The sequence below is a fragment of the Roseateles koreensis genome, from assembly GCF_028595305.1.
GTDB classification, from domain to species: Bacteria; Pseudomonadota; Gammaproteobacteria; order Burkholderiales; family Burkholderiaceae_C; genus Paucibacter_A; species Paucibacter_A koreensis.
In genome coordinates this window covers 112840-228182 of record NZ_JAQQXS010000004.1, presented here as the reverse complement: position 1 = coordinate 228182, position 115343 = coordinate 112840, and the positions used below count along the sequence as shown (strand labels likewise).

The following is a 115343-nucleotide window of genomic DNA, read 5'->3' as shown; positions in this document are numbered from 1 at the left end:
GCACCTTGTAGCCGTCCAGCAAATTGCGCTGCAGCGACAGGCTGGTGCCGCCGCCCACATCGCTCGCCACGCTGACCTTAACCCCGGCTTCGGCGGTGGCCGGCCAGTCCAGCAAGCCGCTGCCCAAAAAGAGATTGGATGACGGGCAAAACGCCAAATGCGCGCCGCTGTCGGCCAGCACCCGGCGGTCTGCCGCGTCCAGCCAGATGCCATGCGCCAGAACCGCCTTGGGGTGCAGCAGGCCGACGGCAGCGTAAACGTCAAGGTAACTGCGCGCAGATGGAAATAACTGTGCCACCCAGCGCATTTCATCACGGCTCTCTGCCACATGGGTCTGCATATACAGCGAAGCATCAGCGCGGCACAGCGCCCCGGCCATGGCCAGCTGCTCAGGGCTGGAGGTGGGCGCAAAGCGCGGGGTCACGGCATAAGCCAGGCGCGCCCGGCCATGCCAGTGCTGGATCAGATCGATGCAGTCACGCTCGGCGCCGGCCACGTCGTCCAGCAAGGCAGGTGGCGCATGCCGGTCCATCAGCACCTTGCCGGTGATGAGGCGCATGCCGCGCTCTTCGGCGGCCGCGAACAAAGCCTCCGTCGACACCTTATGAACGGTGGGGAACACCACCGCAGCAGTCGTGCCATGCGCCAGCAAGGCGTCCAGGAAACGCGCCGCCCCCTGCTGCGCAACAGCCGGGTCGGCATAGCGGCATTCGGCCGGAAAAGTGTAGCGATGCAACCAATCCAATAACTCGGCGCCATAGGACGCGATCACGTCCAGCTGCGGGCAATGTACATGTGTGTCGATGAAGCCGGGCAGGATCAAGCGCCCGCTGTGATCGGCCTTGCGCCAGCTGTCATCAGGCTCTTGCGCCTGGCTGCCGGCAAGGCGCCCATCCTCGATCAGCAACCAGCTGTCGGGCTGAAAACGTACCGTCGGGCTGTCGAGTTCGCCCCAACCGGGCGCACCGACAAAGTCGAGCAGATCACCGCGCAGCGCTAGTCGCGAGGAGGGTGAATTTTCTTTTGTTTCGCGTGGCATACGCCTCCATCGTATATCTTCGTATCTGTCCCGCAGCGTTCACCGCATCATGAACAACAACTATCGCAGCATCCGCTTTTTCCACCATGGGGCCATCACCTCGGTCAACGGTCTGGCGCCCACCACCACGGTTCTGCAATGGCTGCGCGAACACGCCCACTGCACAGGCACCAAAGAGGGTTGTGCGGAGGGCGATTGCGGTGCCTGCACCGTCCTGGTGGGTGAATTGCGCGACGATGACATTGACCAACTCCAACTGCGCGCGGTCAACGCCTGCACTCAATTCCTCCCCACCCTGGATGGCCTGGCGCTGCTCAGCGTTGAAGACCTCAGCACCAATTTGCAAGATCTGGGCCCGGTACAACAGGCCATGGTGGACTGCCACGCCAGCCAGTGCGGTTTCTGCACCCCGGGCTTTGTGTGCACGCTGCAAGCCTGTTATGAGCGCCACTGCGAGGCCGGCAGCACGCCCACGCGCCAGCAACTGGCCGACGAGTTGGCCGGCAATTTGTGCCGCTGCACCGGCTACCGGCCCATTCTGGATGCCGGCCAAAACATGTTCGAACAGCCCCGACTGCGCATCGACAAAGCGCCCATCGTCGCGGCATTGCGCACGCTTCGTAGCGAGCCCCCGCTGCACTACAAAGGTGCTAACCCGGCATTCGAACAGACTCCGGCCCGGCCCGACGACACACCAGCGGCGGCGCGAACCGACCACTTTCACGCCCCCAAAACCTTGGCAGCCCTGGCCGATTTGCGGCTGAACCACCCGCAGGCGCGGCTGCTCGCCGGCAGCACGGACATCGGCCTGTGGCACAACAAACAGTTTCGCGATCTGGGCGAACTGATTTACCTGGGCGCGGTGTCTGAGTTGCGCAACATTCGCGCACAAAATTTCAAGGCCCGGCCCGGCTTGTGGATCGGTGCCGGCGCCCGCCTCGAAGAGGCCTGGCAAGCCTTGGTGGCGATTGCCCCGAACCTGCGCGAGTTGTGGTTGCGATTCGCCTCACCGCCGGTACGCCAAGCCGGCACCCTGGGCGGCAATATCGCGAACGGCTCACCCATCGGCGACAGTGCCCCCGCCTTGATCGCCCTGGGCGCCGACATCGTGCTGCGACGAGGCGAGCAACAACGCCGCATGCCACTGCAGGACTTTTACCTGGACTACATGAAGACCGCTTTGCAGCCCGGCGAATTTGTGGAGGCCCTGCACTTGCCATTGCCCGAACCAGCGCTGCGGCTGCGCGCCTACAAAATCAGCAAGCGGCATGACAGCGACATCTCGGCGGTCTGCACCGTCATGGCCCTGTGCCTGGATGCCGAAGGCACCGTACAAGAAGCGCGTTTGGTCTTCGGCGGCATGGCCGCCATCGTCAAGCGGGCCCACGCGGCAGAAGCCAGTTTGCTCGGCCAGCCCTGGGACGAAGCCCAGTTGAACCGGGCCACCCTGGCGCTGGCCCAAGACTTTCAACCGCTCACCGACATGCGCGCCAGCAGCGACTACCGCATGCGGGTGGCACAAAACCTCTTGCGAAAGCTGTGGCTTGAAACGCGCCTTGACCAGCCTTTGTGCCCGTCTGAACTCAGCATTTGGCCTTCGGCTCGGGGCGACTCGGTGACAGGGAGCGCAGCATGAGCACCAGCACCAGCACCAGCACCGTCATCGGCGCGAGCTGTCCGCATGAATCCGCAACCTTACATGTGCGGGGCGAAGCCACCTACGTCGACGATATCGCCGAGGCCCAGGGCACGCTGCACGCTGCACTCGGACTCTCACCCCTCGCGCACGGCACGCTCTCAGGCATCGACACCGCCTTGCTGCTGCGCCAGCCCGGCGTGGTGGCCGTCTTCACCGCAGCCGATATTCCGGGTGAAAACAACTGCGGCCCGCTGCTGCACGACGACCCCATTCTTGCCGCTGAAGATTTGCGTTATCTCGGGCAGCCGGTATTCGCGGTGATCGCCACCTCGCGCGAGTTGGCCCGCCGTGCGGCGGCGATGGCGAAGACCGTCATCCGCTGCGCACCGCTGCCCGCCCTGCTGACCGCAAGCCAGGCCCACGCGGCGGGCGCTTACGTGGTGCCACCGATGCACCTGAGCCGTGGTGATGCTGCTACTGCGCTGCAAAACGCCCCGTTGCGGCTGGAGGGCGAATGGTCGCTGGGTGGCCAGGAGCAGTTCTACCTCGAAGGCCAGATCAGCTACGCCTTGCCGCAAGAGCAGCAAGGCATGCTGCTGCACTGCTCCACCCAGCACCCCAGCGAGATGCAACAACTGGTTGCCCATGCGTTGGGTTGGCAAGCCCACCAGGTGCAGGTTCAGTGCCGTCGCATGGGGGGTGGTTTTGGCGGCAAAGAGTCTCAGTCCGCCTTGTTTGCCTGTGTCGCCGCCATCGCCGCACAGCGCTTGCGGCGCCCGATCAAACTGCGTCTGGACCGCGACGACGACTTCATGATTACCGGCCGCCGCCACGGTTTCGAGTACCGCTGGCAGGTGGGGTTTGACCCACACGGCCATATCCTCGCGGCGGAGGTTGACCTGATTGCCAACTGCGGCCACTCGGCCGATTTGTCAGCGCCGGTGATGACGCGTGCGCTGTGTCATTTCGACAACGCCTACTGGCTGCCGCATCTGGCCCTGCACGGCTATTGCGCACGCACCCACACGCAAAGCAACACTGCGTTTCGTGGCTTTGGCGGGCCACAGGGTGCACTGGCGATTGAGATGATTCTGGATTCAGTGGCTCGCCGCCTGGGCCTGGACCCGGTGCTGGTGCGCCAGCGCAATTTCTACGGTGAACAAGAGCGCTGCACCACACCCTACGGGCAAACGGTGGACGACAACATCCTGCGCCCGCTCACCGACCAACTGCTGCGCAGCAGCGACTATGGGGCCCGGCGCCTGGAGATCGACCAGTTCAACGCCCGCAGCCCCGTGCTGAAGCGCGGGCTGGCGATGACGCCGGTGAAATTTGGCATCTCGTTCAACGTCGTGCATTTGAACCAAGCCGGCGCCCTGGTCCATGTGTACGCCGACGGCTCGGTGCTGGTGAACCACGGCGGCACCGAAATGGGCCAGGGCCTGAACACCAAGATCGCGCAGGTGGTTGCACACGAATTGGGTGTGCCGCTGGCGCAGGTGCGCTGTAGCGCCACCGACACCCAGAAGATCGCCAACACCTCCGCCACAGCGGCCTCGACAGGCAGCGACCTGAACGGCAAGGCCGCCCAAAACGCAGCCAGCCAGATCCGGCAACGGCTGGCGACGCTGGCAGCCGAGCTGCTGAACGGCGAGGCTGCGGCCGTTCAATTTCATGACGGCCAGGTGGGGTGCGGAGAACTTGGCGGCGGCCAGAGCCTCAGCTTCAAATCACTGGTGGCGCAAGCCTATCTGCAGCGCATTCAACTCTGGAGCGATGGCTTCTACACCACGCCTGGCCTGCATTGGGACCGCAACACCTTGCAAGGGCACCCCTTCTACTACTTTGCCTATGGCGCCGCCGTGGTGGAGGTGATGGTGGACAGCCTGACGGGTGAAAACCGCCTGCTCCGTGCCGACCTGCTGCATGACGCCGGGCGCTCGCTCAACCCGGCACTGGACATCGGCCAGGTGGAGGGCGGCTTTGTTCAAGGCGTCGGCTGGCTGACCACTGAAGAGCTGGTGTGGCACCCCGCCACAGGCGCCTTGAGCACACATGCGCCCAGCACCTACAAGATTCCCACGGCCAATGACAGCCCGGCTGATTTTCGCGTAGCGCTGTTTGACCACCCCAATCCGGTGGACAGCATCCACCGCAGCAAAGCCGTGGGCGAACCCCCACTGCTGCTGGGCTTTGCCGCGCTGCTGGCGCTCAAAGACGCGGTGGCCGCCTGCGGGCCTGCGGCTTGCGATCCCCACTTACTGGCCCCGGCCACTGCGGAGCGCGTGTTGATGGCGATCGATCAACTTGGCGCTTGATACAGCGGCGGCCCCGGGGCCGCGCCGCCGCTCAATGCAGCATCTGCTCAATGTCGCTCGCAACATCGCCTGCGGCCAGAATCTTGGCTTCCAAAAACGCCAGATCCAGGTGCAAATGCTCCACCAACTCGGGCACGGCCGCTTGCAGTGCTTGGCCGGGCGGGACCTTGTGTTCCGCCGCGTCGGCCAGCACTTCGGCCATGTGCAAGACCGCAGCCATCAAGGAGAACGGCCTAATTTCCATCGGCGTATTGGCATCCGCGAAGGCCTCAACCAGGGTTTGCGGGAAATGCCAATGACGCGCCAAGGAGGCCGTGACGTCCGCGTGCGTACAGTCAAAGCGATGCATTTCCAGCGAAAAGCGGCTGCCTGGCTCCAACGCCAAGATCTCGACTTCCGCCACCTTGTCGGGCTCGGTCAGCGCCATCAGGATTTGCCCGGTGCGCAGCATCAATCCGGCGAGATAGCTGGTATCCGCGTCCAGCTTGACCAGCTTGGCCAGAATGCCGGCGTAAGCCGCCGTGGCCACGCCGTGGCGCCAGAACCGACCACGGTCCAGGCCCTTGACGTTCGGGAATGCACCAGACATGCAGGCGGCCAGCGACAGATTGCGCAAGGTGTCCATCCCCAAGGCGGCTGCGGCGTCTTTCAATGAGGCGATCTGGTGCGAGGGGCTGTAACGCGCCGAGTTGGCCAAACGCAGGACCTTGGCTGACAAGCCGGCATCTTTGCCGATCAGATCGGCCAATGCAGCCAAGCTGGTGTTCTCGTCATCAAAGCTACGGATCAAGCGACTGGCCACCTCCGGCATAGTGGGCAAAGCACTGTGGTTCAAAAAAAACTTCTCGGCGGCTTGGTTCACGTTGAATCTCCTCTCGCGCTGACGAATTGGACATGCGGCGGGCCACATACGTGGGCCCGTAATGCCCAGTCTAAGCGGGCCGCAGTAGCCTGCACGACAAGAAATGGTAGGGATTTCCGGCGTAAGCCGTGGATTCAAGCCACGGGGTACGGGGTCAAGCCAGCGCGCGCAAAGCGTTCAGGTTGAGCAGCTTGATCGAATACCCTTGAACCTCGATCAGGCCGGACGCCATCAACTGGCGCAACAGGCGCGACAGTGTTTCGGGCGTGATCGCCAGCTGCGCCGCCAGCTCCCGCTTGCGCTCCCGCAGGGCCACATCACCGGCGGGCGCCGACATGCGCTGCAACAGCCAGCCCACCAGCCGCTTTTGTGCGTCTTTGGCCATCAAGTCGTGGGTTGCGCCGGTGAGTTTTTGCACCGTTTGCGCCAAGGCCAGCAGCAAGCGCTCCTGCAATTCAGGATATCGGAGGAACAAGGGCCTCAGCGCCGCCAGCGGCAACTCCAGCACCAGGGCCGAACCCATGGCTTGCGCGTCCTGCACATGCCCCTGCCCCACCCAGGCGCTGCTGAGGTCGAGCCAACCCGGCCCGTGAACGCTGCGCTCCAGATGAAAGGCTTGCCCCTCCCGCAACGTACCCAAGCCGACGCACCCCTCCAGCACGGCAAAGAGTTGCTCCGCCGGCTGTTGGCAGGCAAACACCACGTCGCCCGAGGCCAAATGCCGCCAGCGCGCCCACGCCAGCACGGCGGACAGCGCGGCATCACTCAAATCAGGCTGGCCCAACACTGCCCCCCACAAGGTGGCGCACATCGCCCGCCCTCCCTGAGGCACCAGGACTGGCTCGATGGATGAGGAGGGGGAGCGTGACATGGCAGCGACTTTCCAACAAAGGCAGCCCCTTGTCTTTGAGCGATGTCAAACGGCGCAGCCGCGCATTTCAGGTCGCAGGGGTGACTATCGGGCTTGCCGTGGCGCTCTAACTCACTCCCGTAGCGAATCAAATGGCTTTGCCGTGCACACCGGTGGCATAGGCCGCCAGCAGCTGGAGGGCCTGCGCAAAGTCAAAGCTCGCCAGGGCCTGCCAGAGCGGGTTGAAGGTGTCCCCCATCGCTTGGCGAAAAGCGCCCTCATGCAACTGGAAGTAGTCCAAGGCCTCGGGATCATCGGCGGCCAGTAGCGCGTGCAAGTGCTGCAGCACAGGCAATGAAAGTGTCGAGGCCGCTCGCATGTCCGCCAATTCATGCGCAGGCGCTGCGTCAGGCGGAAGGGCAGCCTGCAAATCACGAATCAAGGCCCGCAGTTGAGTGCTGAGCGCCAGCAGACAGGTCGGGCACGCAGCGGTTGGGCCGTCGTCGTGAAGCGCGGCTTCAAGATCGGCCGCAGCCAACTGCAAGGCCGTCGCCCCCAGATTGCCGGCCAAACCGACCAAGGTGTGGGCGGCGCGCCGCGCTGCCACCGGATCGATGCGCAAGGCCGCTTCGATTTCAGCGTCTGCCTGGCTGCGATGGGCAGCAAACTCACGCAACAAGCGCAGATACAGCGCGGCATTGCCCGCCACACGGCGCAGGCCCAAGGCGAGATCGAGTGAGGGCACCACTTGACGCAATTTCAAGCGCTGCGCCCATTGCGCTGGCGTTGGCGGGGATGCCGGCGGTGTCGACGCCGCCGCAGTTACGGGCACCGCCACCGGCGCAGGCGCGAAGTTGGGCAATACCGACGGGTCCACACCGTCCCGCACCTCGGCAGGCGCAGCGCGTCGCCACCGCACAAGCGTCTGCCAAAGTTCCTGGGGCTCAAAGGGCTTGCTGACAAAGTCATTCATGCCTGCCGCGAGGCAGCGCTCCCGGTCCATCTGCAAGGCGTTAGCCGTCATGGCGATGATGGGCAACTGCGCAAAGCGATCATCACCCCGGATCACGCCGCTGGCGGTCACGCCGTCCATGACCGGCATTTGCATGTCCATCAAGACCAAATCAAAGGCCTCAAGCGGGCCGCCAGCGGGCGCAGTGCCCAGCAAACGTTGCACGGCCAACACGCCGTTCTCTGCCATCTCGACACTCACGCCCGCCATGCGCAAAATCTCTTCAGCAACCTGCTGATTGATGGGGTTATCTTCCACCAGCAGAACGCGGGTGCCCTGGAGTGCCTGCCGAATGCCCTCAGCCACGGTACAAGCCAAAACGTCAACCGGAGCTGGCTGCGGGGGCGGGAGCGCACGTACGAATCGGGCGGTGAACCAGAACACCGAGCCACGTCCCGCTTCACTGTGCACCCCCATATCGCCCCCCATCAGCAACGCCAGCCGGCGCGCGATCGCCAAGCCCAGGCCCGTGCCGCCGTATTGGCGCGTGATGGAGTCGTCCGCCTGGCTGAAGCTCTGGAACAGCCCTGCCATTTGCGCGGGCGTGAGCCCAATGCCTGTATCTCGCAACTCAAAGCGCAACAGCCAGTCGGGTCCGTCCGTCGTCATCACCTGCAAGGCCAGAACAATGCGGCCCACCTCGGTGAACTTGACGGCGTTGTCCACGAGATTGATCAGGATTTGCCGCAAGCGCAAGGCATCGCCACAGAGCCATTGCGGTAGATCTGGCGGCAACTCGCATACCAGGCTCAATCGCTTGGCGCGCGCCTTGTCACCCACCACATCAAGCACATGAGTCAACACCGCCTGGAGATCAAACGTGGCCGACTCCAGCGTCAATTTGCCCGCCTCGACCTTCGAGAAATCAAGAATGTCGTTGAGGATGGCCAACAGATGCTGCCCGGACTGCCGAATCTTGCTCACATAGTCGAATTGGCGAGGCGTCAACGCCGTCGAAAGCGCCAGGAACGACAAACCGATGATGGCGTTCATCGGGGTGCGGATTTCATGGCTCATATTGGCCAGAAACACGCTTTTGGCGTGGTTGGCGGCGTCCGCATTTTCTTTGGCGGTGCGAAGCTCTTGCGCAATGCGCCGCTCTTCGGTGACGTCTTCATACACCCAGACGCTGCCCTTGCTGAGGTTTTGAGCATCAATGGCCCGGCCGTACACGCGCGCCCAGAACAAGCTGCCGTCCTTGCGGCAGAACTGCCACTCGCCCTGGTAGTCGCCCCCCTGCAGAATGGGTCGGTATATTTCCTCCCCGCCCCTTTCGTAAGCCGCCTGAGACGGATAAATGATGCGTGTGGATTGGCCTAGCACCTCGCTCGGTTCATAACCAAAAATGGTTTCGAACATGGGGTTGCAGCGCACGATGTGGCGGTCGACAACCAGCATCAGTCCGAGGCTGACGGCCTGAAAGATCAGTTGTTGATCGAGCAGGGCTTCTTGCACTCGCTGTTCGGCGGCAAGGTTCTCGGACATATCCTCCAGCACCCAGACCGCCCCCTGGTCGGGATCATGGCAATCCACCGCCTGGCCCAGCGCCTGCACCCAAAGGCGGCTACCGTCTTTGCGCCGCTGTTGCAGCCGCAGTTGGTAAACGCCGCCCGCAGTCAGCAGGGGCAGCGCGCGGGCGCCCGCTTCGTCAAAAATGTCTTCGTGGTTGTAGAGCACCTGGGTACGCTGCCCCAGCAACTCACCGGGACCGTAACCAAACATGCGCTCGGCCGCGCTGTTACAGCGGCGAATCTTGTGATCCACCACAAAAAGAATACCCATGCGGATGGATTCGAGGATCAACTCCTGCTCTTTCGAAGCGCTCATGCCCACAGCGCCGAGCGGGGCACTGGCCGGGGTGTTGCCCGCAAGCAAGTCACGCAAGGCGCTCAATTCCAAGGTTTGGCCCGCATGCCGCTGAATCTGGCGCCAGCACGGACCCAGCGCTTCTGGCGCCGCCGCGGCCAAGGCGTGCAAGCCAGCGAGGGTCACCCCGTCGCCCGGCGCACACTGCCACTCCAACAAGGCCATCGACGGGGCACTCCCTCGCGCCTGTCCTTGCCACTCCATGCGGATGCACCGCCTGGTCTCTCCCTCCTCGGCAACACCGGCCTCGACTTGCCTCTCTGCGGGATGATCAGCCGTCGGGGCGTCGGTGACGGGCAGCTCCACCCAGGGTTCACGCGGGGCGCCCCGCATGAAGAACAACGAAGACTGCACGCCCTTCAAGGACTGGCTCTGCCGCAACAGCAAGCGCGCAAAGGAAGACTCATCGCGAGACTCCAGCAAGGCGGAGGTCCAGGCCGCCAGCGTCTGCGCCACCCAGAGCTGTTGCTCCAAGGCTTGCACGCGCCTGACGCTTTCGCTCACGATGGCTGGCCCATGATCGTGTCCATCATGCAGCCCCCAACACGCCGGCTAACCCCACCCTGCCAAACCTGCAGCAGTTGGGCAACCACCGCAACGGCAATCACCTCGGGCTGCTTGCCTGGAATGCCCGGCGCGCCAATGGGACAGGTAACTTGGCTCAGTTCAGCCTCGCTGAAGCCGCGTGCCAGCAGGCGTTGCCTGAACACCGCCCATTTGCTGCGGCTGCCGATCAAGCCAATGAAGTGCAGGTCTGCCTTGGCACGCTGCCGGCGCAAACACTCGGCCACGATGTCCAGATCTTCTGCGTGGCTGAAGCTCATGATCAACACCAACGATCCCGGTGCCAGCGTTGCCACAGCCCGGTGAACGGGCTCGGATTGCTCGGCACGCACCGACGCAGGCAGGCTCTCAGGAAAAACCTCGTCTCGGCTGTCCACCCACAGCACTTGGCTGGGCAAGCCTGCCAACAGCGCCACCAATGCCCGCCCAACATGCCCGCCGCCAAACAAGGCCACTGGCATGCATTGCGCCGGCGCGGGGCTTAGCCGCTCGCGCAGAGCCTGCTGCTGCGCGGCATCCGGCTGCAGTGGCAGAGACTCAAACTGAAGCGTCACCACCCCGCCACAACACTGACCCAGCCGAGGGCCCAACGGGATGCGTTGTGTAAAGGGAATCGCGGGAGAGGGCGTGGCGGGCGCGGGCGTCGACACCGGCAGGGCCGACAAATGCGCCCGCGCCGTCTCAATAGCTTCATACTCAAGCTGACCGCCACCGACTGAACCCAGCAGCGCATCGGCAGCCACGGCCATCCAGGCCCCCACCTCCCGCGGCGCACTACCTGCCACGTGCTGCACGCACACGAGCATCCAGCGCGCCGAAGCTACGGCAGGAGTCGCGAGCGCAGCCAAAAGCGTATCGACTGGGTTCAGGCTCAACTCCCTCGGTAGGTGGAATAGGTCCAGGGCGTGGCCAGCAAAGGTACGTGGTAGTGGCCCGCCGCATCGGCCACGCCAAAGTCCAGCGGCACCTCGTCGAGAAATGGCGGATCCGGCAAGTCCACACCGCAGGCCTTGAAATACGCAGCCACAGCGAACACCAAGCGATAACGACCGGCGCGAAATTCCTCCTGCGCCAACAAGGGCGCATCCGCTCGCCCATCTGCATTCAAGCGCAGGGTTTTGAGAAAGGTGGTGTGCCCTTCATCCAGGCGATACAGCCGTACCTGCATGCCCGCGGCGGGCTGGCCCCGCAGGGTATCCAAAACATGGGTGGTCAGTTGCCCCATCACGTTGACCTCCTTGAAACGCAATTCGAAAGGCACTATGCAGTGCCTAGCTCCTCTAGTGTAGGCACTGGGTGGCAACGTCTCCCATACCGAGCACATGCGGCGATTTGCAATGTGTCAATTTCGACAATAAAAAACAAAACTCCAGAGACCTTGGCACGCTCCAATCAGCCCACTTCACCTGCTTCCAGGACCATGCGGATGTCAACACAGCACAACAGCGGCCCCGATCAACACCCGGGCCTGCCTCAGGACCTCCAGAACATCCAGCTTCAATCCCAACGGCGGCGCATGACGCTGGCCTGGCTGGCTGGCGCGGGCGTGGGCGGGGGGGCCATGACCCTGCTGGGTTGCGGGGGCGGCGGCTCCAGCGCGAGCAGCGCGGCCGGCACCGGTACAAGTACGGGCACGGGTACAGGAACGAGCACTGGCAGCGGTTCGTCCAGCTGTACGGTGATTGCGCAAGAAACCTCCGGGCCCTACCCAGGGGACGGATCCAATTCAGTCAACGGTAGCGTCGTCAACGCCTTGGCGCTGAGCGGCATCGTGCGCTCGGACATTCGCAGCAGCATTGCGGGCGTCACCGGCACCGCCAGCGGCGTGCCGATGACGGTGACGATCCAACTGGTTAATACCCAAAACAGTTGCGCCGATCTGGCGGGTTATGCCATCTACCTGTGGCATTGCGATGCCGGCGGCAACTACTCGCTGTACTCCAGCGGCGCAATTCTTCAGAACTATCTGCGCGGCGTACAAATCTCGGGCAGTGACGGCAAGGTGACATTCACCACCATCGTGCCGGGCTGCTACTCGGGCCGCATGCCGCACATGCACTTCGAGGTCTACCCGAGCGCCGCAGCGGCGACCCGTGCCGGCAACGCAATCGCGACCTCGCAGATAGCCTTCCCGACCGACATCTGCACCACCGTATACAGCTCGGCCACCGGCTACAGCGGCAGCTCGCAAAATCTGGCGTCAATGAGCTTCGCCACCGATGGGGTGTTCAGCGACGGCACAAGCACGGAGATGGCGACGGTGACAGGCTCTGTCGCTGCAGGCTATGCCGCCAGCTTGACAGTGGGGATAGCCGCGTGACGCGACCCACGAACTTGCACACAGAATCGTCCGCGGTGCCCTCTGGCACGGGCCAGGCCACGCGGCCTGGTGTATCGTCACGGTCCGCACAAACGTTCAGCCCGCCCGGTGGGCTGGGCGCCCGCAGCACTGCGTTGGAGACCCGCATGACCCGTTGCCTAGTGGTGGATGATGACCACGAAATTCGCGAGGGAGTGCAGCTCTATCTGCAGCGCTTTGGCATCGAAGCCCATACTGCCGCCAATGGCGCCGAGATGCGGCGCCTGCTGACCAACCAGCGCTTTGATGTGGTGGTGCTGGACCTGATGCTGCCCGATGCCAACGGCCTGGACCTGTGTCAATCGATTCAGGCTGAATACAAGATGCCGGTGATCATGTTGACGGCCCACGGCGACCCGATCAGCCGCGTGCTGGGCCTGGAGATGGGCGCGGACGACTATCTGGGCAAGCCTTTCGAGCCGCGTGAATTGGTGGCCCGCATCCATGCGGTGCTGCGCCGCGCGAGAAAATCGCCGCAGGATGCGCGCCAGGACGAACGCCGTACGCTCGAATTCGAAGGCTGGCATTTCGATCGCATGCTGCGTCAGCTGCACTCGCCGCAAGGCGTGCTGGTGGTGCTGTCTAACGCTGAGTTCAGGCTGCTCTCGGCCTTTCTCGACCAACCCGGCCGCGTGCTCTCGCGCGAGCAGCTCATCGAGCTGACCCGGGCCGCAGGCGTTGAGGTCAACGACCGCAGCATTGACCTGAGCGTGTCGCGCTTGCGCCAAAAGCTGGGGGACAGCAACCGCGAGGCGCAAATGATTCGCACCCTGCGCGGCGCGGGCTACCTCTTCGACGCCAAGGTGCATTGATGCGGTTGCGCCGGCTGGTCCCTGAAAAACTGGCCCATTTTCTTCTGGCAGACACGCTGTCAAAGCGGTTGTTTCTGCTGATGTGGGGCGCGCTGGTCTTGAGCCATATGCTGGCATTCATCGTAGTCACCCTGTTGCTCAGCTCCTCGTTGGACGAAGCCTGGCGCCATCGTGGCGGTTTGCAGGCCATCCCCTTGCTGCCGCCAACACCCGGGCTGTCAGACCCCATGGGGGATTGGGGCCCGGCTGGCGGCCCCGCCCACGGACAGGAAGACTTGCAAGGTCTGCCGCCGATGGACTTCGACCCCTTTTTCATGGCAGAACCGGGTGGCATGCACGCACCGCACGGCATACCCGCCCATATCCTGGCGGTTGATTATGGCGTGCGCTTCATCGTGATTGCCCTGGCGGCATGGTGGGGCTCACGCTGGCTCTCGCGCCCCATGGACCAGCTGACCCAGGCCGCGCACAGCCTGGGGCGTAATGTGTCTCACCAGCTGCCGCCGCCCCCCCTGGATGAACACAGCGGCACCGTGGAAGTGCGCGAAGCCGCGCACGTCTTCAACAGCATGAGCCAGCAGTTGCGCGAACAATTTCTGGCGCGCAGCTTGATGGTGGCGGCCATTTCTCACGACCTGCGAACCCCGCTGACGCGCTTGCGCATGCGCCTTGAAACCATGCAGGGCGACCCGTTGCTGACCGCCCGTTCGGTGGCCGACATCACCGAAATGAATGCGCTGCTGGACAGCACGCTGAACCTGTTTCGTGACGAGGGCATGGCCGCGCTGGACGGCGCTGAAGCGACCGACATAGGCACCCTGGTTCAAGCCGTGGTGGACGATCTCGCCGAACAAGGCCAGCCCGTCACGCTCAGCGTGGAAACCGACCACGCCATCGCCCGGGTGCAGGCACAAGCCCTGCGCCGCGTGCTGGACAACCTGATCAGCAACGCCCTGCGCTACGGTGAACTCGCCCATCTTCACATCAGCCAGGATGCAACGGCCATCCACATCTGCGTGGACGATGACGGCCCCGGCATCGCCGCCGCCGACCTGGGCCGCGTGTTCCAGCCCTTCTACCGCGTGGAGGCCTCTCGCAACCGCAACACCGGCGGTGTGGGCCTGGGGCTCTACATCGCCCGCGACCTCACGCTGCGGCAAGGCGGTGAGCTGACGCTCAGCAACCGCTCACCGCGCGGCCTGCGCGCGCATCTCAAACTCCCCAAGCCCTGAGCGCCGGCGGGGCAAGCTCAAGCGGCGCAATCTGCGTCACAATTTGCCCCACACAAACCCGGAGGTCTTGATGTCCATCCCTGCTGTTCTCACCCGCTTCAGTACCCCATTGATTGCGCAAATCAGCGCCGGCCTGGGCGCCCTGCTGATCGCCGCCAGCGCACAAGCGCAAGTTGAAGTCAGCCAACCCTGGGTGCGCGCCACCGTAGCCCAGCAAAAGGCCACCGGCGCCTTCTTCAAGCTGACCGCCAAAATGGACAGCCGCCTGGTCGAGGTGCGCTCCCCGGTGGCCAGCGAAGTCGAAGTCCATGAAATGGCCATGGAGGGCAACACCATGAAGATGCGTGCAGTGCCGGCCCTTGACCTCCCGGCGGGCAAAACCATCGAACTCAAACCGGGCAGCTATCACGTCATGCTGATGGGCCTGAAGGCACCCGTGAATGTGGGCGACAGCGTACCCCTGACCCTGGTGTTTGAGGGCAAAGACAAAATCCGCGAAACGGTGGACATCAAGGCCGAAGCTCGCCAGATGGGCACGCACGGCGCGATGAAGCCCGAGCCCAACGAAGAGCACAAGCACCACTGAGCATTTGTGCTTCGTCGAGAGAACGGCAATGCACATCAAGGAAATGACGACGTTCCGCGCCTAAAATTCCGCCTGTGCAACCCCTTCACTTTCGCCGTTCCCCTAGCCATTTGAGCCGATGGTGGGTCCTTGTGACCCTGACCTTGAGCTTGCTTGCGCCCACGCTGGCGCAAGCCTTGGCCTTGGCCCGGGGCGAGGTGATGGTGTGGAGCCAGCTGTGCCGCAGCAATCTGGTATCGCCCCGCGCGAGTGACATCAGCCTGAGCGAACGCAGCCAACCCGAGCCGCGCGACATGGCCGAGCACGGGCTGTTGAAGCACTGCCCTTACTGCGCCACCCACACACCTGATCTGGCGCCGCCCCCCGTCCCCAGCGCCAGCCCGGTTTTGCCGGGCGCCCTTCGTTTCGAGCGGCCAGCCCGCTTCTTCAGCGCCCCGCAGGGCAGCCATGCCTGGGCGCCTGCGCAGTCCCGCGCCCCACCTCTGACGGCTTGACCCCCGTCGCCCGCACGCCCGCTGCCGCCTGACCCCTGGGCAGCGCCTGTGTGCGCCTTCGCTTCGCCACCAACGCATCGCCCTCGACCGTAGGTACCTTTGCGCTGCTGGCTTCCGTCAGAGATATTCATGAAAACCTTCCCCTCCCGCTGGGCCCCACGCCACGCGGCGCTGGCCTGTGCCCAGCTGTGCATCACGCTGTCTTTGCTGCCCTTGACCGCGCAAGCCTGTACCGATTGCGACTGCGACGACGAGTCGCCCGACGCGGCAACAAGCGCAGCAGCGTCCATTGCCCACGCAGTCCAGGCCGCCGCCTCGACAACGTCCGCAGCACTCGCCGCACCCACCATGCCGGTGCATGCGCTAGGGCTTGTGCTGGTCACTGGCAGCGCCAGCACCTCCTTCCCCAGCGCCCTGCCCACCACCATCGAGAGCATGACGGGCGCCGAGATCAGCCGCAGCATCAACGCCACTGACGCCGAAGACGCCTTGAAGTTCTTGCCCAGCCTGCTGGTGCGCAAACGCTATATCGGCGACTACAACCACGCGGTGCTGTCCACACGCGCCTCCGGCACGGGCAATAGCGCACGTTCGCTGGTGTTCGCCGACGGCATACCGCTGTCCAACCTGCTGGGCAATGGCGCCACCTTCGCGCCCCGCTGGGGGATGGTGACGCCGGAGGAAATCGAACGTGTCGACGTGCTGTACGGCCCCTTCTCCGCGGCCTATTCCGGCAACGCCGCCGGTGCCGTGGTGGACTATCAAACGCACATGCCCAAGTCCTTCGAGGCGCATTTGGGCCTGGGCGTATTCGTCCAGCCCTTCAAGCTTTACGGTAGCCAGGCCGACTACGGCGGGCACCAGGCCAGCGCATCGGTCGGCGACAAGGCGGGGGCGCTCAGTTGGTGGGTCGACGTGAACCGGCTCGACAGCAAGGGCCAGCCCTTGACCTTCGTGACCAAGCCTCTCTCGACGACCGCCGCCAGCAACACGGCCACGGGGGTCTCCGGCGCCATACCGGGGTTGGACAAATCCAATACGCCCTGGCTGATCGTCGGCGCAGGCACGCAGTACGACACCCACCAAGATCACGCAAAGCTCAAGCTCCGCTACGACATCACGCCCGAGTTGGCCGCCAGCTACACCCTGGGGGGGTGGAACAACAACACCGTGGGCCAAAGCGAAAGCTATCTGCGCGACGCGGCGGACCAACCCTTCTACGCCGCAGCCGCCAACAGCGGCACGCTCAAGGCGAGCCCGATCAATATCGGCGGCAAAGCCTACAGCCTGGGCGCGAACGACTTCGGCCAAAACCGCGACAGCTTGCGCCACCAACTGCAGGGCGCCTCGCTCAAGAGCAACGCCCGGGGCGTGTTTGACTTCGAACTAACGGCAAGCCGCTACGACTACGCGCGGGACGAATCACGTGCACCGCTGGTCGCGCGGCCGGGCGCGAATGCGGGTGGCGCCGGCCGCATCACCGACCTGTCCGGCACGGGCTGGCGCACCTGGGCAGCCAAGGGCGTGCTGCGCCCCACGGGTACCGGCCATGTGATTGACCTGGGCGTACAGCAAGAGCACTACACCTGGCGCCAACGCACATCTGACACGCCGGACTGGCGAAACGGCGCGCCCACTGCCCTGTTCACTGCCTTCAGCGGCGAGACGCGGCTGAGCAGCGTCTACGCGCAAGACGCCTGGAACATCAGCCCGCAGCTCAAGACCGTGCTGGGCCTGCGGCTGGAAGAATGGACCGCCTCGAACGGCAGCAAAACCGCCGCCAGCGGCACCACCGTCACCTACGCTCACCGGGAAGCGCAGCACGCCTCGCCCAAAGCCGCCATCGGCTACGCCGTGAACGATGCGTGGAACTTGCGCCTGTCCACAGGTCGCGCGGTGCGCATGCCCACCGTCAACGAGCTCTACCAAGGCGGCGTCAACAGCGCCGGAGCCTATGTGCCGAGTGACCCCAGCACCAACCCCGACCTCAAGCCCGAGCAGGGCTGGACCACCGAGCTGAGTGCCACCTGGGCAGCGGGCTCGCAGCAATTGCGCAGCACCCTCTTCCACGAAGACACCCGCGACGCGCTGTATTCCCAAACGGCCATCTTCGACGGCAAGACCGTGTCCAGCATTCAGAACATCGACCGCATCCGCACCGTGGGTGTGGAGTGGGCCTACCAAGGCTTCGATCTCGGCGTGCAGGGCCTGGACTTGACGGGCAGCTTGACCTACGCCGATTCAAAAATCCTGGCCAACAGCGGCTATGTGTCGGTGCCCGGCGACACGGTGGGCAAGCAGCAGCCCCGCGTGCCCCGCTGGCGCGCCACGGCGCTGATCAGCTACCAAGTCAACCCGGCGCTTTCGGTGAGCTACGGCTTGCGGTATTCAGGCACCCAGTACGGCACGCTGAACAACAGCGACCCCAACGGTTATGCCTACCAAGGCTTTTCGCCCGTCTTCACCACCGACTTGCGGGCGCAGTGGAAGTGGGCCAAACAGTGGACGCTGGCCGCGGGCATCGACAACCTGAACAACAGCACGTATTGGAACTTTCACCCCTATCCGCAGCGAACTATGCATGCCGAACTGAAGTTCGACCTGTAAACCTGACCGCAATTTCGACTGACAACTCCGAGAAATCTCCATGCCTATTTTGAAAACCCTCCTCCGCGCCGCCCTGCTCTCGATGGCTGCGGCGGGCGCTCACGCCCACATCACGCTGGAACAAGGCGAGGCTGCGGCCGGCAGCAATTACAAGGCGGTGCTGCGCGTCGGGCACGGCTGCGACGGTTCGGCCACCACACGCATCAGCGTGAAATTGCCGGCAGGCTTCCGCGGCGCCAAGCCGGTCCCCAAGGCGGGCTAGACGCTGACCCTCCAGCGCGACAAGCTGGCCACGCCCTATGACAGCCATGGCCGCACCGTCACCGAAGACGTCACCGAGATCAGCTGGACAGCCCGCAGCGAGGCCGATTTTCTTCAAGACGCCTGGTATGACGAATTCACCGTGCGCGGCACCTTACCGAGTCAGCCGGGGCCCCTGTGGTTCAAGGTCATCCAGCAATGCGTGAAAGGCGACTGGCAGTGGGCGGACGTGCCGGAGAGCGGCGACAGCACGCGCGGGCTCAAAGCCCCCGCCGTGCGCTTGATGTTGACGCGGCCCGTGGCAACGCCCTGATCGCACTGTTGCGAGGCGAAGTGACGTAAGGTCAGCCCAACAAGGCCAGGCCACACAAGGCCAGAAATTAGGGGCAGTTCCCGGCCCTGCAAATTGCTTTGTTTCGCCCCGCTTCTTCGCGCCTTTATGACAGCCTGATGGCGGCGATGATGCAGTCATGCCATGCGCAAACCGTGCGTGGCGACGACTTGAAAGACGATCACCATGCCCGCCTTGCCGCTGCACCGACACGCCGCTCCCCGAGCCTGCAAGGCGCCAGCCCATCGGTCCTCAAGTCCGCAGCGCTTGATGCCCTGAACGTTTTGCAAAAAAGTCGGGCCTGACCGCCCGGCCGATCTCAACAACGCCCAGGCTCTGTGAGCTGACACCTTGCGTGCCAACTCACGCGCGGCCCGCGTTGCCCGCGCTACCCCACATTTTCATGTTCCACACCGCGGCCCCACGCCTTCGCTTGCCCTGCAGGTAAAAGGCGTCTTCGGGCGGTGTCCAGCGCTGTTCACAGGCCCCGTGCACTCCCGTGTCGGGGCCTTTTCTTCAAGCGGCGAGCAATTGCTCCAGGCAATGCTCACGCAAGCCGTAGAAACGCTTGATCTCGGCGATCTGGGCCAATAACTCAGGCCGGCGCGCGGCGTGTGCGGCTGCCGCGGCGCCGGTTTTCTTGACGGCCAAAATCATCTTGTTCTTGCTCGTGTGCTCCAGCGCGACGAACTCAAAGACCTGCGTCTCATAACCCTCGGCCTCCAGCAACAAGGCGCGCAGGGAATCGGTCACCATCTCGGCTTCTTGCCCCAGGTGAATGCCGTGCTGCAGCATGGGCCGCAACAGGGCCGGCATCTGCATCTGCGGTCGAATCTGCTTGTGGCAGCACGGCGAGCACATGATGATCTGCGCACCGGCGCGCAGCCCCAGATGGATCGCAAAGTCGGTGGCAATGTCGCAGGCGTGCAAGGCGATCATCACATCCAGACGGGCGGGCGTGTAGCTGCGCACATCGCCCTGGTCAAAGCGTAAGCCCGTCAAACCATGGCGTTCGGCCGCGGTGCTGCACAGCCGAACCATGTCATCCCGCAACTCCACGCCGGTCACATGCGCGTCCTTGCCTTGCGCGCTGAGCCAGTCGTACATGGCGAAGGTGAGGTAGCCCTTGCCGGAGCCAAAATCAGCCACATGAACATCCGGGCTGGCCGCAAGCGTCGAGGACTTCATCGCGGCCGCGAAAATCTCGATGAACTTGTTGATCTGCTTCCATTTGCGCGACATGGCGGGCACCAAAACGGATTCGCCACGCACCTCGTGCGTCAAGCCCAAGTCAGCCCAGAAGGGCTGCGCCAAAGACAAATGCCTGACCTTTTCCTTGTCATGGCTGGCTCCGCCCGCGACACCCGACGCACCCAGCGCACCGTCAGGTGCCGCCGCAATGTCCTCCCCGGCACCAGCTTCAGCAAGCCGCGACACCCGCAAGCTCGGCTTGCCCTTGCGGGAGAAGGCCAGTTGCACCTCTTCTGTGGGGGTGTGCAGATGCGCGTTCTGGAACTGCGTGCCCAGCAATTGCTTGATGAGGGTAAGGCCTTCGGCCAAGGGGTGATTTTTGGTCACGTCCTTGGTCTGATGCCGCCACAGGAACGACAACTGCCGCTCTCCCCGCAACTGCACGGCCCGCACCGTCAGGCGCTGCAGGCTCGGGTCTTCGCCGCAGTACTTGGAGAGCAGCAGTTTGACAAACCGATCACCCACCAGGGCAGTTTCAAGCAGGCGCACAAAGCGTTGCCGCGCGTCGCTGTGTTGGGCGGGGGCTTGGGCTTCTTCAATCAAATGGGTGAACATGGTGCGGCCGAATCAAAACCCGATTTTCCGTCATTCGCACGCCGCACGCTGAAGTGGCGGGCTCCACCACTCAATTGCGCACCAGATACAGCCCCACGCACAGCGCTGCGCCAATGGCGTAAAGCAGCGCGGTCCCTGACACCGCATAGGGATAGACCATCAACGCCACACCCAACCACAAGGTGCGCGGCTGCTCAGTCCGCCGCCCATGGCGAAAGGCCCACAGGCCAATCAAGCCAAACACGAGCGCACCGAACAAATACGCGGGGCTGGGCAAAGCCAATCCCATGGCTTTCATCTGGGCCAGTTCATTCATGACGCTGGAGCTTTCTGCGGGCAAAAGAAAAGCGCTCCGAGGAGCGCCTTGGGCTGGTTTGAAGGCCCGACCGGGCCCTCCCAAAAGCCGTTGGATATTACTTCTTGCCGGCGCTGGCAGCTGCGGCTGCGGCAGCGGCTTTCTTTTCAGCCTTGGCCTTCTTGGCGTCTTCAGCAGCGGCGGCCTTGGCGGCCTTTTTGTCTTCCTTGGCTTGTTTGGCGGCGGCTTTCTTTTCTGCTGCCGTCATCGGGGCCGATGCAGCCGGGGCGGCAGCCTTGGGTGCGGTCGCCATGGGAGCAGGCACGGCGGCGGGGACAGGCTTGGCCTGTGCCTTGGCGCTGGCTTTCGAGCCAGCTTTGGCCGATTCAGCCGCAGGTTTGGCGGGTGCGCCGGCATAGCTGACGCCGTTAACCGTCATGCCTTCGGTTGAGAATTTGGCCGCGTTGTGCTCACCCACGCCTTTGACACGCTCCACCATATCGGGCCAATCCTTGAAGGCGCCTTTGTTACGTTCTTCAAGAATTTTGGCGGAGATGCCGGGGCCGATGCCTTTGATCGTCTCCAACTCGGCCTGCGAGGCCTTGTTCACATCAACAGCTGCAAAAGCGCTGGCCGCGAAAAGGGTCAGCATCAGCATGAGAATTTTCTTGAACATTTGCGGTCCTTGGTTGGATGGAAAGAAGCGAAAAAACACAAAGAAGGCGGTGCGAAAACCGTTGAAAAAAGTCAGACGAAACGATTGTTACGCCAAGTTTCACCGCCACAATCGCGCCCCAGTATGCACAAAGGTTTGCTGAAAATGCACATGTCCACCGCAGAAATTTTTCTGCTCGCAATGCTGATCATTCTGACCGTGCCTTACCTGGCCTGGCGGCTGGGTCGAACCGAGTATTTCGCCCCCCTGGTGGTGATACAGATCATCACGGGCATCTTGCTGGGCCCGGGCGTGCTGGGCGCGGCATTTCCGAGCTATTACAGCTTCGTCTTCAACCCTGCGGTGGTGCAGTCGCTCACGGGCATTGCCTGGTGGGCCGTGATGCTGTTTGTCTGGATTGCGGGGATTGAACTGGACCTCAAAGCGGCGTGGCTGCACCGACGCGAGAGCGGCATCACCGCCGGCCTGGCTTTGGGTGTGCCTTTGCTGCTGGGCAGCGCCGCCGCGCTGCTCTTGCTGGGGTTGCCCGGCTGGATGGGCCCGAAGGCGTTGGACTGGCAATTTGTGGCCGGCGTGGGCATGTCGTGCGCGGTGACTGCGCTGCCCATCCTGATCTTGCTGATGGAGAAACTCGAAGTCCTTCGCCAGCCGATCGGGCAGCGCATCTTGCGCTATGCCAGCGTGGACGACATCGCCATCTGGGGCGTGTTGGCCCTGATTCTCATGGACTGGCACCGTGTGGGCCGCCAAGCCTTTTTCATTGGCACCTTTGCGCTGGCCGCATGGGCCGTACGGAAATTAATGGTGCGACTACCCACTCAAGATCGCTGGTACGTGGGCCTGATCTGGCTGGCGGCCTGCGCCTTTGGCGCCGATTGGTCGGGGCTGCACTTCATGGTGGGCGCCTTTCTGGCGGGCGCCGTCATTGACGCGCATTGGTTCGATCAACAGCAGATGGACAGCCTGCGCCATAACGTCTTGCTGGTGGTGATGCCGGTCTTCTTCCTGAGCACCGGGCTGCGCACCAGTTGGGAGGTGGGCGGCGCGAGTGTGTTCATCGTGGCCGCGCTGCTGCTGCTGGCCTCGGTGGCCGGCAAGCTGCTGGGGGTGCGCATGGCGGGCGCTATTTTGGGATGGCAACGCGGCGAGGCCTCGTTGATCGGCTGGCTCTTGCAAACCAAGGCGCTGATCATGATCATCTTCGTCAACATTCTGCTGGACAAGCAAATCGTCACCAGCGCCACCTTCACAGCATTGCTGCTGATGGCACTGGCCAGCACCATGCTGACCATTCCGGTCGTAACGCCCAAGCTGCAGAGGCTGCGTGGTCTGCTCAGCCGCAGCGCCTGATCAGAACAAGCCGGCCCCAATATTGATCAACAAGGCCAGCACCGTGGTGTTGAACAAATAGGCCAGGATGCAGTGCAAGGTGCCGATGCGGCGCAGGTGCTTGGCCGTGAAGGATACATCTGCCGTCTGGCCTGAAGTGCCGATGACGGCGGCGAAGTAGAAGAAATCACCATAGTCGGGCAACTCATCCGCCCCGCCGCTGGCGGTCGGAAAAAGCAAGCCGCCCGGCTGCCCACATTGCACGGCTGCGTAGTACTCGTGCGCATAGTGCAAGGCAAACATAACCTGGATGAAGGCCCATGAGGCCAGCACCGTGTAACCCGCCAGGGCGATGTGTACCGTCTTCAACACGCCATGCATGTCCTTGACCACCGCCAACTCAAAGGCAATGGCGCCCAGGCTGGCAAGGGCAGAGACAAACACCATCACCATGATGAAGAGTTGCCCGTCGTCTTGATGCTGGGCCCGGCCATGCATATGCGCCTGATCCGAGCGCATCATCATCACGCCGGCCAGCAGCACGTAGAGAGTGGACCCGGTGTTCCAGACGATCAAACCACGGGTAACGACGTGGGTAGCTACCTCGGCCGGCATGAACAAGCCCACCAAGACGGCAACGAGCCCGGCCAAAAACAAGCGGGGCCGCGCCCGCATCAAGCGCTGCAGGCTCAGGCCACGCCGGCGCCCGTGCAAGCGCACCGAGGGCTCCAGGTGCGCCGACTCAGTGCCCATGACCGTGATCGCACGCGGGACCGTGCTTGTGCCCATGGTCGTGGTCGTGGTCGTGGTCGTGGTCCGAATCCTGCCGCGCCACCTTGCCCGGCACGGCCCCGGGGTGGAGGGCGCAGGTCGGGTGGGCAATCTCACCCAGTTCCACCTGCAAGGTGCTGTGCAGGATGCTGAAGCGTTGCCGCAGCCCTTGGGCAATGGCGTCAATCGGCCCATCGCCCGGGTAACCCGCAGGCATGACGAGGTGCGCGGTCAAGGCCGTCTCGGTCGTGCTCATACCCCAGATGTGCAGGTCATGCACATCACGAACGCCCGGTTGCTCCGCCAGATAGGCCAGCACTGCAGCCGCATCGATATGGGCGGGCACAGCATCCAGGGCCAGGTGCACGGCTTCTCTCAACAGGCCCCAGGTTCCCCACAAAATAACGGCCACAATCACCAGACTGAGCGCGGCATCCAGCCAGTTCCAACCGGTATACAAAATGGCGGCACCCGCCAGCACTACGCCCAAAGACACCGCGGCATCCGCCGCCATGTGCAGATAAGCGCCGCGAATATTCAGATCATCCTTGCTGCCACGCATGAAGAGCCATGCGGAAAAGCCGTTCACCACAATGCCCGCTGCGGCCACCAGAATCACCGTCATGCCGGCTACCGGAGGGGGCGATGAAAACCGCTGCACCGCCTCCAGGGCAATCGCACCGCAGGCCACGAACAACAACACCGCATTGCCCAGCGCAGCCAGAATGGACGTGCTGCGCAAGCCGTAGGTGTAGCGCTCGCTGGGCGTCTTGCGCGCCAGCAGCGTGGCCATCCAGGCCATCAACAAGCCCAGAACATCAGACAGGTTGTGCCCGGCATCCGCCATCAAGGCGGTGGAATTAGCGACAAAGCCATAGCCGAACTCCAGCACCACAAACAGGCTATTGAGCACAATGGCCACCAAAAAGGCGCGGCCATGGTTGGCAGGGTCGCCGTGGTGGTGGTGGCCGTGGCCATGCCCATGACCGTGGGAATGACCCGCATTTGCGTGGTCATTTGCGTGTAAGGAATGGCTGGCCGTCATCTTGTTGTCAATCGTGTCGGAGTGCTGCAAGGTGCTGCAACAAGGTTCAGCGGTAGAACGCTTCGACCTTGCCCTTGATCTTCATCATGAGAGGCCGGCCTTTGCGGTCGCGGGTCTTGGCTGCGGCCACCATCACCCAGCCTTCGCTGACACAGTATTCTTCAACGTCGAAACGCTCTTTGTCGTTCAGGCGAATGCCAATCTCGTGCTCAAAGACAGCCGCGTTGTGATGCGGGCTGCGGGGGTCAATGGCCAGGCGGTCGGGGATAGGCGGCTTGGTAGTGGCGGGGCTTGCTTCGGTCATGATCATCCTGATGTCGTTGGCGAGGGTGGGTCGGGGCCTGCGCGACGGGGGCTCCGGTTAACCATCTCGTGGTCATTTGCTTGCGCAGAATCGGTGATTTTCGCGCAAATGCGGGTGGCCTCGATGGCAAGACGACAAAGCAACAAAACCACACAGGGCAGCCCAAGGAAACCGAGGGGTCAAAGAAGCTCGTCCTGAACACAATCGCGCAGTACCGAAGGAACTTGAGCCTCTTGTAACTCGATGCTCACAGCCCGCGCTGGCTCACCGTGACGCGTCAGACGGTAACGAAAGGCATCGGGCGGGATAGCGCAGGCGACTGAAGTCTGCTGATGCGCAGCAAAAAGCGCCGCAACCTGCAGCTTGTCAGCGGCCGACAGTTCGGCCACCACCAACTCGCCCCGGCTGCGCAAACGCGAGCCAGGCAGGCCAAAACCGGCAAGACCACCCAGGCGCTCAAGCGTCAGCCGTTCACTGTCAAGCAAGGCTGCATCCGCAGAAAAATTTTTCTTGATCAAGCGGCAAGTCCCACAGATTGCTGGATCGTTCGCCAGTTCAACTGAAAATTTCGCCTACAAACCCACTAGCTTCCAACCCTTGTCGACAGCAGCCAGGACCACCGCCTGCCCGGAAAACAGCTGACTGGCCACCTGCCGGGTGCGAGCGGCAAACTGCGGCATGCTCATGGTGGGGTTTGCGCCGGAGGTGGTCAGGGCGGCGTACCAGACTTGGCCGATTTTCTCCCAACTCTTGCCGCCCAGGGTCACACAGGCAGTGCAAAAGGCCAGATTGGGCGGGCCACTGCTGTAGTGCGGGTCCATGCCCGGGGTCAATTGCCCGTATTGCGTGGGCTGAGCCGCCAGCGCCGACTTGTCGGCCGGATTGGCCATATTGCGCAGGCAGCTATAGCCCTTGCTCTTGGCCACAGGGCCCATGATGTCGGCACCAATCAACCAGTCGGCGGTATGCGCGTCCTGCCCCGCCTCCCACTGCTTGAACATGCTGCCAAAACAATCAGACAAGCTCTCGTTGAGCCCCCCAGCGTCGCCGCTATAGCCCAGTTGCAGGCTGTGTTGTGTCACGCCATGGGTCAATTCATGCCCGATGACATCATGGCCCTTGGTGAAGTCGAGAAACAGCTTGCCATCGCCGTCGCCGTACACCATCTGCAGGCCATTCCACATGGCGTTGTTGTAGTGCTTGCCGTAGTGGACGGACGACATCATCGTCATGCCCGCGTTGTCGATAGAGTTCCGGGCAAAGACCTTTTTGTAAAACGCGGCGACCCCGGTGGTTTCGGCAAAACTGGTTTGGGCGGTGCTGTCTTTGGAGGTCTTGGGGCTGGGCACTGGCGTGCCGGGCAAGGTCTGGGTGCCTTTGCAGTCGTACACCGTCACCTTCGGCGATGCGGCCAGTTCGGCGATGTGGGCCCCCATGCCCTGACTCACAGCGGTCAAGGCGCCGGCCTGCACACGCAGGCTGCGCAAAGCGGCCGATAGGCGGGCCGACTCTGCAGCGGCCTTGCGCAACTCAGGCGCCAATTTCTTGTCGTTTGCAAAACGATTAAGCACATCCTGGGGAACGATGCAGCAGGTACAGGAAAGCATGTCAACCTCCTTGGTGCTGGGAACTGGCGGTGACTCAGTCTAGGCGGACAGCCTCAACCGCTCCGTCCCCAAAACCTATGACGTGCCCGCCCTTATTGAGCGCACCGTCGGCGCGGGCGGCTACAACGCCAGCCGGTGCGACTGCAGCGCCAACATACCTTCGAAGATCAATGAGTCCACCAACTCATGCGGAATCTCCAGGGTGGGCGACACCTTCCAGCCCGCGCCCCCGGTCATCAAGGTCAGCGGCGTGTGACCCACCCGCTTATGCAAATGCCGATGCATGCGCTCAATGGCACCGGTGATTGCGTATGTACCGCCGCTGGTCAATGCGTCGGACGTGTTGGTGGGGAACTCACTCACTTCACCCGTGGGCACGCGCAAGCCAGCCGTGCCACCCTCCAGGGCGCGCAGCATGATGCCGTGGCCGGGCAAGATCAAACCACCCAAAAATCGGCCATGCTCGTCCAGTGCATCGACGGTGACTGCGGTGCCAACCATCACCACCAGCGCGGCTCGCCCGGGTTGCTCAGCCTTGCACCGCTGCATCACATGCCAGCGGGCGCCGATCAAGGCCACAAATCGGTCCACGCCCAAGCGGCCGGGATGGTCATAGCCGTTGATCACGCCACCAGCATGGGCGCTGGAAACCACCCAGCGCGGCTCAACGTCCCACAGTTCCAACTGCTCTTCAACGCGGCGACGCATTGCGTCCCCGGCCACATTGCAGCCCAGCACACTGTGCGGCACCGGAAGCTTGCGCCAATCGCTTTCAGCCAACTGCTCAATGTTTTCAAGAAAAACTGCGCCATGCGCCAACAACGCAGCCCCGGGTTGGGGGGCGGCATAGAGCGCCCATTTCAAGCGCGTGTTCCCGATGTCAATGGCCAAGAAGCTCATGGTGGCAGGCGAAAAGCTGACAAATGAGCGCAGCCTAACAGCTTGAACCCAAGCATCTGCGCCCAGGGCAAAAAATCTGAAGACTGCATTGAAAACGCAAAAGTAGCGGGCAGGAGCGGCGCTTCATTGCCATATGGTGTGCAGTTTGAACGTTATCCTCAAAACGGCCGGTGTCTTTGCGTTGTATCGCACATGACATGACACCGAAAATCTGCTGAAGAGACAAGCGCGGCGACCCGCCATTCCAATCTCCATAAATGAAACGATAAAAGTTGGAAAGTGCCATGAAATCCCTCACCATTTCCACCAAGCTCTGGTTGCCCGTCGCCGCACTGGCCATCTTTGTGACCTTGATGACCACGGTCACCTACACGCGCACGCAGTCGCTGATTTCCACGTCCCTGGTCTCGCAGGCGCAGCAACAATCCATTTTCGAGTTGGCCCTGCGCTGGCGCGGCATGACGGAGCTGAATGCCGCCCGCACCTACGCCGGCGTGCTCAGCGGCGACCCAGTGGTGGTCCAACACTTCAAGCCAGAAATTGCGGCGACGGCCATCGCCGTCAACGATATCCAGAAAACACTCGAAAGCCTGGTCACCGACGACGCAGAGAAGAGCGCCATGGCCAAAATTGCGCAAGCGCGCAGTGCCTACATTGGCATCCGCGGCGAAGTCAATAAGCTGAAGGCTGATGGCGATATGGCAGGTGCCATGACCGCCCTGACCTCGCGCATGCAACCGGCCATCGATGTGTACCTGGACGCACAGCAACACTTCGTCAAACTCGAAGAAGAACGCTCGCTGGCGGCCCGCGAGAGCGCCGCCGCGCAACGCATGCGCACCGTCTGGTCGGTGTCAGCAGTGATGGTTGCCATCGTCATCGGTCTGGCCATTTCCACCTACTTCCTCAGCCGCTCCATCACCAGCCCCTTGAACCGTCTCGCACGGCAGGCAGAGCGCATTGGCGGCGGCGACCTGAGTGTGCCCATCGAGGTCAACCGCAATGATGAAATCGGTGATGTGCAACGCTCCCTGAGTGGCATGCAAGACGGCTTGAACCGCGTCGTCAGCGAAGTGCGGCACAGCACGGACAGCATACAAACCGCCAGCAGCGAAATCGCCAGCGGCAACCTGGACTTGAGCCAGCGCACCGAGCAGACCGCCTCCAACTTGCAGCAGGCCGCAACGGCCATGAGCCAGTTGACAGGCACGGTACGCCAAAGCGCCGACAACGCCGCCACCGCCAACAGCCTGGCCAATAGCGCCGCACAAGTGGCCCAGCGCGGCGGTGAGGTGGTGGGCGAAGTGGTAGCGACCATGGACGAAATCAACACCAGCTCGCGCAAGATCAGCGAAATCATCGGCGTGATCGATGGCATCGCCTTCCAGACCAATATCCTGGCCTTGAATGCCGCAGTGGAAGCGGCCCGAGCCGGCGAGCAGGGCCGCGGCTTTGCGGTGGTGGCGGGTGAAGTGCGATCCCTGGCCCAACGTTCAGCGGAAGCCGCCCGCGAAATCAAGACCTTGATCGGCGCCAGCGTGGAGCGCGTCGAGGCCGGTGCCCGGCTGGTCCAGAACGCCGGCAGCACGATGGAGGAAATTGTTTCCAGCGTCGGCAAGGTGGGCGACATCATCGGAGAAATTCGCGCCAGTACGGTGGAGCAAAGCGACGGCATCGGATCGGTGAACGGCTCTGTCAGCCAGCTTGATCAAATGACCCAGCAAAACGCCGCCCTGGTCGAGCAAAGCGCCGCCGCCGCTGAGTCACTGCGGGAGCAAGCCGGCAAACTGGCCACCTTGATGAGCGGCTTCAAGCTGCAGAGCAGTGCCGGCACAGCGGGACGATCAGCTGCGGTGATAACGCCCACAGCAAGCGCCATGGCGCCACGGCAAGCCCCAGCGCCGACAGCGCGTGCCATCACGCCAAGGGCACCCGCCAATGTGCCTGCGCGCCCGACAGCGACGGCCACCGCCAATACATCCAGCGACACCCGGACTAAACCCACACCTGCGCCGACCCGCGTGGCCGCGGCACCGCGCGCTGCGCCGGCCCCGGCATCTCAGCAGGCTGACGGTGATTGGGAAACTTTCTGAAACCCTGAAGGTCCTACGCGCGGTTTGCCGGCTTGAGGCTGCCGGCCACCGCGTCGGCCACGCTCCAGAACATTCGCTCCGGCGCGCCAAGACCTTGCGGGTCCCAGCGGGTCAATAACTCGCGCACCGCCTCCTTCACCCGTGACAGCACCAGGGTGACGCCACGGCTGCGCAAGCGCTGGTCCAGTTCCAGCAAACACTCGACGGCGGTGCTGTCCAGGTCTGAGCTTTCCTCCAGGCTCAGAATCACGCAGAGCAGCCCGTCGCGCCCGCGCACCCGACCCATGACATCAGCAACCACTCGTTCTGCACTCGCGAAAAAGAGCGGCTCTTCCGGGCGCAGCACCAGCAAACTGGGCACCACTGCGGCCGCATTGCTGGGGGTGAGCACCACAAAGTTGCGGGTCTGCCCCATTTCAACCAATTCATGAACCACCGGCTGGCTGAAGCGGCGCAGCGCCACAACCAGGGACAAGGCAATCGCGGCCAACATGCCGTGCAACACGCCGAAAACCAAGACCGCCAAACCGGCGGCCAGCAACAGCACGCGGTCTCGGTTCATGCGCCAGAGTTGCAACAGCGGCCGGGGATTGAGCGCATGGACCAAGGCTGTGATGACAGCCACCGCCAACACCGGGCGGGGCAGCGCATGCAGGCTGGGCAGCGCCAACCACAGCGCCAGTGCGCTGGCGAGCAGCGCGACAAAGCCGGCCCAGCGGCTCACCGCCCCCGCAGATGCATTGGCGGCACTGGCCGAGAAGCCCGCGCCAACGGGCATGCCTTGCAGCAGTGCGGAGGCCATATTGCAGGCCCCCAGCACCAGCAATTCGCGGTCCGGATTGAGGGTATCGCCGTGGGCCAGGGCCAGCGAGCGCATGCTGCCCCAGGACTCGGCAAAGATCAGCACCACCAAACCGAAGGCCAGTTCAGCGAGTTGTAACCACACGGACATCGTCAACGTCGGCCAGGCCGGTTTGAACTGCGGCGCCTCCACCGCCCCCACCTCCGCCACGCCCAGGGATTGAAGATCAAACCCATGGGCCGCCCAAATGGCCACAACAATCACCAACAACGTGGCCGGTAGGCGCGGCCAACGCCGCAAGACAAAAACGGCCAATCCGGCAGCACCCGCCACCGCGACGCTGGGCCCATGCCAAGCCTGCGGATGGGTCAAGGCATAGGCCAAGATCTGCAAGGGGTCGTGGCTCACACCCGCCGGGAGTTGCAAACCCAGAGCGTCCGGCAATTGCTTGATGACGATGGAAATCGCCAGCGCAAACGCAAAACCGCGCAACACCGGGCGTGAGACAAACGCCGACAACTGCCCTTGGCGCGCCCAAGCCAGCAGACACAGTAAGCCCCCCGCCAGCAGCGCCAAGCCCATGCTTGCCTGCACAAACTGCGCGGCACCGCCTAAGCCCACCAACTGAGGCGCAGACAACACGGCCGCAGCAGACAAAGTGGCGGTGGACGAAGTGGGCGCAACAATCGCAAAGCGACTGCCGCCGAGCAAGGCATACAAGGCCAAACCCACCAACATGGCCGTCAAGCCGTGGGACACCGGCAAATGCGCCAGGCCCGCATAGGCCACCGCCTCCGGCAACAACAGGCCGGCCACGCAAAGGCCGGCCACCCCGTCATTCCAGCGGGTGGTGGCCCGGCTGGCAGGCGCAGCGGCAACTTCAGACGACGCAGGAACCGAGCGCCCTGAAGGAGCCGAAGAAACAGAGTCAGGAGAGTCAGGCCGCATTGAAAAAACCTTGGTCATAGGCCATGTTGAAAGCCACTGAGTCTTGAACCGCCCGCGCTGCACAGGCCTGCGCCGCGGCCAACCAGTCGTCCCGCCATGTGGGTGCGGCTCGGCCAAAAACCATCAATTCATCCGAGGCTGCAGCGCCTTGAGACGCCGCACCGCGCAGTTGCATCCAGGCCAGGAGCTTGCCCATCATCGCCAGCACGGTCTCCAGGTCGTCGGATTTGAGTTTTGCGCTGCGCAGGTCGAGCCGATCTTCCGTGGGCTGCAGGGCACGCAAGACAAAGGCTTGCCCGTCCAGTTCGACCGCGCGCAAAAACGCCATGGGCTTTGCCTGCAAACGGTTCTGCAAGGTGACGACACGCTCGGCTTCGTCGATCCACGCGGGCTGACCGTTAGGGGCTCGCGGGCTGACCGACGACGGCAAGGCCTGCTTCAGGTCCAGCAGATAGTTGCCATCGGGCGAGCCCTTACCCGCGACAAGTAACACATAACGCTGAATCCCCAGGCTGCCCGTGCCCGCAACCCGCCGCCCCACATCCAACAATTTGTAGAAGTGAGGGTCGGGCTGGGTGGTGGCAAAACCTTGCATGAAAGCCCGCACCGCCTCGGTCTGCTGGGCACTGGCCGGCAACACCTTGTCGGGCTGGAGCCGCAACCGGCGCTGTCCTAGGTCCAGCGAGGTTCGTTTGTCCAGAAAGTCCTGGCGTTTGCGCGCCGCCAAAGTCTTCAGCAATTTGCGCACCGGGTCGCACTGCGCAGCCTCATCGGCCCCCACGCCTTCGTTGGAAATCTGAAAAATACGCCCGTCGGCCAGTGCGCTGGCATAGTGGATCAGGAATTGCTGACACAGCGTTTGTATGCCGCGCTCGTCCAAACCCAAACCCGGCGCCGCCAAGAACACGCTGCTGAGCAGGCGCACCGCATCCCAACTTGCGGGGAGCAGCGCCGCCTCGTCAAAGTCGTTGATGTCGAAGGTAATCTTGCGATCATCGCCTTTGTAGCTACCAAAGTTCTCCAAGTGCAAATCGCCACAGGCCCAAACCGCTGGCGCGGGCTTGGCGGCAAGGATGGCCGGCAGTTCGGCATAAAAAAGATGGCAGCTGCCGCGAAAGAAAGAAAAGCTGTCCGCGCGCATGCGGCGGTATTTCAAGCGCAGCCGCTCCGGCTCACGCCCCTGATTGAACTGACGTATGGCGTGAACAGGATCCATGGCGGGAAAAGGTCATCAATGACAAGGTCGGCGAATTCAACCACAGAACACCCACGCCGCACGCAAGCCCAAGATTACGGCCCGCCAAGCCCGATGCCCAGGCTGCGTGCGACCACCAGCAGTTCATGCCCCAGAGGCACCGGGCGGCTGCACCCCGCCACGGCGCTCAGCGGCACGCGGATGATGTCCCCCTTGTCGAGCGCCACCATGCCGCCCCACTCACCCCGCTGAACGCACTGCGCGGCGGCATGCCCAAAGCGGGTGGCCAAAACACGGTCAAAGGGCGTGGGGGAGCCACCGCGCTGCACATGGCCCAGCAAGGTGGCACGCACCTCGCTTTGCAACAAAGGTGCCAGTTGCCGCGCCAACAAGTGCCCGACCCCACCCAGGCGCACCGGGTCGGGGCTGTCCACCAGCGTTTGCGCCACACTCAAATCACCATCTTGCGCACGCGCCCCTTCGGCGATGCAGATCAACGTATGGCCGGGCCCGTCCGCCTGCTCGCGCTGTCGGCAAAGCGCTGCCACAGCGTCCAACTGGTAAGGCAACTCGGGCAGGAGAATTTGATGCGCGCCGCCGGCCAAGCCGCCTTCCAGGGCAATCCAGCCCGCATAGCGCCCCATGGTCTCGACAATCATCACGCGGCCATGGCTGCGTGCCGTGGTGTCAAGCCGGTCCAAGGCTTCGGCCACCACCGCCACGGCGCTGTCGAAACCGAAACTGCGCTCGTTGTGGCAGATATCGTTGTCGATGGTCTTGGGCACGCCAACAATCGGCACGCCCAGTTGGGCGAAGCCTTGGGCAATATTCATCGTGCCATCGCCGCCGATGATCACCAGGCCGTCTAGCCCGAGTTGGCGCACCGTGGCCAGCGCACGCTCAGAGCAGTCCGCCCCGCCCGCGCCGAAATAGTGAAACGGGTCGCAACGATTGTGGGTGCCCAACATAGTGCCGCCCTGAGCAAGGATGCCAGCGACCGCGGCCGCGTCCAAGGCCGTTGTATCGCGGTTCAAGAGGCCCAGAAAGCCACGCCGTATGCCGGTCACCCGAGACGCGCCGTTTTGCAGCAAGGCCAGGGTCACGGCCCGAATCACCGCATTGAGCCCAGGGCAATCGCCCCCGCCGGTCAGGATGCCGATATGCATGGAGATATTCCGTTAGCAGGTGTTGACAATCTCAGGGTCCGGGCGCCAGCCGAGACAGCACCAGTCGAAACACCGTGCCCTCATCGGAGGAGGCTTCAAGCTCGATGGTGCCGCCCAGCACATTGTTGACCAAGCTGTACACAAGATGCAGCCCCAAGCCGCTGCCCCCAGCCCCCAGCTTGGTGGTGAAGAAGGGGTTGAATATCTGTGACTGGTGCTCTGCTGAAATGCCGCCGCCGTTGTCCGCAACACTCAGATGCACGCTGCGTTCATCAGCCGATTCAAGGGTGATGGTCACCTGACCCACCGACGTACCGTCGAAGCCATGCACAAAGGCGTTCTCTACCAAATTACTCAGGACTTGGCCAAATGCGCCAGGATAACTATCCATTTGAACGTCATCGGGTATCCGCAACTGCACCTCAATGCCGGCACGCGCCAAGCGGCCCTGCGGCGCCACGCCCAAGGTATAGGGCAGCAGCTTGACCACCTCTTCACAAACCGACTTCAAATTGAACAAGCGGCGCTGCAAACTGGCTCTGTCCACGGACACTTGCTTGAAATCCCGCACCAAGCCGGCTGAACGATGCAAATTGCCAAGCGCCAGGGTCAAGCCCTCATCGGCCCGCCTCAGATTGACCAGCAATTCGCTGCGCCGCACTGGCGTGGTCTGAATCTGGTCAAGCGCCGCCAACACGGCCATGTGCGCCGTATCCACGGCAATCAAGCCGTTGCCAATGGGGGTGTTGAGCTCATGGGCCACGCCGGCCACCAGGGCACCCAGGCCGGCCAGCGTTTCCTTGCGCACGAGTTCGTCCTGCGCCTGCGCCAAGGCCTGGGTGCGCCGATGCACGCGGTCCTCCAGCGTGGCGTTCAACTCCCGCACGGCGTTCTCGGCCTGGCGCCGCTCCGCTACTTCATGCTGCAGCGCGGCAGCCTGGGCTTGCGCCTCACGCTGACGCGCGAGCAATTGCGCCCCCAAAGCATCGAACGCCGAAGTGAGTCGGCGCAAATCACTGGAGGAGCCGGGCTTGATGGGTACGAGGTCGGTGTTCTGGGCCAACTGATCCGCCAGTTGATCAACCGCTTGCGTCACCTGGCCCAGCGGCACCCGCACCAGTCGGCGGATCACACGCCGTAGCACCAGCAGAGTCGCCGTCAGCGCCAGCAAGCCCCCGAGCACGATCCAATACACCCCCGTGCGGATGCGGGCATCGATCACCGCTTGCGGCAGCACGGTGACCGACCACCAATCGGGCCCCGGGATACGCGCCCAAGCCACCCAATACTTGCCGTCGGCCGTCAACTCGGCGTGACCTTGATTGCCCTGCGCCATAACCCGCTGGTAGGCCTGCGTCAGGACAGGGTCGTTCAACTGCGTTAACGCGAGCTGGCCCTGGGCCCGGCTGATGCGGTCGCGCAAATCAGGGTGAGCGATCAGATGACCATCCCCGCTGATGATCATGGGCACGCTGCCTCCGTCGACATCGGCCTCAATTTTCAACAACGCGTCCACACTGATGTCGTGACCGACCGTGCCCACCCAGCGCCCCTGCCAATCCAGCGGCTGGATGACCGACACCATCCAGACTTTGGCTTCCCCGTCGAAATAAACGGGGGTCCAGAATCTCTTGCGGTCCGGGTTGCGGCGCGGGTCGGAGCCCTGCATGGTGGGGTAGTCGAAATTGTCAGTCGCTGGCGTCGCGCTCCGGCCCCAATCGATGCCGTTCGAAAAGACCATCAACCCCTTTTCAACGAAGTCAACATAGGCCGAGAAAAAGGGGGGCACAAGCGCAGGCCCCTGGTCCGCCAACAACTCGTAGCTGACCACCGCGCGCAACCGGGCGTCATCGCTCAGCCCTTGTCCATGCTGCAAGTAAAACGTGGGCTTGCGCTTGGCATCGACGGCTGCGGGTTTGACACGCCAGACGCCGTCCGCAGAACGCTCAAACAAGGCATCAAAACGCGGCCGAACCGCAGTCGCGGGGATTGCCCGCGCGCGCTCCAGCCAAGCCGACTGTAGGCGGGTCACACTGTCTTGTGCCTGGGCAAAGAGCTGCCCTTGCTGGGCCGCGCGCAGGGCAACGTTTCGCTCCAGCAAAGGCGGCAGCTGAGTGGCGGTCAGGTGGCCGATGGAAACCTGTGCAATCACAGCCATGCCGAGCAGGAGCAGCACGAACACGCCCCCGATTTGGAGCCCCAATTGCTGCGCCAACGACAGCTGTCGAAAAATCTCACGTCGCCAGAAACGCATAGAGCGCATCTTCCTCTGCTGCCGTGAAGGGGTCGACCGAAAAAGACCTCACCTGACGAACCGGGACCGGCAACAAGATGCCCCGACTCAGTTGTTTCTCGGAATTATGTCTTCACTCGCAGAAATGAAATTCGGCGTTGCCCTGGCCTCCTGATCGAGACCCCGGGCAACGCCGAACGGTGGCGTGAGTGCCATGATGCCATCACGGCATCAAGATGTCACAACATCACTTCATCAGCAGGTGCGGCAGCCACAGCGCCAGGCCGGGCCAGAAGGTCACGACCAGCAAGAAGGCCACCATCGTCAACAGCCACGGCGCCACCGCCACGGTCAGCTCGGTGATGCCCATCTTGGTGATGCCCGAAGCCACATACAAGTTCAAGCCCACGGGCGGATGGCACAGGCCAACCTCCATGTTCACCGCCATCAAGATGCCGAAGTGCACCGGGTCCACGCCCAGCTTGACAGCCACCGGGAACAAAATGGGCGCCATGATCAGCACGATGGCGGCGGGGTCCATGAAATTGCCCGCAGCCAGCAAGATCACGTTGACCAGCAGCAAGAACGCCACCAGGCCGAAACCCTGGCTGGTCATCCATGCGGCCATGGCCTGCGGGATTTGCTCGCTGGTCATCAAGAAGGAGAACAGCACTGCGTTGGTGATGATGTACAGCAGCATCGAGCTCATGGCCGCTGCGCTCAGCAAGGACTTGGGCACCTCGGACAGCTTCAGGTCCTTGTAGACAAACACCGAGATGAAGAAGGCGTAGACCGCCGCCATGGCCGCCGCTTCGGTGGGCGTGAACATACCGCTGTAGATGCCGCCGATCACGACGACGATCAGCAGCAGGCCCCACATGCTTTCACGGAACGCGTGCCAACGCTCGCCCCACGTGGCCTTGGGCATGCGCGGGTAATCAAACTTTCTGGCGCGCCACCAAGTGGTCAAGCCCAGCAGGAAGGACAGGCACAGGCCCGGCACGATGCCGGCCAGAAACAACTGCCCGACCGAAGCCGAACCCACTGGCTCGCCATTCGGGCCGGTGGCGTTCATGCCTGCCGTCGCAATGGCGTAGATCACCAGATTGATCGACGGCGGAAACAAGATGCCCAGTGCGCCAGAGGTGGTGATCACCCCCGCGCCGAATTGCTTGGGATAGCCCTGCTTGACCATGGCCGGCAGCATGATGGAGCCCACCGCCACCACCGTTGCCACCGACGAGCCCGAGATGGCAGCGAACAGCGCGCAGGCCATCACACCCGCCAGGCCCATGCCGCCATACCAATGGCCAATCATGGAGGTGCAGAAGTTGATCATCCGCCGCGCCACCCCACCGTGGGTGAGGAAGTTGCCCGCCAGGATGAAGAAGGGGATCGCCATGATCTCGAACTTCTCAATCCCTGTGAACAGCTTCAAGGCGACCGATTCAATCGGCACCTGCGTCAGGGTGAACAAGAAGGTCAGGACCGTCAGGCCCAGCGAAATGCTGATCGGCATGCCGGTGAGCATGAGCACCAGCAGCAGCATGAAAATGATGAGGGTGTTCATGCGCGGGCTCCCGGCTGCTTGTCGGTCAATGCGGCGGCCGAATCGATCTCGCTCAGGAGGTCGTCTTCCACGCCCTTCACGCCGTGGTCGGCATGCGGTACTTCACCCGTGGTCCAGAAGCCGTAGGCCACTTGCAAAAAGCGGAAGCACATCAGGTAAGAGCCCAGCGGCACGCAGGAGTAGGCAATCCAGGTGGGCAATTCAAGGTCGGGCGAGGTCGGGCCTTCAGGCACGTCGCCCACGTCGCGGCCCAGCAGGTCATGCATGAAGGCGTAATGGAAGCCGTTTTCCCACACAAAAGTGGCGCCCAGCGTGCCCACCACGGCGGTGAACAGCGCACCGGCCAGCAGGCCGAACATGATCAGGTATTTAGCCTTGCTCTTGGGCAAGGCACGCACCAGCACGTCCACGCCCACGTGGGTGCCATTGCGCACACCGTAAGCCGCGCCGAACTTGGCCATCCACACGAACATATAGATGCATAACTCCTGCGCCCAGCTGACATTGAGCCGGATGGTCCAGTCTTGCAGATACGGCACGCCGGAGGCGAAGCGGTGCACCACCGCCATGAAAATCACCAACGTAGCAGCGCCCATCAAAAAAGTGATGAGCCACTCCTCGAGGTGATTGAGGATTCGATTGAACATGAAGATCTCCTGTCGGTGCGCCCGCCACCCCAACATGGCAATGCCGGGCCGGTGAATGCACCAGGGGCGGCCACTTGGGCCACCCCGTTTTGCGCGAGCTGTCTGACTTACTTGCTAGGCACGAAGCCGGCTGCCTTGTAAACAGCCTCAACCGTGGCCTTGCCCACGCGTGATTCCATCTCCTTGTGCACCGGCATCAAGGCCTTCTTCCACTCGGCCGACTCGGCTGGCGTGAGTGTGTAGATGGTGGTCTTGCCGCTGGCGCGCATCTTGTCGAGGGCCACCTGGTTTTCAGTGGCGGCAATCGCGTTGGCGTAGGTGGTGGCGTCTTTGACCGCGCCCTCCAGCGTGGTGCGGATGTCGGCGGGCAGGCCGTCCCAGAACTTCTTGTTGACAATCACCGCATAGGCCAGATGGCCGTGGTTGGAGATCGTCGTGTGCTTTTGCACCTCGTAGGTTTTCTGGGTATAGAAGTTGGACGGCACACCCTCGCACCCATCCACCACGCCGGACTGCAGCGCCTGATACAGCTCGCTGAAGGCCATCACCTGAGGGATCGCACCCAGGGCACGCATCTGGGCATCCAGCACCTTGCTGGACTGGATGCGCATCTTCAAGCCCTTGAAGTCCGCCACGTTGTGCAGCGGCTTGTTCGCGCTCATGATGTGGAAACCGTTGTCCCAGTAAGCCAGGCCCTTGATGCCCTTGGGCTCAAGCTTCTTGAACAGATCGGCGCCCACGGGGCCCTCGGTGACGGCGCGGAAGGCCGCTTGGTCCTTGAAGATGAAGGGCAGATCGAAGACCTCAAAGTCCTTCACGCCCAGGGGGCCGAACTTGGCCAGCGAAGGCGCCAACATCTGCACAGAGCCCAGTTGCAGGGCCTCCATCTCTTCTTTGTCTTTGTAGAGCTGGCTGTTGGGGTAGAGCTCGATCTTGACCTTGCCGCCCGTGCGCTGTTCCGCCAGTTCCTTGAAGCGCTGCGCGCCCTTGCCCTTGGGCGTGTCAGGCGCCACCACATGGCTGAACTTGATGATGATGGGGGCCTGCGCCTGCGCCGCCATGGGCAGCGCGAACGCCACTGCGCCAGCCGCAGCCAGCAGGGTACTGAGGGTGAGGCGGCGAGCAGTCAGCTTGGAATTGCGCATGAAGGGTCTCCAGTTTTAGGTATGTAGCCATCGAACTCGGGGGCAAGCGGCGCATCAGTTGCCACAACAAACGAGGCACACAAAGCACGCAAGCCGCCCAAGCCTGAATGGCCGCGATTGTGAAAGCCCGTGACGCGGCTGGGTAGTTGTGGACTTCCACATGCGCCCACCCCAGGCAAATCGGTGCGCGGCAGGGCCCCGGATCGATAATCGGCGCCCACCACCGCTTTCGGAGCCTCTTCGAGCGCCATGTCCGCCCCCATGCTTCACGGCCGCCCCACCCAGGTTGCGCCGCCCCATCCGACCTCCTGGCGCCGCGCCTTGTGGAGCCTGCCCCTGGTGCTGTCGCTGGTTTTTGTGGCCGGGGTCTTGATCTGGGTGCGGAACAACGAGATCGATGAGCGCGAGACCCAACGCCTGACGCTGATCTCCGACGCGCTCAGCACCGAAGCCCAATTGCGCGCCAAGCTGCGCGAAGAACGCACCCATCTGCGCGAATTGGCCGACGCCATGCAGGGCCAACCGCCCACCGCTGAATCGCTGGCCCGCCATCCGGAGATGAACGCCGGCCTGCGGCGGCTATGGCTGTCGGTGATCTGGCTCGACCGACACAACCGTGTCCTCACCCAACTGCCCGCGCCCACGGAGGGCCCGCGCCCCCGCCAGCGCGACATTGCCGATCAAGGGCTGTCACTGCACCTGAGCGAACCGGTCGGCCCGGGCGGGAGGGACGGCACACTGGTACTGCGTTACTCACCCGCACTGCTGTTGCAACGCGGCGTCCCTTGGTGGCTCGCCCGCAAATACGATGTGCAAATGGTGGACAGCGCCGATGAAGTGATCGCCTCCATCACCGAAGGGCCCATGCGCGCCGCTCAGGGCGAACGCCCCAGTTACCGCGTTGGCTTTGTCGGCCCCTTCCGCACCAGCCCGCTCAATAGCGGCCCTGAAGCGCCTGCCGCAGAGGAAGCGCCGCTCAGTGACGCCGCACTTGAGCTGACTTTGCGCGAGCCCCAGATCACCGGCTTGCGCCCCCTGGCCTTGATTTTGATTGCCGGCTTTTTGCCGCTGGTGGCCTGCGCCAGTTGGCTGTTGCGGCGGCAGGTGCGGCAGGTGTCCCGGGCTGAAACGGCCTGGCGCGCCGAGGCCGCCTGGCGGCGCGCCATGGAAGACTCCGCACTCGTCGGCCTGCGCGCACGCGATGCCAATGGCGCGCTGCTGTACGTCAATCGCACCTTTTGCGACATGGTGGGCCTGCCCGCCGAACGGCTGGTGGGGCTCAGCCCGCCGATGCCGTATTGGCCACCCGACGCCATCGAAGAGGTGATGCAACGCAACCGCCGCAACCTTGCGGGCCACGCGCCGCGCGAAGGCTATGAAGCGCGCTGGCGCCATCAAGACGGGCACATTCTGGACGTGATGGTGTTTGAGTCGCCGCTGGTCGACGCCGCCGGTCAGCAAATCGGCTGGATGGGGTCCATCATCGACGTCACTGCCCGCAAACGCCTGGAGGAGCGGGAGCGCCGCCAGATCGACACACTGGCTCACCACGCCCGCTTGACCATGTTGGGCGAAGTGGCGTCCACGCTGGCGCACGAGCTGAATCAGCCGCTCACCGCCATTGCCAGCTACAACGCAGGCGTTATCAACTCACTGGCGCGACTGGGGGTACAAGACCCCGTTGTGATGGGGGCGCTGCAACGCCTGGGTGCCCAGGCCGCGCAAGCCGGACGCGTGGTGCAGCGCATCCGCCATTTCTTGACACGCCGGGAGCCCCAGCATGAAGCCTGTGAACTGAACCGGGTGATCCGCGATGCCGTGGAGCTGCTTCAGCGTGAACTGCAGCGTGGTGGCGTGGCACTCACGCTCGAGTTAGGGCAAGACCTGCCGCCGCTGTTGGCCGATGCCGTCCTGGTGGAACAAGTGGTGATCAACCTGCTGCGCAATGCTTGCGACGCCTTGCAGGCCCGTAGCGCCGACCGCCACATCGTGCTGCGCAGCCGCCACATCCAAACCACAGCGCTGGCGCCTTCGGTGTCATCAGCGGAGGCAGCCATAGGGAAACCCGAGCTTGAATTCCTGCGTGTCGACGTGAGCGACAACGGCCCCGGTCTCGACGGCCGAACCGCCGAGGCCCTGTGCGCGCCCTTCTTCTCGACCAAGGCTGAGGGCATGGGCATGGGGTTGGCCATCTGCCGCTCCATCATCGAGGCGCACCACGGCGTGTTGGACGCCTGCGAGGCCGTAGATGGTGGCGCGGCCTTCTCGTTCAGCCTGCCCTTGCGCCCGCTGGACAGCTTGAATGCCGAGGCGGGCGAGGCGCTCGATTTCGGCGATCCGCCCCCCCTCGACACCCATCACCGTACCCCCTCATGACAAGCAGCACCGACACTCCCGCCCCGGTCCATATGGGTCAAATTTTTCTGGTGGACGATGACCCCGATGTGCGCGATGCCCTGAGCTTTCTGCTTGGCTCCCGGGGTTTGCGGGTGCAGTCGTTCGCCAGCGGCCCAGCCCTGCTGGCCCACCTCGACGCGCGGGCCGCTCCGCCGCAAGGCGTGTTTTTGCTGGACGTGCGCATGGAGCCCATGACAGGTACGCGCCTGCACGATGAATTGCTGGCCCGGCGCCTGCGCAACCCGGTGTTGTTTCTCACCGGGCATGGCGACATTCCAATGGTGGTGGATGCGCTGAAGAAAGGAGCGTTCGACTTTCTCGAAAAGCCATACAGCGACAACGCACTCGCCGACCGGCTCCTGCACGCACTGAGTGTGGATGCGGCCATGCACGCGGGTGACGCGCAAGCGGCCGAGCGCCAAGCCCGGCTCGCCAGCCTGACCGAGCGTGAACGTGAGGTGATGCTGCTGGTCGCGGCGGGCAAACTCAACAAAGTGGTTGCCGACGAATTGCACATCTCCATGCGCACGGTGGAAGTGCACCGGGCCCGGGTGTTTTCAAAGTTAGGCATCCGCTCGGCGGCCGAGCTGGCCACCTTGCTCGCCCAAGACTAAACGCCCATCGCCAGAGCGCGCCAGTGCCATTTCAGGAGTGGACTCAAAGCGCTGCGGTGGCGGCTGAAGCAGCCGAAGCAGCATCCGCCGAACAGGCTGCATGCTATTCTTTTCCGATGACACATGCCGCCGCTCTCATCGACAAGACGTCCGCCTGCAAGCCCAACACCGGCACAGGCCCGGCACCTCGAAGGTCGCGGCGGCTCGGGCACAGCCATCGCCCACTTTGGGCCGCAAGACTGCTGGACTTGGTGGGCGTGATCGGCTTGATCGGCCTGCAAGGCATGACGCCCGCCAGCGCCGAAGACCTGCAAGGCGTGCAAGCCATCTTGAGCAATAGCGAAACCTCCCCCATTCCGGCAGGCTGGTGGGTGGGCGCTGCGGGCTACACCGGCAGTTCTCCCTACCGCGACGGCAATAACACCAGCACGCCGATTCCGGGCGCCCTCTACATCGGTAGCGACTTCATGTACCTGGGGGATCGCGCCTTCTACACCTTTGCCCATGCCGGGCCGGTGTCATTTTTTGGCCGCGCACGCGTGCGACTCGGCAATCTGGACCCCAAAGACCAGTCGCAGTGGACCCTGCTCAAACCCCGCCGCTGGCAAGGTGAGGCCGGTCTGGGCGCCACCTGGCTCAGCGGCGTGGGTCTGTGGACCGCACGCGTTAGCACTGACGTCACACAGCGCACCGGTGGCAGCGAAGTCTTGTTCAGTTGGTCGGCACCCGTCGTTCAGCAAGGCTGGATGGTGATGCCCGGCCTGGCCGCCATCTGGCGCCAGGACAAGCTGGCGAACTACTACTTCGGCGGCGTCTCGGCAGCCGAGGCCAGCACTGCCTTGCCCGCCTACAACGTCGGCCACGCCTGGTCGATCTCCCCAAGCGTGCTGAGCACCTATCGCATCAACCCCCAATGGATGGTTGGTGGCCTGTTCAGCATGGACATCTTCAGCAACGCCATCAAAGACAGTCCCCTGGTGCAACAACGCAGCCGCTACGACCTGCTGCTCGGCCTGGCCTACATCTGGCGCTAAAAAACTGGGGTCAGTAAAAAACTGGGGCAGTGTGGAATTAATTCGCCCTACTCAATCACCTTGCCCTCCGGCCTTGCGACGCGCCGCAGCCAACTCCGGTGGCAGCCAGGCGAGGTAGTACTCCTCGATCTCCCGACGCTGTGACTTGATCAGTTCGTTAACGCGCCGGATCACACGCTCGCCCGTTTCTGATTTGGAACAGCCTACGCGCAGCGGCGTCGCGTCATCGCCACCCGCCACGGCGGTCAGGCTCAGTTGGTCTATGGTCACCCCCATTTCGCCCGCAGCGTAATTGAGCTCGGTGGGAAAGCCGATGATCAGATCGACCTTGCGGTCCAGCAACATGCGCAGCAAGCCGGCAACGCCGGGGTTGCCATGCCGAACCACCAGGCTGCCGTTCGCCGGGGCCGCTTTGAGCATCTTGTCGTAGTTGGACCCCAAGGAGCGGCCACCCGGCACGCCTACACGGAAACGGCCATCCGCCAAAAGATCGGGCAATCGGAGTTGGCCCGAAGCGGTCTTGAATGCACCCAACTCATCGCGCCCCCGCAAGGAAATGGCCAGGTAAGGCATCGCCGATAGGTAGGGGTCGCTGAACAGCATGAAGGCTTCACGCTCGGGCAAACGCAGGATGGCTGGGCTGCAAACATTGGGCCGGCTGCGCAACTCCATTTGCAAACGTGCGTAATTGGCCTCAATCACCACATGGTGGTATTGAGGCAGGGACTTCATGAACAACTTGCGTGCTTTGTCAGTAAACCCTTGCCCCTCTTGCGTACCGCTCAAGATGGCCGTTGGGGGGTAATGGATCACGGACCAGATCAAATCGTCACCGGTCGCGCCAGACGCCTGCACGGGTGCGGGCACAGGCGTCAGTGTCCGTGTCTGCGCCCAGGCACCCAGCGCCGCAAAGCCCATGGTCAGGCCAACAATGCAGTGCCGAGCAAGTCCCCAATATATTTTTTGCTGCATGGTGTCGTACCGCGATTTTCAGGGGCATTTTTTTCAGTGTACGCCGGCCTAACTTGATTTATCGCTGGAATGGCGGCGAGTTCCGGGTGCAATCAGCACTCGCCATGCGGGCGGAACTGCAGTACAAAAGACGGTCTGCGCATCGCACCACTATTTGGTGCGTTAGGAGGTCACCATGAACTGGAACATGAGCCTGCTCCCAATGGAGTCCTATCCCACGGCCTACGACAGCCCCCCAGAGCCGGAACACCCTGAGCACGAAACGGCACAGCAAAGCCGCAAGGCGCAGGTGCTTCCCGAGAATGCTCTGTACATTGATGTTCGAAGTTATGGTGAATTCATGGCGGGTCATTTGAGCGGTGCGCACTGCCTGCCCCTGGTTCGCCTGGAAGAACAGATTCATCTGCTCTCACCCGACCATGAGGTCCCGTTGGTAATTTATTGCGCCACGGGGGCCCGGGCCGAATTGGCGCTGGGCCTGGTGCAACGCCTGGGCTACAAGCATGCGGTCAATGGCGGCAGTGCACTGAGCTTGGCCGAACGCCTGCACACGCGCTTGCACGCCGGAATGTAGACCGTAGCACCCGAAAGCAACACGGGTCAAATCCCGGGGGGCCTGCATCGCGTAAAGTGCCGGCCAGACAGACTACCTGCAGCAGGCCCCCGATATGACAGCGGCAACCATGGGAAAAGGACGGCTGGAAGCCTTCAGCGATGGTGTGATCGCGATCATCATCACCATCATGGTTCTGGAGATCAAAGTCCCGCAGGGTGACAACGTCGCGGCCCTGTCCCCTTTGCTGCCGGTGTTCCTGAGCTATGTGCTGAGTTTTGTGCATGTGGGCATCTACTGGAACAACCATCACCACCTGTTGCATGCAGCCAAGCAGATTTCGGGTGCGGCGCTGTGGGCCAATCTGCATTTGTTGTTCTGGCTGTCGCTGGTGCCTTTTGTCACCGGATGGATGGGCGAAAACCACTGGCACCCTTTGCCTGTTGCACTGTACGGTCTGGTCTTGTTGATGGCGGGCGTGGCCTACTACATCCTCGTGCGCACGCTCTTGCATGCGCAGGGCCCCAACTCCACCTTGGCCAAGGCCATTGGGCGGGATTTCAAAGGCCGCATCTCGGTGGTGATCTATGCGCTGGCCATCGGCCTGAGTACCTTGAACGTCGCACTTGCCATCGGGCTGTATGCCGGCGTGGCTGCCCTGTGGCTGATCCCGGATCGCCGCATAGAACAGCATCTGCCCGCCGAGTGACGCTCATGCCACGCCTTCACACCACCCCGGCCAAGTCCTTGGGACCACCGTCGACTGAAACCCTGTATCAGTTTCGCGCGGGGCATTACGACTGGGAGTTGCAGCCGTTTGAGCCCCTGCGGCGCCTGGCCGTTGAGCACCTGAATCTGCGTGCCGGCCTGACGGTGCTCGACCTCGGCTGCGGCACCGGCTTGTCGCTGCCTCTGCTGCGCGAAGCCGTGGGGCCGACAGGCCGCATCATTGGCATTGAGCAATGCCCCGCCATGCTGGCACATGCCCGGCAACGGGTGGCCGACCAGGGTTGGCGCAATATCGACCTGATGAGCACGCCGGTGGCGCAGGCCGACCTGGCGCCGGATTTGCGGGCTGATGCCGCGCTCTTCCACTTCACCCACGACATCTTGCAAGACCCTGAGGCCCTGCGCCATCTCAGCCATCATCTGCGGCCGGGCGCCACGCTCGTAGCCACCGGCCTGCGTTGGGCGCCGCCCTGGGCCTGGGCCACCAATATGTGGGTGATGGCTGCGGCCTTTTACTCGGTCGCGTCGTTGCAAGGCCTGGATTGCCCCTGGCAGTTGCTGCAAGCGCAGGTTGATGATTTGCAGATTGAGCACCACCTGTCGGATGCGGTCTATCTGGCCTGGGGTACGCTGAACATTCACCCGCAACCGGCGCCCCGACAAATCGGTCGAACCGGTCGAACCGAGAACCCCGCCGCATGAGCTTCACCCCACCGTTTTTCGCACCCCAGCATTTCAACGACCCGGCGGCGGCGCTGGCTCATGCCCAACAGATCTATGCGACCAGCGTGACACATCTGCGCAAGGCCTTGCAACGCTTTGTGGCTGGAGAAGCCTTGAGCGGGCCGGTGCGAGCCTGCTACCCCTTCGTCCGGCTTCGCTGCGGCACGGTTGACCGTGCGGATTCTCGTTTGGCCTTTGGCTTTGTGGCCGGCCCCGGCACCTATGAAACCACCTTGACCCGCCCCGATCTGTTTGCAGATTACTTCAAGGCCCAGTTTGATTTGCTGATCCGCAACCACGGCGTGACACTGGAGGTGGGGTCCAGCAACCAACCCATTCCCCTGCACTTTGCCCTGGGCGAGCATGAACACTTCGAAGGCTCCTTGCCGCCGGAGCGGCGGCGGTGCCTGCGTGATCTGTTTGATTTGCCCGACCTCGCCGCCATGGACGACGGCATTGCCAACGGCACCCAAGACCTGCCCCCCGGCGCGGCGCAGCCGCTGTCCCTCTTCACGGCGCCGCGGGTGGACTACTCACTGCACCGCTTGCGCCACTACACCGGCACCCAGGCCGAGTACTTTCAGAATTTCGTGCTTTTCACCAACTACCAGTTCTACATCGATGAGTTCGTGCGGATGGCACGTGAGTTGATGGCCAGCGCCCCCGACCCCGCGCAGGCCAGTGAGTTCGACGACTGCATTGCCTTTGTCGAACCCGGTAACGTCGTCACCCGACGGACAGGCTGCGCCCCCGAACCCGCTGATGCCCTGGGCGCCCTGCCCCCGCGTCTGCCGCAGATGCCAGCCTATCACCTGGTCAGAAAAGACGGCAGTGGCATCACCCTGATCAATATCGGTGTCGGCCCCGCCAACGCCAAGACCATGAGCGATCACGTCGCTGTACTGCGCCCCCATGCCTGGCTGATGCTGGGGCATTGCGCGGGCCTGCGCAATAGCCAGCAGTTGGGCGACTATGTGCTCGCACATGCCTATGTGCGAGAGGACCATGTGCTGGACGAAGAACTGCCGCTTTGGGTCCCCATTCCGCCCCTGGCGGAAGTACAAGTCGCGCTCGAACAAGCCGTGGCCGATGTCACCCAACTCAGCGGTTTCGAGTTGAAACGCATTTTGCGCACCGGCACCGTGGCCTCGACGGACAACCGCAACTGGGAGCTATTGCCCAACGACCGCCATGGCGGCCCCGAGCGACGCTTCAGCCAAAGTCGCGCCATCGCGCTGGACATGGAGAGCGCCACCATTGCTGCCAACGGCTTCCGCTTCCGCGTGCCTTATGGCACCTTGCTCTGTGTCAGCGACAAGCCCCTGCACGGCGAGATCAAATTGCCGGGCATGGCCGATCAGTTCTATCGGGCGCGTGTCGACCAGCATCTGCGCATCGGCCTGCGCGCGCTTGAACTGCTGCGCGCCAACCCCTTGGGTCAGTTGCACAGCCGAAAGCTGCGCAGCTTTGCCGAAGTGGCCTTCCAGTAGAGAATCCACAAAGCCGGCCACTGCAAGACAACACCGCCAGAGCACCGCCGAACACGTCCAAACCCCTGGCCAAACATCCAGCCACCACGCTCCAAACAGCCTTCGCAATGTCCTTTGACAACCCCACCCTCTTCAAACTGCTGCTGCTTCAAGCACTGACAGCGGCTGTACTGATGCTGGTTTTGACAGGCCGCCATGCCAGTGCCGCGACACGGCGAGCGGTGGGTTTTTTGGGTCTGCAGGCCATGGGGTGGCTGATGCTGGCCAATGCCGAAGGGGGCGCTGGGCGCCTGCTGATGAGCCTGTCCATGCTGGCTTTCAGCGCCAGCCTGAGTCTGCTGTGGTGGGCCTTGCGCCTGTGGCTGGGGCCGCAACCGGGTCGCGTGTTGTTGATCCTCGCGCCGCTCTTGATGCCCTTGGTCTACGCCCTGCAATTCGAGGACAGCACCTTCCGCGTGGCGTGGGCGCACGGGTGGCTGAGCCTGCAGTTGGCGCTGATCATCTTGAATTTGGTCGCGCCCGCCCGACAAAGCCTCACCCTTGACCGCCCAGCCAAATCCGGCCCCAATGCACCACACGCCCTGGACAATCGCCGCTGGCGCGCACTGCTGCTCTGCGCCGTCGTTCCGGTTGGTCTGCTGAGCCTGCTGCGTGGTGGCATGGGCTTGCTAGATCCCCAATTGCGCAGCCTCTTGATGCCCGCGACCATCAACAGCGTGTTGGCACTCAGCCTGCAATGGGCGCTCACGACCACCCTGCTCGGTTTGATCCTGGCATGGCGTGGCGAGACGGAACAAGAGCTCGCGCACCTGGCGCAGACCGATGGCCTCACCGGCCTGGTTGACGCCCGCGCCTTTGCGGCCCGCACCGTAGACATGATCTCGATGGCGCGCCGTCACCGGGAGCCTTTGGCCCTGATGATTCTCGACATCGACCACCTCGCTGCCATCAACGCCACGCACGGCATGGAAGCCGGCAACAAGGCTCTGGCCTTGTTCGGCAGTTGCCTGCAAACGCAAATGCGCCTGGGCGACTTGGCCGGACGCATCGGCGGCGAGGAGTTTGGCGTGCTGATGGCGCGCTGCGAGTCGCAAGGCCCGCAAGCCCTGGACAAGCGCATGCGTGAGACGCTGGCACGCCGGGCGGTTTCCGAGCTCGGGTTCGAGCTGAATTTCAGCGCAGGATGGGCCAAACTACGCCACGGCGACCGCCACATCCAGGATCTGATGCGCCGAGCCGAGACCGCCGTCTACGAAGCCAAACATGCCGGCCGCGGTCAACTGTACGCAGAACCTGGTCTGGAGATTTGACGCCGCGGCAGCTGGCACAAGCCTTGCGTACCATCCACGCATTGTCCCCACAAGGGGCGCTTTCCCTGCCTGCCGCCATGCTCCGATTCACGCGCACTGCCGCCGCCACCTACGCCCCAGGTTTCCTGCCGGCTGCACCGTCTTCATCCACCGTCAGCCTGACCGTCGCCGAGCGCGCCAGCCGGGCCACCCCGGCACGCATCCCTGCGTTGGCTCTGCGACTGATCAAACTCGGGGCGAACGACAGCCACTGGCTGGGTCCTTTGTGCGATGTGCTGATCGACAGCGTGCATCGGGGTGCCAGCTTGGGATTTTTGGCCCCCTTGTCACGCGGTGCAGCCGAAGATTACTGGCGGGGCGTGTTGGCACAACTGGGCCCCTATTTGTCGCTGTGGATTGCGGTCGACGACGAAGGGCATGTCGGACCGGAGACCGGCCAAACGCCACGCCTGCACGGTACCGTGCAACTGGCCATGTGCCCACTGCTCAATGCGCACCATCGTGGCGAGGTACGCGGGCTGATGGTGCACAGCCAGTCTCGGGGGCGCGGCGTGGCCAGCCGGTTGATGACACGGCTTGAATGCACAGCCCAGACCTCAGGGCGCCAATTGCTGGTCTTGGAAACACCGGCTGGCTCACAAGCCGAAGCGGTATACACCCACCTCGACTGGCAACGGGCGGGTGAAATTCCGGCTCATTCAACCTGCGCCGAAGGCCGCCTGCACAACACCGCCTTGCTGTTCAAACGCCTGAATTGCTGAGGTGAATCTGCTTGCCATGCAGGCATCACCCCTGCAGCCGTGGCAATTTTTCTCAAAAAAAAAGCGGCCCGAGAGCCGCTTTTTTTGATCCGCAACAGCCCCGAAGGACTGGGAGTTGCGTCGATCTCAGAAGTTGTGGCGAATGCCCACAGCCAGGGAGTCGAAGTCACCAACGTGGTGATCAGCCGTGCTGTCCACAGCCGTGTAGAAAGCGTAGACCTTGGTACGCTTGCTCAGGTTGTAGTTGTAGGCCAGGGTGTACTGCTTGGCGCCATTGGTCATGAAGCTGCCATTGCCGCCAGAGGTGGTGCCACCGACGTTGATGTGGAACTCGGAAGCGCCCAGGGTGTACATGGCGGACACGCGGCCAATGTCACGTGCCTTGTAGCCGTTGCCGGTTTCTTCACGCTGGTAGTAGCCACCGAAAGTGAAGGCGCCCAGCTCATACAGGCCGCGCACGGCGTACTGGCTGCCATCGCCTTGGCTGCTGTAGCCAGCGCCCAGGTGCAGAGGGCCCATGTCGTAGTTCAGGGCTGCGTCATAGGCGTGCTTTTCAACACTGGTGCCGACCTTGGCGCCTTCGCCGGCGTGCACGGAGAACTCACCGGTCAGGCCGCCGATGTTGGGCAGGAAGTAGCCCACCTTGTTGCCAGTCGTCCAGCCGATGCCAGAGTACAAGGCGTCAGACGAGGTGCCGGTGTCATGGTTGTGCATGGACACATAGTCAGCCGTGGCGAAGTACGAACCGTTGAACCACAGACCGGCCTTGATGGCACCGAAAGCGCCGCTCAACTGCACAGCAGCTTCACGATTCCAGAAAGCGGTGCTGGTTTGCTTGCCGTCGTCGGAGTTCAGGCCATGCTCCAGCATGAAGCTGGCTTTCAAGCCGCCGCCCAGGTCTTCATTGCCCTTGAAACCCAGACGCGAAGAGTTGTTTTGCACGGCCACAACGCGGTCGGCGTCGCCGGTCTTCTGGCTTTCAACCGAAGTGTTGATACGGCCCCACAGGGTCACCGAGCTTTGTGCAAATGCGGGAGCTGCAACGGCTGCCAGAGCTGCCACGAGAGCGATCTTTTTCATCGTTTACCTTTGTGAGTTGAGTTGGAGACCAGACACAGTCCAGTCCTGCTACGCAATGTGGAGCGAGTATAGAAGTGCAAAGTCGGCGAGGAAATTGTTCGACGCGAAATTGCAACACTTATCAGCTATACACGCGCTGGTGAATTTCAGCACTTGCATTCCGGTGGCCCTTCGCCACGCGGCAAAACGGGCGCGAAAAAATCAAGCCGACCGCTCCTTGATCTCGTCCAGCGGGCGATCAAACCCGGCCAGATGTTCAAGATGCGACTCGTCGTTCCAGCCCACGACACTGAATCCTTCGGGCGAGTACAGCAGCCGGTTGATGGCCGCGTTGCCCAGCTTCCAACTGCGGGAGGCGGTCAACGACAGGCGCATGCCGGCGCGGTGCAGGCAGTCCATCACGCCGCCATGGCTCACCACCACGATGGTCTGGCCCGGATGCGCACGCGCCAGTTCGGTCACGGCTTTCACGCTACGGGCATAAAAGTCCTGCAGCACTTCTCCGCCCTCGGCACCGAAAGTGGGGTCCCGGCGGCGCCAAGCCTCGCTTTGCGCGGGCCAGCGCTCAGCGATTTCCTGCCAAGTCAGGCCTTCAAAGCAACCAAAAGCCCGCTCCCGCAAGCGCGGCTCCAGTTGCAGCGGCAGGCCTTTTTCGTCGGCTATGGCTTCAGCCGTCTGGCGGGCACGCTGCAAATCGCTGGCGTACACGGCGGCCACCGACTCGTCTTTCAAGGCGAGCGCCAACTGCCGCGCCTGGGCCACGCCCTGCGTATTGAGCGGAATGTCCAAATGGCCCTGGAGCCGGGTTTCGCGATTCCAGGCCGTTTCTCCGTGGCGGATGGCCAGGATGCGCGTTGTGTGGTCCAGCGGCATGGGCTCAGACTCCCCAGACCACATCGTTGTCGGCCTTCAGTGAGTAGCGCAGCAACTCCAGAAACGGCCAGGCACGCTGCTTCAGGCTGACCTCGGCCCGCCTGGGCGGTGGCTCGCCCGCTGCAACGGCCTCGGCCACGGCCGCCGCAAACTGAGCTTCGTCCGCGTCAACCGCCTGCGCCAATGCCGCAATGGCTGCGGCCTGCTCGGCCACGGCCACAATGCCTTGAGGCGCAGGCGTTTTGCCGATCAGGCGAAGCACTTGATCGCCCTGGGGACCGAGCATGATCACATCGGCGCCAGCCTTGGATTTGAATTTGTACAGCACGCGAGTCTCCTTGAAACCGGGGGTTCAGAACTGTCAGCACTCGCATTGTGCTTGCTTGGTGCCGGCCACTGATATTCGCCCGTCACGCAGACCGCAGGTGCCGAAAAGGCGAACCCGGCGGGAGAATCAGCGGTGAATCCCACCAACAAAGGGGAGCGTCACACGGCCCGGCGAAACCCAGCGCGAGGCGGGCCATACGCGCTCTTCAAAGACCTGGGGCTCCAGGGAGGGCGCGAAGAGAAAGCCCTGAAACTCGTCGCATCCGGCGCGCGCCAGAAACTCCCGCTGCGCCTCGGTTTCCACGCCTTCAGCAATCACGTGCAGGCGCAGCGCCTGGCCCATCTGCACGATGGCATGGACGATGCCCGCGTCACTGGCGTCACCCGGCAGGCCCTTGATGAAGCTGCGGTCGATCTTCAGGCGTTGGATCGGAAAGCGCTTCAGATACGCCAAGCTGGAATAGCCGGTGCCAAAGTCATCAATCGACATGCACACCCCCAGCGCCGCCAGGGCTTGCATGCGGTGTAACGCCTCTTCGGCATCGCCGAGCAACACGCCTTCGGTGAGCTCAAGCTCCAGCAAGTCAGGCGGCAAGCCCGACGCGCGCAGGGCGCTGGCCACCGTGCTAGCGAAGCTGTCTTGTTGAAACTGCAAGGCCGAAACATTCACGGCAACCGGCATGCGCCGGCCCTTGCGCAACCAGATCGCTGCTTGCTCAACCGCTTGCTGCAGCACCCAGTCGCCAATGGCAACAACGAAGCCGCTTTCTTCGGCCACCGGAATGAATTCAGCCGGCGAAATATCGCCTCGCAAGGGATCACGCCAGCGAATCAAGGCCTCGGCGCCAATCACCTGCCCCGTACGCAAGTCGATTTGCGGCTGATATTGCAGGCGAAACTGCCGCTCCTGCAGAGCTTGGCGCATGGCGTGATCCAACCGCATGCGCGACAGCAGATCCACGTCTTTGCGCGGGCGGTGGAAGTGGAAAGTGCCGCGGCCGCTCTCCTTCACCCAATGCATGGCCCGCTCGGCACTGGCCATCAGTTCATCGGCACTGCTGCCGTCCCCCGGAAACAGCGCAATGCCGGTGCTGCACGTAACGGTAAAACTCAGCGTGTCGAAGTTGAAGGGCCGGGACATGGTTTCCTGGATCCGACGCGCTGCGTTTTCTGCGCCGCGCGCATCGGCCTGATGAATCAGCAACGAGAACTGGTCGCCGCCAATCCTGGCGACCGAGTCCACCTCGCGCAGGCTGTCTTTGAGCCGCTCCCCCACCTCTTTGAGCACGCGGTCGCCATAGGTGTGACCCAGGGTTTCATTGATCTGCTGAAAGCGGTCGAGGTCCACGACCAACAGTGCAAAAACATTGTTCTCGCGCCGGGCCACGGCCTTCATGTATTCAATGCGCTCGGCCAGGGCGCGGCGATTCGGCAGGCCGGTGAGCAGGTCAGAATGGGCCAACTCTTCAATCCGCTGGCTGGCGGCGAGCTTTTCGCTCAGATCGCGGAAAGAATACACCCGCCCGATGGGCCGCCCTTTGGTGAGCTGCGGCAAGGACACCCGTTCCAGCACCCGGCCATCGGCCAACTTGATGATGTCGCTGCTCTGCATCAGCGGCGCATCTTGTATGGCGCTCAAGCGCTGCGCATAGCTGCCGTTGTCCATGACGCTGCGCCGCATCCAAAGCTGCACGGCCTCGTCATCACGTTCACGCAGCAGATCAGCGGGAATGCCCCACAAGGTCGCAAAGCGTCGATTGAAGGCGCGCATGCGGCCTGCCAAGTCCATCACCAATATGCCGTCGGCGGTGGACTCAAGCGTGGCTTGCAATTCAGCCACCAGGGATTCACGTTCGTCCTCGCTTTGACGCTGGCGCGTTTGGTCGCGCATGACCACCATCCAAAATCCGTCTTGCTTGCCACGCGGGCCCGACAGCGCCACAAAACTCACCCGCCGGGTCACCCACAGCATGCGCCCGTCGGCATGGCGCATGAGGGTGTCGGAGTTGAGGGTGGACTCGGTGTCCGCAGCGGCCTCCATCCAGAACATGGCGTCTTCAGGCGTCTGCGCCAGGCTGTCGACGATTTGCCCCACCAAAGCCTCAGCCGCATAACCCAGCAGCTGAACGGCTGCGGCATTGACCGCAAGAATATTGCGGCTGCGCCCGTCGACCAGCCAAGCAGCTTCCAACATGCCTTCAAGCAAGGCCGTATAAGCCTGGAGGTGCGCATGGCACTCCGGGCTCGACGTCGGTACCTGAAGGCTGAACACGTTCACGCAGCAAGATCCTTCTGGCCGCTGCCCTCACCCAAGGCCTCGAAGAAATAGGCAACACGCGTTCGGGGGCTGAGATAGTCCAGTGACGCCCGCGGCAACTGCTGTGCCTTCAGACTGCGTCGGATGCCCAAATCAGGTTGGTCTTCCAGATTCAAAATCAAGGCCTCTTCGCGGGGTACCTTGACATCGTGAACCATCACCCGCGGCTTCAGGGGCCGGGACGAATTGACAGCCACCACCAGCGCATACCGATCGTCGGTCAGTTGTACTGCAGAACCAGGCGGGTAGACACCCATCATGCGGATAAAGGCATTCAACATGGTGGCGTCAAAGCGATTGCGCCCCTGGGCGAACATGAGCGACAAAGCCTCATGCGGCGTCATGGCCTTGGAGGCCAACAAGGGGTTGCACAGCCCGTCAAACCGATTCACCAGGGCCACGATGCGCGCAGCCGCGCTCATCTTGTCCATATTGATGCGCTGCGGAAAGCCGCTGCCATCAGCATTTTCATGGTGCTGGGCAATCACGAGCAAAGGCCCCGGCGGCAAGCCCATGCTTTGCGCGATGGCGACCCCCTTGGCCACGTGGCCTTGGTAGGCCTGCATCTCAACGGCGGAAAAGCTTTCGTCGCGGTTGCGCAGGCGGGGCAGCAGGTCGATCTTGCCCACATCGTGCAAGATCGCACCCACGCCCAGATCCAGCAATTCAGCGCGCCCCAGGCCAAAAGCCCGACCCAGCAGCAGCGAGATGATGGAGACGTTCAAGGCGTGCGCGGTGCCACGGTCGCCTGCCCCTTCATTCAAGAGCCGGATATTGAGATCGCCCTCCACCAGCATCTTGTCCAGCAAGGCATTGGTCAAGGCCAAGGACTGGTCTTTGGCGCAGGTGGGGTCTCGCGGAACCAGATCCATCATGTCGCGAAAACTTTGCGCCGCCTCGCCGTACTGACGCTCGCAGAGGTTCAAGGCAGCGTTTTGCGCTTCCAGGGCCTTGCGGTGCGCCTCCAGCGCCAACGCCTCAGCAGACGGCGCCTCGGGCACAGCCACTTCGACGGGCGTAGGCGGCAAAGGCGTGGCATCGGCCAGCAAATCGCTGCGGCCGGGACTCCAACGCACCTGCGTCAAACCGAGGCGACGAAGTATCTGCAGCTGATCCTCAGAGCCCAACTTGAAGCTGCTGAGTGGAAAGGGATGGGCCATCCACCCGAGATCCAGGTGAATGAACATGCCCACTTTCAACTGACTCACATCGATCAAGGGATCGGTCGTTCTGTCCTTCATATTCTCTCTACGCCGGTTCATTGAGGCGCCCTCAGGTCCAGCATCGGCAAGCGCTTGCCAAAACTTAAGCCGCCAAGCGCCTTTCCACGCAAAGCGCGCTTTTTATCCACAAGGATGTGGAAATTCTCACGCCACGCGGCCGCTCAAGCCATCCCCAATGCACGCCACTTACCTGCAAAATGTTCGCAACTAGAACAAAAGTTCATTAAATGAACATTTTTTGTCCCACATACTGATCCTGCCGCCATTGACGCTGAAGGGGAAGCTGGCAAGCTCTGCATTCTTCCCCAACAAAGCTCGGGCCGGGTGTTTCACCCCGCCCCAAAAAATCAGCCATGTCCGACGCTTTCATCTGCGATGCCATTCGCACGCCTTTTGGCCGTTACGGCGGTGCCTTGTCTTCCATCCGTGCGGATGATTTGGGCGCAATTCCCCTGCGGGCCCTCATGCATCGCCATCCCGGTGTCGACTGGGCGGCGGTAGATGACGTGCTGTACGGCTGCGCCAACCAAGCCGGCGAAGACAACCGAAATGTGGCGCGAATGTCAGCCTTGCTGGCGGGTTTGCCGCTCACGGTGCCCGGTGTGACGCTGAATCGCTTGTGCGGATCGGGGCTGGACGCCGTGGGCTCGGCGGCCCGGGCGATTCGGGCCGGTGAAGCTGAATTGATGCTCGCCGGTGGCGTGGAAAGCATGAGCCGGGCGCCCTTCGTCATGCCCAAGGCAGACAGCGCCTTCTCCCGCAGCAACGCCATCTACGACACCACCATCGGCTGGCGCTTCGTCAACCCGCTGATGCGTGACCAGTACGGCGTGGACTCCATGCCCGAAACCGCCGAAAACGTCGCCGCCGAATTCGGCATCGAACGCGAGGCCCAGGACCGCATGGCGCTGGCCAGCCAGCAGCGTGCCGTGGCGGCCCAGGCCAGCGGTTTTTTCGCGCGTGAAATCGTGCCGGTCAGCGTGCCCCAGAAAAAGGGCGATCCCCTGATCGTCGATCGCGACGAACATCCGCGCGCCACCAGCCTGGAGGCCCTGGCCAAGCTCAAAAGCATCGTCAAACCGGGCGGCAGCGTGACGGCAGGCAATGCCTCGGGTGTCAACGACGGCGCCTGCGCGCTGCTTCTGGCGAGTGAGGCGGCGGCCTTGCGGCACGGCCTCACGCCACGCGCCCGTGTTGTGGGCATGAGCACCGCCGGCGTCGCACCGCGGCTCATGGGCATCGGCCCGGCGCCCGCCAGCCAACGCGTGCTGGCACTGACGGGGTTGACACTGGCGCAGATGGATGTGATCGAACTCAATGAAGCCTTTGCCGCCCAAGGCCTGGCCGTACTCCGGCAATTGGGCCTGGCGGACGATGACCCCCGCGTCAACCCCAACGGCGGCGCCATTGCGCTGGGGCACCCCCTTGGCGCCAGCGGCGCCCGCCTGGTCACCACGGCGCTGAATCAGTTGGAGCAGAGCGGGGGGCGCTACGCCCTGTGCACCATGTGCATCGGGGTGGGGCAAGGCATTGCCTTGATCATTGAGCGGGTTCGGTAACGGCTCGTTGCAAGGCGGCAGCCACGGCCCTCAGCGCGCCGGGTCTTGCCGCGCAGCACCAAACAGGGGCGGTCGCGTGCGATAGCCGCCCTTGATTACGGAATCTATACAGACGGGCACCAACCTGACTTTTATAGTCAGGTTCTTTGACTCGCGTGCCGCCGTTTGTCGGTGCGCCGCTCTCGGCCCCGCCATGTCTGCTGCCCACGTTATTGAAGACCCCACCCTTGCCGCCGCGCCAAACGCCGGTGCCCATCCTGTGGCCGAAATGCCAGCACCCGGGCCACTCAAGCGAGACTTGGTGGCCGGCCTGGAAAAAGGTCTGGCGGTGATTGAAGCCTTCGACCAGGAACGCCCCCGCCTGACCATCAGCGAAGTGGCGGTACGCACCGGCCTCACCCGCGCTGCGGCGCGGCGCTACCTGCTGACCCTGACGCATCTGGGCTTTGTGTCGCAAGACCGCAAAATGTTTGCCCTGACCCCGCGCGTGCTGCGCCTGGGCCAGAGCTATATGCACTCGGCAAGGCTGCCGCGCATCGTCGAGCCCGAATTGCACAAACTGGCTTTTGCCTTGAAAGAAGCCAGTGCCGCTGGCGTGCTGGACGGCGGCGACGTCATCTGTATTGCCGCCACCAGTGCCGGCCGCACGGTCTCCCCGAGCCTGCAACCCGGCGCCCGTGTGGCCGCCCACTGCTCAGGCAACGGGCGGGTTTTGCTGGCCGCATTGCCACCGGAACAAGCCGATGCATGGATTCAAAGCCAAGCCTTGCAAGCCTGTACGCCCCACACCATCACCGACCCCCAGCGCCTGCGGCAAGAAGTCGCACGGGCCCGCTCACTCGGCTACGCCTGCATCGATCAGGAGCTTGAGCTGGGCCTGCGCACGCTGGCCGTCCCCCTGCACAATTACAAGGGTGAGGTGGTGGCCGCGATGAACATCAGCACCCACGCCTCGCGCCTGAGCATGGAGCAGCTGGTGGCGCAGTGCCTGCCACCGCTGCTGCAGGCGCAGGCGCATTTGCGAATGCTGCTCTGAGCGCGTCCTTACGCCCATCAAACGCCCATCAGTACGCCCTCAACAAGCCCTCCAACCCTCAGGCCTTGATCAGGCAGCGCCCCAACGCCGCATCTGGATCAGGGGGCTGATGCGGTAACGCTCGCTGCGATAGGTCTCAAACAAGCGCTCCAGCAATTCAACAATCGGCACGGCGCCCAGTTGGGCCAGCCATTCAAAGGGGCCTGACGGGTAGTTCACCCCGAGCTTCATAGCCAGATCAGCGCCCGCCGCGTCACACACCCCTTGCCAGACCGCGTCTGCGCCCTCGTTGACCAGCATGGCCACCGTGCGCGCCACCACCAAGCCCGGCACATCGCGCAAGGTCAGTGGAACCCAGCCCAAGGCTTGCCAAAGCGCGGCCATCTGCGCACGGCCTAACGCACTCAGCTGCGGCGCGCAAGCTACGGCGAGGGCCTCCACCCGATCAGGCGCCACGGGCCAATCCATCACCACCCAGTCCGCGTGCCCGGACTCATGCGCCCACTGCGCCGCCGTGCGCCCGCAAGTCAGCGGAACCCGCACGTCGCCCACCAGCAAACCGGTCCAGTGAGCCCCCCCGACCGCGGCGACTGCCTCATGCCGCGTGAAATCAACCCCCTTGTGCGTCAGCCAACGACCCAAGCCGTCCAGCAGCGGCCCCTGGCCGACCAGGCTTACGGGCGGCAGGCTCTCAAGACCGGGGGCGATGGGCTCCGCCGCGCCAGCCTCGGCAAGGTCTGCGCCATAAAACCCCTTGCCGACCTTGCGCCCCAGCCGTCCACCGTCCACCAGGGCCTGCTGCACCAGCGAGGGCACAAAACGCCGGTCGCCATAGTTGGCGTTGAACACCGATTGCGTCACGAGAAAGTTGGTGTCATGCCCAATCAAGTCCATCAACTCGCATGGGCCCATGCGAAATCCCGCGCCACGCAAAGCGCGATCCAATTGCGCCGGGGTGCCTGCCTGCTCTTGCAGCAGACTCAAGGATTCAGCGTAGTAAGGGCGAGCAATCCGGTTGACGATGAAACCAGGCGTTGAGCGCGCGTGCACCGGCGTCTTGCCCCAAAGGCGCGCCAGGGCCTCGATGGCGTGCGCCACGTCGGGTCGGGTTTCAGCCCCCGACACCACCTCCACCAGCTTCATCTGCGGCACCGGATTGAAAAAATGCATGCCCACCAAACGGCCGGGTGTCGCCATGCCGTTGGCCAGCGCCGTGATGCTGATCGACGAGGTGTTGCTGGCAATCAGCGCATCCGGCGGCAACAAGGCGTCCAGGGCTTGCAGCAGTTCACGCTTAGGTTCCAGCCGTTCAACGATCACCTCGATCACCAGGGCGGCGTCCGCCAACTCGCTCATTTGAGAGGCCGGGCTGATGCGCTCAAGTAACGCGTCACGCTGCTGGGCGGTCATGCGACCCTTGTCCACCAGGCCAGCGAGCCCCTTGGCGATCTGCGCCACGGCGGCCTGCGCGGCCCCGTCCCGCACATCCATCAGCGCCACCGGGTGGCCGGCCTGCGCCGCCACTTGCGCAATGCCTGCCCCCATCACCCCCGCGCCAATCACGGCCACTTTCGTCCGCTCAGCCGGCTGTTGGGCAATGCGCCACGAACTTGTTTGAGTCTCTGTCACGGTTGCGCTCACTTTGTCGATATCGATGTGGATATTGAAGGCGCCCAGGCGGGCGCACGTTTGTCCAGAAAGGCGGCGAACCCTTCCCGTGCTTCACCCCCCACGCGCACCCGCGCGATGGTTTGTGCGGTCAACTCACGCACCTCGGCAGTCAAGGGGCCTGGCGCCAACTGCCCGAACAGGCGCTTGATTTCAGCCTGCGCCTGCGGGCCGCTGAGCAGCAGTTCATCCACCCACCGTTGCACCGCAGTGTCCAGGGCGTCAATCGCAACCACCTCGTGCAGCAGCCCCATGGCCAAGGCGTCGGCAGCGGTGATGCGGCTGGCCGTCAAGGCCAATCGCCGAGCCTGGCGCAAACCCACCGCGTTGATCAAATGCGGGCCAATGACCGCGGGCAGAATGCCCAGCCGCGCCTCACTCACCGCCAGCCGGGTCTCCGTGCTGGCCACAGCCACATCACAGGCCGCCACCAAGCCCACGCCGCCGCCCAAGGCCAGGCCGTGTACCCGCGCAATCGTGGGCTTTGAACACGCGGCCAGTTGCGACAAGGTTTCGGCAAAACTGCGGGCGTCCTGCTCATTCCAGGCCTGTGTGGCCTGGGCCGCGCGCTTCATCCACTGCACATCGGCCCCGGCGCTGAACACCTTGCCCGCACCGGCCAGCACCACCACACGCACCTGCGGGTTCGCGCTGCATTGCGCAATGGCTTGGCCCAACTCAGCAATCATGGTTTCATCGAAAGCGTTGAACACCTCCGGTCGATTCATGGTCAAGTGCGCCACACCGTGCGCACTGACCGACAGTTGCAACGTTTCCACCGCAGTCTCCTTGTGAAGCGTTGCAGTATCTCAGTTTCGACCGATCGGTCGAATTAGTGTTTATCGGCATGGTTGTTGTCCCGTTTGTTTGCAACTGCGAACGGATTTACATCGCACAATCAAACCAGCAGCAACAGATTTGCTTCAACCCGCACACTCACACCGACACGTTCAAGACATGGAAATGCAGCCGACATTGCGTCAGGGCAAAGCGCCCCACGGGCCGCATCTTGTCATGCGCTTCGCCTTGGGACACGGCATGCACCTGACCCTTTCCTGCTGGCTGGCCTTGCAGTTCTGCCTGCCCCTCACCGCGGCCCAGGCGGAAGCGGCCACCGAGCCGTTGTTGGTGAAGCACTCGTTCTCGCAGCAGCAAAACGCCACCGTCATCAGCTACGAGTTGGCCGTGCTGACCCTGCTGCTGGACAAGACCGTTGCCACCCACGGACCCTACCGCCTGCAGGCCAGCCCGGTGGTGACGCAAAAACGCGCGTTTCTGGAGTTGGCAAGTGGCTCGGTGAGCATTCTCAGCTCCATGACCTCGCGCGAGCGCGAGGCGCAATCCATTCCGGTTCGAGCCTGTCTGTATCGCGGCCTGTTGGGCGTTCGCCTGCCGGTGGTGCTGAAGTCGCGCCACGCAGAATTAGACGAACTCAGCCACCTTGACGATGAGGCGGAGCTTCGCAAACGGCTGAGCGTCGGCCAGGTCAGCGATTGGCCGGATGCCCATATCTTGAGCAGCAACGGCTGGCACGTGGAGCGCCTACCGCGCCTGAGCACCTTCCCTGAAATGCTCAAGCGCCAACGTATCGACGTTTTTCCACTGGGTGCCGTCGAGGTCTATCCCATTGTGGATGCGCTGCCCGATTTGACCGTGCTGGACACCTGGCTGATTGCCTACCCGTCTGCCTACTACTTCTTCGTCAGCCCGCAGCAACCGGCCCTCGCGCAACGGCTGCGGGCGGCGTGGGACATGGTGCTGGCCGACGGCAGCTTTGACGCCATGTTCGAGCAATGGGTGGGCCCGCAATTGCGGCACTCGCAACTGAGCCAGCGCCGCTGGCTCATACTGAAAAACCCTGACCTGCCTGAGGCCACGCCCCTGCGCGATGGCCGCTTGTGGCACCCCCTGGTGCGGCAGCGGCTCTTGAGTCATACACCCTGATCCAATCCACAACCCCTGAACCCTGAAAGCCCCCATGATTCTTGAAATCGCCGATATCCGCATTCACCCCGGCCAGCAAGAGGCCTTTGAAGCAGCCATTCAAAAGGGCCTGACCACCGTGATCGCCCAAGCGCAGGGTTACCTCGCATCCCGCGTGGAGCACTGCGTTGAATCGCCCGAGCGCTATGTGCTGCAGATCGAATGGGCCACGCTGGAGGACCATACAGTGCACTTCCGTGGCGGGCCGCTGTTCACGGCATGGCGCGCCATCGTCGGCCCCTTCTTTGCAGCGCCGCCCCTGGTGGAGCATTTCAACCGCGTGGTCTGAGCGCGGGGCGGGCGATCAACCTGGCTGGTGCGGCTGGTGCGCCTTGATCAAGCCGCGATACCAATGGGCGCTGTCTTTGGCGAGCCGCTGCTGCGTGCCGTAATCGACGTGGAACAAGCCAAAGCGCTTCGTGTAGCCTGAATTCCATTCGAAATTATCGAGCAGGCTCCAGTAGAAATAACCCCGCACATCAGCGCCCAGGTCCACAGCCGTAGCCAGTGCCTCCAGGTGGCTGCGCAGGTAGGCGATTCGTGCCACGTCGGGCACACGGCCATCAATCACTTCATCGGCATTGGCCATGCCGTTCTCGGTGATGTAGATCGGCGGGGGCGCGTAGTCGCGGGTCAAGCGCAGCAGGTGTTGCGTCAAGGCCTGGGGATAAACCTCCCAGCCCATATCGGTAAAGCCCATTTTTCCGGGTGCCGGCATGCCGGGCTGGCGCGTGCTGATGAAGCTGCGGGTGTAGAAGTTCACGCCCAGAAAATCCAAAGGCTGCTGGATCAGGGCCAGGTCTTGCGCCTCGATCTTTGGTGCGTCGTCACCCAAATAGGCGATGACATCGGCCGGGTAGCTGCCGCGAAAGATCGGGTCCATATACCAGCGCAGTGTCAGCCCGTCGTCGATGCGCGCGGCAATGCGGTCGGCCTCGATGGGCTCAGCGGCGAAGGACGGCGTGTGATTCAACACCACGCCCAACGGCGTACGCGTGAGCGGGCGCATCGCCACGATGGCCGCGCCGTGCGCCATCATCAAATGGTGCGAAACCTGCATGGAGACGCCCCGATCGGTGATGCCGGGGGCGAACTGCGCCGTCTCATAGCCCAAGGTCGCCACGCACCAGGGTTCATTCAAGGTGGCGATGCTGGCCACGCGGTCGCCAAAGCGCCGCGCCACTTCCGCCGCGTAGGCGGCGAACAGCGGCACGACCTCGCGCGAGGTCCAGCCGCCGAATTCATCGTGCAGCGCTTGCGGTAAATCCCAGTGATACAGCGTCAAATGCGCCTGGATGCCGGCGGCCTGTAATTCATCGAGCACATGCGCATAAAACGCAAAACCCGCTTCATTCCAGGCGCCCTTGCCGGTGGGCTGCACGCGTGGCCACGCCATCGAGAATCGATAAGCTTTAAGACCCAACCACTTCATGCGGGCCACGTCTTCCTTGACCCGGTGATAGTGGTCGCAGGCCACGTCGATATTGGAGCCGTCCTTGATGCGGCCGGGCTCGCGGCAGTAGCGGTCCCAGATCGACTCGCCCTTGCCGTCCTCAAAAGCGGCGCCTTCGATCTGAGCCGCACTGGTGGCGGAGCCCCACACAAAATTCGGGGTAAATCGGCCGGCCAGCGCCGCCCAATCTGGCGATGCGTCTGAAGTGGGTGCGGTCGTCATGTTCATGGTGGCCCAAAACCGGGCTCAAGATAGATTCAAAAATTGGCAGAACGGCTTGCGCCAGGCCTTGCCCCGCCGAGTGGGCGGAGCAAGGCCCTTGCTTGCATGCTTGCTTGCGCTTAGAAGCTGTAGCCGGCGTTGACCTGCACCGTGCGCGGTGCCTGGTACTGCGCTGTCCAGATCGCGGTGTCGACCGTGCGGTTCTGGCCACCGCTACCTGCGCTGGTCTTGATCAGCTGATCCGTCACGTTACGCACGAAGCCGTCCACATACCAGTTCTTCTTGGCTGCATAACGCAGGCCCAGGTCCAGCGTGGCGTAGGCCTTTTGCTTGTCGCCATCACCCAGGTTGAACACCGACAACCAGGTGTCCGTCTGGTAGTGCGCGCTGGCACGCGGGGTCAGGGTGGCGCCGCTCTCCAGGTCAAAGTTGTGCTCGTACTGCAGCTGCAAGGCGAACTTCGGGGCGTGCGGCAGCTCGTGGCCGGTCACGTCCATGCAGTTGGTGGTCTTGTCAGAGAAGCAAACCGGCAAGATGTAGTCGTTGGTCTTGCCCACCAGATGACCCAGCTTGGTCTTGGTGAACGACGCGGCCAATTGCAGACGACCGTTGTTACCCACCAGCGTGGCCACCTCGACTTCAGCGCCCGACACCTTGGCGCCCTCCGCGTTGTCGTAGGCAAAGCCGCGCGTACCGTCCGGATTGGTGATGGCCGACGAGAACTGGAAGTCCTTGAAGTCCATGTAGTACACGCTGGTGTTGAAGGTCATGCGGCCGCCCATCAGCTTGGTCTTCAGGCCGGCCTCATAGTTGGTCAGCGTTTCAGGGCCGTAAGGATGGCCGCCGTCGCCGGTGCCGCCCGACTTGTAGCCGGTGGACACGCTGCCGTAGACCATGGCGTCTTTGCTCAAGTCGTAACCCACGCGGGCCAGATAGGTGGTCTTGTCGTTGGTGTAGACCGCGCTGTTGTGGTCACCCTGCGCGTAGCCCGGCTGGGTCTTGGGGTCGAAGTTCGCGTTCAAGGGGGTTTGCGGCACCGTGGCGTCGTACTGCCAAGTCCAGCTGCCACCGCCCACGTTTTCGCGGCGATCGGTGGTGAAGCGTACACCGCCCGTCAGGTGCAGTGCATCGCTCACGTTGAAGGTCGCCTGGCCAAAGACGGCCTTGGTTTCCACCGTTTCCTTGGGCTGGATGAATGAGCCCTGCCACGCCACGGAACCCTCTTGCGTGCCGTTCATGATGGGGATATCGAAGCGGATGCCGTTGTCCTCCGCCGCGTAGTAAGCGCCCAAGATCCAGTCGAGGGTCTTGCGACCGCTTGAAGCCAGCGTGACTTCATGGCTTTGGCTGTTGTACTTGGACCAGACAGTGTTGTTGTTCTGGTAGCGAGCGTTCGGGTCGTCAAAGTAGGTCGGCACCACCATGCCGCCCTGCGCGTCAAACGTGCTGGAGCCCTTGAAGCGGCCCATGCCGGCGGTGTAGGCCAGGATCATGTCGCCCAGGTCGTACTCCATGTGGCTGCGCACATTGGTGGAGTCGCGCACCAGGGTGGGTGCCACTTCGATCAGGGCCGACCATTGCGACTCACCCGCACGCGGGGTTTGCATCAGGTTCATTGACGGTGTGCCACGGTCGCGGAACTGCTCCACCGAGAGGTCCCAACTGAACGCCGCCGTCGGCTTCCACAGCATGCTCACGCGCACGGCGCTTTGATCTTGCGCGTTGTACTTGGGGCCGTCCTGCACGAACAAGTTCGTGTTCATCGGCTTGAAAGTCGCCAGGGTGCCGCCATTGGCAATGTATGCAGCCTGCTGGCTGGCCACGCTCAGGTTGGGACCCTTTTGAAAGTCGACATACCCGTCATGCTGCTCGTGCACAAAAGCCACGCGGAAAGCCAGCGTATCGCTGACAGGCATGTTCAAGGCGCCACGCATGCCCATGCGCGAATAAGTACCGATGCCCGCTTCCACATAGCCCGACTGGTCATTCAGCTTGGGCTTGGCGGTCTTCAAATTGATGGTGCCCACCGTGGAGTTGCGGCCCCACAGCGTGCCTTGCGGGCCCCGCATCACCTCCACACCGTCCAGGTCGAACATCAGAGTCGACGCGCCTTCAGGGCGGGGCGAGAACACACCGTCCACGAACAGCGAAACTTCCGGGTCCGCGTACTCGGTCTTGGCACTGTCATTGCCGATACCGCGCAGCGTGACGCTGACGATGCCGTGATCGCCCTGGCCCGTTCCCTGCAGGCTGGGGACCAGATTGAACACGTCCAGCAAGGAGTTGACGCGGTTGTCTTCCAGCGAAGTGGCATTGATGGCGGTCACCGCCACAGGCGTGCGCTGCAAAGACGTGGCGCTCTTGGTGGCCGTCACGATGACGGTGGGCAACTCCTTCGAGTCCGCAGCCTTGGCAGCGGCTTCAGGAGCTTGCGACTGGGCGTAGACCGACGAAGCGCCGGCCAACAACGTAACCACCGCCAGTTGGACGGGGCTGCCTAGGAACTTACGGAATCCGGATGCATGGCTGCTCATAGTGTCTCCTGTTGTGTTTGGAACTTCAGCGTTCCGAGTCAGGTCGAATCATGACCTGCTAACGCCATCGATTGACGGCGCCCTTTTGATGAGGCGAGCGGATATTAATGAACAAATGACAACGCTGTCAATACAAAATGACAACGCTGTCGTTTACCCTGATGACGCGGTTTTTGAGCCCTTATTGGCACTACATTCTTGCGATCAAAAGGCCGGCCGCAGTGCGGATCGAGCGGAGACAAAGTCAATGAATGCAATCAAAAACGTCCTCATCGTGGGCGGCGGCACGGCCGGCTGGCTGACGGCGGGCTTCCTGGCCAAACAGCTGGGCGGCCCCCAGCAACAAGCGGTGCACATCACGGTGGTGGAGTCCAGCGACATCCCCACCATCGGCGTCGGTGAAGGCACCTTCCCGTCCATTCGCGGCACGCTGTCGCTGCTGGGCATTGACGAGGCCCGCTTTCTGCGCGAGTGCAGCGCCACCTTCAAGCAAGGCATCAAGTTCGTCGATTGGGTGCGGCCGGCGGGGTCAGTGGGAACAGACCATTATTTCCACCCCTTCAGCCTGCCCAGCCAACGCAGCCAGGGCTTGGAGTTGCTGCCCTACTGGCTGCTCGGCGCGGCGGGGGGTGATGTGGCCTTTGCCGAAGCGGCCACCATGCAAAAGAAAATTGCCGATGCCCACCGTGGCCCCAAACGCTTGAGCGACGGGGACTACCTCGGGCCGATGAATTACGCCTACCACTTTGACGCGGGGCGTTTTGCCACCCTGCTCTGCAAGCATGCCCAAAGCCTCGGGGTACAGCGCCAAATTGCCACCGTCCAGCGCGTTGAGCTGGCCCCCGATGGCAGCATTGCGGCGCTCCACACCGCGGAGGCGGGCCGCCTGGAGGCTGACCTGTATATCGACTGCAGCGGTTTTCGCGCCACGCTCATCGGCGACGCGTTGGGTGCGCCCTTCCGGGACGTGAACGACGTGCTCTTCGTCGATCGCGCGCTCGCCATGCAAGTGCCCTATGAGCGCCCGGATGCCCCCATCCCCTCCTACACCATCTCCACCGCGCATGAAAGCGGCTGGACCTGGGACATCGGCCTGCAAGAGCGGCGCGGCATCGGCTACGTCTACTCCAGCCGCTACACCGACGACGCCCGCGCTGAAGCCGTGCTGCGCCAATACGTCGGCCCGCAAGGCGAGGGCGTCAGCGCCCGGCCGCTCCAGCTGCGCGTGGGCTACCGGGAAACGCAGTGGATCAAGAACTGCGTGGCCGTTGGCCTGTCGGGCGGCTTTGTCGAACCCCTCGAAGCCTCGGGCATCGGCGTGATCGAGACCGCCGCCTTCTTGATCAGCTTCTTGTTTCCGCGCGACGGCAATCTGGCCCCGGTGGCCAAACAGTTCAACACGCTGATGGTGGCGCGCTACGAGCGCATCGTCAATTTCGTCAAACTCCATTACTGCTTGTCTCAGCGGCGTGACAACGCCTTCTGGACCGACAACTGCAACCCCGCCTCCATTCCTGAGGCCCTGCAAGAGCAATTGGCCATGTGGCGCCACCGCCCGCCGCACCGGCTTGATTTCATCAGCGACCTGGAGATGTACCCACCCACCAGTTGGCAATACGTGTTGCACGGCATGGAGTACGGCTGCGACATTAGCGCCAGCCGGGCGGCCTACCCTCGCATGGAAGAAGCCATGCGTGAATTTCAGACCATCCGCCAGGTGTCACAACAAGCCCTGGCCGATTTACCGCCGCACCGGGCCTTGATTGAACAGATGTGTGCCCGTCCCTCCCAAAAACCAGCGCAACAGGCGCCCAGCCGTTCGTTCGCTCACCCGTCGTTGCTCACGACCAAATTGCTATGACCACCTCCATCGCACCGCCGGTGCCCACCGCGCTCGAACACGAGGCCCCGCGCCCAGCAAACTCTCCCGCCACCATGACCTCTTCCAACCGGCCCATGTTCTGGGTGCCCTCGGGCTATTTCACGATGGCCTTGACCTACAACATGCTGACCGCCGCCGCCGTCATCATGTTCAGCAACCTGGGCATGGACAACGCCCGGGCGGCTGAATATGCCAGCGCCCTGGGCCTGGCGTACACAATCAAGCCGCTCTTCGCCGCCTTTGTGGAGATGTACCGGACCAAGAAGTTCTTCGTCCTCGTGACCCAGGTTCTGTTGGGCCTGGGCATGATGGGCGTGGCCTTATGCCTGGAACTGCCTGATTACGTCCCCGTCATGATGGGCTTATTCTGGGTCTTGTCCTTCATCGGATCCACGCAAGACATCGCCACCGATGGCGTGTACGTCACCGCACTGGACAGCAAGAGCCAGGCCCGCTTTTGCGGCATCCAGGGTTTGAGTTGGAACGTGGGCAAGCTCGCCGTCATGAGCGTGCTGCTGGCCTTGACGGGCGTGCTGCATCAATACGTCTTCAAGCAAGACCCCGCCGTCAGCGGCCCAACTTGGGCTCGTTCCTGGCAGGTCATCTTCGTGATTCTGGGCGTGGTGATGCTGGCCATGGCGGCCTGGCATGCGCGCGTGATGCCCGACGGTGCCCGCGCAGAACATACGCCCAGCACGCCCGGCCAGGCGCTGGCCACCCTGGCGGATGCTTTCGTCAGTTTCTTCCAGAAGCAGGGCATCTGGCTGATGATCGGCTTCGCCTTGCTGTTTCGCATCAGCTTCGGCTTTCTCAACGTTCCCAGCCTGCTGTTCATGAAAGACACCCTGCCCAACGGCGGGCTGGCCTTGAGCAACCAAGCTTTTGGCCTGATCTACGGCACCTTTGGCATTGTTGCGCTGCTGGTGGGCTCGCTGGTGGGCGCAGCCATCGTGGCACGGCGCGGGCTGCAAAAATCTTTGTTCATCTTGTGCTGCTGCGTCAATATTCCAAACATCACGTTTTTACTGATGGCAATCTACCAGCCGCAAAACATCTTGTTGATCAGCGCGGGCGTGGTACTTGAGCAATTCTTTTTCGGCACCGGGTCGGTCGGCTTCATGATCTACCTGATGCAGCAACTGGCGCCTGGAAAATATTCCACCTCGCACTACGCCTTTGCAACCGGTTTGATGGGCCTGTGCATGATGCTAACGGGTATGGTCAGCGGGCACCTGCAGCAGCAGATGGGCTATACCGGCTACTTCATCTTCGTGATGCTGGCTACCATTCCGTCCTTCCTGATCTGCTGGTTTGCCCCCTTCCCGCACCCAGAGCCAGACGCCGCCTAGTTGGGTCGAGGTCTAATGCGGGCTAGCAATTCCGCTGTGCCCGACTCGCAAGCGCCATGGACTGGGATGTCCCTTCGCCGTTTCTTCTGTCGGTCTGCCCGCAAGCCGCGGATATCGATGGGTTGAACCACACCAACAATGCCGTCTACGTGCAGTGGTGCGAACGCATTGCCTGGGCGCACTCCGAAGCGCTGGGCTTGAGCCTGGCGGACTACCGTTCGCTGGACCGGGCCATGGCCATCCAACGCGCCACCTACGACTACCTGCTGCCGACTCTTCTGGGCGAACCCTTGCGCCTGGCCACCTGGCTGGGCGCCGCCGATGGGCGCCTGAGTATGCAGCGTCACTTTCAGCTGCGCCGCGAGCGAGACGGTGTTTGCGTGATGCGCGGCCAGTGGAATTTGGTGTGCATTGAGCTGAGCAGTGGCCGCGCGCGCCGCATGCCGGCAGAATTCATGGTGCGCTACCTACCGGCCATTCAGCAACGAACCGCGTGAATGCATGGCCGGTCCACTTTCACCCACCCAGGAATTTGCCATGCTGAAACCCATCAAATTCACGCGCCCCGACGGGCGAACCGCCAACGGCGTCATCGCCGAGGCCCAGCAGGCTTTGGGCGCCGTTGTGGTGCTACAAGAATGGTGGGGCGTCAACGCGCAGATCTGCGGGGTGGCTGAACGGCTGGCCGCAGCAGGCTTTACGGCGCTGGTGCCCGACTTGTACCGGGGCAAAAGCACGGTCGAACAAGAAGAGGCCCACCACCTCATGGAGGCGCTGAACTTCGGCGATGCAGCCGCCAACGACGTGCGGGGCGCGGTCCAGTACCTGAAATCACTGAACCTGGGCAGCGGCAAGGTCGGCATCACCGGCTACTGCATGGGCGGGGCCTTGACCTGGCTGGCGCTCATGAACACCCCCGAGGCCGATGCCGGAGTGGTCTGGTACGGCCTCCCGCCGCTGGAGTACCTGGACGCCAGCAAACTCACACAGCCGGTCATGGCGCACTGGGCCACACAGGACGCGGCATTCTCCATCGACAACGTCGATCGCCTGGAGCCGCTGCTGCGTGAGGCGCAGGTGCGCTACGAAGGCCACCGCTATCACGCTCACCATGCCTTTGCCAATGAAGACGCACAAGGGCCCAAGCGCATTGCCATCACGCAATACGACGCGGTATGGGCCCGCATGGCTTGGGACCGAACTTTGCGCTTCTTCGGGCAACACCTGACAGCCTGATTGCCGAAGTTTTTCAACTTTCACCAGGACCTTTGGCACGGGTGGCTTGCGACGGATAACGGCACAATCCAACGCACCGCAAGCGGCTGGGTCGACCCGTGCCGGGCCGCAGGCGGACAACACAATCTTCAAAACCGAGGGTGCGCCACAAGCCTGCCCCCAAAAGAGTCCACGCATGAAACCCACCGTGATTGCTTTGGCGGCCGCCCTGATGCTGCTGTCCACCGCCGCCCTCCCCAGCCTGGCCCAAGCGACAACCGCACCGGCAACTGCTGGCGCCCCCGCCGAAGCGGCCACCGTGCCCGTCGGCCAGGTGGTGTGGAACCTGGTGCCGCTCTACGCCAGCGACGCCGCCTGGGAGGCCGAGCGCCTGGCCATCCTGGCAGAACTGCCCAAGCTCAAGGCCCTGCAGGGCAAGCTGGGCGACAGCGCCACCCAGTTGGCGGATGGCCTGGACGCACTGTCAAACGTGCGCCGGCGCCTCGGCCGCTTGATCACCTACTCAAGCCTCAAGGCCGACGAGAACACCCAGATCACCGAGAACCAGGCCCGCAATCAACAGGCCTATTCGGTGTACAACCAGTTTGGCGAAGCCAGCTCCTTCGTCAATGCCGAAGTCGCAGCGCTGGGCCGCGACAAGGTGCAGGCCTATCTGGCAGCCGAGCCCCGGCTGGCCAAGCACAGCCAGGGCCTGACCACCATGCTGCGCCTCGCCGAGCACACTCTGGGTTTGAAAGAAGAAGCCCTGCTGGCCGGCGCGGCAGAAGCACTGCAGCAGCCCCAAAACATCTACGGCCTGTTGTCCAACGCCGACCTGCCCTGGCCCACCGTCAAGATCGCCGGCAAGACCGTGACGCTGGACCAAGAACAGTACGTGGCCTATCGCAGCAACCCGAACCCAAAGATCCGCGAGCAGGTGTTCAAGGCCTTCTGGCCGGTTTACAAGGCCTACGAGCGCACCCTGGGCGCGATCTATGCGGCCAATCTGCGCGGCACCGTGTTCAACGCTCGCTCACGCAAGTACGCCAGCAGCGTGGCCATGGCCCAAGGCAATGACAATATTCCTGACGCCGTCTACCGCACCCTGGTGCAAGAAGCCAATGCCGGCCTGCCCACCCTGCACCGCTACCTGAAACTACGCAGCCAGATGCTGGGCCTGAAGAGCGCGGGCTATCAAGACGTCTACGTACCCCTGGCCAAGACCAGCCGCAACTACAGCCTGGCAGAAGCCGAACAGCTCACCCTGGCCTCGCTCAAGCCCCTGGGCGAGGACTACACCCGTCAGCTGGCGCAGGCCTTCAAGGGCGGGTGGATGCACTCGGTGCCGCAACGCGGCAAGCGCTCGGGCGCCTACATGAACCCGGCCGCCTACGATGTGCACCCCTATTTGTTGATGAGTTTCAACGGCGACTACAACAGCGTCTCGACGCTGGCCCACGAATGGGGCCACGCCATGCACTCGGTGCTGTCCAACGCGGCGCAACCGTTCGAAACGGCGGACTACTCCACCTTCATTGCGGAGATTCCGTCCACCGCCAACGAGTTGTTCCTGGTGGATTACATGGTCGAAAAAGCGGCCACCCGCGAGGAGAAAATCTTCGCCCTGAGCCAGGAGCTGGAAGGCATGCGCACCACCTTCTTCCGCCAGGCCATGTTTGCCGAATTTGAATTGAAGGCGCATGAGGCTGTGGAAAAAGGCGAGCCCATCACCGGTGAATGGCTCAGCAAGACCTATCTGGACCTGCTCAAGCGTTATCACGGCGATGCGCAGGGCGTCGTCAAGATCGACCCGCTGTACGGCATCGAGTGGGCTTACATCCCGCATTTTTACAACGACTTCTACGTCTACCAGTACGCCACCTGCGTGAGCGCCGCCGCCTTCTTTGCCGAAGGCATCGGCAAGGGCGCCGCAACGGGCGACACGGCGCTGCGCGACAAGTACTTTGCCATGCTCAAGTCCGGCAGCTCGGCCGACGCCTATCCGCTGACGCGCGCCGCCGGCCTGGACCTGGCCTCGCCCGAACCCTACCGAGCACTGATGCGCCGCATGAACCGCACCATGGACAAACTGGAAGCGCTGAACGCCGAACACCCCGGCAAGGCCAGCCTCCCGACACCCGGTCACTAAACCGAGCCGCCCGGCCATCGAGCCGGCCTCCACCCCAGGGTCCGCCAGTCGGACCCATTTTTTTTGGGGAAGCACAATCAGCCCAACAAAGGGCCGCTATCAACAACTGCGATGAAGATCCCCGCGCGCGTCGATGCGCCGCATTGGGGAGCTATCCACCCTTTCTTGCATTTCAAACAACGCGCGTAGACCCATGCATCGCTGGCCAAATAACCTCCATAATGAACGGACTCGAATTCACTTCGTGACACGAGACGATGACTGCGCTGACAAGAATCAAGGCTGTCACCGAGACAACCCTCGGCCAGACTCCCGTTGAACTAGGCCCAGACGACGAAGCCTTCGTTCAGTTGGAGGCCTTGCGCATGTGGATCAGCCGAATGCTATTCGCATCACGCACTTCTTGGCTGGGGTACGGCGCCCTTTTCATTCTGCTCAGGCCGATTGTTCCCCTGGCCATTCTTGGCACTTGGCTGGCAATTTTTTTTCTGGCTGAATTAACCATCATCGTGCTTGCGAAGCGGCTTCGGCAGCAACTGGACCAGCCCGCCGCACGCGCCAAGCTGTTGAATATTTTGTCAGTCTTGCTGTTCCCGCTGGGGCTGCTGTGGGGCGTTGTTCCTGTATTGCCAGGCGTTGCGGATTCACTCGGCATCTCCATGGTGAGCATGCTGTTCATTGCCATCGTGGCCCTGCTGTCAGTTCACAACCTTTGCTTCATTCGAAAGACGCTGCTCGTCTTTACCTCAGGCATCATGCTCCCCGGCGTCGTGATGGGGATTTACGCTCCGTTTGCACTGGTAAGTTGGATGGTTGCCCCGGCCTTGTTGCTGTTGCTGGTGCTTCAGCTTTACGGCCGAAGTGCCCAAAAACTCTTGCTCCACGTGATCCGAAGTGGCGTGCAGTCCAAGCGGTTGAACGCCGAACTCCATCGCAGCAATGCCGAACTCGCCGCGACGCTTGAAAAAGTGCACGAGATGGCGCGCATTGACGCCTTGACAGAGTGCCTGAACCGCCGAGCCGCCATGACGGTCCTGGCGCAGGAGTTCATGCGAAGCCAGCGTTACGGCACCGGCTTCGGATTGATTCTGCTGGACCTGGACCACTTCAAATCCATCAACGACACGCACGGACACGGCGTGGGCGATGCGGTGCTCGTAGCAGCCGCACAGCGCCTGCGCGCCCGCTTGCGGTCCACCGACAGCCTTGCACGCTGGGGCGGTGAAGAATTTTTATGCATTCTGATGCAGGTGGATCGCGCCACGCTGCTCCGAACGGCGCAGGACTTGTGCCAGTCCCTGGGCGGCAGCCCGCTGTTGACCTCGCCCGTTTCACTGACCGTCACGGGCTCCTTTGGCATCGCCTATGTGAATGCCGACAAACCCCTGGACCAAGCCATTGACGAGGCCGATATGGCGATGTACCAAGCCAAACGCACGGGGCGCAACCGGGTCTGCAAGTACACGCAGGCAGAAGCGTTCAGTACGTAGAACTTGCCCGTCAGCGATTGCTCAGGTTAAGCGGGACACTGATCTGCCAGGCACTGCTTGCGTTTCAAGCCCACTCCCCCCAAGCGCGGGGGTGCGCGAGAAGGGCGCACCACAGAACTGTCACGTAATTTTCAGACACTGCGGCACCCCTCAAAAATTGGTCCATTCACCGCGATGAATACTCAACACAAACGCCGCCCCCTGGTCACTTGGCTCGGCCTCGCCTGTGCACTCGCCGCCACCCCCATGGCGCATGCCACCGCGGTCTTCAACGTAGGCGACCTGGTGGTCAGCATCTATGGCAATGGCAACCTGAGTGGCAGCTATGGCGACAACCAAGCCTCGCCCATCGTGCTGCAGGCCCTCTCGACTACCGGCGTTCTGGGCAATGCCCTGACGCTGCCGCAGTCGAGCTTTGTCAGCGCCTCGGGCGTGCTGAACTCGGCCATCTCGGGCGAGTACGGCTCTTCATCGGAAGGCACGCTGCAACTATCCGGGGACGGCAAGCTGCTCACCATCATGGGCTACGGCGTCAATGCCGCCGCCTTCAACAGCGCCACGGTCAACGCCACCAATGCCTACGGCACGCAGGCGCTGGCGCAGACCACAAGCGTTCAAGGCGGCAACTACACGGCAGTGTCGCGGGTGGTGGCCACCATCTCTGCCGCAGGCACGGTGAACACCAGCACCGCAATCTACAACTTTGCCAACACCAACAACCCGCGCAGCGTGGCCACGCAAGATGGCTCCTCGTTTTATGTCGCGGGCCAAGGGGTGAAGGGCGACTCGACGCAAGGCCTGCAATACGTGGTGGCGGGCTCCAGCAGCGGTACGGTGATCAACGCCGGCACGGACATGCGCACCGCCTCGTTCGTGAATGGCCAGTTGTACGTCTCGTCCGACAGCAAGCAGACGGGCGCCACAGGCACGTCCAAGGGCTCCGCCAACATCGCCGTCTACGGGGCAACGGCCCCGACCAGCGCCACCACACCCACGGTCTTGGCCGGCGTGAGCAACAGCGTTGTGCTGACAGCGGGCAAAGGCAATGGCATCAACGCCACCGCCACCGCCAATCTGAGCCCGGAGAACTTCTTCTTCGCCAACGCAACGACCTTGTATGTGGCGGATGCGGGCCAGCCCAAGCAAGGCGGCCTGGGCGACGGCGGCCTGCAAAAATGGACCCTGACCGGCAACACCTGGGTGCTGGACTACACCTTGTCCAACGGACTGGCGCTGGTAGCCAACACCGCCAAGGCGGGCACCACCGGCCTGATCGGCCTGACGGGCAAAGTCGACGGCAACACCGTCTCGCTGTTCGCGACCAATGCCACCCTCGGCGACCTGGACCCAACCTATCTCTACAGCATCAATGACACGCTGAGCGCCACGACACTGCCCACGTCAGAGTCCTTCTCTGTGCTGATGACAGCCGCCGCGAACACCAATATCCGCGGCGTGTCCTTTGCCCCAAGCGCCGCTGTTTCCGCCGTGCCCGAGCCCGCGTCTTATGCTTTGTTCGCCGCGGGCCTGGGCGCCTTGGGCTTCACCGTGCGCCGCAAGCGTACCGGGTCTGCGCACTGACGCTGCCCGGCAATGCCCACCAACGCCCGCAGTTCAGGTTGAACGGCGGGCGGCACAACCGCCGGGGCTTGTACCCGTGGCATCAGCGCAGTTCAACAAGGCGCAGACAGCTGCCGCAAGGCGTCCAGGCGAGCGAGCAAGTCCTGCGGGTACTCAAGCTCGACCTGGGCCTCCCCGGCGTAGAAAACACCCTCGTTGCCGTCGAGCGTGAGCAAGTCGCCTTCATGCAAAAGCGCGTCGCCAACCGTGACGGTGCGCGCCGCCTCATCAATCTGCAATTCACTGCAGCCCACCAGGCAAACCTTGCCCAGCTGGCGCGCCACCACCGCCGCGTGCGAGGTGCGGGCGCCGCGTTGGGTGAGCAGGCCAACTGAACTTTCAAGCGCAGTGAAGTCACCCGTTTCAGCGTCGCGACGCACCAGCACCACGGCCACGCCCGCCGCGTGACGGGCCTGCGCGCGGACCGCGTCGAGTGCAATTTCGCCGATGGCCACGCCGCTGCTCGCGCTGGCCGCCCGACCCAGCGGGACAAGAGGCACGCTCGCCGTGTTGCGCACGCAAGGGCAGGCCAGCGCCTGCCGGTCCAGGCCGGCGGTGCGCTGCTGCGCCAACGGCTGCGCAATCACCCCCTCATCAAACAGATCCAACGCAATGCGTGCCGTGGCCCGTGGTGTGCGTTTGCCGGAGCGGGTTTGCAGCATGAAGAGCTGCCCCTGCTCCACGGTGAACTCGAAGTCCTGCATATCGCCCATCGCCTGTTCGAGCTGATGGGCGGCGTCCTTGAGTGCTTGCCAAACCTCGGGCAACACCGCCGCCAGTTCGTCGTGCCCGTTGGCGCTGCGCCGCCCCGAGACCACGTCTTCGCCCTGGGCGTTGAACAAAAAGTCCACCCACAACGCGGCCTCGCCGCTGGCCGGGTCACGGGTGAAGCCAACGCCAGCCCCCGACTGACCGCCCGCGTTGCCAAACACCATGCGCTGCACCGTCACCGCCGTGCCGATGTCATCGGCAATGTGATTCAAGCGCCGATACTCGCACGCCTTGGTGGACTGCCAGGAGGCGAACACGGCCTCAATGGCGCCGGCAAGTTGCGTGGCTGGCTGCTGAGGAAAGGGCTGCCCCGCCTGCTGTGCGTAGAGTTCGAGAAAGCGCTGGGTCAAGGTGCGCAGTTCAGCGAAGTCGAGCGCGCGCTCATCGCGACCCGCGCACAGCGCCTCGGTGGCGGCTTCAAAGCACTGCGCAGGCAAGCCTGCCACGACTTCGCCGTAACTGGCGATCAAGCGCCGATAGGCGTCCCAAACCAGGCGCGGGTTGCCGGTCTGGCGCAGCAGGCCGCCCACGGTGGCGTCGCACAGGCCGATGTTCAGCAAGGTTTCCATCATGCCGGGCATCGAGACCGGCGCGCCCGAGCGGACCGACAAGAGCAAGGGCCGGCGCGCATCGCCCAAGCGCAAGCCCGTTGAACGCTCAAGCGCCTGCAGGCCGGCCTGCCACAGCCCCGTACCGGACAACCCCGCGCCGGCGGCTTGCGCACGCGCCGCGGGGTCCACGCAGTAGCGCGTGCCAAGCACAAACGCAGGCGGCACAGGCAAGGCCAAGCGCGCCATGCGCAACAGGTTCCAGGCCTTGAATCCCATGCTGCTCGCGCAGGCTTGCACAAAGTCTTCGCCGTGCTGGCCGGCCCCCACATCCTCTGTGCCGCATCCGATCAGGTAGACCGCGTTCGGCAGCGCCGCCTCGATGGAAAGAGCCTTGAGCGCGCTCATCCCCGCACCCCGGTCTTGTCGAAGGCCAGATCGCGCAGCGCGTAGGCAGCAGCCAGCAAACGGTCGGAGGCCAGCTCCAGCGTGCAGGCCAAATCGTTGGCGAGCATCAGGGACGGCGCGTCCTGCAAGGTGCCGAGAATCACCCGGCGAGCATCGCGCAACAAAGCGTCGCACTGGCGCTCAGCCTGCAAGATCCGCCAAGCGGCGCCAAGAAAGGCGTCGTTGTCCGCTGCGTCGCTGTTGGCGCCGAGTGTGCGTGCAATCGCGATGGCTTTCACCTGGTCTTGGGTGGCCAGCAGCACCGTGCTGGCGAGTCGCGCCAAGACTTTGCGGACCTCGCCGTCCCAGCCCTTGATGTGGTGATCGGCGATCAAGCTGATCAGAAAGGCCGCCTCCTCCAAGGCATCGGCCACATCGTCGGACTGCTCCACCAGCCGGACCACCGGGCGCCAGCGGGGCTGCCGCTCGGCCTTCTCGCGTGCTTGCATGACCAGGTGATCGGCCTTTCTCTCCCATAGTTTTGCGCGCGCTGAAAGCTCATTTGCCGCCTTGCCCGATCGCTCCGCACCGTGCGCCAAGCCATCGCTAACGGCTTGCGCCAGGGCCTGGCAATAGGCGGCGTGCTCTGCCAGCAAATCAAACTCACTGCTGCGCTGGCGCACGCATTGCGCCAGCAGCATGCGGGTTTCATCCGCCACCAACGCGGCGGGTTGCCCGCCCTGCAGGGCGTCGCACGCCAGGCGCATCACCGCGACCAGAAACGCGTGCGCGTCAGCGACACCCAGCACCTCGTCCAGCCGGTCGCCGATGCGAAAGGCGCCCTCGCCCGCCGCCTGCATGGCTGAGAAAATCAGATGCTCCCCCCCGACCTGCAACCAGCCACGGTGGCCGATGTCCAACCGGGCCACCTCCGCCAGCACCGCAATCGCCTCGGCCTTGCCGACAAAGGCTTGCAAGCGCTTGCGTGCGCGGTTCCAGTCGATCAAAAAGACGATGCGAGAGCCGATGCCCTCCAGCGCGGCCTCCAGGGCTGCGTCGTCCGCGCCCTCAAAAACAGCCGTGCCGACCGAGTAGGCCTCACCGTGGTTCAAGTCGGCATGGACACACGACTCCGGTAGAGACCAACTGGCGCCCAGCGGCGCAAGAAGTGCCTGAAAGAACTCAAAGCGCACGCGATGCAAATCCGAATACGTCAGCGTGATCGTGCGCTCAGTCACCTGCAGCACCAGCACATGGGCATCGTTGGTGCCAATGTCGTTCTGGATCAGCAGGCGCGGGCCGTCACGCGTTGCGGCCGTGTCCAGCCCAGGGTGGTCGAACTTCAGCCCCGCCGTGCGGTTCAAACCGCGCATGAAGGCCGCGACACGGCTGCGGTCGCCGGGCTGCAAGTCCCACACATTGGCGCCGTCGATGACCTCGCTGGCCAATTCAGCGCTCAGCTTGTTGATCTGCTTGTGCAGGTCCATCACGAGCAGGTGCAGGCTGTCGTCTTCACCACGGCGGCCATGGGTCAGGGCTTCAAGCTGGTGATCGTCAAGCCGGTCGGCCGGCAGGGCGCGCAGCCAGGCCAGCCAGTGCGCAACACGCGGGTGGGGCGGCGCGTCAGGAGGCGTGATCTCCAGCACGGGGCGGGCCATGATCACAAGATCATCGTCAAGGCAGTGAACCCAGCGGGGCAGATCGGGCAGCAGCAATTCACCATCGACCCGCCGGGCCAAGGCGGCGAGATCGTGAAGCCAGGCGGCGTCCAGGCCGGCGGCCGCAATCTCCCGGCTCAGATCAGGCGCGTCGCGATGCGGATGCGAGGCCTGCTCGCTGGCCGCCTGCAGCACCGTGAGGTAGACCTTGAGGCGATCATTGGCGGCGAGGGCCGCCTTGACCCAGGCCGGCAATATCAGGCGGTGCTGCCCGAGTGAGGTCAGTGCTTGGGTCTTTTGCATGGGATCGATTCGCGACAGCGACAGCGGAAAAAGGAACCTCCAGTCTTGAACGCCGGGGTGACGGTCGTGTGACAAGGCGCCGTGATTCGCCGAGGATTCAAGGCTGCATTGACGCAACGCAAACCACCTCCGCCGCCCCCCCTGCCGGACAGCGCATGCCGCCGGGCGCGACGTTCATTGGCGCGCCATCATTAACTCTTAGGCTCATCGGTACGCCCGCACAGGCAAAACAGGAAAGAGCCCCCCCGATGAAATCCTTCCCCTTCGCGCTTCGCGCCACAGTGATCGCCGCACTGGCGACCCTGCCGGCCCTGGCCGCCACCGCCGCGCCCACCACCACGCCGATCAAGCACCTGATCGTGGTCATCGGTGAAAACGTCACCTTCGACACGCTGTACGGCACCTATGTGCCGCCACGCGGCCAGTCGATCTACAACCTGGTCTCGCAAGGCATTGTCAAGCCCGACGGCACCCCGGCCGCCAACTACGCCAAAGCCGTACAGTCCGCCGCCAACGGGAGCGGCCAATACGCCTTGAACCCGCAGCGCGTGGCGCCTCTCGCCAAGCTGCCGCAGCCGACCATGATTGGCCTGTACAACCCCAGCACACTGCAGCCGTACGGCGCCATCCCCGACCCGCGCTTTGCCGCGCTCACGGCCAACGGCCCTTTCCAGATCACCAAATTCGCCAGCTACAACACAGGCGTGGGTGACCCGGTGCACCGCTTCTTCCAGATGTGGCAGCAGACCGGCGGCAGCAACGAAAAGCTCGACCTCTTTGCCTGGGTAGCCAGCACCGTGGGCCAGGGTGGTGCCACCGATGGCGTCACTGCGGCCAGCACCGGCCAGGGCGGCGAGCTGATGGGCTTTTTCAACATGAACCAGGGCGACGCGCCTTACTTCAAGCAGCTGGCCCAAAACTGGGCGCTGAGCGACAACTACCACCAGTTCATCATGGGTGGCACGGGCGCAAACTTCTTCGGCATCGCCACCGGCGACGCGGCGGTCTACAAGCTCAACGGCCAGCTCGCCGTGCCGCCCGCCAACCAGATCGAAAACCCCGACCCACAGGCCCAGACGGCCAACTTCTACACCAACGACGGCTACGCCGGCGGCTCCTACGTCAACTGCGCCGACCTCGGCCAGCCCGGCGTGGCCGCCGTGCGCGCGGTGCTCGACGCCACGGGCCGCGCCCACAATTGCGAAAGCGGCGCCTACTACCTCGTCAACAACTACGAGCCGCCCTACGACATCAACGGCAACGCCAAGACCCTGGGCGCCACCACCTACGTCTACCCGCCGCAAACCGTGCCGACCATCGGCGAAGCTTTGAGCGCCCGCGGCGTGAGCTGGAGCTGGTACACCGGTGGCCGCGACGACGCCGATGTGTCCAGCGATGCGTTGTTCCCGACCATCAAAGCCCAGGTGGCCGCTGCAATGAAGACCCAACTGGGCCTACCGCAATCCACCCCGGATGCTGCCCTTGAGCCCGCACTGACCGCGCTGGCCATCAAGACCGGCCGGCCCTATCTGTACAACAGCATTGGCGACCCGCACAACGCCTCGGCCAATGTCGTGGGCACGCCTGCGCTGAAGGCCAACCTGAAGGGCCTGAACAGCTTCTACAGCGCCGTTGCAGCAGGCACCCTGCCCGAGGTGTCCTATGTGGTGCCCAAGAACCTCGACAGTGGCCACCCCGGCTACTCGGCCCCGGCCCGCTATGAAGGCTTTTTGCAAGACCTGATCACCAAGGTGCAAGCCAACCCCGCGCTGTGGGCGGACACCGCCATCGTGATCACTACCGATGAAGGTGGCGGTTACTTCGACAGCGGCTACATCCAGAACCTCGATTTCTTCGGCGACGGCCCGCGCATTCCGCTGATCGTGGTGTCGCCCTATGCCAAGCGCAACTTTGTGGACCACACCTACAACGACCACAGCTCGGTGCTGAAGTTCATTGAGCGCAACTGGAGCCTGCCGCCCCTGTCGGCCCGCAGCCGCGACAACTTGCCCAACCCGGTGCGCGACCTGAACAACCCTTACCGCCCCGCCAATCAACCCGCCATTGGTGACCTGAGCACCTTGTTCAACTTCCCGGCGGCTGCTGCGCGTTAAGACGTTTTTAAGACGTTTAAGCCTCAATTCATAACGCCCCATCCGAACGGTTTGCCGGGCTGCCGCTGCCCCCACCCTGCGGGCGCGGCGGCCCATCATCAGATACCGGAGTCATTCCATGAAATTCATCGCATCCACCCTGGCCACGGCCTTGTCGACCCTTGTGCTGGCCGGCGCGGCTCACGCGGCAATCGTTGAAACTGCTGACGGCCAACTCTCCACCGCCGGCTGGAGCACCGGCATCGGCGCCGACGCCTCGATCTACGTGCCCGCAGCACCTACCGGCAGCCGTGGCGTTGCGCTGTCTGAAGGCGTGTGGTCCACCAACACCAACATCGCCTTCAGCGCCGGCCAAACCCTGTCAGCCTGGGTCAACCCCGGCCCCAGCCCCACCGACAGCAACGGCGCCCAAGGCGGCCGCCTGTATCTGGGCTTCAATGCAGATGCGGCAGGCGCCTACTCCTTCGTCGCGGCCTCCGACACCGGCGCGCTGGGCTTCCAAGACAACAGCGGCTACGCCACGCCCGACTTCAGTGCCAAGACGGCGCTGAGCTACGCCGACCAGTGGTATCGCTTGTCCGTCACGCTGAGCGCCGACGGTAGCAGCGCCACGGCTCAATTGTTCGACGCTGATGGCAGCACCCTGCTGGGCAGCACCACCGAAACCGGCCTGACACGCAGCGCCGCCACCGGCATCGCGCTGCGCGGCACCGGCGGCGCAGCCGTGGCCTCGATCAGCGTGGTGCCCGAGCCCGCCAGCGCTGCACTGATGCTGCTGGGTTTGGGCGCCCTGGGCCTGCGCGCCCGCCGTGCAGGGTCAGCCCAATAAGCCTGCACGGCGCGGGCGGCATTCCACCTGCGGTAGCGCCGCAATCGGCGGGCACCTGCGCCTGCATGCCGCCGTGCCGGTGGCGTTCAAATAGGCCAAGCTGGGTACGCCGGAGTTCTGCGCTGCACTCAAGGACGCGCTGAAGAGCACCCAAGGCGTGACAATTACCCGGGGGCGATCCGATATGCGACCCCAGACCACGAGAGTCAGGAAGACAACGCACGCGTCTTGCTGACGATCGAAAAGAACGCATAGGAGCGGGCGAATTGAACGGGGTCGATGGGTTCCGCCAAGTGGCCCGTCATTGCGCGCAACGGTTTCCATTGAAGTCGCATCGGTTGGTGCCCGTCACGGCATGCAGGTAGGGCGAGAATCACGGTCTGGACGGCCCCTGGTCGGTTTGACAGCCTGTCCCTCTCTTCACTTGATGCCATCAGACCGCTCATGACCGACCCTCAATACACGACCTTGCCTCAGTGGCCCAACGCTTATCCGGCCAGCGGCGCCAGCGCCACCCTGAAATCCCTCAACGAGGATTTCATCGTGACTGAACTGCCGCTGCAGCTGCCCTCCGGTGCGGGCGAACACATCTGGCTGGACATCGAAAAGAACGGCGCCAACACCGCCTTCGTCGCCCAGCAACTGGCCGCGGCCGCCGGCGTGCAGGAATGGGACGTGGGCTATGCCGGTCTCAAGGACCGCAACGCCATCACCCGCCAGTGGTTCAGCATCTATCTGCCCAAAGGCGAGACGCCTGACCTGACCCAGCTTCAGCACCCGGAATTCAAGGTGCTGAGCCAGAGCCGTCACGTGAAAAAACTGCGCCCCGGTGATCTGCAGGGCAACCGATTTCGCATCGTGCTGCGTGATGTGACCGGCGACCCCGAAGCCCTGAAAGCCCTTGAGGCCAATCTCAAGGCCATTTCATTACAGGGTGCACCCAACTATTTTGGCGCTCAGCGTTTCGGCTTTGAGAGCGGCAACGTCGAGCAGGGCAGAGCCATGCTGGCGCGCGAAATCCGCGTGCGCAACCCGAAGAAGAAGGGCATCTACCTGTCGGCAGTGCGCTCCTTCGTCTTCAATGAAGTACTGGCGCTGCGCATTCAGCAAGGACTCTGGGGCAAAACCCTGCCCGGTGACGTGATGGACGAGGCAGGCCGGCCGACAGGGCCGCTCTGGGGACGAGGTCGCGTCAGCACCACCGATCAAGCGCAGGCCCTGGAAAACGGCGTGGCTGAACGTCACGCCACTTTGTGCGACGGCATGGAGCACGCCGGTCTGGATCAGGATCGGCGTGCCCTGGTGGCGAGCCCGGTGGACATGTCATGGGAATGGCCGCAAGCCGATCAACTGGTGCTCACGTTCTCTTTGCCTGCCGGAAATTACGCCACGTCCGTTCTGAACGAAATCCTCCGCACCACGGAGCCTGACCGGCACACAGAGAACGAGCCTGCGGCTGCCGAATGACGAGGGGCTCCCTTCGGAGCGCCAGATGTGAGGCCACGCCCTTACTTCACGACGATTTCGCCCCTGACCGTCGCGCCTTCTGACGAGAATCCAACGCGCACGGGCACCGAACCTGAAGGCGTCACCCACTGCCTTGTCGCTGAATCCCAGTACGAAAGCGATCGCCTCTCCACGGGGATGGTCAGCACCCGCTCCTCGCCGCCCTCCAACGCCACCCGGGCGAATCCCAACAGCTTCGACACCGGCGTGTCAACCTGGCCGGGCAGCTTGCCTGCGTAGAGTTGCACCACAGTCGAGCCCTTGCGACGGCTTTCATTGACGACGCGAATCGACACCTGGGTCAGATCTTCACCCTGTGCAAGTGCGCGTGAATGAAGGTCGTTCAAACCGAATTGGGCAAAGGACAGGCCAAACCCGAACGGAAACAAGGGCTGCTGGCGGTGCTTCTGGTAGTAGGCATGGCCGACTGACACGTCTTCGGTGAAGTCCATGCTCATGCCGCCCGCGTACGGACGCGGGCCTTGTGACTCATCCGCCGGAAAGGTGATTGGCAGGCGACCACCGGGCTCTGCGTCCCCAAAAAGAACCTGCGCAACAGCCGTGCCGCTGGCCATGCCGGGGTACCACATCTGCAACACCGACTTCACCTTGGGCAGCCAAGGCATCTTCACCGCGCCGCCCGTATTGAGAACCACCACGGTATTGGGGTTCGCGGCACTGACCGCGTCAATCAACGCGTCTTGGTCGCCCGGCAAAGCATAGTGATCCCGGTCCATCTCCTCACCCGTCACTTGGTTCACGAACACGACCGCAACGTCTGAATGCCGTGCCGCTTCCACCGCTGCCGGAATGGCCGAGGCGGCCTGCCAACCCAGCTGCATACGCTGCCCGATCACGGCGCCAGCGGTCGAGTATTCGACCGTCACATCAACGGGCTCGTGGGCCTTCAGAGGGACCACCCCCTGCAGGGGGTAGGTGGATGGCCCGCCACCAGGGAAGTTGGACGCCGTTGATCGCATGCCGTCGATGACGACCTTGCCACCCACTTTGACCTTGACTGTGCCACTGAGCGACGCGGCGAGCCGCACCGGTCCATCAGCAAAAGGGATGAAACGTCCTTGCCACCGGGCCGACCACGGTCCGCTAGAACCTGGGAGGGGTGTGCCAGTAACGTCAATGTCTTTGACCACCTCGCTCCGGTTGGCTGTGCCGGCCCACTTGTCGTTGGCGAAATACTCAACCCCCCAACCCGGACCGCCGTCAGGCGCCGTCAGCGCAACCGGCGGCGCAAACAAGCCGCCGTTGACGCCGAAGTTCGGCAACGTGGTGTCGCCAAGAGTGCCCTGGCTCTGCACGATCTTGACGCCGCGGCCCGCCGCACTGGCAATGGCCTCGATCGGCGTGGTGAACTGGCCCGGATCCACATAGCTGGACCACATCACGCCGGTGACAACATCCTTGCCGACCGGGCCGATCACGGCGATGCGGCCGGATCGGGAGAGCGGCAGCAGCTTGCCATCGTTCTTCAGCAGCACCATGGCTTGCGTCGCAGTGCGCAACGCCAAGGCCTGGTGCTCTGGCGTCGACACGACGGCCGCGGGCGTCGCCAGGACGGGCCGGTCAAAGAGGCCGGTAGAGAACAGCGCCCAAAGGGTGCGCTCCACGGCATCGTCCAGCCTGGCGGGTGGAATGCGACCATCGCGGAGTGCGTCCGGCTGTCGCAAATAGGGTTGAAAAGACCAGGAGTCCATGCCTGCGTTGAACTGCGCCACCGCATCAGCGCCCCCCATGAGATCGGTCACCATGAAGCCCTTGAAACCCGCTTCGGCTTTAGCTTGTTCGATCACCGCCTTGTTTTCAAGGGCGAACGTGCCGTTGATCTTCGGGTACGCCCCCATTAGCCCGCCAATGCGGGCCTTGTCAATCAGCGCATAAAACGGCGGGTTATAAACCTCGTGCAAGGCGCGATCCGAGACATTGACGTTCATCCGCTGACGGTCACGCTCGCTCTGGTAGGCGGTGAAGTGCTTGCCGATGGCAAGGACGCCGCGGCTCTGCATGCCGGCTGCGACGGCACTGCCCATGACGGCACTGACCCACGGGTCCTCGCCATAAGCTTCGCTCAGCCGGCCAGAAAGGCCATCCCGCGCCACGTCGACGGTGGGGCCAAGAATGACGTTCCAACCCTTGCCCCGAGCTTCGTCAGCAATGGCCATGCCGTAACTGCGAGCCAGTTCTGCATCGAAGGTCGCCGCCAAAGCCAACGGGACCGGGAAAGCGGTCTGTCCGACATCGCCGCGCAAGCCGCTCGACGCGTCGACCCGCCGCAGCGCCGGGATTCCCAGTGGCGCAAGCGACGCGTATTCAGCCGGATCGACTGCATTGACCAACGCAATCTTCTGCTCGCGCGACATGGCCGCCAGCAACTGGGCGGCACGCACTTCTGGGCGCTGCGTTGCATCGCGCCAAGCCTGGCCAGACGTTGGCGCTTGCGCGCTGAGCGGCGTGCCCGTCGTTGCAATGGCAGCAACGGCAGTCAGCATCGCAAGACGTTTCAATCGAACGTTCATTTTCATGGGTGTTTTGTCTCCGTTGGAAGGTGCTGCCAGCCAGACCTGGCGCTTAGACTTTCAGGTGGCCGTCCCGCAGCATTGAGCGGATGAAGTAGGTCGGCGTGCAACTCCACGCATGGCAGTAGCTGTTGATGTGGATGTCGCCATAGGGCGAGGACAGAGGCTCCTCGGGGTCATACACCTCCCAGAAGGTGTCGGCCCCGGCCTCGACCATCCCGCCCCAGTACTGACGGATCAGCTCGAGTGCTTCGTCGTTCATGCCACAGGCGACCATGGCCTCGACGATGTAGTGATAGAGATAGGGCGTCACCGGTTTCACCGCATCCGGCGAGGCCATCACCTGTCTCAATGCGACTCGCGCCTGATCGGCGGATTCAGGCACGCCGGCCAGGACCATCCAGGCCTGCGACGCACAAGACAATTGCCGCGCCGGGCCACTCAGAAAGAGACCGCTGGCCGGATCAAGCAGATGGGCGCGCGCCGCAGCCACCAGCCGGGCAATCTGATCCGGGTAATGAGCCACCTCGGCGGCACGGCCCAGCATAGTTGCCAACATCCAGCTCCGACGCAACGCGAAGATCAAGACACCCTGGATTGCCGTGCTCCGCTCCAGCGAACGCGACCAGTCGATGAAGCACCAGGTCGCGCCGGTGTCGACGAAGAGCCCGTCGTCGCCCACTGCGGCGCAAAGCAATTCAAGCTGACGCTTCGCAACCGGCCAGAGATCCTGACCCGTCGCCAAATCGCCCGTGGCGAGCACGTACTCCTGCAAGGTCACGTTGTACAGCGCCGCATAGTCGAAGGTGACGGTGTCCGCATAGGTCGGTACCGGCCGCTCGTAGACGCAGCCATTGACGAGGCCATCGCTGCGCGTCAGGCCCGCGAACAAATAGAGGCATCGCTTCACCACATCGTTCGCGCGATAGGTCTCATAGCTCGCCAGGGCCTGAAGACGAAGGTCGCCGACCCACAGCCGTCGGTCACGCCGCGGCCCGTCCTCAAAGCAGGTTTGCAGACAAGAGCGCAAGGTCGCCTGTGCAACCGCATCGACCCGGTCGCACCAATCGGGAAGCCCTTCAGGCAGACGCTCAGGAACGCCGATTGCGGACGTCACCTCGTGCGCCGTCACCTCCGCAAAGGACACCCCGAAGCGCGACGACGCGGCGATCACTTCGACCTTGACGTACCTGAAGGCATAGCGTCGCGGCAATTGCACGGTTTGAGGCAGGTCGTCGATCGTCACGATCTCCTCCTGCAACCACGCCTCACTCAGCCAACCTCGATAGGGATGCAGCGGTTCCGCCACGTCGGTCGGAACTTCGCCGAAGGTCAAGCGCAAGCGCACGGGACTGTCCGGCATGCCGCCGGCTGGGACCAGGCGGAAGGAGAGAAAGCCTGCCCGGTGCCCACCGAAGTCGACCGTGAAGGATTCGCCCGTCCGCCAGCAGCGAGAGGCAAGCATGGCCACATCGCCACTCGGCGACATGTCAAAGCGCAAGGGAGCGGCCGGGTTCGGTCGAGGCTCGACGATGGCAATGGGGGCTTGCGGGTAGGACCGCAACTCAGGAACCAAGGCCTGCGCCTGGCGGAGGTACGACTCCACAGGCGGGCCTGGGGGCAAGTAAACCCGCCGCGCCTGTTCGGCGGCCTCGTGTGCGGCGATTTGTTCTGGCGTCAACTTTTCAGACATGTAGACCGGGTGCCTCGACAAGTAGTGAGCGGCAGGCAAAGCGCCAGCCTCAAAAAACTTTACGCAGGCACGGGATTCGCCTCAATGGCCGGCCGCTTACGTGCCAGTTAAGCAAACCTAAAGAACGCCGGTTTGGTGCCGCAACGCCCCAAGCTCGATCAGCCCGCCCCATTGGCACGCATGAATTCATCAGGGTTTGTCTTGAGGCTGGCCGAGGCGCAGCCTGGAAATGCGCGCAGCCGGCACGCAACAGCGATGCGGTCAAGTCCGCTAACAACACCTGCCCATCCCTGCCGAAGATGTCTGCAATCTCGAAGCCATCGAGGTTTGCCTTGCGGACGATCACGTCCACCCAGGCACCCAACCCGCCAGGGCCAACCGCCCAACCCATCGGCGCGCAACACGCAGTTGCCGAGGGCCATAACAGGAGACTTCATTGATGAATCCGTCCAGCGTCTCACGCTCCATGTTCTCAATGCCCCAGGCATTCCACCCGCGCTTCCCGGTGCGCCCGACGGTGGTGGCCACATTGGCCGCGCTCTGCTCGCTCGGGGTCGCACAAGGTGCCTATGCCGACGACACCCCGCCTGACAACAAGGCCGAAGCCAGCGCCGCCAAACCGGCGTCGCAGAAAGCATCGACCCTCAACACGGTCGTGATCACGGGCACGAGCATCCGCGGCATCGCACCCGTGGGTGCCTCGCTGAACGTGATGTCCAAAGAAAGCATCTCCGCCACCGGCGCCACCACCAGCACCGAGTTGATGCGCAGTATCCCCGAGCTGGGTTCTTTCAACTCCACCGGCATCAACACGGGCAGCAACCAGGCGAACTTCGTTGACCAACCGGCCATCCACGGCGTCGGGGTCGGCAACGGCGGTGGTGGCTTGACACTGGTGCTCGTCGATGGGCATCGTCTGCCGGGCGCGGGCATCAACCAGAGCGCGCCGGACGCCGGCGCAATCCCCACCTCCGCGCTGCAGCGTGTGGAAGTCATGGCGGACGGCGGCTCGGCGGTGTATGGCTCCGATGCGATCGCCGGCGTGATCAACTTCGTCACGCGCAGCAATTTCGACGGCGCGGAAACCGGCCTGCGGGTCGGGGCGGCTGATGGCTACCGGACCAAGAACTTCAGCCAGCTTTGGGGCAAGACCTGGGATGGCGGCTCCGCGCTGCTGGACTTCGAGTACTCGGAAAACACCGCGCTCAACGGCCGCTCGCGCTCCTACATCACGAACAACCAGACCAGCTCGGGCGGAACCGACACCCGCTCAACGAATTGCTCGCCTGCAAACGTGACCGTCGGGAACCAAACCTTCGCCCTGTCGGCCGCGGGCCTTCCCGCGCTGGGTGTGAACAAGTGCGACAGCAACGTTGCCAACGACTTGTACCCCGCCCAGCATCGCAGCCAACTCTTTGGCAAGGTGCGCCAGGAGGTCGGTGACAACGTCACGCTGTACTCAAGCGTGCTGTACTCCGACCGCCAGATGCAAACCCGCGTGGCCGGTGGCGGCGTGACGCAGGGCGCCCTGTCCGTCGCCGTGCCAAGCACGAGCCCGTTCTACATCCAGATGCCCGGCACCGCAACGGGCGCCGCCCAATCGGTGACTTACGACCCGGCCAATGACTTCGGCGCCACGTTCACCAACACCACCGGAACCAAGACGCTTTCCGCCGTGGTCGGCGCCGAGATCGATCTGGGCGCCAACTGGAACGCACAAGTCGAGTTGAACCACGGCATGGAGCGCGACGACATCATTGAGCGCGGCCTGAACCAATCGCTTGCCCAGGCCGCCGCGAATGCCGGCACATTCAACCCCTACGGCGTCGGCGCTGCGACCAACGCGGGCGTGCTGGCCGGCATCGGCAACTACAGCACCCATTACTTCGCTCGTCAGACCTTGGACGATTTCACCCTCAAGGCTGACGGCCCGCTGTTCAAATTGCCCGGCGGCGCGGTGCGTGCTGCATTGGGCTATGCGCACCGCAAAGAGCAATTCGCCGGCGAGACCGACGCGGGCCCGGCGGGCGGTGACTACACCGCCGCGCCCTACTCTTCCGTAGGCACTCGCACCAGCGATTCCGCCTTTGCCGAGTTGTTCGTGCCGGTTGTCGGCCAGGCGACCAGCCTGCCGGGTGTGCAAAAGCTGGACCTCTCGCTGGCGATTCGCAGCGATCGATACAGCGATGTCGGCAGCACCAACAATCCAAAGATCGGCCTGACATGGACCGTGACCAACGGCGCGATGCTGCGGGCCTCGGCGGGCAAATCATTCCATGCACCGAGCCTAGCCGATGCGGGCACCGCCATCGACACGCGAGCCATTCACTTCCCCTGCATTCCCTATGCCTTCCAGGGCTGCACTTCTGCAGGTCCGGCGGACTACACGGTCATCCTTGCCGGCGGCAATTCCGCGTTGAAGCCCGAAACGGCCACCACCTACAACGTCGGTTTCGACTTCACGCCCGCCTTCTTCAACAGCGGCTTCAACGCCAGCCTGAGCTACTTCAGCATCGACTACAAGAACGTCATCACGTTCCCGACCTTTGCCCCGGTGACCAACCCGGTGTCGGCCTATGACAAGTACCGCACGCTGCGCCCGGCCGGTGCCACCGATGCCGAATGGCTCGCGGTCATCCAGCCGCTGCTGGCCGGCTTCCGCCACGATGGTCAGGTCTATCCAGATATCGGCCAACTCCCACTGGCTGTCTATGACCTGCGCCGCCAAAACTTCGCTGACGAATTCATCCGCGGCTTCGACTACAACCTCGGCTACAAGTTCAACACGACCGTGGGCCGCTTCAACATTAACTTGGCCGGCACGCACCTGACTCGCTTCGATCAACGGATCCCCGGCGTGGCAGATTCAATCCAACTGCTCGACACCAACTACGCGGTGAAGAACAAGGCGCGCACCCAACTGGGTTGGGCTCAGGGAGATCTGGCCGCCAGTTTCTTCGTCAATTACACCGACGGCTACAAGAACACGGGCGTGACGCCGGTGCAGCAGGTCGCAAGCTTCCTCACCGTGGACAGCCACTTGGCGTGGAACCTGCGCGACGGCATGCAGTTGTCGTTGGACGTGAGCAACCTGCTGGACAAGCGTCCACCGGTCTATTACACGGCCGGCAACAACGGGGTCATCGGCTACGACCCCACGGTGTCCTCCGCACTGGGTCGCATGTTCACCGTGGGTTTGCACAAGACCTGGTAAGTCTCGCGGGGCCGCCGAACGCGGCCTGCGCCCTATGTCATGGGCATGGGGCGGGCCGCCGCCCGCCCTGTTCGCATGACCCCTCGCGAATTCATTGTTCCGAAAGATTCCATGTCCGACATTCACAGCAAGGCCTTGCCGGGAATTTCCCGCGCGGCCTGGAAAGTGGCCCTGCTTGCCGGCATGGCCTCGTACCTTGATGCCGGCGCCATTGTCACCAATGGCACGGCGCTCGTCCTCTACAAGGAAAGCTTCGGACTCAGCCTCGGCCAGATTGGCGAGCTGTCAGCGATGCTGACCTTCCTCTTCGCATTCGGCGCCCTGTTCGGCGGCCGGATGGGCGACCGTTTCGGGCGCCGCATTGTCTTCACTATCACCATGCTCGGCCTGACCCTCGGAACGGCGCTGATGGCCTTTGCCACGCAGGTGTGGATGCTCTACGCGGCCACAGCAATCATTGGCCTGTGCATCGGTGCCGACCTGCCGGTCTCGATGGCCATGATTGCCGAGGAAGCCCCACAGGGCGCCAAGGGGCGTCTGGTGGCCTTCTCCCATGTGCTCTGGATGATTGCCATCTGCACGGTGCAGGCGTTGCAGGTCCTGGTCGGTGACATGGGTGCGATGGGCGCACGCATCATGTGGCTGCACCTGCTGATGGTGGCCGTGGCTGTTCTTGTGCTGCGCTCCACGCTGCCCGAATCGCGAGAGTGGAAGGCGGCTCGCCATCGCCTCGACGCAAGCGCCCATGACGGCGCAACACGCGAAGATCTCGGCACCTTGAAGCAGTTGCTCCGCGGCCCCTTCTTGCCGCCTCTGGTGGCCCTGGCGCTGTTCTATGGCGTGGCCAATCTCTCGGCCAACACCGGCGGCCAGTTTGCAACCCTGCTGTACACAGAAGGCGCGGGCGTCTCCGTCTCGACCGCCGGCGCCATCGGCGTGACGGTTCTGATCGTCTCCGTCATCAGCGCGGTGATCTTCATGCGGGTCATCGACAAACCCTCGCGCATGACCTGGTTCCTGATCGGCGGGCTGCTTTACGTGGCCGGTCAGTCGGTCCCGTTGATCTTTGGTGTCAACCAGACGACGCTGATGTGCTGGCAATTCCTCCAGGCCGTCGGGGGCGCTTTCGCGGGCGAGCCGATGTGGAAGATCTGGAGCCAGGAATTGTTCCCCACGTTGTTGCGATCCACCGCGCAAGGCATCACCACCTTCTTCACCCGCATCCTCGCGGCCATGGCCGCGCTGGTCACGCCGCAACTCATCGTCAGTGGCCCCTCCACGCTGTTCGCAGTGCTCACCGCCGCGGTGGCATTCACCACCGTCATCGGCTGGACGTGGATTGGCCAAATGCCCATCGTCGACAGCGAGTCGCCCCCGCTCGGTTGACAACCCCAGCCCGCTGCCGTTTGACCGCCCTTTTTCCTTCACTCGACTGAATTTCCATGACCGAACATCGTCCGTTCCCGCTTTGGGATGATCAACTCGCCGCCTCGTTGGACGCCCCCAACCTGCTGCTGTACCGCTCGAACCTGCTGGGTTCTGACTTGCGCATCACCAACTACGGCGGTGGCAACACCTCCGCCAAGCTGATGCAAACCGATCCGCTGACCGGCGAACCGGCCGAAGTGCTTTGGGTCAAAGGCTCGGGCGGCGACGTGGGCTCCATGAAGCTCGACGGCTTCTCGACCCTCTACATGAACAAGCTGCGTGCCTTGAAGGCACTCTACCGCGGCCAGGAACATGAAGACGAGATGGTCGCCTACTTGCCGCATTGCACCTTCAACCTGAACGCGCGCGCGGCGTCAATCGACACACCGCTGCACGCCTCGCTGCCCTACGCGCATGTCGACCACATGCACCCGGATGCCGTGATCGCGATCGCCGCGATGGAAAACTCCGAAGAAATCACCCAGCGGGTCTTCGAAGGTACCGTTGGCTGGATGCCTTGGTTGCGTCCGGGCTATGAGTTAGGCCAGCAACTGGCGGCCTATGACGCGGCTCACCCCGGCCTGCGCGGCATCGTGCTGGGCGGCCACGGTCTCTTCAGCTGGGGCGACACGGCCAAGAGCTGCTATGAGAACACCGTGGGGCTGATCGAACGGGCGCAGGCCTGGCTGGAACAACAACACGTCTCTCGCACGCTGCAGGCATTTGGCGGCCCGAAGCTGCAGTCGCTACCCGCCGCAGAGCGCGATGCGACGCTCGCCCGCTTGATGCCAGTGCTGCGCGGCCTGTCCGCCGAGGGCGGTGCAGCCAAGCTGCTGCATCTGGACACCTCTCCCGCTGTCGTCGAGTTCGTCAACTCACAACAGCTGGAACCGCTGGCAGCACTAGGCACCTCCTGCCCCGATCACTTCTTGCGCACCAAGATCCGGCCGCTGATCGTGCCGGAGGCGGTCTATTCGCAGAGCGGCGGCGCGCTGCGCGACAGCTTGCAGCAACTGCTGGCCGGCTACCGCGACGACTACCGCGCCTACTACGATCGCTGCAAACGGCCAACCAGCCCACCGCTGCGTGACCCGAACCCGGTGGTGGTCCTGCTTCCGCGCATCGGCATGATGACGATCGCCAAGGACAAGGCCACCGCCCGCATCGCAAGCGAGTTCTACATCAACGCGATCAACGTGATGCGCGACGCCGATGCGGTCGACCGTTATGTCGGCCTGCCCGAACAGGAAGCCTTCGACATCGAATACTGGTTGCTCGAAGAAGCCAAACTGCAGCGCATGCCCAAGCCCAAACCAATGGTCGGAAAAGTCGCGCTGGTGACCGGCGGCGCCGGCGGCATCGGACAGGCCATTGCGAAGCGAATTCTGGCGGACGGTGGCTGCGTTGTGCTGGCAGACATTGACGCTGAGGCGCTGTCCACGGTCTGCGCCGAACTTTCCAAGGCGCATGACAAAGACCCTGTGCGCGGCGTTGTCTGCGACGTCACATCGGAATCAAGCGTCATCCAGGCCTTTGAACGTGCCGCATTGGAATTCGGCGCCATCGACATCCTGGTCAGCAATGCCGGCATCGCCTCCGCCGCGCCGTTGGAAGACACCTCTCTGGCCCTGTGGAATCGCAACCAGAGCATCCTCGCCACCGGCTACTTCCTGGTCGGCCGAGAGGCTTTCCGGCAGATGAAGGCACAAGGCACGGGCGGCTCGATTGTGATGATCGCCAGCAAAAATGGCATGGTGGCCAGCAACCAGGCCACGGCCTACTGCGCAGCCAAGGCGGCAGAAATTCAACTCTCGCGCAGCTTCGCGTTGGAAGGGGCGCCGCTGGGTATCCGCTCCAACGTGGTGAACCCGGACGCCGTGATTCGCGGCTCCAAGATCTGGACCGGCAAATGGAGCGAGGAGCGCGCTGCCGCCAACAAGATCGACGAGCAGGATCTGGAAGCCTTCTACCGCGAGCGTTCGATGCTCAAGCGCAGCGTCTTCCCGGAGGACATCGCGGAGGCTTCGTACTTCTTTGCCGCGGACCACCTGAGTGCCAAGAGCACCGGCAACATTCTGAATGTAGACGCGGGCAACCTCGCCGCCTTCACGCGCTGATGCAGGAGACAACCATGAAACAAAGCTTGCGCACATTGATTGAGGCCCACAACGAGAAGGCCCGTGGTCCCCTGCAATCCGACTATGCCCACCTGGGCGAGCAACTCGCTCGTCGAGGCGTCGACATCGATGCCGTGCGACAGCGCGTCGCCGCGTTTGGTTTGGCGATCCCGAGTTGGGGCGTCGGCACTGGCGGAACGCGCTTTGCACGCTTCCCCGGCGCTGGCGAGCCGCGCCACGTGTTCGACAAAATCCAGGACTGCGCCGTCGTTCACCAATTGACCGGTGCCACGCCCAGCGTCTCGCTCCACATCCCCTGGGACAAGTGCAGTGATTGGAGCGAATTGCGCCAGACCGCCCATGCGCAAGGCCTCTCTTTCGACGCGATCAACTCCAACACGTTTTCGGACCAGCCGGGTCAGGCGCACAGCTACAAGTTCGGCAGCCTGAGCCACACCGACGCAGCAACGCGCGCACAAGCCGTCGAGCACAACGTCGAGTGCATCGAGATCGGCAGGCTCCTGGGCTCCAAGGCACTGACGGTCTGGGTCGGCGATGGCAGCAACTTCCCAGGACAGAGCCACTTTCGCCGGGCCTTCGAGCGCTACTTGGACAGCAGCCGCCAGATCTACGCGGAGCTGCCAGGCGACTGGCGCATGTTCCTGGAGCACAAGATCGCTGAGCCGGCCTTTTACAGCACGGTGATCCAAGACTGGGGTTCTAGCTTCCTCGCCGCATCCACGCTGGGTCCGAAGGCGCAGTGCCTGGTCGATCTTGGCCACCATGCGCCGAACGTGAACATCGAGATGATCGTGTCCCGGCTGATTGGCGCGGGCAAGCTTGCTGGCTTCCACTTCAATGACAGCAAATACGGGGACGACGACCTCGACGCCGGCAGCGTCTCGCCGTACCGCTTGTTCCTGGTTTTCAACGAACTGGTGGCGGCCGCGCATGAGCAGGTGAACGGCTTCGATCCGGCCTACATGCTGGACCAGAGCCACAACGTCACCGACCCGATCGAGAGCCTGATGAGCAGTGCCGTGCAGGTGCAGCGCAGCTACGCGCAAGCGCTGCTGGTCGATCGCGGCGCACTGGACGCCGCCCAGGAGGCCAATGACGCCCTGGCGGCGACACAACTCTTGCAGCGTGCGTTTCAAACCGACGTTGATCCGATCCTGCAGCGTGTACGCGTCGACGCAGGCCGAGCCGTCGATCCTGTGGTTGCCTACCGTGCAAGCGCCTACCGGCAACGCATGGCGCAAGATCGCCCAGCCATCCTCTCCAGCGGAGGCGGCATTGTCTAGCCCGCACCGAGGCCGCCTTGATCTGGTCCTGGACCTCGGCAAGACGCGCGCGAAGCTCCTTGTCGTGGACAGCGAAGGCCTTGTGGTCGCAGAACGCCATCGAGCCAGCAGGTCGAAGGAAATGCGAGGCTATCTCGCGCTCGATCTCGACAGCCTGGCCGACTGGCTAGAGGCGACCATCCTCGACCTCGGGGACCTTCGGCAGCAACTGTCGCGTGCGATCGTGACCTCGCACGGCGCGGCTTTCGCCCTCATCGATGCCCATGGCCTCGTGCTGCCCGTGCCGGACTACGAGTTCTCGGGCTTCGATCAGCGGCCCGACAACTGGAGCGCGCAAATTGGGGCGTTCGCTGAGACCTTGAGCCCGAACCTGCCTCTCGGCCTCAATGGCGCAACCCAGCTCGATTGGCTCGAGCGGCACTTCCCCCAGGAGTTCGCCATGGGGCAGTTGCTGCCCTATGCGCAGTACTGGTCCTGGTGGCTCAGCGGTGTCGCGGCGTCAGAGGTCACCTCGCTGGGCTGCCACTCGCACCTCTGGAATCCATCCAACGGTTCATTCTCGAGCCTGGCCCGCAAGCGGGGCTGGGCCGACAGGTTTGCACCGATGAAGCGAGCCTGGGAGGTGCTGGGAACCGTGCGTCCGGCGCTGGCCCACCGCCTCGGACTGCCGCGCGATCTGCGCATCCACTGCGGCGTGCATGACAGCAATGCCTGCCTCGCGCGATACCTGCGCGGCTGGCCTCGCTCAACGCTGGTCAGCACCGGTACCTGGATTGTCGTGATGACGCCCGGCGCCAACGACGCCAAGCTCGACGCTGAGGTGGACATGCTGGGCAACGTCTCCGTGCGGCATGAACTGATTCCCACCGGCCGCTTTATGGGGGGCCGCGAACTGGCCCATCTGTGTGCCGGCGCCGATCCGTCGCTCGCGAATGCTGAAGACCTCGATCGCCTGCTGCAGCGCGGCTTGATGGTGCGGCCCTCCTTCGAGATGCAGGGCGGGCCGTTTCGCGAGCGGTCCGGGTCTGTCACCGATCGGCAAGGCCCCATCGAGCTGACCGCGCTCACCGCGTCCGAGCGGGCGTCTCTGGCGGCCTGCTACACCGCCCAAGTGACCTCATGGATTGTGGATCGCCTGGGTGGCGCTGGGCCGGTGGTCGTGGACGGCCCGTTCGCGGAGAACAGCATTTTCACCGGCGTGCTTGCTGCACTGCTGCCAGACAGCGAGGTCTGCATCAGCATCGATCCGCTCGAAGGCACGGCACGCGGTGCGTGGCAGCTGTCTCGTTGGACCGAGCCCCGCATCATGGAACCTCGCATTCGATCGGTTCCTGCATGGCCTTCAGAGGCCTTGAACAGCATGCATGCCCGGTGGCTGGCAGATATAGACGCGTGGATGGCGGGCGCCCATGCCTGATCGTGCCTGGCGCGCCGTCCGCGGCGCGCCATCACTCAAATCATGCGGGGGTCGCTGTGCACAGCCATCCAGGGCAACTGCGGGGCAGGGGTGCCAAGCGGACAGGCGCAGTGGCGTGCGCCCTCCTCAAGCAAAAAGGCGCGGAACGCATCGGGCAGCGCGCTGGTGTAGGCCTCACGACGGCGCCACACGCACCAGTCGAGGCATTTGGGCATTCCGGCGACATCCAGCGTTACCAACTTGCCCGCCTCAAGCTCGGTCTGGATGACATGGCCCGACAAGAAGCTCAAGCCCAGCCCCAGCATGACCGCGTGCTTGACAGCCTCATTGCCCTCGAGTTCGAAGTCCGTTCTCACTTGCAAACCCTGTGTTTGCAGCATGTGCTCCAGAAAATGCCGCGTTGCGGACCCCTGTTCCCGCAACACAAAGGGCTCGCCGCTCAAGTCGGCCCAATTCAGCCCGCGTTGACCGGCCAGCCTGTGGCTGGACGGCGCAACGAGAAAATGCGGGTTGCGGGCGAACGCCTCGGCGTCCACCTCGGCCTGCACGGGCGGGTAGCCGCCGATCGCGATGTCGATGCGGTGATCAGCCAACATCGCCAGCAGCGGGTCCCGCTTGTCGATCACAAGCTTCATGCGGACGTTGGGGTAGCGCAAGCGAAAAGCCTCCATCAGCTGCGCCACAAAGTAGTTCGCGGGTCTGACCACCCCAATACACAGACGTCCTTGGTACTGGCCATCAAGCGAGCAGAGCGCCTCCATGGCAATGCTCAGCTGGGCCAGGATGGTCCGTGCATGCCTCAGCAGTTCATAGCCGGCCTCGGTGATGCGCACCGGACGCACGGCGGTGTCAAAGAGTTTTGCGCTGACTTCCTGCTCGAGTTGCCTTATCTGTTGCGATACCGCCGCCTGGGACAGATCCAGCAATTCCGCCGCACGCGTGAAACTGCGGGTCGACGCCGCGGCTTCGAAAACACGCAGGCTTCGGAGCGTGAGTTCAGGCACGAGCGTTCACCTGTCGCGTTGCAGCGTCGTCGTGGAGGTTCACGATTCTGTCGAAGGGATTGGCAGCCATTGCAGGTCTCCGTGTCGTTGTCTTGTGTGCATCAGCTCAATTTCGCCCCCGGGCTGCTTACGCCGCAGCGTCATCCGCCCTGTCAACGACCTTGCCCCCCTTGGGCGCGCGGCTCTGGTCGTTGTTGAGATGCACAAACTTGCGCAGCAGCCGGATGAACTCCTTTTGCTCCGCAGGCTCCATGCTCGACAGCATGGCCGCCCGCATCCGGTGCACGGCCGGGATCAGGCTGGTCAGCAGCGCTTCACCAGCCGGCGTCAACGTCAATCGACGCTGGCGACGCGCCATCACCTCGCGCCCGATCAGTCCTTTGGCTTCGAGCCGCGCAGCGGTTTCGGCAGTCGTCGAACTGTCCAACGCGATCTCTTGCGCCAACGTCACCTGGTCAATACCGGGCTTCTCTTGCAAAGTGCGAAGAATGGCGTACTGAATCGGCGTCGTCGTCGCGGGAGCGACGGCCTCGAAGAACATGGACACCGCAATCTGCTGGGCGCGCCGGACCAAATGGCCAGGTTGGTCATAGAGGTCGAGCGATAGGGCGTCGGGAGCGGGTTTGGGCATAAATGAAGCGCAAAAGAGGCGCAGAAGAGGCCTGATATCGGCTCGGGGTGAATTTTAGGGCGCGGGCCAGCATGCGCCGGTCACAGCGGTCAGGCCGTTTTCAACAGCCTGTCGATCACGCGTCTGGCCCGATTGGGGCCCACGTCGACGTGGATGTCGACCTGTGATCGGTCCGGGAATCGGCGCTGATTGTTCCACTGCGCCTCAATGACCGTTTTGTCCTCGTGAAACGTGGCCGCCGTTTGGTCCACCACAACCTGCGTGACATCCGGTTTGTCGGGGTGCGGATTGGTCGCCATGGTCCAGAAATAGTGGCAGGTGGACTCGGTCTCCGGCGTGATGCCGTGGAAGCCACGCAGGTGGAAGCCCTCGCGCAGGGGGTCGTCGATATTGCCGGTCCCTGCGTCCATCGCGCCCGTCCAGATCAGCAGGTGAGATACATGGAACTCCACTTCCTGCCAACGGTCGATGAGCCCCTTGAACGGCCATGCTGCGACATAGGTCGGCGGTGGCGCCGAGGCGGGCATATGACGAATCACGCTGACGACGTCGCCCTGCTGCTTGACCTCCAGCTTGGCATTCATGTGTACAGACGGATTGCCGCCAATCGTTTTCAGATGCACATAGCCCAGGTGGCTGAGATCCAGCAAGTTGTCATGGATCAGTTGGTAGGGCGTGTTGTAGTGGAAGCTGTCGCCGCCAAACCGGTAGCGCGCATCCGCATGCCAGGGATACGGTGGCGGCTCTTCCGTGGGGAGCGAGTCTGGCGTGCTGCCAACCCAGACCCAGAGGATCTTGTCGCGCTCGCGCAGCGGGTACGCACGCACGCACGCCTTGGCCGGAATGCGGTCCTGCCCAGGAATCTCGATGCAGGCTCCCTCGCTGTCAAACAGCATGCCGTGGTAGCCGCAGCGCAGGCCGCGATCTTCGAGCGTGCCGCAGGACAGCGGCAACTCCTTGTGGCAGCACCGGTCCTCGAGTGCAGCGACCCGCCCATCGGGCCGGCGGAACAGCACCATCGGGCGGCCTAACAGTGTGCGTGCGAGCGGCTTGTCGCCCAATTCCCAAGCGAAACCTGCCACCCACCAGCGATCCAGGGGGAAAGCGGGCTGGGGTGCGCTGACGGCAGATGTGCAAGAGGACGGCATCTGAGTGACTTGATTCATGGGTTGGACTCCTTTCAAAGGTCAAGGACCAGGCGCGCAGAGCGCGATCGCGAGCAGCAGGGCATGAACTGATCGTTACAGGCCTGCTCTTGCGGGGTTTGATACAGATCGCGGTGGTCCGGCGTTCCGGCGAGCACACGGGTGAGGCAGGTCCCGCAAACACCCTGCTCACACGACGTCGGCACTTCGACACCTATCGCTGCAAGTGCCTGCACGACGCTCTGGTCCTTGCCGACGACGACCACCTGTCCGGAACGGGCGAGTTCCACCTCAAAGCTGCCATCGTCATCGCGGGCACCGAGATCCGCTGCGAAGAATTCGCAATGCAACTGCGCCTCGGGCCACCCGGCCACGCGTGCCGCTTCAAGCACGGCGTCCATGAATCCTTTGGGCCCGCAGACATAGAGGTGCGTTGTCGGGTCTGGCGCGCTGAGCAATGCTTGCAGATTCAGTCGCGCCGCCCCGTCGTCCTCGCTGAAATGGTGGTGCACTTGGGCAGCAAACGGGGATGCAGCGATTCGGCCCGCGAAGGCGGTCCGGGCGTGTGTGCGGGTGCAGTAGTGCATCTCGAAAGCAGCCCCCACACGGGCCAAATGCTGCGCCATGCACAGGATGGGCGTGATGCCGATGCCGCCCGCCAGCAACAGGCTTTTGCCCGCACCGACGGCCAGCGGAAAATGGTTCTTCGGCACGCTGATCTGCAACGCATCGCCAACACCCACCGCCTCGTGCATGCGGCGAGATCCGCCACGGGACGCCGCATCGTTCAAGACGCAAATCTGATATCGACCGGCATCCGCTGGATCATTGCAGAGCGAATACTGCCGCGTGATGCCGTTGCCGATGTGGACGTCGACGTGAGCCCCGGCAGTGAACGCAGGCAGTTGACTGCCGTCCGCGGCGACCAACTCAAAGCTGCAGATGTCCACCGCCTCCTGGCGCTTTTCGGCAACGCGAACCCGGAGCAGACTGCCGCTCATGGCCGGTACCTCGCCAGGTACGCGATCCGCAGCACGCACACCTGCGGCATCGCAGACGGCGTCGGAACTACTTTCATGTGTCTTCCTTCTTTGGAGAGCGGGCGTGCCCGCTTGCATCATTCAGCACACTGAATGTCATTGAGTATACGGAATGAAGATTTAAAAATGACCCGTGGAATCCCTGAAGAACGCCGAGCGAGCGCGAACGGCGTGTCGACCCTGCGCAGTGGATCGACGCTTCGCCCTAACCCGCGAGACCGGGCAGACAACGCCGGGCCAATGTCTCGAGCGTGGCGTCGCTTGAGAACCCGAGCGCGCGAGCCCTTGGGGTGTGCAGCGGTGGACAACGCCCGAACAGCCGCTCAATCCGGTCGTCCGGGGCATGCGTCACCTGCGCGGCTTGGCCGACGAGCCCCGCGACTGCATCGATCACCTGGCCGACCTGGGCCGTCAGCACGGGCAGTTGCACCACGCGGCTGGCAGGCAAGCGCGCTGACGGGATCAACGCTGCATGGATGAGGTTTTCGACACAGGTGCCGAGAGACATCCACCAGCAGGTGGCGCCGGCCCCCACCGGACAGGTATAGGCTTGCGCAGCAGCAACCTTGTGAAAGATATCGCTCATGAAGGCTGAGCCGTGACCGCCTGAACTCAAGGGTCTCGCGACAATCCCGGGCAGCCGAAGCGACACCGCGTCCAGTTCACCACGGCGGCTGAGATCCCCGAGCAGCACCTCGGTCATCAACTTGTGAGCCCCATAGCTCAGTTCCGGCGAAGTCGGATGGTCTTCGTCCATGCGTCCGTGGGCGTGCGATGTAACCGTGCCATAGACAGCCACGGTGCTGGCGAATACGACGCGGAGCGGTGCCGCACGGCGGTGCGCCGCAAGGTGGTGGAACAGCGTGAGGCTTGCCTCAAGGTTCACGCGCTTCCCGAGCGTCGGCTCACGTTCCGCGAGACTCCCCGGGACGCTGGCCAGGTGAAACACCAGGTCGCAAGGGCGAGCGGCCAACACCTGCAGCAGTTCTGCAGACGCAAAGTCGATGGTCTTGGCCGTCACCCGAGGGTCGGCATGCCAGGAAACCGAAGGATCAAGTTGCTGATCGACTGCGATGACCTCATCGACATCGAAACCCAGCGCCCCGCCCAGCAGCCGCTCCATCAGGCCTCGGCCGACGAAGCCGCCCGCGCCAGTGACGAGAATTCGCATCACGCCTTGCGTTCGTTGGCGACCACGGTCTGGTCGATGACACCGAAGGGGCCGGGTGTTCCGTCCTCCAGGACAGCCTGCATCCGCACGCGATCGCCAAAAGCCATGTAGGGCGTGCGGGGCTGGCCTTCGTCCAGCATTTCAATGGCACGGCGCTCCGCGATGCACGACGAGCCCACGACGCGGTAGTCTGGGTTGGACACCGTCCCCGACCCAATCACCGTGCCGGCCACCAACGCGCGGCTGTAGGCAGCGTGGGCCACCAATTGGTCGAACCCAAAGCCCATGGTGCCGCCATGAGCGGCACCGAATCGATGCGCGTTCCAATCCACCTGCAGTCGCATATGGACCCGGCTGGCATGCCAGGACGTACCGAGTTCGTCCGGCGTCACGGCAATCGGCGCCATGCTGCTCGCGGGCTTGGCCTGTATCCAGCCGAAACCTGACTTCATCTCAATCGGCGCGATGCGTCGCAGCGACCAATCGTTGATCATCACGACAAGACGAATATGCCGCGCCGCTTCAGCGGCATCTGCGCCCATGGGTACGCCGTCAGTGATCACGCCGAACTCGCCTTCGAAGTCGATGCAATCTTCGCTCGACGGCAGCGCCACGTCGGCAGTTGGCGGTATGAACCGGTCGGACATCCCCTGGTACATCAGCGGGCGGTCATGCGATACCTTGTCCAGCTTGAACACCACCTGCATCAAATCGCCATGGGACTGAAATGCCGAGGCGTCCAGCCACTGCCAGGCGCGCGGCAGCGGAGCCAGCGCACGCATCGGATTGAAGGCCTGGGCGCCAGGGGCCCCGTCGCGGTCCAAGGCATGAACCAGCTCCCGGAGATCCGCCTCCACGTCGGTCCAGCGCTCCAACGCCGATTGCAATGTTGCGGCAATTGCGGTGGCAGGCGCGCACCGCGAACCGTCCGACGAGAGGACGACCAAACTGCCGTCCGGCGTTCCGTTGGGGAGAGTCGAGAGTTTCATGAAAATCCTTTAAATAGCCTCCGTCGCCGCGAGGCGACACGGGCTGCACGTGCACGTGCGCGTTAGATCGGCGCAGGCTTGCAACCGGGGGCGTGCTCAGCGCGCTCGAGCACGTTCTTGATGGTCGGCTCATAGCAGCCATCCACCAGCACAAAGAGCATGCGGCAGACCTTCCCCGAGCGGTTGGCCCAGGCATGATTGGTGCCGCGTTGCACGACGACGCTGCCGGGTTTGAGCAGCACTTCGGAGTCATCGAGAATCAACGTCATTTCGCCGTCGATCACCACGCCGTAGTCGACAGACTCGGTGCGATGCATCAAGGGGTGCGGAGAATCTGCCTTGACCGTCGAGGCCTTCACATCACCGATTTGCGCGAACGCGTCCTGCATGCGTTCTGCGCCATGGGTGAGGTAGTCCGCGGTGTCGGGCGGGATGTCCACAAAGCGAATCCGGGTGCCATTTGCCGGTGGTGGCAAAACCAGCTCGCCAAGCGTCGGATCGCGCCCGTTGTCGACGCGCACCGGAGAGCCCGTCGTGCTCCAAACTTCGTGAAAAACGGTGCCCGGAATGGCCTTCACTTCGACCACGGTCGGCAAGGGCCCATGGCTCGCAACGACAGCCTTGCCGGCGCCGTCATGGCCGGTGACGACACGCTGAATAGGGGGAAGCACACGCATGGCTTCAGTCCTCGAAGATCGCAACCGCACGTGTCCAACCCGCACTGGCCCCGCGAATCTTGTGAGGAAAGCAGCTGATGATGAAGCCTGTGGCCGGCACCGCCTCAAGGTTGTGAAGCTTCTCCAGATGGCAATAGCCGATGTCACGCCCGGCCTTGTGGCCCTCCCAGATCAGGCTCTTGTCGCCGGTTTCGGCGATCTTCTTCGCGGTGTACGAGAACGGTGCGTCCCAGCTCCACGCGTCGGTGCCGGTCAGGCGGACGCCGCGCTCCAGCAGATACATCGTCGCCGCGTAGCCCATGCCGCAGCCAGCGCCCAGGTAGTCGTTGTTGCCGTAGCGCGAGCCCGCGCGGGTGTTGACCACGACGATGTCAAGCGGCTGGAGCTCATGGCCAATGCGTTTGAGCTCAGCCTCGACGTCCGCGGCCGTCGCCACATAGCCATCTGGAAAATGCCGGAAGTCAAGCTTCACGCCCGACTGGAAACACCATTCCAGCGGCACCTGATCGATGGTGATCGAGGGCCGGCTGCCGCCATTCTTGGCATCCTGCGTCGAATGGAAATGCCAGGGTGCGTCCAGGTGCGTGCCGTTATGCGTGGTCAAAGTGACCCACTCGGCGGCGGCGGCCTCGCCGTCGGGATAGTCCTCGGCACGTGTGCCCGGCAGCATCGCCATGAACTCGGGCAGCGTCTGCGCATGCGACTGGTAAGTGATCTTGGGGGCGAGCGGCGGCGGATCGGACAGCACGTCGTTCTCGAGATAAATGGACAGGTCGACAAAGCGCCGTTTCGGCTTGGACAGGGTGTTGCTTGCGTTCATGAAGAAATCTCGGTGCTAACAGGAGTGAGGAGTGGGACGCGCCGGCAGGCGCGACATGCAGAACACGGCGATCGCGGCCACACCAAAAGCGACAAAGCCCAGGCTGGGATATCCCGCCGTCTTGACCAACGTGCCGCCCAGTACGGGCCCGATGGCTGCGCCGGCCATCAACATCGCCGGGGTCGCCGCCATCGCGCGCCCGGTCGGCTCCAGGCGGGCCAACAGACCAAAGGCAAAGGTGTGCGTGAAAATCATCACGGCTGCAAACACCGACGCCGCCGCAGCGTAAGCTATGAAATGGGTCGAATTCACGATCACCGCGACCAGAATCGCTTGGACCAGCGGCCCCGTCATCAGCACGCTTCGGGCGATCCAACGCTTCTCGAGCAATGCGGCCAAGGCGGCCGGCGCAAGATTGACGATGCCACCGGCAACCAGCACGCCCGTGACCGCCTGGAGGCCAAAATCGTGGTCGCTGCCGACGCGTTCGAGGAAGCTGAAGGTCATGGCCTGAACCAACGCCATCGACGCGATGCCAACGATGCCGAACCAGATGACCGGATCGAGCCGCCCCCCCGTCGCCGAGGCCTCCCGCGCGTCAGGCTCTGGAAACCCGATGGCGGCGGCCAGCGCGGCGATGCTCATCACGCCGGCAAAGACCGCGAAGAACACGGGCCCGCCGAGCGATGCGACCAAGGGGGGCGTCGCCCCCATGAACACGGTGCCAAACACGCCCAGCGCGATGCCCACGAAGGCGAACAGCCGATGTGGGTTGGCGCTGCGCGCGATGGTGCCGTGAGTGATGCTCAACGCCGCGCCCGCCGACAGACCGCCGAGCGCATGCAACACCGCCAGAACCATGAAGCCATGGCTCAGTGCCGCAGCACCAAATGCCAGCGCGGCGCCGGCAAAGCCGAGCACCGCGCCCTTTCGGGTCGGGAGGCGATGGAAGCGAGGCGCGAAGACCAAACTGGCCACCACGGCGCCGGCAAGGAACAAGGTGGCCAGCAGACCCGCTTGTTGCGGGTCAAAGCCATAGCGGGTGACCAGGGTGCCCACCCAAACGGGCAACGCCACCAGGTCCACCATGCCAGCGCAGTGCGCCACCATCAGGGCGAGGCGGCCGCGCCTCGAGTCGGTGCGGGTCATGGGCGCCATCCTCAAATGGGCTCGCACAGTGCGACCAAGGACTGCCGCATGATGTTCGCATGCTCGTCCTTGTCGCCATGCTGGATCTCGATTTCCCCCAGCCGGGCGGAGTTCTCGACGACCATGCGGCAACGCTCCCAACGCCGCTCCTCGAAGGCCTTCAACGAGGTCTCGACATCGTTGCCGCGGTCCAATTCCTCCGCGAGCACGATGGCATCCTCGATCCCGATGCAAGCGCCACTGGCCAGATGCGGCGTGGTGGCGTGCACGGTGTCGCCAATGAGCACGGCCCGGCCTTGGAACCATGGGCGCGGCATCAGCAAGCCTTCAAGCGGGCGGAAGACAATTTGCGAATCCGGGCCGATCTGGGCGCGAATCTGCTGCAAGAGCGGCGCCGGAAAGTCCGCCAGCAGCCCACGCAGGTGCGCAGCAAAGGTCTGCGGGTCCACGAAGTCATTGGTCGGCCGATGTTCCGTGACGAACAGGTACATCTGATCGGCGGACACCGGGTTGACGCCGGGCTTGACGGGCCCCATCCACAGCGTGGCTGTCGTCACTTCAGGGGGCCGCGGCAACACCGCACGCCATACCGCCTGGCCGCTGTAGCCGGGCTTGGGGGCTTGCGGGAACAGCGCCTCGCGGGTCTTCGAATACAGCCCGTCTGCGCCGATGACCAGATCGTACCGCCGGCACTCGCCATGGGTGAGCTCGACGTCCACGCCTTCGGGATCTTGCCGGATGGCGCTGAAGCTGGTGCCCAGCATCACGTTCGCGCCGGCGGCACGCGTGGCATCCGCCAGAATTCGCGCCAGCGTCGGCCGCATGATCGCGCCGCCGCCGGGCACATCGGCCCCGGCGATGCGGGGCGTGGGGAGCTCGGCCACCTGCGGCCCGTGAGGCAGGCAGATCTTCACGCCGTCGGCCGCACTGCCTTCACGCAGAAAGGTGTCCAGCACACCCAATTGGCGAAAGGCGCGGAGCGTGGCTCCGCCCAGGCTGATGCCCGCGCCATAGTTGCGCCAGCCAGGATCGATCTCGATGAGGTCGACCTCGGCGCCGCGTTTGCGCAGTTCGATGGCTGCGGCCATTCCGGAGAAACCGCCTCCGATGATGAGGATGCGTCGGGCTGCCAACGTCATGACTGTCTCCTTGGATAGGGTTGGGCGAGGTACACCTCGCCGTCTTGATGAAGATTCAGGGGCACCGGGGTCAGGCTTTGGCCAAGGCATGGCCCGAGCGTGCAGCTCCCGGTATCGATTTCAAATTCAGCGCCGTGCGCAAAGCAGACGATGCGGTCGCGTGCGGCGTTCAGGTAAGCGTCTTTGCGCCAGGCCATGGGTGTTCCATGGTGGGGACACGCGTTCTCCCAGGCATACAGCCGAGCGCCTTGGCGAACGATCAGCACGGTGTCGCGGCCGGTGCCTCGCGGATCGAAGCCGCAAGACTCACCGTCGGGCAGGTCTTCAAGATGGCAAATCCGCATGTCTGCTCCACGCACGCGATCAAGGCTGGGCTGCTGCGCCGGGTGGCGGGCCGCCGGGCGCCCACTTCTCGCGGTGCGTGAACAAAAACAACTGCGAGGCGTCGGGGCCGATCGGTGCCATGCGAGCCACCCAGCTCTCATCGTGCTGGTCCATGTCGGCGTCGTACTCCACGTGGCAGCCGAGCGGGCTGTTGAAGTACCAGAACCAGTTCGACCCCATGCGGTGCCGACCCGGTCCCCAGAATGACTCGTAGCCCTTGGCGACGAAACGCGAACCGGCTTGCATCAAGGCGGTAGGCCCGGCCATGTGGAAGGTGAAGTGCTCAACGCCCTTCATGAACGGCGGTGTCTGAATCAGGAACAAGGTGTGGTGATCCTGCGTGCCGCGCGGCTGCAGGAAGGGCCCTGCACCGCCGAGCCGGTCGGTGATGCGAAAGCCCAAGCGCTCGATGTAGAAGGCGGTCGCCTTCGCCTCGTCGGGCACAAAATAAACCACGTGCGACAGCGTCAACGGCAGGCTCGGGGCCTGATCATCGACGGCGACCACGTTGACCGGACGCTGCGGCGGTGAGCCCGGAGCATTCAACTTCTCCACTTGCGGCCCGAGCGGGCGGCGCACGGTGACTTGGAAGGCCAGCGCGAAGCCCATGTCGTCGACGCACCGCAGAACGCCGCCGCTGCGCGTCACTTCGCGGTCACGCCCCAGCTCCGTCGCAATGGCATCCAGGGTGGCCTCGTCGGCCACGCCATAGACGGTTTCGCGCAGCATGCTGGCGGTACCCATCGACGCGGGCAGGCTCGGGTCGTCTTTGGCCCGAAGGACGACGGCGGTTCCGTCCACGGCTTCGAATCTGCCGTTGCCGACGTCGGCCAGGCCATAGTCCATCAGGTATTGGCTGCAGGCAGGCAAGTTATCGACGCCAAAGACAAGGGCGTCGGGTCCAATGATTTTCATTCTCTTTTCTCCTCAGGAAATCAGTGCAATCAGGCCGCCGTGCGGCCACCCAGCGTCTCGGCCACCCAATCAGCGATGTAGTGGCCGGCGTTGATGCTGTTGTCGAAGCTGGAGTGCTGGACGCCGCCCTCCCGCTCGGTGAATACCTTCAACTCGCGCTTCGGGCTGTTCACCAGTTGCTCGTAGGTGCGGTGCGCCCACTTGAGCGGGATCTGTGAGTCTTTCTCCCCGTGTGTCACCAGGAAGGGCACGCGGATCTTTTCAACCACGCCGTCGAGATGAACGTTCTCCGCGATGCGCATGAAGTCGTCCATGTCCTGGGCTCCCCAGACCCAGCGCACGTGCGCCCAGTAATGCGGGACGGGGAAGTTGCCTTCCTTCTCCAAGCGGCGCTTCTGCACATCGCGCCAATCATGGTTGGCTCCCCAGATGACGCCACAGGCGAATCGCGGCTCCATCGCCACGGCGCGCGGACAGTAGTAACCGCCGAGTGACACGCCTTCCATCCCGATGCGCTTCGGATCGACGTCGGCGCGCTGCTCCAGCCAATCAACGACGCGGCTGGCCCAGTGCTCGCTGTCGTAGCGGGCCGTGAGGCCATGCAGCCGCAGCGCCTCGCCGGTCCCCGGCTGGTCGATGACCAGCGACGACACCCCGCGGCGAGCCAACCACATCGGCAGGCCGACCCGGTACTTCATCTCTTTGGTCGAATCCAGTCCATTCACTTGCACGAGGATTGGCGCACGCCCGCTCACGCCCTCGGCACGGACATACAGGCCAGAGATCAGCTTGCCTTCGTAAGGAATCTCCACCCGCTCACAGTTCTCGCCCGAGAGTTTGACGCCCTTGGCGAACACATCGAGGAAGCGCTGATACAAGGCCACACGGCCCGCGGCGCCATGGGCCTGCAAACGTTCGCAGGTCAGAAAGTACGTCGCCGCGCGGTTGTACTTCTCGCCGGCCGACAGCAGCCGGCCATGGGCCTCGTCCTCCTCGGCCAGCGCGCAGAGCTTGTCGGCCATTGCCGCCCATGTCGCACGAAAAGCCTGCGTGCCCGCGGCGTCGGGTGCCTTGGACGCCTCCAACAGGGGCGCGCACATGGCCTCAACTTCGCCCATCCTGGCACCCATTTCGATCGCCAGGTCTACCGAGAGATTCCAGGGGTAGTTGGTCGGAAAATACTTGAACATCTTGCTGATCCTTGTTGTTGTAGGGGGTATGGCCTCAGAACACCATGAGGTCCTTGGCCGCGATGACGGGGCCGTCGTAGTGCTGCTTGACGCCGTCCACGTAAGCCTCGTCCGGATCGGCATCCCGACCCGGGGCGAAGTGCGTCAGGACGACCTTTTTGACTTTGGCTCCGCGCGCCAGGCGCCCAATGTCTTCAGGCGTCGTATGGTCTTCTTCCATGTGGCGCATCAGACCTTCGAACAGCCCCGGCGGCGCCTTGCCGGGCTGCGATGCCATGAACTTCTGCAGGCTGTCGGCCATCAACGGCAGGCTGATCACCTCGTGGACGAGCAGGTCCGCATCGCGCGCGAACTCGGTCAGGACGGGGCACTTGCCGGTATCGCCGCTGAACACCACCACCCGGTCGGGTGTCTGGAAGCGGTAGGCGTAAGAAGCGTCGTGAATCGCCTCTGCCGCGGCGTTCGAATCGAAGTGGTAGTGGCAGTTTTCCACCGCAGACACAGTCACCAGATCGTCTTTGTAGATCACACCACCACGGATGTCGTGGGCACGAAATAGATCGGCAGGACGCTGGGCGATGCGTGCGTCGGCGCTTCGGATGCGTGCGTTCGGCTCGAAATATTGAAGGTAGCCCTTCAACATGCCCTCCGTGCCTGCGGGACCGTAGACGTGGATCTCGCTGCGGCGTCCGGTACTCCACTGCAGCCCCATCAGCGTGCCCCAGTCGGCGTTGTGATCGTCATGGTTGTGCGTGATGAATATGCGATCAACGCGGCGGTAGTCCAGACCCGCACGGCGAAGCTGGCCGACCACGCCGTTGCCCGAATCGACCAGATAGATCCGGCCCTGCACCACCACCGCATTTGCGGGCTGCGCTCTGGCGCCGACGGGCAAGGGTCCGCCCTGCGTGCCCAGCGTGATCACACGGGTTCCGGGGGCGGGGCTGGGTGCCTGCTGGCCATGCGACAGCGTGGTGACCAGCCAAGCTGCAAAAAAACAAAGAATTCGCTTCATGACCATGTGACTCAGTTGGGAATGGCCGCCAGTGCGAGCGAGTCAGCCTCGACCACTCGGACGGGGGCCGGACGCAGCAGGAAGTGCGCGAGCGCCGGCAGCAGGACCAGCGCGCCGAGCATGTTCCAAAGGAACATGAAGGCCAGCAACAGGCCCATGTCAGCCTGAAACTTGATGGGGCTGGCCACCCAGGTGACCACGCCAATGGCCAGCGTGATGCCGGTCAACATGACGACCTTGCCGGTGAACAACAGCGCGCGGTAATAGGACTCGGAGAGGCTTTTCCCCTCCCGCAACGAGGCGAGCGTCACTGACAGGATGTACAGCGCGTAGTCAACACCGATGCCCACGCCCAAGGCAATCACCGGCAAGGTAGCCACCTTCACGCCCATGCCCAAGGCCACCATCAACGCCTCGGCCAACACGGAGGTCAACACCAGCGGCAAAACGGCGACAAGCACGGCGCGCCACGACCGAAAGGTCACGAAGCACAACAGCACGACAGCCGCGTAGACCATCAACAGCATCGTGTGCCACGCCTGCCGCACGACAATGTTGGTGGCCGCCTCAATGCCCGCTGAACCTGCGGCGAGGACAAAGCGCGCGCGCTCGTCATCATTGGCCTTGGCGAACGCCTCAACGTGAGCGACGACACGGCTGAGCGTGTCTGCCTTGTGGTCGGCAAGGTAGACATAAATCGTCAACATGCTGCACGCGTCGTTGTAGAGCCCTCGCGGTGCTCCGGCGGTGACGGTGTTGAGCATGTCCTGGTTGGGCAGAAACTCGTACCACTTCGGGTTGCCCTCGTTGAGGCCCGACAACACGCGTCGATTCAGCAGCGAAAGCGTGTTGGTCGACTCCACGCCTTCAAACTGGCGAAGCTGCCATTCGAGCGCGTCGACTTTGTTCAAGGCCTCGTAGTTGGAACAGCGACCGGGCGGTGTCTCCACCATCACGGCCAGCACATCGCTGCTGGCACCATAGCTGCGGTTCAGAAAGGCCACGTCGCGGTTGTAGCGGCTGTCAGGCCGCAGCTCGGGCGCGCCGGGGTCCAGGTCGCCGATCTTGAGCTGTGTGCTGACGGCATAACCGCCCGCCCCCAGTACGACCGCGATCACCACCGCCGCCGTCGCCCAGCGCCGCTGTGTGAAGCGGTCGAGCCAGGACCACAGCGGATGACTCACGCCGACCTGCTCCGATCGCAGGCTGCGCTGCGCCGCGCTGGCGTCCACGCCACTGAAGCTGAGCAGGATGGGCAGCAGGATCAGGTTAGTGAAGATCAGCACGGCAACGCCCATTGAGGCGGCGATCGCCAGCTCGCGGATCACCCCGATGTCGATGACCAGCAACACCGCAAAGCCAACGGCATCGGCGAGCAACGCGGTCAACCCGGCCAGGAACAGGCGCCGGAAGGTAAAGCGTGCCGCCACCAGCTTGGGCAGGCCGCGCCCGATGTCTTGCATGATGCCGTTCATCTTCTGGGCGCCGTGGCTCATGCCGATGGCGAACACGAGAAAGGGCACAAGGATCGAATACGGGTCGATCGCAATGCCCAGCAGCGGCAGCAGTCCGAGTTGCCAAACCACGGCGATCAGCGAGGCCAACACGACCAGCCCCGTCGACCGGGCGCAGCGCGTGTACCAACCGACAGCGGCCGTGCAAATCAACACCGCCAAGGCAAAAAACAGCAGCACGGCGCGCACGCCATCGATCAGATCACCGACGATCTTGGCAAAGCCCGCGATGTGAACCCGCACGCCTTCCGCCTCGTACTTGGCGCGCAGCGTCTCGAGCTTCGTCGATAGGTTCGCGTAGTCCAGAGGACGGCCCTCACCGTCGCGCTCAAGCAGCGGCAAATAGATCACGGTCGAGCGAGCGTCCCCCGCCACCAGTTGGCCGACCTCGCCACTGCGTGCGATGTTCGCCGCCAAGCGCTGCAGGCTGGCCGGCGAACCGTCGTAGCCGTCCGGGATCACGGGGCCGCCTTCGAGGCCTTCCTCGGTGACGCCGACCCAACGGGTCGATGGCGTCCACAGCGACTTCATCCGCGGGCGGTCCACACCCGGCAGCAGAAAGGCTTCATCGTTCAAGCGACGAAGGGTGTCGAGGTATTGCGCGTTGTAGATATCGCCGTCAGGCCGCTCGACCGCGATGCGAACAGCATTGCCGAGCCCTGTGAGGTCAGACTGCACCTTCAAGAAGTTGGCGATGTACGGATGGCGGGTCGGGATCGTCTTCTCGAAGCTGGCGTTGAGTTGCAGTCGCGTCGCCTGCCAACCCAGCAGCAGCGTTGCCAATGCGCAGAAGAACACGACCACCAGCCGGTGGTTGAACAGAGCACGCTCCACCAATGAGCCCGAGCGGGCGTCGAAGGGATGGGTGGGCGCCATAGAGGGGGTTGACTTCATCATCGGGTCTCAGTGGCGAATCGCAGGTATCAGGACGGGTCCGGCCATGCCTAGCGCCCACAGTCGCTGGTCACCGTCTGTGGCCAGGCCGGCCAGTGGCGGCAGGGGTTGAGGGTTGAGCGGCTGCAAAGACTGCGCGCCAACACGCAGGACAAAGCCCGCTTGATTGGCCAACAGCACGGCACCATCTGGCAGGCGCTTTGAGGCGGTCACCGCAGCGGGGATGGGGTTGGAGAGCTGCTGCCAGGTGGCGCCCGCATCCGCAGTGCGCCAGACGTTCCCGCGCAAGCCGGCCACCAGCCATTCGGTGGCCGAGCGCATCTCTGCCGTAAACCAGCTGCCCTTGTAGGGGGCGCTGACCGCCTTGAAGGTCAGGCCTTCATCCTCCGACTGCAACAGCAGGCCCTGCTCGCCGGCCAACAGCAGGTGATTGCCCTGGCGTCGCGCGGCATACAGATGCAGGCCACGCGGGTTGGGCAGCCGCCCCATCCACGACTGCCAAGTGCGCCCGCCATCTGCGGTGTGAAAGGCCAGACCATAGGCACCGACCACCAACATGTGCCGCGCATCCCAGGCCAGCACGTCCAACAAAGGTTTGTCCGGGCCATCAGCAACCAAACGCTCCGCGTCCCTGATGCGTGCAGGGTCACCGGCTGCCTTGGCGTCGTCAAGCGCGATCTGAGAGAGGCGCCGGCCGTCGAGCTTGAGCTGCCAGGTCTGCCCCCCATCCAGCGTCGTCAGCACGGTGCCGGCATGCCCGACGGCCACGCCGTCGCGCGCGTCGACAAATTGCACCGCAGTCAACGTCACGCTGGTGGGGCTCGGTTGCTGGTGCCAGGCGCCCTCACCTCGTTCGCGCGTTGCGATCACCCCGCGCTCGCCAACGGCGACCAGACGCCCACCGGCATCGGCGGCCGCCAGGTAGACGGCATGCGCGGGGTCCCGCAGTTGCAGCGCCGGACGCTCCCAAGCCGAACCGATCCGGCCCGCCGACGTCTGCGCGGCGGCGCCGAACGTCATGGCGGACAGCACGGCCAGCAAGCAAACCGCGTGTCGCTTGACAGTCCATCTCATCGCACGCCCTGTGCGGCCAAGCCGTCGCCGGTGAACAAACTGGTGGGCCAGGGCTTGGTCGCGCGATGGTGATAAGCCTTGTCGTTCAGGACGTTGGAGACATAGGCTTGCCCGGAGAGCAGGTCGTAGTAGCCAAACGTCTGCTGCACCGTGCCCGGGAAGTCTGGCATGACGTAGTTGAAGGACCAGAAGGTCTTCCACAGCTGGTTGTTGGCATCCCAGCGGTCACCGAGCATGGCCTGCCAAGTGTCCTCATCCAGGTAATAGACCCCCTTGGGCGCTTGATGGCGCTTGCCCGGCAGCAGGTTGGCCTGAACCACCCAGACACGGTGCAACTCCCAGCGCACATGGTCGGGATTCAGGTGCTGGCTTTTGATGATGTCAGCGTCAGGCGCCTGCAGGAAGCGGTTCTCGTTGTAGGGGACCAAGATCTCCTTCTTGCCCAAGATCTTCCAGTCAAACAGATCGGTACGGCCCGAGAAGACACTCAGTTCGTCGAAGGACATCAGGCCCGCGGACGCCGGCGTCGGTGTGTCACAACAGGCATTGGGAAGCTTGCGCACGCGACGCTGCCCGGTGAGGTAGACATAGGAGATGGACTTGTCCTCATCCACATGCTGTCGGCCGACGATCATCTCGCCCGCGCGGATCGGGGGACCGATGTTCAACAGATTCACCTCCCACGTATAGCCCTCAAACTTCTCGGGAGAGCCGTCCTCCAGGTAGTAAGGCATGCGCTGACGGATCTGTCCGTCCGTCGTCAACACGACCTTGCCGTTGGCCGTGATTTGGTATTGGTTGAACAGTGCCTCCCACGCGGTGCCGCGCCAGGCCAGCTTGTGGTT

91 protein-coding genes and 1 pseudogene (2 of these 92 only partly in view) are annotated in these 115343 nt (G+C 63.4%); 39 read left to right on the top strand and 53 right to left on the bottom strand.

Annotated features, from left to right (window positions below; translation table 11 throughout):
- A protein-coding gene (guaD, locus tag PRZ01_RS06010; RefSeq protein ID WP_273595858.1) for a guanine deaminase crosses the window boundary here: on the bottom strand, positions 1-1039 show its 5' portion. It extends 308 nt beyond the left edge of the window; only the first 1039 of its 1347 coding nucleotides appear in the window; its start codon is at positions 1037-1039; the stop codon falls past the left edge of the window.
- 49 nt (positions 1040-1088) lie between these two features.
- On the opposite strand from guaD, the gene xdhA reads away from it, so the two are divergent.
- Both xdhA and xdhB read left to right on the top strand, forming a co-directional pair.
- Positions 1089-2675, top strand: a complete 1587-nt coding sequence (xdhA, locus tag PRZ01_RS06005; protein ID WP_273595857.1) for a xanthine dehydrogenase small subunit — start codon at positions 1089-1091, stop codon at positions 2673-2675.
- Positions 2672-4996 carry a xanthine dehydrogenase molybdopterin binding subunit gene (xdhB, locus tag PRZ01_RS06000; RefSeq protein ID WP_273595856.1) on the top strand — a complete coding sequence of 775 codons (2325 nt, stop codon included), beginning with the start codon at positions 2672-2674 and terminating at the stop codon, positions 4994-4996. The genes xdhA and xdhB overlap by 4 nt, the downstream gene beginning before the upstream one ends.
- A 31-nt stretch (positions 4997-5027) precedes the next feature.
- Here xdhB and PRZ01_RS05995 read toward each other — a convergent pair whose 3' ends face one another.
- The 5 genes from PRZ01_RS05995 to uraH all read right to left on the bottom strand — a co-directional run bounded on the left by PRZ01_RS05995 (position 5028) and on the right by uraH (position 11375).
- A complete protein-coding gene (locus PRZ01_RS05995; protein WP_273595855.1) occupies positions 5028-5858 on the bottom strand; it encodes an HDOD domain-containing protein in 831 nt (276 codons plus the stop codon).
- Between the two features lie 154 nt (positions 5859-6012).
- The gene (locus tag PRZ01_RS05990) at positions 6013-6729 is read right to left on the bottom strand and encodes a Crp/Fnr family transcriptional regulator (protein ID WP_273595854.1); all 717 of its coding nucleotides are present in this window, start codon (positions 6727-6729) and stop codon (positions 6013-6015) included.
- Between the two features lie 127 nt (positions 6730-6856).
- Positions 6857-10090 (bottom strand): PAS domain S-box protein, encoded by a 3234-nt coding sequence (locus tag PRZ01_RS05985; RefSeq protein ID WP_273595853.1) that lies wholly within the window; start codon positions 10088-10090, stop codon positions 6857-6859.
- On the bottom strand, positions 10087-10956 hold the full coding sequence (gene xdhC / locus PRZ01_RS05980) for a xanthine dehydrogenase accessory protein XdhC (protein ID WP_273595919.1): 870 nt from the start codon (positions 10954-10956) through the stop codon (positions 10087-10089). The genes PRZ01_RS05985 and xdhC overlap by 4 nt, the downstream gene beginning before the upstream one ends.
- A gap of 65 nt (positions 10957-11021) precedes the next feature.
- Positions 11022-11375 carry a hydroxyisourate hydrolase gene (gene uraH / locus PRZ01_RS05975; RefSeq protein WP_273595918.1) on the bottom strand — a complete coding sequence of 118 codons (354 nt, stop codon included), beginning with the start codon at positions 11373-11375 and terminating at the stop codon, positions 11022-11024.
- A gap of 201 nt (positions 11376-11576) precedes the next feature.
- Between uraH and PRZ01_RS05970 the strand changes: the two genes are divergently transcribed.
- The 7 genes and pseudogenes from PRZ01_RS05970 to PRZ01_RS05940 all read left to right on the top strand — a co-directional run bounded on the left by PRZ01_RS05970 (position 11577) and on the right by PRZ01_RS05940 (position 18814).
- Positions 11577-12470 (top strand): dioxygenase family protein, encoded by an 894-nt coding sequence (locus PRZ01_RS05970; RefSeq protein WP_273595852.1) that lies wholly within the window; start codon positions 11577-11579, stop codon positions 12468-12470.
- Positions 12471-12616: 146 nt separating this feature from the next.
- A complete protein-coding gene (locus PRZ01_RS05965; RefSeq protein ID WP_273595851.1) occupies positions 12617-13321 on the top strand; it encodes a response regulator in 705 nt (234 codons plus the stop codon).
- Positions 13321-14553 (top strand): ATP-binding protein, encoded by a 1233-nt coding sequence (locus PRZ01_RS05960; protein ID WP_273595850.1) that lies wholly within the window; start codon positions 13321-13323, stop codon positions 14551-14553. The genes PRZ01_RS05965 and PRZ01_RS05960 overlap by 1 nt, the downstream gene beginning before the upstream one ends.
- A 70-nt stretch (positions 14554-14623) precedes the next feature.
- Complete coding sequence (locus PRZ01_RS05955; protein ID WP_273595849.1) at positions 14624-15139, top strand: copper chaperone PCu(A)C; 516 nt, start codon at positions 14624-14626, stop codon at positions 15137-15139.
- A gap of 131 nt (positions 15140-15270) precedes the next feature.
- Positions 15271-15633 carry a DUF2946 domain-containing protein gene (locus PRZ01_RS05950; protein ID WP_273595848.1) on the top strand — a complete coding sequence of 121 codons (363 nt, stop codon included), beginning with the start codon at positions 15271-15273 and terminating at the stop codon, positions 15631-15633.
- Positions 15634-15762: 129 nt separating this feature from the next.
- Positions 15763-18240, top strand: a complete 2478-nt coding sequence (locus tag PRZ01_RS05945; RefSeq protein WP_273595847.1) for a TonB-dependent receptor — start codon at positions 15763-15765, stop codon at positions 18238-18240.
- A 40-nt stretch (positions 18241-18280) separates the two neighbouring features.
- A pseudogene (locus tag PRZ01_RS05940) lies at positions 18281-18814 on the top strand (YcnI family copper-binding membrane protein).
- A 534-nt stretch (positions 18815-19348) separates the two neighbouring features.
- Here the strand turns inward: PRZ01_RS05940 and PRZ01_RS05935 are convergent.
- The 3 genes from PRZ01_RS05935 to PRZ01_RS05925 all read right to left on the bottom strand — a co-directional run bounded on the left by PRZ01_RS05935 (position 19349) and on the right by PRZ01_RS05925 (position 21609).
- Positions 19349-20638 (bottom strand): class I SAM-dependent methyltransferase, encoded by a 1290-nt coding sequence (locus PRZ01_RS05935; RefSeq protein ID WP_273595846.1) that lies wholly within the window; start codon positions 20636-20638, stop codon positions 19349-19351.
- 70 nt (positions 20639-20708) lie between these two features.
- Positions 20709-20954, bottom strand: a complete 246-nt coding sequence (locus tag PRZ01_RS05930; protein ID WP_273595845.1) for a hypothetical protein — start codon at positions 20952-20954, stop codon at positions 20709-20711.
- Between the two features lie 97 nt (positions 20955-21051).
- The gene (locus PRZ01_RS05925; protein ID WP_273595844.1) at positions 21052-21609 is read right to left on the bottom strand and encodes a ComEA family DNA-binding protein; all 558 of its coding nucleotides are present in this window, start codon (positions 21607-21609) and stop codon (positions 21052-21054) included.
- A 150-nt stretch (positions 21610-21759) separates the two neighbouring features.
- Between PRZ01_RS05925 and PRZ01_RS05920 the strand changes: the two genes are divergently transcribed.
- Positions 21760-22959, top strand: a complete 1200-nt coding sequence (locus PRZ01_RS05920) for a cation:proton antiporter (protein WP_409993809.1) — start codon at positions 21760-21762, stop codon at positions 22957-22959.
- Here the strand turns inward: PRZ01_RS05920 and PRZ01_RS05915 are convergent, their stop codons facing one another.
- The 6 genes from PRZ01_RS05915 to PRZ01_RS05890 form a co-directional block, all read right to left on the bottom strand.
- Positions 22960-23727, bottom strand: coding sequence for a DUF1345 domain-containing protein (locus PRZ01_RS05915; protein WP_273595842.1), 768 nt, complete (start codon positions 23725-23727; stop codon positions 22960-22962). It abuts the gene before it with no gap.
- Positions 23681-24754, bottom strand: coding sequence for a cation diffusion facilitator family transporter (locus tag PRZ01_RS05910; RefSeq protein WP_273595841.1), 1074 nt, complete (start codon positions 24752-24754; stop codon positions 23681-23683). The genes PRZ01_RS05915 and PRZ01_RS05910 overlap by 47 nt, the downstream gene beginning before the upstream one ends.
- 46 nt (positions 24755-24800) lie before the next feature.
- Complete coding sequence (locus tag PRZ01_RS05905) at positions 24801-25058, bottom strand: DUF3297 family protein (protein ID WP_273595840.1); 258 nt, start codon at positions 25056-25058, stop codon at positions 24801-24803.
- 179 nt (positions 25059-25237) lie between these two features.
- A complete protein-coding gene (locus tag PRZ01_RS05900) occupies positions 25238-25576 on the bottom strand; it encodes a protealysin inhibitor emfourin (protein ID WP_273595839.1) in 339 nt (112 codons plus the stop codon).
- Between the two features lie 54 nt (positions 25577-25630).
- On the bottom strand, positions 25631-26665 hold the full coding sequence (locus tag PRZ01_RS05895; protein WP_273595838.1) for a M4 family metallopeptidase: 1035 nt from the start codon (positions 26663-26665) through the stop codon (positions 25631-25633).
- 120 nt (positions 26666-26785) lie between these two features.
- Entirely contained in the window at positions 26786-27565 is a 780-nt protein-coding gene (locus PRZ01_RS05890; protein WP_273595837.1) for a type III pantothenate kinase, read from the bottom strand.
- A 284-nt stretch (positions 27566-27849) separates the two neighbouring features.
- Between PRZ01_RS05890 and PRZ01_RS05885 the strand changes: the two genes are divergently transcribed.
- Complete coding sequence (locus PRZ01_RS05885; RefSeq protein WP_273595836.1) at positions 27850-29658, top strand: methyl-accepting chemotaxis protein; 1809 nt, start codon at positions 27850-27852, stop codon at positions 29656-29658.
- A 13-nt stretch (positions 29659-29671) separates the two neighbouring features.
- Here the strand turns inward: PRZ01_RS05885 and PRZ01_RS05880 are convergent, their stop codons facing one another.
- From PRZ01_RS05880 to PRZ01_RS05850, 7 genes are all read right to left on the bottom strand, one after another.
- Entirely contained in the window at positions 29672-31408 is a 1737-nt protein-coding gene (locus PRZ01_RS05880) for a SulP family inorganic anion transporter (RefSeq protein ID WP_273595835.1), read from the bottom strand.
- Positions 31398-32624: a DUF2252 domain-containing protein gene (locus tag PRZ01_RS05875; protein ID WP_273595834.1), complete on the bottom strand. Its 1227-nt coding sequence runs from the start codon at positions 32622-32624 to the stop codon at positions 31398-31400. Before PRZ01_RS05875 ends, PRZ01_RS05880 begins: the two co-directional genes overlap by 11 nt.
- A gap of 74 nt (positions 32625-32698) precedes the next feature.
- Entirely contained in the window at positions 32699-33769 is a 1071-nt protein-coding gene (locus tag PRZ01_RS05870; protein WP_273595833.1) for a 6-phosphofructokinase, read from the bottom strand.
- Between the two features lie 31 nt (positions 33770-33800).
- Entirely contained in the window at positions 33801-36023 is a 2223-nt protein-coding gene (locus PRZ01_RS05865) for a sensor histidine kinase (RefSeq protein ID WP_273595832.1), read from the bottom strand.
- A 226-nt stretch (positions 36024-36249) separates the two neighbouring features.
- The gene (locus PRZ01_RS05860; RefSeq protein WP_273595831.1) at positions 36250-37572 is read right to left on the bottom strand and encodes a TRAP transporter large permease; all 1323 of its coding nucleotides are present in this window, start codon (positions 37570-37572) and stop codon (positions 36250-36252) included.
- A complete protein-coding gene (locus tag PRZ01_RS05855; RefSeq protein ID WP_273595830.1) occupies positions 37569-38219 on the bottom strand; it encodes a TRAP transporter small permease in 651 nt (216 codons plus the stop codon). Before PRZ01_RS05855 ends, PRZ01_RS05860 begins: the two co-directional genes overlap by 4 nt.
- 107 nt (positions 38220-38326) lie before the next feature.
- Positions 38327-39364, bottom strand: coding sequence for a TRAP transporter substrate-binding protein (locus tag PRZ01_RS05850; RefSeq protein ID WP_409993808.1), 1038 nt, complete (start codon positions 39362-39364; stop codon positions 38327-38329).
- A gap of 249 nt (positions 39365-39613) precedes the next feature.
- Here PRZ01_RS05850 and PRZ01_RS05845 point away from each other — a divergent pair, with 249 nt between their 5' ends.
- The 3 genes from PRZ01_RS05845 (at position 39614) to PRZ01_RS05835 (ending at position 43409) form a co-directional block, all read left to right on the top strand.
- On the top strand, positions 39614-41740 hold the full coding sequence (locus PRZ01_RS05845; protein WP_273595829.1) for a sensor histidine kinase: 2127 nt from the start codon (positions 39614-39616) through the stop codon (positions 41738-41740).
- Complete coding sequence (locus PRZ01_RS05840; protein ID WP_273595828.1) at positions 41737-42375, top strand: response regulator transcription factor; 639 nt, start codon at positions 41737-41739, stop codon at positions 42373-42375. Before PRZ01_RS05845 ends, PRZ01_RS05840 begins: the two co-directional genes overlap by 4 nt.
- Positions 42376-42491: 116 nt before the next feature.
- The gene (locus PRZ01_RS05835; protein WP_273595827.1) at positions 42492-43409 is read left to right on the top strand and encodes a MipA/OmpV family protein; all 918 of its coding nucleotides are present in this window, start codon (positions 42492-42494) and stop codon (positions 43407-43409) included.
- Positions 43410-43460: 51 nt separating this feature from the next.
- Here PRZ01_RS05835 and PRZ01_RS05830 read toward each other — a convergent pair whose 3' ends face one another.
- Positions 43461-44381, bottom strand: a complete 921-nt coding sequence (locus PRZ01_RS05830) for a TIGR02285 family protein (protein WP_273595826.1) — start codon at positions 44379-44381, stop codon at positions 43461-43463.
- Positions 44382-44568: 187 nt separating this feature from the next.
- Between PRZ01_RS05830 and PRZ01_RS05825 the strand changes: the two genes are divergently transcribed.
- From PRZ01_RS05825 to PRZ01_RS05800, 6 genes are all read left to right on the top strand, one after another.
- Complete coding sequence (locus PRZ01_RS05825; protein ID WP_273595825.1) at positions 44569-44955, top strand: rhodanese-like domain-containing protein; 387 nt, start codon at positions 44569-44571, stop codon at positions 44953-44955.
- Positions 44956-45064: 109 nt separating this feature from the next.
- Positions 45065-45643 (top strand): TMEM175 family protein, encoded by a 579-nt coding sequence (locus PRZ01_RS05820; RefSeq protein ID WP_273595824.1) that lies wholly within the window; start codon positions 45065-45067, stop codon positions 45641-45643.
- Positions 45644-45648: 5 nt separating this feature from the next.
- Positions 45649-46365: a class I SAM-dependent methyltransferase gene (locus tag PRZ01_RS05815; RefSeq protein ID WP_273595823.1), complete on the top strand. Its 717-nt coding sequence runs from the start codon at positions 45649-45651 to the stop codon at positions 46363-46365.
- Positions 46362-47876, top strand: coding sequence for an AMP nucleosidase (locus PRZ01_RS05810; protein WP_273595822.1), 1515 nt, complete (start codon positions 46362-46364; stop codon positions 47874-47876). Before PRZ01_RS05815 ends, PRZ01_RS05810 begins: the two co-directional genes overlap by 4 nt.
- A gap of 107 nt (positions 47877-47983) precedes the next feature.
- On the top strand, positions 47984-49186 hold the full coding sequence (locus PRZ01_RS05805) for a GGDEF domain-containing protein (RefSeq protein ID WP_273595821.1): 1203 nt from the start codon (positions 47984-47986) through the stop codon (positions 49184-49186).
- Positions 49187-49263: 77 nt separating this feature from the next.
- Positions 49264-49947: a GNAT family N-acetyltransferase gene (locus PRZ01_RS05800; RefSeq protein WP_273595820.1), complete on the top strand. Its 684-nt coding sequence runs from the start codon at positions 49264-49266 to the stop codon at positions 49945-49947.
- Between the two features lie 126 nt (positions 49948-50073).
- Here the strand turns inward: PRZ01_RS05800 and PRZ01_RS05795 are convergent, their stop codons facing one another.
- The 5 genes from PRZ01_RS05795 to PRZ01_RS05775 form a co-directional block, all read right to left on the bottom strand.
- Positions 50074-51027, bottom strand: coding sequence for a porin (locus PRZ01_RS05795; RefSeq protein WP_273595819.1), 954 nt, complete (start codon positions 51025-51027; stop codon positions 50074-50076).
- Positions 51028-51228: 201 nt separating this feature from the next.
- On the bottom strand, positions 51229-51894 hold the full coding sequence (locus tag PRZ01_RS05790; protein WP_273595916.1) for a histidine phosphatase family protein: 666 nt from the start codon (positions 51892-51894) through the stop codon (positions 51229-51231).
- Positions 51895-51904: 10 nt separating this feature from the next.
- A complete protein-coding gene (locus PRZ01_RS05785) occupies positions 51905-52228 on the bottom strand; it encodes a DUF1840 domain-containing protein (RefSeq protein ID WP_273595818.1) in 324 nt (107 codons plus the stop codon).
- A gap of 126 nt (positions 52229-52354) precedes the next feature.
- Positions 52355-54505, bottom strand: a complete 2151-nt coding sequence (locus PRZ01_RS05780) for a putative bifunctional diguanylate cyclase/phosphodiesterase (RefSeq protein ID WP_273595817.1) — start codon at positions 54503-54505, stop codon at positions 52355-52357.
- The gene (locus tag PRZ01_RS05775) at positions 54502-55785 is read right to left on the bottom strand and encodes an HD-GYP domain-containing protein (RefSeq protein ID WP_273595816.1); all 1284 of its coding nucleotides are present in this window, start codon (positions 55783-55785) and stop codon (positions 54502-54504) included. Before PRZ01_RS05775 ends, PRZ01_RS05780 begins: the two co-directional genes overlap by 4 nt.
- 335 nt (positions 55786-56120) lie before the next feature.
- Between PRZ01_RS05775 and pcaF the strand changes: the two genes are divergently transcribed.
- Both pcaF and PRZ01_RS05765 read left to right on the top strand, forming a co-directional pair.
- Positions 56121-57326, top strand: coding sequence for a 3-oxoadipyl-CoA thiolase (pcaF, locus tag PRZ01_RS05770; RefSeq protein ID WP_273595815.1), 1206 nt, complete (start codon positions 56121-56123; stop codon positions 57324-57326).
- A gap of 268 nt (positions 57327-57594) precedes the next feature.
- On the top strand, positions 57595-58362 hold the full coding sequence (locus PRZ01_RS05765; RefSeq protein ID WP_273595915.1) for an IclR family transcriptional regulator domain-containing protein: 768 nt from the start codon (positions 57595-57597) through the stop codon (positions 58360-58362).
- A gap of 69 nt (positions 58363-58431) precedes the next feature.
- Here the strand turns inward: PRZ01_RS05765 and PRZ01_RS05760 are convergent, their stop codons facing one another.
- Together PRZ01_RS05760 and PRZ01_RS05755 are read right to left on the bottom strand one after the other, a co-directional pair.
- Positions 58432-59991, bottom strand: coding sequence for a 3-hydroxyacyl-CoA dehydrogenase (locus PRZ01_RS05760; RefSeq protein ID WP_273595814.1), 1560 nt, complete (start codon positions 59989-59991; stop codon positions 58432-58434).
- Between the two features lie 8 nt (positions 59992-59999).
- Positions 60000-60809 carry an enoyl-CoA hydratase-related protein gene (locus PRZ01_RS05755; protein WP_273595813.1) on the bottom strand — a complete coding sequence of 270 codons (810 nt, stop codon included), beginning with the start codon at positions 60807-60809 and terminating at the stop codon, positions 60000-60002.
- Between the two features lie 259 nt (positions 60810-61068).
- Here PRZ01_RS05755 and PRZ01_RS05750 point away from each other — a divergent pair, with 259 nt between their 5' ends.
- Both PRZ01_RS05750 and PRZ01_RS05745 read left to right on the top strand, forming a co-directional pair.
- Positions 61069-61974, top strand: a complete 906-nt coding sequence (locus PRZ01_RS05750; protein ID WP_273595812.1) for a type 2 periplasmic-binding domain-containing protein — start codon at positions 61069-61071, stop codon at positions 61972-61974.
- Between the two features lie 34 nt (positions 61975-62008).
- Positions 62009-62302: an antibiotic biosynthesis monooxygenase family protein gene (locus PRZ01_RS05745; protein ID WP_273595811.1), complete on the top strand. Its 294-nt coding sequence runs from the start codon at positions 62009-62011 to the stop codon at positions 62300-62302.
- Between the two features lie 15 nt (positions 62303-62317).
- Here the strand turns inward: PRZ01_RS05745 and PRZ01_RS05740 are convergent, their stop codons facing one another.
- Positions 62318-63688 carry a GH1 family beta-glucosidase gene (locus tag PRZ01_RS05740; protein ID WP_409993812.1) on the bottom strand — a complete coding sequence of 457 codons (1371 nt, stop codon included), beginning with the start codon at positions 63686-63688 and terminating at the stop codon, positions 62318-62320.
- A 119-nt stretch (positions 63689-63807) separates the two neighbouring features.
- On the bottom strand, positions 63808-66222 hold the full coding sequence (locus tag PRZ01_RS05735) for a TonB-dependent receptor (protein WP_273595809.1): 2415 nt from the start codon (positions 66220-66222) through the stop codon (positions 63808-63810).
- A 247-nt stretch (positions 66223-66469) separates the two neighbouring features.
- Between PRZ01_RS05735 and PRZ01_RS05730 the strand changes: the two genes are divergently transcribed.
- The 7 genes from PRZ01_RS05730 (at position 66470) to PRZ01_RS05700 (ending at position 75888) form a co-directional block, all read left to right on the top strand.
- A complete protein-coding gene (locus PRZ01_RS05730; protein WP_273595808.1) occupies positions 66470-68083 on the top strand; it encodes a tryptophan halogenase family protein in 1614 nt (537 codons plus the stop codon).
- 74 nt (positions 68084-68157) lie between these two features.
- A complete protein-coding gene (locus tag PRZ01_RS05725) occupies positions 68158-69453 on the top strand; it encodes an MFS transporter (RefSeq protein WP_273595807.1) in 1296 nt (431 codons plus the stop codon).
- 56 nt (positions 69454-69509) lie between these two features.
- Positions 69510-69950 carry an acyl-CoA thioesterase gene (locus PRZ01_RS05720; RefSeq protein WP_273595806.1) on the top strand — a complete coding sequence of 147 codons (441 nt, stop codon included), beginning with the start codon at positions 69510-69512 and terminating at the stop codon, positions 69948-69950.
- Between the two features lie 40 nt (positions 69951-69990).
- Positions 69991-70689, top strand: a complete 699-nt coding sequence (locus PRZ01_RS05715) for a dienelactone hydrolase family protein (RefSeq protein ID WP_273595805.1) — start codon at positions 69991-69993, stop codon at positions 70687-70689.
- A 175-nt stretch (positions 70690-70864) separates the two neighbouring features.
- Complete coding sequence (gene pepF, locus PRZ01_RS05710; protein WP_273595804.1) at positions 70865-72817, top strand: oligoendopeptidase F; 1953 nt, start codon at positions 70865-70867, stop codon at positions 72815-72817.
- A gap of 257 nt (positions 72818-73074) precedes the next feature.
- Positions 73075-74307 carry a GGDEF domain-containing protein gene (locus PRZ01_RS05705; RefSeq protein WP_273595803.1) on the top strand — a complete coding sequence of 411 codons (1233 nt, stop codon included), beginning with the start codon at positions 73075-73077 and terminating at the stop codon, positions 74305-74307.
- 174 nt (positions 74308-74481) lie between these two features.
- Entirely contained in the window at positions 74482-75888 is a 1407-nt protein-coding gene (locus PRZ01_RS05700) for a PEP-CTERM sorting domain-containing protein (RefSeq protein WP_273595802.1), read from the top strand.
- 92 nt (positions 75889-75980) lie between these two features.
- Here the strand turns inward: PRZ01_RS05700 and PRZ01_RS05695 are convergent, their stop codons facing one another.
- Entirely contained in the window at positions 75981-77654 is a 1674-nt protein-coding gene (locus PRZ01_RS05695; protein ID WP_273595801.1) for a PEP/pyruvate-binding domain-containing protein, read from the bottom strand.
- The gene (locus PRZ01_RS05690) at positions 77651-79594 is read right to left on the bottom strand and encodes a phosphate transport regulator (RefSeq protein WP_273595800.1); all 1944 of its coding nucleotides are present in this window, start codon (positions 79592-79594) and stop codon (positions 77651-77653) included. Before PRZ01_RS05690 ends, PRZ01_RS05695 begins: the two co-directional genes overlap by 4 nt.
- A 248-nt stretch (positions 79595-79842) precedes the next feature.
- Between PRZ01_RS05690 and PRZ01_RS05685 the strand changes: the two genes are divergently transcribed.
- The 3 genes from PRZ01_RS05685 (at position 79843) to truD (ending at position 84004) form a co-directional block, all read left to right on the top strand.
- Positions 79843-81708: an alkaline phosphatase family protein gene (locus PRZ01_RS05685; protein ID WP_273595799.1), complete on the top strand. Its 1866-nt coding sequence runs from the start codon at positions 79843-79845 to the stop codon at positions 81706-81708.
- A gap of 118 nt (positions 81709-81826) precedes the next feature.
- Positions 81827-82537 carry a PEP-CTERM sorting domain-containing protein gene (locus PRZ01_RS05680; protein ID WP_273595798.1) on the top strand — a complete coding sequence of 237 codons (711 nt, stop codon included), beginning with the start codon at positions 81827-81829 and terminating at the stop codon, positions 82535-82537.
- Between the two features lie 444 nt (positions 82538-82981).
- Complete coding sequence (truD, locus tag PRZ01_RS05675; RefSeq protein WP_273595797.1) at positions 82982-84004, top strand: tRNA pseudouridine(13) synthase TruD; 1023 nt, start codon at positions 82982-82984, stop codon at positions 84002-84004.
- A gap of 41 nt (positions 84005-84045) precedes the next feature.
- Here truD and PRZ01_RS05670 read toward each other — a convergent pair whose 3' ends face one another.
- Together PRZ01_RS05670 and PRZ01_RS05665 are read right to left on the bottom strand one after the other, a co-directional pair.
- Positions 84046-86580 carry a glycoside hydrolase family 3 protein gene (locus PRZ01_RS05670; RefSeq protein ID WP_273595796.1) on the bottom strand — a complete coding sequence of 845 codons (2535 nt, stop codon included), beginning with the start codon at positions 86578-86580 and terminating at the stop codon, positions 84046-84048.
- A gap of 46 nt (positions 86581-86626) precedes the next feature.
- Positions 86627-88267: an alpha-L-rhamnosidase-related protein gene (locus PRZ01_RS05665; RefSeq protein ID WP_273595795.1), complete on the bottom strand. Its 1641-nt coding sequence runs from the start codon at positions 88265-88267 to the stop codon at positions 86627-86629.
- Positions 88268-88706: 439 nt separating this feature from the next.
- Between PRZ01_RS05665 and PRZ01_RS05660 the strand changes: the two genes are divergently transcribed.
- From PRZ01_RS05660 to PRZ01_RS05640, 5 genes are all read left to right on the top strand, one after another.
- The gene (locus PRZ01_RS05660; protein ID WP_273595794.1) at positions 88707-91481 is read left to right on the top strand and encodes a TonB-dependent receptor plug domain-containing protein; all 2775 of its coding nucleotides are present in this window, start codon (positions 88707-88709) and stop codon (positions 91479-91481) included.
- A 111-nt stretch (positions 91482-91592) separates the two neighbouring features.
- The gene (locus PRZ01_RS05655; RefSeq protein WP_273595793.1) at positions 91593-92867 is read left to right on the top strand and encodes an MFS transporter; all 1275 of its coding nucleotides are present in this window, start codon (positions 91593-91595) and stop codon (positions 92865-92867) included.
- 56 nt (positions 92868-92923) lie between these two features.
- Positions 92924-95026 (top strand): bifunctional rhamnulose-1-phosphate aldolase/short-chain dehydrogenase, encoded by a 2103-nt coding sequence (locus PRZ01_RS05650; protein ID WP_273595792.1) that lies wholly within the window; start codon positions 92924-92926, stop codon positions 95024-95026.
- 14 nt (positions 95027-95040) lie between these two features.
- Positions 95041-96330, top strand: a complete 1290-nt coding sequence (rhaI, locus tag PRZ01_RS05645; protein ID WP_273595791.1) for an L-rhamnose catabolism isomerase — start codon at positions 95041-95043, stop codon at positions 96328-96330.
- Entirely contained in the window at positions 96323-97747 is a 1425-nt protein-coding gene (locus PRZ01_RS05640; protein WP_273595790.1) for an FGGY-family carbohydrate kinase, read from the top strand. Before rhaI ends, PRZ01_RS05640 begins: the two co-directional genes overlap by 8 nt.
- Positions 97748-97782: 35 nt before the next feature.
- Here the strand turns inward: PRZ01_RS05640 and PRZ01_RS05635 are convergent, their stop codons facing one another.
- The 17 genes from PRZ01_RS05635 to PRZ01_RS05555 all read right to left on the bottom strand — a co-directional run.
- Positions 97783-98751, bottom strand: a complete 969-nt coding sequence (locus PRZ01_RS05635) for a LysR family transcriptional regulator (RefSeq protein WP_273595788.1) — start codon at positions 98749-98751, stop codon at positions 97783-97785.
- A gap of 127 nt (positions 98752-98878) precedes the next feature.
- Positions 98879-99382: a MarR family winged helix-turn-helix transcriptional regulator gene (locus tag PRZ01_RS05630; RefSeq protein ID WP_273595787.1), complete on the bottom strand. Its 504-nt coding sequence runs from the start codon at positions 99380-99382 to the stop codon at positions 98879-98881.
- Between the two features lie 89 nt (positions 99383-99471).
- Positions 99472-100548, bottom strand: a complete 1077-nt coding sequence (locus PRZ01_RS05625; RefSeq protein WP_273595786.1) for an aromatic ring-hydroxylating dioxygenase subunit alpha — start codon at positions 100546-100548, stop codon at positions 99472-99474.
- Between the two features lie 14 nt (positions 100549-100562).
- On the bottom strand, positions 100563-101528 hold the full coding sequence (locus PRZ01_RS05620; RefSeq protein ID WP_273595785.1) for a PDR/VanB family oxidoreductase: 966 nt from the start codon (positions 101526-101528) through the stop codon (positions 100563-100565).
- Positions 101529-101772: 244 nt separating this feature from the next.
- Positions 101773-102738 carry an NAD-dependent epimerase/dehydratase family protein gene (locus PRZ01_RS05615; protein ID WP_273595784.1) on the bottom strand — a complete coding sequence of 322 codons (966 nt, stop codon included), beginning with the start codon at positions 102736-102738 and terminating at the stop codon, positions 101773-101775.
- Positions 102738-103727, bottom strand: coding sequence for a fumarylacetoacetate hydrolase family protein (locus PRZ01_RS05610; protein WP_273595783.1), 990 nt, complete (start codon positions 103725-103727; stop codon positions 102738-102740). The genes PRZ01_RS05615 and PRZ01_RS05610 overlap by 1 nt, the downstream gene beginning before the upstream one ends.
- Positions 103728-103789: 62 nt before the next feature.
- On the bottom strand, positions 103790-104404 hold the full coding sequence (locus tag PRZ01_RS05605) for a cupin domain-containing protein (protein WP_273595782.1): 615 nt from the start codon (positions 104402-104404) through the stop codon (positions 103790-103792).
- A gap of 4 nt (positions 104405-104408) precedes the next feature.
- Positions 104409-105224 carry a cyclase family protein gene (locus tag PRZ01_RS05600; RefSeq protein WP_273595781.1) on the bottom strand — a complete coding sequence of 272 codons (816 nt, stop codon included), beginning with the start codon at positions 105222-105224 and terminating at the stop codon, positions 104409-104411.
- A 15-nt stretch (positions 105225-105239) separates the two neighbouring features.
- Positions 105240-106373 (bottom strand): MFS transporter, encoded by a 1134-nt coding sequence (locus tag PRZ01_RS05595; RefSeq protein WP_273595780.1) that lies wholly within the window; start codon positions 106371-106373, stop codon positions 105240-105242.
- 11 nt (positions 106374-106384) lie between these two features.
- Entirely contained in the window at positions 106385-107512 is a 1128-nt protein-coding gene (locus PRZ01_RS05590) for an FAD-dependent oxidoreductase (protein WP_273595779.1), read from the bottom strand.
- A complete protein-coding gene (locus PRZ01_RS05585) occupies positions 107509-107856 on the bottom strand; it encodes a Rieske (2Fe-2S) protein (RefSeq protein WP_273595778.1) in 348 nt (115 codons plus the stop codon). The genes PRZ01_RS05590 and PRZ01_RS05585 overlap by 4 nt, the downstream gene beginning before the upstream one ends.
- 19 nt (positions 107857-107875) lie before the next feature.
- Positions 107876-108811 (bottom strand): VOC family protein, encoded by a 936-nt coding sequence (locus PRZ01_RS05580; protein WP_273595777.1) that lies wholly within the window; start codon positions 108809-108811, stop codon positions 107876-107878.
- Positions 108812-108840: 29 nt separating this feature from the next.
- Positions 108841-110001 (bottom strand): alpha/beta hydrolase family protein, encoded by a 1161-nt coding sequence (locus tag PRZ01_RS05575; RefSeq protein WP_273595776.1) that lies wholly within the window; start codon positions 109999-110001, stop codon positions 108841-108843.
- Positions 110002-110035: 34 nt separating this feature from the next.
- Positions 110036-111016: an MBL fold metallo-hydrolase gene (locus PRZ01_RS05570; protein WP_273595775.1), complete on the bottom strand. Its 981-nt coding sequence runs from the start codon at positions 111014-111016 to the stop codon at positions 110036-110038.
- An 11-nt stretch (positions 111017-111027) separates the two neighbouring features.
- Complete coding sequence (locus PRZ01_RS05565; RefSeq protein WP_409993811.1) at positions 111028-113424, bottom strand: efflux RND transporter permease subunit; 2397 nt, start codon at positions 113422-113424, stop codon at positions 111028-111030.
- Between the two features lie 9 nt (positions 113425-113433).
- Positions 113434-114498, bottom strand: a complete 1065-nt coding sequence (locus tag PRZ01_RS05560) for a WD40/YVTN/BNR-like repeat-containing protein (RefSeq protein WP_273595773.1) — start codon at positions 114496-114498, stop codon at positions 113434-113436.
- Positions 114495-115343 carry the 3' portion of a DUF1329 domain-containing protein gene (locus tag PRZ01_RS05555; RefSeq protein ID WP_273595772.1) on the bottom strand. The gene runs 507 nt beyond the window's last position, so 849 of the gene's 1356 nt are visible here — the last part of the coding sequence; its start codon lies beyond the right edge, outside the window; its stop codon occupies positions 114495-114497. The genes PRZ01_RS05560 and PRZ01_RS05555 overlap by 4 nt, the downstream gene beginning before the upstream one ends.

Excerpts from the sequence above, each read along its gene's own strand:
- PRZ01_RS05630 (WP_273595787.1), bottom strand. The coding sequence starts at position 99,382 with ATGCCCAAACCCGCTCCCGACGCCCTATCGCTCGACCTCTATGACCAA.
- PRZ01_RS05840 (WP_273595828.1), top strand. The coding sequence starts at position 41,737 with ATGACAAGCAGCACCGACACTCCCGCCCCGGTCCATATGGGTCAAATT.
- PRZ01_RS05590 (WP_273595779.1), bottom strand. The coding sequence starts at position 107,512 with ATGACGTTGGCAGCCCGACGCATCCTCATCATCGGAGGCGGTTTCTCC.
- PRZ01_RS05685 (WP_273595799.1), top strand. The coding sequence starts at position 79,843 with ATGAAATCCTTCCCCTTCGCGCTTCGCGCCACAGTGATCGCCGCACTG.
- PRZ01_RS05860 (WP_273595831.1), bottom strand. The coding sequence starts at position 37,572 with ATGAACACCCTCATCATTTTCATGCTGCTGCTGGTGCTCATGCTCACC.
- PRZ01_RS05970 (WP_273595852.1), top strand. The coding sequence starts at position 11,577 with ATGTCAACACAGCACAACAGCGGCCCCGATCAACACCCGGGCCTGCCT.
- PRZ01_RS05925 (WP_273595844.1), bottom strand. The coding sequence starts at position 21,609 with ATGTTCAAGAAAATTCTCATGCTGATGCTGACCCTTTTCGCGGCCAGC.
- PRZ01_RS05835 (WP_273595827.1), top strand. The coding sequence starts at position 42,492 with ATGACACATGCCGCCGCTCTCATCGACAAGACGTCCGCCTGCAAGCCC.
- PRZ01_RS05795 (WP_273595819.1), bottom strand. The coding sequence starts at position 51,027 with ATGAAAAAGATCGCTCTCGTGGCAGCTCTGGCAGCCGTTGCAGCTCCC.
- PRZ01_RS05815 (WP_273595823.1), top strand. The coding sequence starts at position 45,649 with ATGCCACGCCTTCACACCACCCCGGCCAAGTCCTTGGGACCACCGTCG.
- PRZ01_RS05625 (WP_273595786.1), bottom strand. The coding sequence starts at position 100,548 with ATGAATCAAGTCACTCAGATGCCGTCCTCTTGCACATCTGCCGTCAGC.
- PRZ01_RS05990 (WP_273595854.1), bottom strand. The coding sequence starts at position 6,729 with ATGTCACGCTCCCCCTCCTCATCCATCGAGCCAGTCCTGGTGCCTCAG.
- PRZ01_RS05960 (WP_273595850.1), top strand. The coding sequence starts at position 13,321 with ATGCGGTTGCGCCGGCTGGTCCCTGAAAAACTGGCCCATTTTCTTCTG.
- truD (WP_273595797.1), top strand. The coding sequence starts at position 82,982 with ATGACCGACCCTCAATACACGACCTTGCCTCAGTGGCCCAACGCTTAT.
- PRZ01_RS05705 (WP_273595803.1), top strand. The coding sequence starts at position 73,075 with ATGACTGCGCTGACAAGAATCAAGGCTGTCACCGAGACAACCCTCGGC.
- PRZ01_RS05885 (WP_273595836.1), top strand. The coding sequence starts at position 27,850 with ATGAAATCCCTCACCATTTCCACCAAGCTCTGGTTGCCCGTCGCCGCA.
- PRZ01_RS05880 (WP_273595835.1), bottom strand. The coding sequence starts at position 31,408 with ATGCGGCCTGACTCTCCTGACTCTGTTTCTTCGGCTCCTTCAGGGCGC.
- PRZ01_RS05825 (WP_273595825.1), top strand. The coding sequence starts at position 44,569 with ATGAGCCTGCTCCCAATGGAGTCCTATCCCACGGCCTACGACAGCCCC.
- PRZ01_RS05955 (WP_273595849.1), top strand. The coding sequence starts at position 14,624 with ATGTCCATCCCTGCTGTTCTCACCCGCTTCAGTACCCCATTGATTGCG.
- PRZ01_RS05615 (WP_273595784.1), bottom strand. The coding sequence starts at position 102,738 with ATGCGAATTCTCGTCACTGGCGCGGGCGGCTTCGTCGGCCGAGGCCTG.
- PRZ01_RS05910 (WP_273595841.1), bottom strand. The coding sequence starts at position 24,754 with ATGACGGCCAGCCATTCCTTACACGCAAATGACCACGCAAATGCGGGT.
- PRZ01_RS05735 (WP_273595809.1), bottom strand. The coding sequence starts at position 66,222 with ATGAGCAGCCATGCATCCGGATTCCGTAAGTTCCTAGGCAGCCCCGTC.
- PRZ01_RS05680 (WP_273595798.1), top strand. The coding sequence starts at position 81,827 with ATGAAATTCATCGCATCCACCCTGGCCACGGCCTTGTCGACCCTTGTG.
- PRZ01_RS05830 (WP_273595826.1), bottom strand. The coding sequence starts at position 44,381 with ATGCAGCAAAAAATATATTGGGGACTTGCTCGGCACTGCATTGTTGGC.
- PRZ01_RS05805 (WP_273595821.1), top strand. The coding sequence starts at position 47,984 with ATGTCCTTTGACAACCCCACCCTCTTCAAACTGCTGCTGCTTCAAGCA.
- PRZ01_RS05930 (WP_273595845.1), bottom strand. The coding sequence starts at position 20,954 with ATGAATGAACTGGCCCAGATGAAAGCCATGGGATTGGCTTTGCCCAGC.
- PRZ01_RS05935 (WP_273595846.1), bottom strand. The coding sequence starts at position 20,638 with ATGTTCACCCATTTGATTGAAGAAGCCCAAGCCCCCGCCCAACACAGC.
- PRZ01_RS05720 (WP_273595806.1), top strand. The coding sequence starts at position 69,510 with ATGGACTGGGATGTCCCTTCGCCGTTTCTTCTGTCGGTCTGCCCGCAA.
- PRZ01_RS05820 (WP_273595824.1), top strand. The coding sequence starts at position 45,065 with ATGGGAAAAGGACGGCTGGAAGCCTTCAGCGATGGTGTGATCGCGATC.
- uraH (WP_273595918.1), bottom strand. The coding sequence starts at position 11,375 with ATGGGGCAACTGACCACCCATGTTTTGGATACCCTGCGGGGCCAGCCC.
- PRZ01_RS05920 (WP_409993809.1), top strand. The coding sequence starts at position 21,760 with ATGTCCACCGCAGAAATTTTTCTGCTCGCAATGCTGATCATTCTGACC.
- PRZ01_RS05845 (WP_273595829.1), top strand. The coding sequence starts at position 39,614 with ATGTCCGCCCCCATGCTTCACGGCCGCCCCACCCAGGTTGCGCCGCCC.
- PRZ01_RS05915 (WP_273595842.1), bottom strand. The coding sequence starts at position 23,727 with ATGGGCACAAGCACGGTCCCGCGTGCGATCACGGTCATGGGCACTGAG.
- PRZ01_RS05560 (WP_273595773.1), bottom strand. The coding sequence starts at position 114,498 with ATGAGATGGACTGTCAAGCGACACGCGGTTTGCTTGCTGGCCGTGCTG.
- PRZ01_RS05715 (WP_273595805.1), top strand. The coding sequence starts at position 69,991 with ATGCTGAAACCCATCAAATTCACGCGCCCCGACGGGCGAACCGCCAAC.
- PRZ01_RS05750 (WP_273595812.1), top strand. The coding sequence starts at position 61,069 with ATGCACCTGACCCTTTCCTGCTGGCTGGCCTTGCAGTTCTGCCTGCCC.
- PRZ01_RS05655 (WP_273595793.1), top strand. The coding sequence starts at position 91,593 with ATGTCCGACATTCACAGCAAGGCCTTGCCGGGAATTTCCCGCGCGGCC.
- PRZ01_RS05580 (WP_273595777.1), bottom strand. The coding sequence starts at position 108,811 with ATGAAAATCATTGGACCCGACGCCCTTGTCTTTGGCGTCGATAACTTG.
- PRZ01_RS05605 (WP_273595782.1), bottom strand. The coding sequence starts at position 104,404 with ATGCGTGTGCTTCCCCCTATTCAGCGTGTCGTCACCGGCCATGACGGC.
- PRZ01_RS05945 (WP_273595847.1), top strand. The coding sequence starts at position 15,763 with ATGAAAACCTTCCCCTCCCGCTGGGCCCCACGCCACGCGGCGCTGGCC.
- xdhB (WP_273595856.1), top strand. The coding sequence starts at position 2,672 with ATGAGCACCAGCACCAGCACCAGCACCGTCATCGGCGCGAGCTGTCCG.
- PRZ01_RS05725 (WP_273595807.1), top strand. The coding sequence starts at position 68,158 with ATGACCTCTTCCAACCGGCCCATGTTCTGGGTGCCCTCGGGCTATTTC.
- xdhC (WP_273595919.1), bottom strand. The coding sequence starts at position 10,956 with ATGCTCGTGTGCGTGCAGCACGTGGCAGGTAGTGCGCCGCGGGAGGTG.
- PRZ01_RS05665 (WP_273595795.1), bottom strand. The coding sequence starts at position 88,267 with ATGTCTGAAAAGTTGACGCCAGAACAAATCGCCGCACACGAGGCCGCC.
- PRZ01_RS05700 (WP_273595802.1), top strand. The coding sequence starts at position 74,482 with ATGAATACTCAACACAAACGCCGCCCCCTGGTCACTTGGCTCGGCCTC.
- PRZ01_RS05775 (WP_273595816.1), bottom strand. The coding sequence starts at position 55,785 with ATGAAGGACAGAACGACCGATCCCTTGATCGATGTGAGTCAGTTGAAA.
- PRZ01_RS05570 (WP_273595775.1), bottom strand. The coding sequence starts at position 111,016 with ATGAAGCGAATTCTTTGTTTTTTTGCAGCTTGGCTGGTCACCACGCTG.
- PRZ01_RS05575 (WP_273595776.1), bottom strand. The coding sequence starts at position 110,001 with ATGTTCAAGTATTTTCCGACCAACTACCCCTGGAATCTCTCGGTAGAC.
- PRZ01_RS05600 (WP_273595781.1), bottom strand. The coding sequence starts at position 105,224 with ATGAACGCAAGCAACACCCTGTCCAAGCCGAAACGGCGCTTTGTCGAC.
- PRZ01_RS05905 (WP_273595840.1), bottom strand. The coding sequence starts at position 25,058 with ATGACCGAAGCAAGCCCCGCCACTACCAAGCCGCCTATCCCCGACCGC.
- PRZ01_RS05620 (WP_273595785.1), bottom strand. The coding sequence starts at position 101,528 with ATGAGCGGCAGTCTGCTCCGGGTTCGCGTTGCCGAAAAGCGCCAGGAG.
- PRZ01_RS05890 (WP_273595837.1), bottom strand. The coding sequence starts at position 27,565 with ATGAGCTTCTTGGCCATTGACATCGGGAACACGCGCTTGAAATGGGCG.
- PRZ01_RS05810 (WP_273595822.1), top strand. The coding sequence starts at position 46,362 with ATGAGCTTCACCCCACCGTTTTTCGCACCCCAGCATTTCAACGACCCG.
- PRZ01_RS05690 (WP_273595800.1), bottom strand. The coding sequence starts at position 79,594 with ATGCAAAAGACCCAAGCACTGACCTCACTCGGGCAGCACCGCCTGATA.
- PRZ01_RS05965 (WP_273595851.1), top strand. The coding sequence starts at position 12,617 with ATGACCCGTTGCCTAGTGGTGGATGATGACCACGAAATTCGCGAGGGA.
- PRZ01_RS05855 (WP_273595830.1), bottom strand. The coding sequence starts at position 38,219 with ATGTTCAATCGAATCCTCAATCACCTCGAGGAGTGGCTCATCACTTTT.
- PRZ01_RS05565 (WP_409993811.1), bottom strand. The coding sequence starts at position 113,424 with ATGAAGTCAACCCCCTCTATGGCGCCCACCCATCCCTTCGACGCCCGC.
- PRZ01_RS05585 (WP_273595778.1), bottom strand. The coding sequence starts at position 107,856 with ATGCGGATTTGCCATCTTGAAGACCTGCCCGACGGTGAGTCTTGCGGC.
- PRZ01_RS05660 (WP_273595794.1), top strand. The coding sequence starts at position 88,707 with ATGAATCCGTCCAGCGTCTCACGCTCCATGTTCTCAATGCCCCAGGCA.
- PRZ01_RS05650 (WP_273595792.1), top strand. The coding sequence starts at position 92,924 with ATGACCGAACATCGTCCGTTCCCGCTTTGGGATGATCAACTCGCCGCC.
- PRZ01_RS05595 (WP_273595780.1), bottom strand. The coding sequence starts at position 106,373 with ATGACCCGCACCGACTCGAGGCGCGGCCGCCTCGCCCTGATGGTGGCG.
- PRZ01_RS05800 (WP_273595820.1), top strand. The coding sequence starts at position 49,264 with ATGCTCCGATTCACGCGCACTGCCGCCGCCACCTACGCCCCAGGTTTC.
- PRZ01_RS05870 (WP_273595833.1), bottom strand. The coding sequence starts at position 33,769 with ATGCATATCGGCATCCTGACCGGCGGGGGCGATTGCCCTGGGCTCAAT.
- PRZ01_RS05745 (WP_273595811.1), top strand. The coding sequence starts at position 62,009 with ATGATTCTTGAAATCGCCGATATCCGCATTCACCCCGGCCAGCAAGAG.
- PRZ01_RS05875 (WP_273595834.1), bottom strand. The coding sequence starts at position 32,624 with ATGGATCCTGTTCACGCCATACGTCAGTTCAATCAGGGGCGTGAGCCG.
- pepF (WP_273595804.1), top strand. The coding sequence starts at position 70,865 with ATGAAACCCACCGTGATTGCTTTGGCGGCCGCCCTGATGCTGCTGTCC.
- PRZ01_RS05670 (WP_273595796.1), bottom strand. The coding sequence starts at position 86,580 with ATGAAAATGAACGTTCGATTGAAACGTCTTGCGATGCTGACTGCCGTT.
- PRZ01_RS05695 (WP_273595801.1), bottom strand. The coding sequence starts at position 77,654 with ATGAGCGCGCTCAAGGCTCTTTCCATCGAGGCGGCGCTGCCGAACGCG.
- xdhA (WP_273595857.1), top strand. The coding sequence starts at position 1,089 with ATGAACAACAACTATCGCAGCATCCGCTTTTTCCACCATGGGGCCATC.
- PRZ01_RS05850 (WP_409993808.1), bottom strand. The coding sequence starts at position 39,364 with ATGCGCAATTCCAAGCTGACTGCTCGCCGCCTCACCCTCAGTACCCTG.
- PRZ01_RS05730 (WP_273595808.1), top strand. The coding sequence starts at position 66,470 with ATGAATGCAATCAAAAACGTCCTCATCGTGGGCGGCGGCACGGCCGGC.
- PRZ01_RS05740 (WP_409993812.1), bottom strand. The coding sequence starts at position 63,688 with ATGACGACCGCACCCACTTCAGACGCATCGCCAGATTGGGCGGCGCTG.
- PRZ01_RS05765 (WP_273595915.1), top strand. The coding sequence starts at position 57,595 with ATGCCAGCACCCGGGCCACTCAAGCGAGACTTGGTGGCCGGCCTGGAA.
- rhaI (WP_273595791.1), top strand. The coding sequence starts at position 95,041 with ATGAAACAAAGCTTGCGCACATTGATTGAGGCCCACAACGAGAAGGCC.
- pcaF (WP_273595815.1), top strand. The coding sequence starts at position 56,121 with ATGTCCGACGCTTTCATCTGCGATGCCATTCGCACGCCTTTTGGCCGT.
- PRZ01_RS05610 (WP_273595783.1), bottom strand. The coding sequence starts at position 103,727 with ATGAAACTCTCGACTCTCCCCAACGGAACGCCGGACGGCAGTTTGGTC.
- PRZ01_RS05865 (WP_273595832.1), bottom strand. The coding sequence starts at position 36,023 with ATGCGTTTCTGGCGACGTGAGATTTTTCGACAGCTGTCGTTGGCGCAG.
- PRZ01_RS05895 (WP_273595838.1), bottom strand. The coding sequence starts at position 26,665 with ATGCTTTCCTGTACCTGCTGCATCGTTCCCCAGGATGTGCTTAATCGT.